The organism is Cellulosimicrobium sp. NPDC057862, from assembly GCF_042797035.1.
Lineage (GTDB): Bacteria > Actinomycetota > Actinomycetes > Actinomycetales > Cellulomonadaceae > Cellulosimicrobium.
This window is the reverse complement of the sequence record NZ_JBHVMH010000009.1, coordinates 55,405-166,796: the sequence shown is the minus strand read 5'-3', so window position 1 is coordinate 166,796 and position 111,392 is coordinate 55,405. Positions and strand designations below refer to the sequence as shown.

The 111,392-nt window shown below is 74.9% G+C and carries 108 protein-coding genes, 1 tRNA gene and 1 pseudogene (2 of these 110 only partly in view); 66 read left to right on the top strand and 44 right to left on the bottom strand.

Annotation, left to right across the window (positions count from 1 at the left end):
* The 5 genes from gap to ACFVN3_RS13265 all read left to right on the top strand — a co-directional run.
* A protein-coding gene (gap, locus tag ACFVN3_RS13285) for a type I glyceraldehyde-3-phosphate dehydrogenase (RefSeq protein WP_237842829.1) crosses the window boundary here: on the top strand, positions 1-793 show its 3' portion. Its footprint begins 212 nt before the window's first position; the window shows 793 of its 1,005 coding nt (coding positions 213-1,005); its start codon lies off the left edge, out of view; its stop codon occupies positions 791-793.
* Positions 794-951: 158 nt separating this feature from the next.
* Positions 952-2,151, top strand: a complete 1,200-nt coding sequence (locus ACFVN3_RS13280) for a phosphoglycerate kinase (RefSeq protein WP_378233324.1) — start codon at positions 952-954, stop codon at positions 2,149-2,151.
* Positions 2,152-2,235: 84 nt separating this feature from the next.
* Complete coding sequence (gene tpiA, locus ACFVN3_RS13275; protein WP_237842825.1) at positions 2,236-3,033, top strand: triose-phosphate isomerase; 798 nt, start codon at positions 2,236-2,238, stop codon at positions 3,031-3,033.
* Positions 3,034-3,240: 207 nt separating this feature from the next.
* The gene (gene secG, locus ACFVN3_RS13270; protein ID WP_047232868.1) at positions 3,241-3,483 is read left to right on the top strand and encodes a preprotein translocase subunit SecG; all 243 of its coding nucleotides are present in this window, start codon (positions 3,241-3,243) and stop codon (positions 3,481-3,483) included.
* Positions 3,484-3,613: 130 nt separating this feature from the next.
* Positions 3,614-3,961: an RNA polymerase-binding protein RbpA gene (locus tag ACFVN3_RS13265; protein WP_047232819.1), complete on the top strand. Its 348-nt coding sequence runs from the start codon at positions 3,614-3,616 to the stop codon at positions 3,959-3,961.
* A 39-nt stretch (positions 3,962-4,000) separates the two neighbouring features.
* On the opposite strand, the gene ACFVN3_RS13260 is transcribed toward ACFVN3_RS13265, so the two are convergent.
* The 6 genes from ACFVN3_RS13260 to tkt all read right to left on the bottom strand — a co-directional run bounded on the left by ACFVN3_RS13260 (position 4,001) and on the right by tkt (position 11,614).
* Positions 4,001-4,687 carry an O-methyltransferase gene (locus tag ACFVN3_RS13260; RefSeq protein WP_378233322.1) on the bottom strand — a complete coding sequence of 229 codons (687 nt, stop codon included), beginning with the start codon at positions 4,685-4,687 and terminating at the stop codon, positions 4,001-4,003.
* Positions 4,684-5,472, bottom strand: coding sequence for a 6-phosphogluconolactonase (gene pgl, locus ACFVN3_RS13255; protein WP_378233320.1), 789 nt, complete (start codon positions 5,470-5,472; stop codon positions 4,684-4,686). Before pgl ends, ACFVN3_RS13260 begins: the two co-directional genes overlap by 4 nt.
* On the bottom strand, positions 5,469-6,386 hold the full coding sequence (opcA, locus tag ACFVN3_RS13250) for a glucose-6-phosphate dehydrogenase assembly protein OpcA (protein WP_378233319.1): 918 nt from the start codon (positions 6,384-6,386) through the stop codon (positions 5,469-5,471). Before opcA ends, pgl begins: the two co-directional genes overlap by 4 nt.
* 112 nt (positions 6,387-6,498) lie before the next feature.
* The gene (gene zwf / locus ACFVN3_RS13245) at positions 6,499-8,040 is read right to left on the bottom strand and encodes a glucose-6-phosphate dehydrogenase (RefSeq protein ID WP_047232815.1); all 1,542 of its coding nucleotides are present in this window, start codon (positions 8,038-8,040) and stop codon (positions 6,499-6,501) included.
* A 148-nt stretch (positions 8,041-8,188) separates the two neighbouring features.
* Complete coding sequence (gene tal, locus ACFVN3_RS13240; RefSeq protein ID WP_378233318.1) at positions 8,189-9,328, bottom strand: transaldolase; 1,140 nt, start codon at positions 9,326-9,328, stop codon at positions 8,189-8,191.
* A gap of 123 nt (positions 9,329-9,451) precedes the next feature.
* Positions 9,452-11,614: a transketolase gene (gene tkt, locus ACFVN3_RS13235; RefSeq protein ID WP_378233317.1), complete on the bottom strand. Its 2,163-nt coding sequence runs from the start codon at positions 11,612-11,614 to the stop codon at positions 9,452-9,454.
* 353 nt (positions 11,615-11,967) lie between these two features.
* Between tkt and ACFVN3_RS13230 the strand changes: the two genes are divergently transcribed.
* The 13 genes from ACFVN3_RS13230 to ACFVN3_RS13170 all read left to right on the top strand — a co-directional run bounded on the left by ACFVN3_RS13230 (position 11,968) and on the right by ACFVN3_RS13170 (position 23,758).
* Positions 11,968-12,996, top strand: coding sequence for a heme o synthase (locus ACFVN3_RS13230; RefSeq protein ID WP_378233316.1), 1,029 nt, complete (start codon positions 11,968-11,970; stop codon positions 12,994-12,996).
* A gap of 30 nt (positions 12,997-13,026) precedes the next feature.
* Positions 13,027-13,980 carry a site-specific tyrosine recombinase XerD gene (xerD, locus tag ACFVN3_RS13225; RefSeq protein WP_378233315.1) on the top strand — a complete coding sequence of 318 codons (954 nt, stop codon included), beginning with the start codon at positions 13,027-13,029 and terminating at the stop codon, positions 13,978-13,980.
* Between the two features lie 257 nt (positions 13,981-14,237).
* Complete coding sequence (locus tag ACFVN3_RS13220; protein ID WP_277511862.1) at positions 14,238-15,068, top strand: ParA family protein; 831 nt, start codon at positions 14,238-14,240, stop codon at positions 15,066-15,068.
* Positions 15,052-15,987: a segregation and condensation protein A gene (locus ACFVN3_RS13215; RefSeq protein WP_378233314.1), complete on the top strand. Its 936-nt coding sequence runs from the start codon at positions 15,052-15,054 to the stop codon at positions 15,985-15,987. The genes ACFVN3_RS13220 and ACFVN3_RS13215 overlap by 17 nt, the downstream gene beginning before the upstream one ends.
* Positions 15,984-16,760: an SMC-Scp complex subunit ScpB gene (locus tag ACFVN3_RS13210; RefSeq protein WP_378233313.1), complete on the top strand. Its 777-nt coding sequence runs from the start codon at positions 15,984-15,986 to the stop codon at positions 16,758-16,760. Before ACFVN3_RS13215 ends, ACFVN3_RS13210 begins: the two co-directional genes overlap by 4 nt.
* Complete coding sequence (locus ACFVN3_RS13205) at positions 16,757-17,782, top strand: pseudouridine synthase (RefSeq protein WP_378233312.1); 1,026 nt, start codon at positions 16,757-16,759, stop codon at positions 17,780-17,782. The genes ACFVN3_RS13210 and ACFVN3_RS13205 overlap by 4 nt, the downstream gene beginning before the upstream one ends.
* An 84-nt stretch (positions 17,783-17,866) precedes the next feature.
* Positions 17,867-18,229, top strand: a complete 363-nt coding sequence (aroH, locus tag ACFVN3_RS13200; protein WP_047234608.1) for a chorismate mutase — start codon at positions 17,867-17,869, stop codon at positions 18,227-18,229.
* Positions 18,226-18,978, top strand: coding sequence for a (d)CMP kinase (gene cmk, locus ACFVN3_RS13195; protein WP_378233311.1), 753 nt, complete (start codon positions 18,226-18,228; stop codon positions 18,976-18,978). The genes aroH and cmk overlap by 4 nt, the downstream gene beginning before the upstream one ends.
* On the top strand, positions 18,975-19,679 hold the full coding sequence (locus tag ACFVN3_RS13190; RefSeq protein WP_378233310.1) for a lysophospholipid acyltransferase family protein: 705 nt from the start codon (positions 18,975-18,977) through the stop codon (positions 19,677-19,679). The genes cmk and ACFVN3_RS13190 overlap by 4 nt, the downstream gene beginning before the upstream one ends.
* Positions 19,676-20,614, top strand: a complete 939-nt coding sequence (locus tag ACFVN3_RS13185) for a DMT family transporter (RefSeq protein ID WP_378233309.1) — start codon at positions 19,676-19,678, stop codon at positions 20,612-20,614. Before ACFVN3_RS13190 ends, ACFVN3_RS13185 begins: the two co-directional genes overlap by 4 nt.
* A gap of 78 nt (positions 20,615-20,692) precedes the next feature.
* Positions 20,693-21,076, top strand: coding sequence for an iron chaperone (locus ACFVN3_RS13180; protein WP_378233308.1), 384 nt, complete (start codon positions 20,693-20,695; stop codon positions 21,074-21,076).
* 82 nt (positions 21,077-21,158) lie between these two features.
* Positions 21,159-22,694, top strand: a complete 1,536-nt coding sequence (gene der, locus ACFVN3_RS13175; RefSeq protein ID WP_378233307.1) for a ribosome biogenesis GTPase Der — start codon at positions 21,159-21,161, stop codon at positions 22,692-22,694.
* A complete protein-coding gene (locus tag ACFVN3_RS13170; RefSeq protein ID WP_378233306.1) occupies positions 22,691-23,758 on the top strand; it encodes a hypothetical protein in 1,068 nt (355 codons plus the stop codon). The genes der and ACFVN3_RS13170 overlap by 4 nt, the downstream gene beginning before the upstream one ends.
* A gap of 27 nt (positions 23,759-23,785) precedes the next feature.
* Here the strand turns inward: ACFVN3_RS13170 and ACFVN3_RS13165 are convergent, their stop codons facing one another.
* Positions 23,786-23,914: a hypothetical protein gene (locus ACFVN3_RS13165; RefSeq protein ID WP_378233305.1), complete on the bottom strand. Its 129-nt coding sequence runs from the start codon at positions 23,912-23,914 to the stop codon at positions 23,786-23,788.
* Between the two features lie 61 nt (positions 23,915-23,975).
* Here ACFVN3_RS13165 and ACFVN3_RS13160 point away from each other — a divergent pair, with 61 nt between their 5' ends.
* Positions 23,976-24,257 carry a hypothetical protein gene (locus ACFVN3_RS13160; protein ID WP_378233304.1) on the top strand — a complete coding sequence of 94 codons (282 nt, stop codon included), beginning with the start codon at positions 23,976-23,978 and terminating at the stop codon, positions 24,255-24,257.
* A gap of 132 nt (positions 24,258-24,389) precedes the next feature.
* Here ACFVN3_RS13160 and ACFVN3_RS13155 read toward each other — a convergent pair whose 3' ends face one another.
* Both ACFVN3_RS13155 and ACFVN3_RS13150 read right to left on the bottom strand, forming a co-directional pair.
* A complete protein-coding gene (locus ACFVN3_RS13155) occupies positions 24,390-24,956 on the bottom strand; it encodes an NADPH-dependent FMN reductase (RefSeq protein ID WP_378233302.1) in 567 nt (188 codons plus the stop codon).
* A complete protein-coding gene (locus ACFVN3_RS13150) occupies positions 24,953-25,591 on the bottom strand; it encodes a YitT family protein (RefSeq protein WP_378233301.1) in 639 nt (212 codons plus the stop codon). The genes ACFVN3_RS13155 and ACFVN3_RS13150 overlap by 4 nt, the downstream gene beginning before the upstream one ends.
* 58 nt (positions 25,592-25,649) lie before the next feature.
* On the opposite strand from ACFVN3_RS13150, the gene ACFVN3_RS13145 reads away from it, so the two are divergent.
* Positions 25,650-26,120, top strand: coding sequence for a MarR family winged helix-turn-helix transcriptional regulator (locus tag ACFVN3_RS13145; protein ID WP_378233299.1), 471 nt, complete (start codon positions 25,650-25,652; stop codon positions 26,118-26,120).
* A gap of 110 nt (positions 26,121-26,230) precedes the next feature.
* Positions 26,231-26,596, top strand: coding sequence for a hypothetical protein (locus ACFVN3_RS13140; protein WP_378233298.1), 366 nt, complete (start codon positions 26,231-26,233; stop codon positions 26,594-26,596).
* Between the two features lie 109 nt (positions 26,597-26,705).
* Here the strand turns inward: ACFVN3_RS13140 and ACFVN3_RS13135 are convergent, their stop codons facing one another.
* The 3 genes from ACFVN3_RS13135 to ACFVN3_RS13125 form a co-directional block, all read right to left on the bottom strand.
* Complete coding sequence (locus ACFVN3_RS13135; protein WP_378233297.1) at positions 26,706-28,559, bottom strand: amidase family protein; 1,854 nt, start codon at positions 28,557-28,559, stop codon at positions 26,706-26,708.
* Between the two features lie 71 nt (positions 28,560-28,630).
* A complete protein-coding gene (locus tag ACFVN3_RS13130) occupies positions 28,631-29,377 on the bottom strand; it encodes a cohesin domain-containing protein (protein WP_378233296.1) in 747 nt (248 codons plus the stop codon).
* A gap of 214 nt (positions 29,378-29,591) precedes the next feature.
* Entirely contained in the window at positions 29,592-31,109 is a 1,518-nt protein-coding gene (locus ACFVN3_RS13125; protein ID WP_378233334.1) for an MFS transporter, read from the bottom strand.
* 191 nt (positions 31,110-31,300) lie between these two features.
* Between ACFVN3_RS13125 and ACFVN3_RS13120 the strand changes: the two genes are divergently transcribed.
* From ACFVN3_RS13120 to ACFVN3_RS13110, 3 genes are read left to right on the top strand one after another with little or no spacing between them, the layout of a single operon-like run.
* The gene (locus tag ACFVN3_RS13120) at positions 31,301-32,137 is read left to right on the top strand and encodes an alpha/beta fold hydrolase (RefSeq protein ID WP_378233295.1); all 837 of its coding nucleotides are present in this window, start codon (positions 31,301-31,303) and stop codon (positions 32,135-32,137) included.
* 38 nt (positions 32,138-32,175) lie between these two features.
* A complete protein-coding gene (locus ACFVN3_RS13115) occupies positions 32,176-33,273 on the top strand; it encodes a DNA glycosylase AlkZ-like family protein (RefSeq protein ID WP_378233293.1) in 1,098 nt (365 codons plus the stop codon).
* 25 nt (positions 33,274-33,298) lie between these two features.
* On the top strand, positions 33,299-33,826 hold the full coding sequence (locus ACFVN3_RS13110; RefSeq protein ID WP_378233292.1) for a putative immunity protein: 528 nt from the start codon (positions 33,299-33,301) through the stop codon (positions 33,824-33,826).
* Positions 33,827-33,888: 62 nt separating this feature from the next.
* On the opposite strand, the gene ACFVN3_RS13105 is transcribed toward ACFVN3_RS13110, so the two are convergent.
* The gene (locus ACFVN3_RS13105; protein WP_378233291.1) at positions 33,889-34,680 is read right to left on the bottom strand and encodes an AraC family transcriptional regulator; all 792 of its coding nucleotides are present in this window, start codon (positions 34,678-34,680) and stop codon (positions 33,889-33,891) included.
* Positions 34,681-34,801: 121 nt separating this feature from the next.
* Here ACFVN3_RS13105 and ACFVN3_RS13100 point away from each other — a divergent pair, with 121 nt between their 5' ends.
* The 14 genes and pseudogenes from ACFVN3_RS13100 to ACFVN3_RS13035 all read left to right on the top strand — a co-directional run bounded on the left by ACFVN3_RS13100 (position 34,802) and on the right by ACFVN3_RS13035 (position 47,723).
* Complete coding sequence (locus ACFVN3_RS13100) at positions 34,802-35,230, top strand: DUF2000 family protein (protein WP_378233333.1); 429 nt, start codon at positions 34,802-34,804, stop codon at positions 35,228-35,230.
* A 58-nt stretch (positions 35,231-35,288) separates the two neighbouring features.
* A pseudogene (gene merB, locus ACFVN3_RS13095) lies at positions 35,289-35,966 on the top strand (organomercurial lyase).
* Positions 35,967-36,099: 133 nt separating this feature from the next.
* Entirely contained in the window at positions 36,100-36,885 is a 786-nt protein-coding gene (locus ACFVN3_RS13090; protein WP_378233290.1) for a DUF899 family protein, read from the top strand.
* 171 nt (positions 36,886-37,056) lie between these two features.
* Positions 37,057-37,701 carry a GntR family transcriptional regulator gene (locus ACFVN3_RS13085; protein WP_378233289.1) on the top strand — a complete coding sequence of 215 codons (645 nt, stop codon included), beginning with the start codon at positions 37,057-37,059 and terminating at the stop codon, positions 37,699-37,701.
* Positions 37,702-37,796: 95 nt separating this feature from the next.
* Positions 37,797-39,074 (top strand): MFS transporter, encoded by a 1,278-nt coding sequence (locus ACFVN3_RS13080; protein ID WP_378233288.1) that lies wholly within the window; start codon positions 37,797-37,799, stop codon positions 39,072-39,074.
* A 69-nt stretch (positions 39,075-39,143) separates the two neighbouring features.
* A tRNA-Pro gene (locus tag ACFVN3_RS13075) sits at positions 39,144-39,220 on the top strand.
* A gap of 191 nt (positions 39,221-39,411) precedes the next feature.
* Positions 39,412-42,147, top strand: a complete 2,736-nt coding sequence (locus ACFVN3_RS13070) for an AAA family ATPase (protein ID WP_378233287.1) — start codon at positions 39,412-39,414, stop codon at positions 42,145-42,147.
* Between the two features lie 111 nt (positions 42,148-42,258).
* Positions 42,259-43,083 (top strand): alpha/beta fold hydrolase, encoded by an 825-nt coding sequence (locus tag ACFVN3_RS13065; RefSeq protein WP_378233286.1) that lies wholly within the window; start codon positions 42,259-42,261, stop codon positions 43,081-43,083.
* A gap of 43 nt (positions 43,084-43,126) precedes the next feature.
* Entirely contained in the window at positions 43,127-43,954 is an 828-nt protein-coding gene (locus ACFVN3_RS13060) for an alpha/beta hydrolase (protein WP_378233285.1), read from the top strand.
* 338 nt (positions 43,955-44,292) lie between these two features.
* A complete protein-coding gene (locus ACFVN3_RS13055; protein WP_378233284.1) occupies positions 44,293-44,910 on the top strand; it encodes a TetR/AcrR family transcriptional regulator in 618 nt (205 codons plus the stop codon).
* A complete protein-coding gene (locus tag ACFVN3_RS13050; RefSeq protein WP_378233283.1) occupies positions 44,907-45,500 on the top strand; it encodes a hypothetical protein in 594 nt (197 codons plus the stop codon). Before ACFVN3_RS13055 ends, ACFVN3_RS13050 begins: the two co-directional genes overlap by 4 nt.
* 57 nt (positions 45,501-45,557) lie before the next feature.
* Entirely contained in the window at positions 45,558-46,277 is a 720-nt protein-coding gene (locus ACFVN3_RS13045; RefSeq protein WP_378233282.1) for an MSMEG_4193 family putative phosphomutase, read from the top strand.
* 55 nt (positions 46,278-46,332) lie between these two features.
* Positions 46,333-46,881 carry a DUF3090 domain-containing protein gene (locus tag ACFVN3_RS13040; protein ID WP_378233280.1) on the top strand — a complete coding sequence of 183 codons (549 nt, stop codon included), beginning with the start codon at positions 46,333-46,335 and terminating at the stop codon, positions 46,879-46,881.
* Complete coding sequence (locus ACFVN3_RS13035) at positions 46,878-47,723, top strand: SCO1664 family protein (protein ID WP_378233279.1); 846 nt, start codon at positions 46,878-46,880, stop codon at positions 47,721-47,723. Before ACFVN3_RS13040 ends, ACFVN3_RS13035 begins: the two co-directional genes overlap by 4 nt.
* 72 nt (positions 47,724-47,795) lie before the next feature.
* Here the strand turns inward: ACFVN3_RS13035 and ACFVN3_RS13030 are convergent, their stop codons facing one another.
* Entirely contained in the window at positions 47,796-48,560 is a 765-nt protein-coding gene (locus ACFVN3_RS13030; protein WP_378233278.1) for an SDR family oxidoreductase, read from the bottom strand.
* 100 nt (positions 48,561-48,660) lie between these two features.
* Between ACFVN3_RS13030 and ACFVN3_RS13025 the strand changes: the two genes are divergently transcribed.
* Complete coding sequence (locus ACFVN3_RS13025; RefSeq protein WP_378233276.1) at positions 48,661-49,527, top strand: helix-turn-helix transcriptional regulator; 867 nt, start codon at positions 48,661-48,663, stop codon at positions 49,525-49,527.
* Positions 49,528-49,584: 57 nt separating this feature from the next.
* Here the strand turns inward: ACFVN3_RS13025 and ACFVN3_RS13020 are convergent, their stop codons facing one another.
* Positions 49,585-49,965 (bottom strand): VOC family protein, encoded by a 381-nt coding sequence (locus ACFVN3_RS13020; protein ID WP_378233275.1) that lies wholly within the window; start codon positions 49,963-49,965, stop codon positions 49,585-49,587.
* Between the two features lie 273 nt (positions 49,966-50,238).
* Here ACFVN3_RS13020 and ACFVN3_RS13015 point away from each other — a divergent pair, with 273 nt between their 5' ends.
* The gene (locus ACFVN3_RS13015) at positions 50,239-51,315 is read left to right on the top strand and encodes an AI-2E family transporter (protein ID WP_378233332.1); all 1,077 of its coding nucleotides are present in this window, start codon (positions 50,239-50,241) and stop codon (positions 51,313-51,315) included.
* Here ACFVN3_RS13015 and ACFVN3_RS13010 read toward each other — a convergent pair.
* Entirely contained in the window at positions 51,312-52,346 is a 1,035-nt protein-coding gene (locus ACFVN3_RS13010) for a helix-turn-helix transcriptional regulator (RefSeq protein WP_378233274.1), read from the bottom strand. The genes ACFVN3_RS13015 and ACFVN3_RS13010 overlap by 4 nt on opposite strands.
* A gap of 132 nt (positions 52,347-52,478) precedes the next feature.
* On the opposite strand from ACFVN3_RS13010, the gene ACFVN3_RS13005 reads away from it, so the two are divergent.
* The 3 genes from ACFVN3_RS13005 (at position 52,479) to ACFVN3_RS12995 (ending at position 55,517) form a co-directional block, all read left to right on the top strand.
* Positions 52,479-52,895, top strand: a complete 417-nt coding sequence (locus ACFVN3_RS13005) for a VOC family protein (protein ID WP_378233273.1) — start codon at positions 52,479-52,481, stop codon at positions 52,893-52,895.
* A gap of 134 nt (positions 52,896-53,029) precedes the next feature.
* Positions 53,030-54,511, top strand: coding sequence for a trypsin-like serine peptidase (locus tag ACFVN3_RS13000; protein WP_378233272.1), 1,482 nt, complete (start codon positions 53,030-53,032; stop codon positions 54,509-54,511).
* A 4-nt stretch (positions 54,512-54,515) separates the two neighbouring features.
* Entirely contained in the window at positions 54,516-55,517 is a 1,002-nt protein-coding gene (locus ACFVN3_RS12995) for an MvdC/MvdD family ATP grasp protein (RefSeq protein ID WP_378233271.1), read from the top strand.
* A gap of 27 nt (positions 55,518-55,544) precedes the next feature.
* Here ACFVN3_RS12995 and ACFVN3_RS12990 read toward each other — a convergent pair whose 3' ends face one another.
* Positions 55,545-56,588, bottom strand: a complete 1,044-nt coding sequence (locus tag ACFVN3_RS12990) for an iron-siderophore ABC transporter substrate-binding protein (protein ID WP_378233270.1) — start codon at positions 56,586-56,588, stop codon at positions 55,545-55,547.
* A gap of 110 nt (positions 56,589-56,698) precedes the next feature.
* Between ACFVN3_RS12990 and ACFVN3_RS12985 the strand changes: the two genes are divergently transcribed.
* On the top strand, positions 56,699-57,541 hold the full coding sequence (locus ACFVN3_RS12985; protein ID WP_378233269.1) for a helix-turn-helix domain-containing protein: 843 nt from the start codon (positions 56,699-56,701) through the stop codon (positions 57,539-57,541).
* Between the two features lie 25 nt (positions 57,542-57,566).
* Here the strand turns inward: ACFVN3_RS12985 and ACFVN3_RS12980 are convergent, their stop codons facing one another.
* Positions 57,567-58,157: a TetR/AcrR family transcriptional regulator gene (locus ACFVN3_RS12980; protein ID WP_378233268.1), complete on the bottom strand. Its 591-nt coding sequence runs from the start codon at positions 58,155-58,157 to the stop codon at positions 57,567-57,569.
* A gap of 64 nt (positions 58,158-58,221) precedes the next feature.
* On the opposite strand from ACFVN3_RS12980, the gene ACFVN3_RS12975 reads away from it, so the two are divergent.
* The gene (locus ACFVN3_RS12975; protein WP_378233267.1) at positions 58,222-59,076 is read left to right on the top strand and encodes an SDR family oxidoreductase; all 855 of its coding nucleotides are present in this window, start codon (positions 58,222-58,224) and stop codon (positions 59,074-59,076) included.
* 98 nt (positions 59,077-59,174) lie between these two features.
* Here ACFVN3_RS12975 and ACFVN3_RS12970 read toward each other — a convergent pair whose 3' ends face one another.
* Positions 59,175-59,771 (bottom strand): GNAT family N-acetyltransferase, encoded by a 597-nt coding sequence (locus ACFVN3_RS12970; RefSeq protein ID WP_378233266.1) that lies wholly within the window; start codon positions 59,769-59,771, stop codon positions 59,175-59,177.
* 145 nt (positions 59,772-59,916) lie between these two features.
* Here ACFVN3_RS12970 and ACFVN3_RS12965 point away from each other — a divergent pair, with 145 nt between their 5' ends.
* Both ACFVN3_RS12965 and ACFVN3_RS12960 read left to right on the top strand, forming a co-directional pair.
* Positions 59,917-60,675: an SDR family oxidoreductase gene (locus tag ACFVN3_RS12965; protein ID WP_378233265.1), complete on the top strand. Its 759-nt coding sequence runs from the start codon at positions 59,917-59,919 to the stop codon at positions 60,673-60,675.
* 133 nt (positions 60,676-60,808) lie between these two features.
* Positions 60,809-63,124 carry an ATP-binding protein gene (locus ACFVN3_RS12960; protein WP_378233264.1) on the top strand — a complete coding sequence of 772 codons (2,316 nt, stop codon included), beginning with the start codon at positions 60,809-60,811 and terminating at the stop codon, positions 63,122-63,124.
* Here ACFVN3_RS12960 and ACFVN3_RS12955 read toward each other — a convergent pair.
* Positions 63,096-63,815, bottom strand: coding sequence for an alpha/beta fold hydrolase (locus ACFVN3_RS12955; protein ID WP_378233263.1), 720 nt, complete (start codon positions 63,813-63,815; stop codon positions 63,096-63,098). The genes ACFVN3_RS12960 and ACFVN3_RS12955 overlap by 29 nt on opposite strands.
* Before the next feature lie 21 nt (positions 63,816-63,836).
* Positions 63,837-64,787 (bottom strand): alpha/beta hydrolase, encoded by a 951-nt coding sequence (locus ACFVN3_RS12950; protein WP_378233262.1) that lies wholly within the window; start codon positions 64,785-64,787, stop codon positions 63,837-63,839.
* 393 nt (positions 64,788-65,180) lie between these two features.
* On the opposite strand from ACFVN3_RS12950, the gene ACFVN3_RS12945 reads away from it, so the two are divergent.
* The 3 genes from ACFVN3_RS12945 (at position 65,181) to ACFVN3_RS12935 (ending at position 67,109) form a co-directional block, all read left to right on the top strand.
* Positions 65,181-66,059 (top strand): RNA polymerase sigma-70 factor, encoded by an 879-nt coding sequence (locus tag ACFVN3_RS12945; protein ID WP_378233261.1) that lies wholly within the window; start codon positions 65,181-65,183, stop codon positions 66,057-66,059.
* A 7-nt stretch (positions 66,060-66,066) separates the two neighbouring features.
* Positions 66,067-66,474: a hypothetical protein gene (locus ACFVN3_RS12940; protein ID WP_378233260.1), complete on the top strand. Its 408-nt coding sequence runs from the start codon at positions 66,067-66,069 to the stop codon at positions 66,472-66,474.
* A gap of 95 nt (positions 66,475-66,569) precedes the next feature.
* A complete protein-coding gene (locus ACFVN3_RS12935; protein ID WP_378233258.1) occupies positions 66,570-67,109 on the top strand; it encodes a hypothetical protein in 540 nt (179 codons plus the stop codon).
* 7 nt (positions 67,110-67,116) lie between these two features.
* Here the strand turns inward: ACFVN3_RS12935 and ACFVN3_RS12930 are convergent, their stop codons facing one another.
* The 3 genes from ACFVN3_RS12930 to ACFVN3_RS12920 all read right to left on the bottom strand — a co-directional run bounded on the left by ACFVN3_RS12930 (position 67,117) and on the right by ACFVN3_RS12920 (position 70,782).
* The gene (locus tag ACFVN3_RS12930; protein WP_378233256.1) at positions 67,117-67,902 is read right to left on the bottom strand and encodes a hypothetical protein; all 786 of its coding nucleotides are present in this window, start codon (positions 67,900-67,902) and stop codon (positions 67,117-67,119) included.
* Between the two features lie 128 nt (positions 67,903-68,030).
* Positions 68,031-69,644, bottom strand: coding sequence for an ABC-F family ATP-binding cassette domain-containing protein (locus ACFVN3_RS12925; RefSeq protein ID WP_378233255.1), 1,614 nt, complete (start codon positions 69,642-69,644; stop codon positions 68,031-68,033).
* 244 nt (positions 69,645-69,888) lie between these two features.
* Positions 69,889-70,782, bottom strand: a complete 894-nt coding sequence (locus ACFVN3_RS12920; protein WP_378233254.1) for a LysR family transcriptional regulator — start codon at positions 70,780-70,782, stop codon at positions 69,889-69,891.
* 93 nt (positions 70,783-70,875) lie between these two features.
* Here ACFVN3_RS12920 and ACFVN3_RS12915 point away from each other — a divergent pair, with 93 nt between their 5' ends.
* From ACFVN3_RS12915 to ACFVN3_RS12900, 4 genes are all read left to right on the top strand, one after another.
* On the top strand, positions 70,876-72,135 hold the full coding sequence (locus ACFVN3_RS12915) for an MFS transporter (protein WP_378233253.1): 1,260 nt from the start codon (positions 70,876-70,878) through the stop codon (positions 72,133-72,135).
* Positions 72,136-72,183: 48 nt separating this feature from the next.
* Positions 72,184-72,777: a hypothetical protein gene (locus tag ACFVN3_RS12910; protein WP_378233252.1), complete on the top strand. Its 594-nt coding sequence runs from the start codon at positions 72,184-72,186 to the stop codon at positions 72,775-72,777.
* Positions 72,778-72,870: 93 nt separating this feature from the next.
* Positions 72,871-74,526, top strand: a complete 1,656-nt coding sequence (locus ACFVN3_RS12905) for a carbohydrate-binding protein (protein WP_378233251.1) — start codon at positions 72,871-72,873, stop codon at positions 74,524-74,526.
* Between the two features lie 185 nt (positions 74,527-74,711).
* Positions 74,712-75,194, top strand: a complete 483-nt coding sequence (locus tag ACFVN3_RS12900; protein ID WP_378233250.1) for a hypothetical protein — start codon at positions 74,712-74,714, stop codon at positions 75,192-75,194.
* Between the two features lie 13 nt (positions 75,195-75,207).
* On the opposite strand, the gene ACFVN3_RS12895 is transcribed toward ACFVN3_RS12900, so the two are convergent.
* From ACFVN3_RS12895 to ACFVN3_RS12880, 4 genes are all read right to left on the bottom strand, one after another.
* Positions 75,208-75,573, bottom strand: a complete 366-nt coding sequence (locus ACFVN3_RS12895; RefSeq protein WP_378233249.1) for a nuclear transport factor 2 family protein — start codon at positions 75,571-75,573, stop codon at positions 75,208-75,210.
* 127 nt (positions 75,574-75,700) lie between these two features.
* On the bottom strand, positions 75,701-76,027 hold the full coding sequence (locus ACFVN3_RS12890) for a hypothetical protein (RefSeq protein ID WP_378233247.1): 327 nt from the start codon (positions 76,025-76,027) through the stop codon (positions 75,701-75,703).
* Positions 76,028-76,234: 207 nt separating this feature from the next.
* Positions 76,235-78,028 carry a siderophore-interacting protein gene (locus ACFVN3_RS12885; RefSeq protein WP_378233245.1) on the bottom strand — a complete coding sequence of 598 codons (1,794 nt, stop codon included), beginning with the start codon at positions 78,026-78,028 and terminating at the stop codon, positions 76,235-76,237.
* Positions 78,028-79,071, bottom strand: a complete 1,044-nt coding sequence (locus ACFVN3_RS12880; protein ID WP_378233244.1) for an ABC transporter substrate-binding protein — start codon at positions 79,069-79,071, stop codon at positions 78,028-78,030. Before ACFVN3_RS12880 ends, ACFVN3_RS12885 begins: the two co-directional genes overlap by 1 nt.
* A gap of 169 nt (positions 79,072-79,240) precedes the next feature.
* Between ACFVN3_RS12880 and ACFVN3_RS12875 the strand changes: the two genes are divergently transcribed.
* Complete coding sequence (locus ACFVN3_RS12875; RefSeq protein ID WP_378233243.1) at positions 79,241-80,023, top strand: helix-turn-helix domain-containing protein; 783 nt, start codon at positions 79,241-79,243, stop codon at positions 80,021-80,023.
* Between the two features lies 1 nt (position 80,024).
* On the opposite strand, the gene ACFVN3_RS12870 is transcribed toward ACFVN3_RS12875, so the two are convergent.
* A complete protein-coding gene (locus ACFVN3_RS12870) occupies positions 80,025-80,603 on the bottom strand; it encodes a dihydrofolate reductase family protein (RefSeq protein WP_378233241.1) in 579 nt (192 codons plus the stop codon).
* 134 nt (positions 80,604-80,737) lie between these two features.
* On the opposite strand from ACFVN3_RS12870, the gene ACFVN3_RS12865 reads away from it, so the two are divergent.
* A complete protein-coding gene (locus ACFVN3_RS12865) occupies positions 80,738-81,463 on the top strand; it encodes a nucleoside/nucleotide kinase family protein (RefSeq protein WP_378233240.1) in 726 nt (241 codons plus the stop codon).
* On the opposite strand, the gene ACFVN3_RS12860 is transcribed toward ACFVN3_RS12865, so the two are convergent.
* The 5 genes from ACFVN3_RS12860 to ACFVN3_RS12840 form a co-directional block, all read right to left on the bottom strand.
* Positions 81,439-82,578 carry an endonuclease/exonuclease/phosphatase family protein gene (locus tag ACFVN3_RS12860; protein WP_378233239.1) on the bottom strand — a complete coding sequence of 380 codons (1,140 nt, stop codon included), beginning with the start codon at positions 82,576-82,578 and terminating at the stop codon, positions 81,439-81,441. The two genes, ACFVN3_RS12865 and ACFVN3_RS12860, sit on opposite strands and share 25 nt — an antisense overlap.
* A gap of 190 nt (positions 82,579-82,768) precedes the next feature.
* A complete protein-coding gene (locus ACFVN3_RS12855) occupies positions 82,769-83,242 on the bottom strand; it encodes an HNH endonuclease (RefSeq protein ID WP_154798684.1) in 474 nt (157 codons plus the stop codon).
* Positions 83,243-83,530: 288 nt separating this feature from the next.
* Positions 83,531-84,865, bottom strand: a complete 1,335-nt coding sequence (locus ACFVN3_RS12850) for a low temperature requirement protein A (RefSeq protein WP_378233238.1) — start codon at positions 84,863-84,865, stop codon at positions 83,531-83,533.
* Positions 84,862-86,385, bottom strand: a complete 1,524-nt coding sequence (locus ACFVN3_RS12845; RefSeq protein WP_378233237.1) for an ATP-binding protein — start codon at positions 86,383-86,385, stop codon at positions 84,862-84,864. The genes ACFVN3_RS12850 and ACFVN3_RS12845 overlap by 4 nt, the downstream gene beginning before the upstream one ends.
* 55 nt (positions 86,386-86,440) lie before the next feature.
* The gene (locus tag ACFVN3_RS12840) at positions 86,441-88,117 is read right to left on the bottom strand and encodes an FAD-dependent oxidoreductase (RefSeq protein WP_378233236.1); all 1,677 of its coding nucleotides are present in this window, start codon (positions 88,115-88,117) and stop codon (positions 86,441-86,443) included.
* A gap of 185 nt (positions 88,118-88,302) precedes the next feature.
* Between ACFVN3_RS12840 and ACFVN3_RS12835 the strand changes: the two genes are divergently transcribed.
* The 5 genes from ACFVN3_RS12835 to ACFVN3_RS12815 are packed head-to-tail and all read left to right on the top strand — an operon-like array spanning position 88,303 to position 96,793.
* Positions 88,303-89,874 carry a pyridoxal phosphate-dependent decarboxylase family protein gene (locus ACFVN3_RS12835; RefSeq protein ID WP_378233235.1) on the top strand — a complete coding sequence of 524 codons (1,572 nt, stop codon included), beginning with the start codon at positions 88,303-88,305 and terminating at the stop codon, positions 89,872-89,874.
* The gene (locus tag ACFVN3_RS12830) at positions 89,871-91,343 is read left to right on the top strand and encodes a lysine N(6)-hydroxylase/L-ornithine N(5)-oxygenase family protein (protein ID WP_378233234.1); all 1,473 of its coding nucleotides are present in this window, start codon (positions 89,871-89,873) and stop codon (positions 91,341-91,343) included. Before ACFVN3_RS12835 ends, ACFVN3_RS12830 begins: the two co-directional genes overlap by 4 nt.
* Complete coding sequence (locus tag ACFVN3_RS12825) at positions 91,340-93,811, top strand: GNAT family N-acetyltransferase (RefSeq protein WP_378233233.1); 2,472 nt, start codon at positions 91,340-91,342, stop codon at positions 93,809-93,811. Before ACFVN3_RS12830 ends, ACFVN3_RS12825 begins: the two co-directional genes overlap by 4 nt.
* 1 nt (position 93,812) lies before the next feature.
* Positions 93,813-96,086, top strand: coding sequence for a penicillin acylase family protein (locus ACFVN3_RS12820; protein WP_378233231.1), 2,274 nt, complete (start codon positions 93,813-93,815; stop codon positions 96,084-96,086).
* The gene (locus ACFVN3_RS12815) at positions 96,083-96,793 is read left to right on the top strand and encodes a GNAT family N-acetyltransferase (protein ID WP_378233230.1); all 711 of its coding nucleotides are present in this window, start codon (positions 96,083-96,085) and stop codon (positions 96,791-96,793) included. Before ACFVN3_RS12820 ends, ACFVN3_RS12815 begins: the two co-directional genes overlap by 4 nt.
* 52 nt (positions 96,794-96,845) lie before the next feature.
* Here the strand turns inward: ACFVN3_RS12815 and ACFVN3_RS12810 are convergent, their stop codons facing one another.
* The 4 genes from ACFVN3_RS12810 to ACFVN3_RS12795 all read right to left on the bottom strand — a co-directional run bounded on the left by ACFVN3_RS12810 (position 96,846) and on the right by ACFVN3_RS12795 (position 100,108).
* The gene (locus ACFVN3_RS12810; protein ID WP_378233229.1) at positions 96,846-97,208 is read right to left on the bottom strand and encodes an ACT domain-containing protein; all 363 of its coding nucleotides are present in this window, start codon (positions 97,206-97,208) and stop codon (positions 96,846-96,848) included.
* A gap of 86 nt (positions 97,209-97,294) precedes the next feature.
* Entirely contained in the window at positions 97,295-98,404 is a 1,110-nt protein-coding gene (locus tag ACFVN3_RS12805; RefSeq protein ID WP_378233228.1) for an NAD(P)/FAD-dependent oxidoreductase, read from the bottom strand.
* A 10-nt stretch (positions 98,405-98,414) separates the two neighbouring features.
* Complete coding sequence (locus ACFVN3_RS12800) at positions 98,415-98,975, bottom strand: isoprenylcysteine carboxyl methyltransferase family protein (RefSeq protein ID WP_378233227.1); 561 nt, start codon at positions 98,973-98,975, stop codon at positions 98,415-98,417.
* Positions 98,972-100,108, bottom strand: coding sequence for a type III polyketide synthase (locus ACFVN3_RS12795; protein WP_378233226.1), 1,137 nt, complete (start codon positions 100,106-100,108; stop codon positions 98,972-98,974). The genes ACFVN3_RS12800 and ACFVN3_RS12795 overlap by 4 nt, the downstream gene beginning before the upstream one ends.
* Positions 100,109-100,214: 106 nt before the next feature.
* Here ACFVN3_RS12795 and ACFVN3_RS12790 point away from each other — a divergent pair, with 106 nt between their 5' ends.
* Positions 100,215-101,066, top strand: a complete 852-nt coding sequence (locus tag ACFVN3_RS12790) for a UbiA family prenyltransferase (RefSeq protein WP_378233225.1) — start codon at positions 100,215-100,217, stop codon at positions 101,064-101,066.
* A 42-nt stretch (positions 101,067-101,108) separates the two neighbouring features.
* Here the strand turns inward: ACFVN3_RS12790 and ACFVN3_RS12785 are convergent, their stop codons facing one another.
* From ACFVN3_RS12785 to ACFVN3_RS12775, 3 genes are all read right to left on the bottom strand, one after another.
* The gene (locus tag ACFVN3_RS12785) at positions 101,109-101,969 is read right to left on the bottom strand and encodes a family 1 encapsulin nanocompartment shell protein (protein WP_244286154.1); all 861 of its coding nucleotides are present in this window, start codon (positions 101,967-101,969) and stop codon (positions 101,109-101,111) included.
* On the bottom strand, positions 101,966-103,078 hold the full coding sequence (locus ACFVN3_RS12780; RefSeq protein WP_378233224.1) for a Dyp-type peroxidase: 1,113 nt from the start codon (positions 103,076-103,078) through the stop codon (positions 101,966-101,968). Before ACFVN3_RS12780 ends, ACFVN3_RS12785 begins: the two co-directional genes overlap by 4 nt.
* A 67-nt stretch (positions 103,079-103,145) precedes the next feature.
* Positions 103,146-104,090, bottom strand: a complete 945-nt coding sequence (locus ACFVN3_RS12775) for a LysR family transcriptional regulator (protein WP_378233223.1) — start codon at positions 104,088-104,090, stop codon at positions 103,146-103,148.
* A gap of 94 nt (positions 104,091-104,184) precedes the next feature.
* Between ACFVN3_RS12775 and ACFVN3_RS12770 the strand changes: the two genes are divergently transcribed.
* Both ACFVN3_RS12770 and ACFVN3_RS12765 read left to right on the top strand, forming a co-directional pair.
* Complete coding sequence (locus ACFVN3_RS12770; RefSeq protein WP_378233222.1) at positions 104,185-105,165, top strand: threonine/serine dehydratase; 981 nt, start codon at positions 104,185-104,187, stop codon at positions 105,163-105,165.
* Positions 105,166-105,231: 66 nt separating this feature from the next.
* The gene (locus ACFVN3_RS12765) at positions 105,232-105,852 is read left to right on the top strand and encodes an L-threonylcarbamoyladenylate synthase (RefSeq protein ID WP_378233221.1); all 621 of its coding nucleotides are present in this window, start codon (positions 105,232-105,234) and stop codon (positions 105,850-105,852) included.
* Between the two features lie 37 nt (positions 105,853-105,889).
* Here ACFVN3_RS12765 and ACFVN3_RS12760 read toward each other — a convergent pair whose 3' ends face one another.
* A complete protein-coding gene (locus tag ACFVN3_RS12760) occupies positions 105,890-107,428 on the bottom strand; it encodes a lipase maturation factor family protein (protein ID WP_378233220.1) in 1,539 nt (512 codons plus the stop codon).
* Between the two features lie 94 nt (positions 107,429-107,522).
* Here ACFVN3_RS12760 and ACFVN3_RS12755 point away from each other — a divergent pair, with 94 nt between their 5' ends.
* Both ACFVN3_RS12755 and ACFVN3_RS12750 read left to right on the top strand, forming a co-directional pair.
* Positions 107,523-108,944, top strand: a complete 1,422-nt coding sequence (locus ACFVN3_RS12755; protein WP_378233219.1) for a UTP--glucose-1-phosphate uridylyltransferase — start codon at positions 107,523-107,525, stop codon at positions 108,942-108,944.
* A gap of 45 nt (positions 108,945-108,989) precedes the next feature.
* On the top strand, positions 108,990-109,790 hold the full coding sequence (locus tag ACFVN3_RS12750; protein ID WP_378233217.1) for a hypothetical protein: 801 nt from the start codon (positions 108,990-108,992) through the stop codon (positions 109,788-109,790).
* Between the two features lie 177 nt (positions 109,791-109,967).
* On the opposite strand, the gene ACFVN3_RS12745 is transcribed toward ACFVN3_RS12750, so the two are convergent.
* Positions 109,968-110,624, bottom strand: a complete 657-nt coding sequence (locus tag ACFVN3_RS12745; protein WP_378233216.1) for a YigZ family protein — start codon at positions 110,622-110,624, stop codon at positions 109,968-109,970.
* A 140-nt stretch (positions 110,625-110,764) separates the two neighbouring features.
* Positions 110,765-111,392, bottom strand: the final stretch of a protein-coding gene (gene argG / locus ACFVN3_RS12740; protein WP_378233215.1) for an argininosuccinate synthase. The gene runs 821 nt beyond the window's last position; the window shows 628 of its 1,449 coding nt (coding positions 822-1,449); the start codon falls outside the window, past its right edge; it ends in the stop codon at positions 110,765-110,767.

Genomic DNA, 111,392 nt, shown 5'->3' with positions numbered 1-111,392 from the left:
GAAGATCCGTGCGCTCGCCGAGCGCGACCCCGCGAACCTCCCCTGGAGCGAGCTGGGTGCCGACATCGTCATCGAGTCGACCGGCTTCTTCACCGACGCGACCAAGGCGAAGGCGCACATCGACGCCGGCGCCAAGAAGGTCATCATCTCGGCCCCGGCCAAGAACGAGGACGCGACGTTCGTCGTCGGCGTGAACTCGGACCAGTACGACCCGGCCGCGCACCACATCATCTCGAACGCGTCGTGCACCACGAACTGCCTCGCCCCGCTGGCGAAGGCGCTCAACGACTCGATCGGCATCGAGCGTGGTCTCATGACCACGATCCACGCCTACACGGGTGACCAGAACCTGCAGGACGGCCCGCACCGCGACCTGCGTCGCGCCCGCGCCGCCGCGCAGAACATCGTCCCGACCTCGACGGGTGCGGCCAAGGCCGTGTCGCTCGTCCTCCCGGAGCTCAAGGGCAAGCTCGACGGCTTCGCGCTGCGCGTCCCGGTCATCACGGGCTCGGCGACGGACCTCACCTTCACCGCCTCGCGCGAGGTCACGGTGGACGAGGTCAACGCCGCGGTCAAGGCCGCGTCGGAGGGCCCGCTCAAGGGCGTCCTGTCCTACGTCGAGGACGAGATCGTCTCGAGCGACATCGTCACGGACCCGCACCAGAGCATCTTCGACTCGAAGCTCACCAAGGTGATCGGCGACCAGGTCAAGGTCGTCTCCTGGTACGACAACGAGTGGGGCTACTCGAACAGCCTCGTCGCGCTGACGCAGCTCGTCGGCGACAAGCTCTGAGCCTCCTGCTGACGCAGCACGACCCTGCGTAGCAACCATGCGTCCGCGTGCGCGTCCCGGCACCGCCCGGTGACGCGCACGCGGACGTCCTCATGTGCGGGCCCGGCCGGTCCTCGGCAGGCGCCCCGTACGACGGCGACCGAACCGTAGGAGACCGCATGAACACCATCGACTCCCTGGGCGACCTGCGCGGCAAGCGCGTCCTCGTCCGCTCCGACTTCAACGTCCCGCTCGACGGGACGACCATCACGGACGACGGCCGCATCCGGGCCGCGCTGCCGACGCTGAAGAAGCTCACCGACGCGGGCGCGAAGGTGATCGTCACCGCGCACCTGGGCCGCCCCAAGGGCGAGCCGGACGCGAAGTACTCGCTCGCGCCCGTGGCCGCGCGCCTCGGCGAGCTGCTCGGCGTGCCCGTCCACCTCGCGCAGGACGTCGTCGGCGACTCGGCGCGCGAGACCGTCGCCGCGCTCGGCGAGGGCGAGGTCGCGCTGCTCGAGAACATCCGGTTCGACCCGCGCGAGACGTCCAAGGACGACGCGGAGCGCCAGTCGCTCGCGCGCGACCTCGCACAGCTCGCGGACGTGTTCGTCTCCGACGGCTTCGGCGTCGTGCACCGCAAGCAGGCGTCGGTCTACGACGTCGCCCAGGTGCTCCCGTCCGCCGTGGGCGAGCTCGTGCTCAAGGAGGTCGACTCCCTGCGCAAGGCGACGGAGGACCCCGCGCGCCCGTACGCGGTCGTGCTCGGCGGATCCAAGGTCTCGGACAAGCTCGGCGTCATCGCGAACCTGCTCACCAAGGCGGACCGCCTGCTCATCGGCGGCGGCATGGTGTTCACGTTCCTCGCCGCCAAGGGCTACGGCGTCGGCAAGTCCCTCCTCGAGGAGGACCAGATCGACACCGTCAAGGGCTACCTCGCGGACGCCGAGAAGAACGGAGTCGAGATCGTCCTGCCGACCGACATCGTGGTCGCCGACGCCTTCGCCGCGGACTCGCCGCACGAGGTCGTCGCCGCGGACGCGATCCCGGCCGACAAGATCGGCCTCGACATCGGCCCCGAGTCGGCGCAGCTCTTCGCGAGCAAGATCGTCGACGCGAAGACGGTCGTGTGGAACGGTCCCGCCGGCGTGTTCGAGTTCGAGGCGTTCTCGGGGGGCACGCGTGCCGTGGCCCAGGCGCTCGTCGACGCGACCGCGAACGGCGCGTTCACGATCGTCGGCGGCGGCGACTCGGCCGCCGCGGTCCGCATCCTCGGCTTCGACGAGGCCGGCTTCAGCCACATCTCGACGGGTGGTGGCGCGAGCCTCGAGTTCCTCGAGGGCAAGGACCTCCCGGGGATCTCCGTCCTCGAGGGCTGAGCGCCCCTCCCGAACCATCCTCACGCGCCGCCCGCGGCACGCCGTGCGCGCGGGCGGTGCGACCCCACAGAGAGAAGAAGGACCGTGGCGAACAGCCGTACCCCGCTCATGGCGGGCAACTGGAAGATGAACCTGGACCACCACCAGGCGACGCACACCGTGCAGAAGCTCGCGTGGACCCTCAAGGACGCGAAGCACGACTACGCGGCCGTCGAGGTGGCCGTGCTGCCGCCCTTCACCGACCTCCGGTCGGTGCAGACGCTCGTCGACGCGGACAAGCTCGAGCTCAAGTACGGCGCGCAGGACGTGTCGGCGCACCTCGAGGGCGCGTACACGGGCGAGATCTCGGCGACGATGCTCGCCAAGCTCGGCGTGAGCTACGTCGCGATCGGCCACTCGGAGCGCCGCCAGTACCACGGCGAGACGGACGCGCAGGTCAACGAGAAGATCGTCGCCGCCGTGGGTCAGGGCGTCGCCCCGATCCTGTGCGTGGGCGAGGGCCTGGACGTCCGCAAGGCCGGCGACCAGATCTCCTACACCCTCGCCCAGGTCGAGGGCGCCCTCGCGGGCATCCCCGCCGCGCAGCTCGCGACGCTCGTCATCGCGTACGAGCCCGTCTGGGCCATCGGCACGGGCGAGGTCGCGACGCCGGAGGACGCCCAGGAGGTCTGCGGTGCGATCCGCGGCGCGCTGGGCGACCTGTACGACGCGGACCTCGCGGACGCGACGCGCATCCTGTACGGCGGCTCGGTGAAGTCGTCGAACGTCGCCGCGATCATGGCCCAGCCCGATGTCGACGGTGCGCTCGTCGGCGGCGCGAGCCTCGACCCCGAGGAGTTCGCGAAGATCGCGCGCTACCAGTCGCACGCGACCGGGGCCTGACCTCCGCGAGACCCTCGCGCCGACGGCCCCGGGAGCGGATCCCGGGGCCGTCGGTCGCTGACGTGAGACGACGGCGGCCGGGGTTGGCCGCAGCGGCCTCCCGTCGCCTACTCTTGTCCCCTGTGCGGCAGGTCACGCCTGCGCACGACAACCGTGCGGTCGCGCTCGACATCGGTCGGGACGGCCCTGAGCCTCAAGGACGTACTCGTGGACGTGCTGCGCATCATCCTCCAGATCCTGCTGGTCCTCACCAGCGGCTTCCTCACCCTGCTCGTGCTCATGCACAAGGGCAAGGGCGGCGGCCTCTCCGACATGTTCGGTGGCGGGATCTCGAGCTCGGTGGGCAGCTCCGGCGTCGCCGAGCGCAACCTCAACCGGATCACCGTGGCGTTCGCCCTCGTCTGGGCGGTCGTCATCGTGCTCCTGGGGCTCCTCCAGAAGGTGAGCTGATCCGCAGACGTCCCGCACGGGGCGTCGCGCGGTCGAGCAGGGCTCGAGGAGTCGGCAGGGGGCAGCCGCGCCGGATGGCGCGGTACGGGCAGGATCGAGTGCCGACGACGGCACGGACGGGGGAGAGCACGTGGCAGGTGGTAACGCGATCCGCGGGTCGCGCGTCGGGGCAGGACCGCTCGGGGAGTCCGAGCGCGGCGAGATCGCGCCGCGCTTCTGGGTGTCCTACTGGTGCGCGAACGGCCACGAGACGCGGCCCAGCTTCTCCTCGGAGGCGGAGATCGAGGCGCCCGAGACCTGGGACTGCCCGCGGTGCGGGTTCCCGGCCGGGCAGGACCGGGAGAACCCGCCGACGCCGTCACGCAACGAGCCCTACAAGACGCACCTCGCGTACGTGAAGGAGCGTCGCAGCGACGAGGACGGGGTCGCGATCCTCGACGAGGCGCTCGCCGCGCTGCGGGCCCGTCGCGGTCGCTGACCTCCGCGCCCGGCACCGAGGCCGGAGCGCGCTCGCGGGTCAGCGCACGCGCGCGAGCACGAACCCGTCGTAGCCCTTGGACCCCACGGTCTGCACGGCCGTGGCGTCGAGCCGCGGGTCCGCGACGACGCGGTCGACCATCTCCCGGACCCCGAGCACGTTGGGGTCGGTGCTCTCCGCGTCGGCGACGGCGCCGCCGCGGACGGTGTTGTCCACGACGACGAGCGTGCCCGGGCGCGAGAGCCGGATCGCCAGGTCGAGGTAGACCGGGTTCGACGGCTTGTCCGCGTCGACGAACACGAGGTCGAACGGCTCGACGCCCTCGTCGACCAGGCCCCGCAACGTGTCCGCGGCCGGGCCGACCACGACGTCGACGACTCCCGCGAGGCCGGCCTCCGCCAGCGACTCTCGCGCGACCGCGGCGTGCGCGGGGTCGATCTCGCACGTGACGAGCGATCCTCCCGGGGGCAGCGCACGGGCGAGCCAGATCGTCGAGTAGCCGCCGAGCGTGCCGACCTCCAGCGCGCGGCGCGCGCCGGTCGCGAGCGCGAGGAGCTGCAGGAGACGGCCCTGCGCGGGGGAGACCTGGATCTCCGGCAGGCCGGCGGCCCGCGCCCGGGCGCCGGTGGCGGCGAGCACGTCGTCCTCGCCCACGAGCGGGGCGAAGTAGGCGTCGACCGCGTCCCACGTCGCCGCGGGGTCGACGTGCTCGCCGCCCGGCGTCATCGGTCGGCGTCCCGCGTGCCCGCCGCCGCGGCGTCGACGAGCCACAGCGTGCGCTCGGTTCCGGTGACCGCGGCGGCAGGGGTCTCGGCCGCCGGGGCCCCGCCGAGCGCCGACGCGACGGCCGAGGCCTTCTCCGCGCCCGCGGCGACGACCCACACCTGACGGGCTCGCGCGATGGCCTCGAAGGTCAGCGTCACGCGCTCGGGCGGGGGCTTGGGCGAACCGTGGACACCCGCGGTCGGGACGCCCGTCACGTCGAGCCCCGGGTGCCCGGGGAAGAGCGACGCGACGTGGCCGTCGGGTCCCATCCCGAGCAGGAGCACGTCGAACTCGGGCACCTCGGCGCCGTCGGGGGCGTGCTCGGCGAGCGTCGTCGCGTAGGCGGCGGCCGACTCCTCGGGCGTGGCCACGGCGTCCGCCGCGGGCATCGGGTGCACGTTCCCGGCCGGGAGCTGGGGCAGGTGGTCGAGGAGCGCGTCGCGCGCCTGCGTCTCGTTGCGGTCGGGGTCGCCCGAGGGCAGGAACCGCTCGTCGCCCCACCAGAGGTGCACGCCCGACCAGTCGACGGCGTCGCGCGCCGGGTGGCGCTCGAGCGCCGCGAGGCTCGCGATGCCGACGGTGCCGCCGGTGAGCGCGACGTGCACGGGGCGGCGCACGGACTGTGCGTCGAGCAGGCGCGTCACGAGCCGCGACGCGACCGCCTCGGCGAGGACACCCGCGTCGGGGTGGACGACGACGAGGCGCCCGTGGGACGCGTGCGTGCCCTCGGGCCGGGCGGCCGTCACGCGCCAACCTTCTGGAGCCCCTTGGTGAGCACTTCGCCGTAGACCTCGTCCGGGTCCAGGCGGCGCAGCTCCTCGATGAGGGCCTCGCTCAGCGTCCGGATGGGCAGCGCGACGCGGCGGTCGGGCTTGCCCGGCTGGCTGATCGTCACGATGCGCCCGTCCGGACGGTCGAGGATGATCGGCCCGCTCTTGCGCTCGAGCGTGACGCGGGTGATCGCCTCGGCGCCACGACGGCGGACGACCTGCGTGGGGCAGCGGAGCCGAGAGCCGAGCCACGCCGCGAGCAGGTCGAGAGAGGTGTGCTTCGCCTGGCCCTCGACGAGGACGCTCGTCACGGGCTCGTACGGCGGCTGGTCCAGCGCGGCGGCGATGAGGCCGCGCCACAGGGTGACGCGGGCCCACGCCAGGTCGGAGTCGCCGGGGCCGTACGTCGTCGCGAGCTGCGCGAGCGTCGCCTCGGGGTCCTTGGACGTGATCGAGTCCGTGATGCGGCGCTGGGCCATCGCACCGACCGGGTCGTCGTCGACGGAGGCGGGGGGCTGGCCCGGCCACCACACCACGATCGGCGCGTCGGGAAGCAGGAGCGGCATGACGAGCGTGTCGGCGTGCTCGAGCAGCGGCCCCGCGGTGCGCAGCACGACGACCTCCGACGCACCGGCGTCGCCGCCCACGCGGATCTGGGCGTCGAGATGCGGGACGGCGCTCCGGCCGGACGGCGCCACGACGATGACGCGGCACGGGTGCTCACGGCTCGCGTCGTTCGCCGCCTCGATCGACGTCTCGACGTCGGACTCGCGCGCGATGACGACGAGCGTGAGGACGCGGCCGAGCGCGATCGCGCCGCCCTCGTCGCGCAGGCGCACGAGGCGCTTGTTCACCGCGTTCGTCGTCGTGTCGGGCAGGTCGATGATCATCGCGGGGTCCTCGCCGGTCGGAGGGTCGTGCCGCACCGCGGGGCACGACGGGGTCGGGGGGTCTCACTCAGGGGCGCCGCGCTCCATGGGGCCGACGCCGGGACGGAGGCCGTCACGGGCGCCGCCACGAACGGCCGTCGCGCGCGAGCATGGCGTCGGCCGACTCCGGACCCCACGTGCCGGACCGGTACTGGTCGGGCGTGCCCTTGGCGGCCCAGTGGGCGGTGATCGGGTCGAGGATCTTCCACGAGAGCTCGACCTCCTCGCGCGTCGGGAAGAGCGGCGGGTCGCCGAGCAGGACGTCGAGGATGAGGCGCTCGTAGGCCTCGGGGGAGGACTCGGTGAACGCGTGCCCGTACCCGAAGTCCATCGTGACGTCGCGGACCTCCATCGCGGTGCCCGGGACCTTCGCGCCGAAGCGCATGGTGACGCCCTCGTCGGGCTGGACGCGGATGACGAGCGCGTTGTTGCCCAGGTCGGAGGCCTGCGACGTCTCGAACGGCAGGTGCGGGGCCTTCTTGAACACGACCGCGACCTCGGTCACGCGGCGCCCGAGGCGCTTGCCCGTGCGCAGGTAGAACGGGACCCCCGCCCAACGGCGGTTGTCGATGTCCACGCGGATCGCGGCGTAGGTCTCGGTCGTCGAGTCGGCGGGGATCCCGTCCTCGTCGAGGAAGCCGATGACCTCCTCGCCGCCCTGCCAGCCGGCCGCGTACTGGCCGCGCGCGGTGTGCTTGGACAGCTCGCGCGGGAGCCGCACCGCCGACAGCGCCTTGATCTTCTCGGCGCGCAGCGACGGGGCGTCGAACGACACGGGTTCCTCCATCGCGACGAGCGCGAGGAGCTGGAGCAGGTGGTTCTGGATGACGTCGCGTGCGGCGCCGATGCCGTCGTAGTAGCCCGCGCGGCCGCCGATGCCGATGTCCTCGGCCATCGTGATCTGCACGTGGTCCACGTAGTTCGCGTTCCAGATGGGCTCGAACATCTGGTTGGCGAACCGCAGCGCGAGGAGGTTCTGGACCGTCTCCTTGCCGAGGTAGTGGTCGATGCGGAACACCGAGTCGGGCGGGAAGACCTCCGACACGACGGCGTCGAGCTCGCGGGCGCTCTCGAGGTCGTGGCCGAAGGGCTTCTCGATGACGACACGGCGCCAGGCGTCACCTTCGGAGCGGGAGAGCCCGGAGCGGGAGAGCTGCCGGCACACCACCGGGAACGCGCTCGGCGGCACCGAGAGGTAGAAAGCGTGGTTGCCGCCCGTGCCGCGCTCGGCGTCCAGCGTCTCGACGGTCTCGCGCAGCCGCTCGAAGGCGTCCTCGTCGTCGAACGTGCCCTGGACGAACCGGATCCCCTCGGCGAGCTGCCGCCACGTGGCCTCGCGGAACGGCGTGCGCGCGTGCTCCTTGACGGCGTCGTGCACGACCTGCGCGAAGTCCTGGTCCTCCCAGTCGCGGCGCGCGAAGCCCGTGAGCGCGAAGCCCGGGGGGAGCAGGCCGCGGTTGGCCAGGTCGTACACCGCGGGCATGAGCTTCTTGCGGGCGAGGTCGCCCGTGACGCCGAAGATGACGAGCCCGCAGGGGCCAGCGATCCGGGGCAGGCGCAGGTCGAGGGGGTCGCGCAGCGGGTTGTGCTCTGGCGTGATCTTGGCCGGTCTCACCTGGTGGCACCGTTCCGTTTCGAGGAGGGGTCGGGAGGACTGCAGAAGGACTGAGGCGTGTGCGGATGATACGGGCGGCGCGCGTCGTCGCGCCGTCGTTCCCGCAGGTCGGACGCGTGCCCGCGGAGGCGGGCACGCGTCGGGGTGGTCAGGAGCCGGCGGCGTCGCGCAGGCCGTCGCGCGTGGTGGCGAGGAGGTCGGTCCAGCTGTCCTCGAACTTGCGCACGCCCTCCTCCTCGAGGCGGTCGGTGACCTCGACGAGCGAGACGCCGAAGGACTCGACGGTCTCCAGGGTGCGGCGGGAGGCGGCGGCCGTGCCGGTGATCGTGTCGCCGGTCACGACGCCGTGGTCGGCGAACGCCTGCAGCGTCGCCTCGGGCATCGTGTTGACGATCCCGTCGGTGACGAGCTCGTCGACGTACATCGTGTCGCGGTACTCGGGGTTCTTCACGCCGGTCGAGGCCCAGAGCGGGCGCTGCGGCTGCGCGCCGGACGCGGCGAGCGAGCGCCACCGGTCGGTCTGGCGGAACTCCTCGTACGCCTCGAACGCGAGGCGCGCGTTCGCGATCGCGGACTGCCCGCGCAGGTCGAGCGCCTCCGGGGTGCCGACCTTCTCGAGCGCGGCGTCCACCGCGGTGTCGACGCGGGAGACGAAGAACGACGCGACGGATCCGACGGGCGCGAGGTCGATGCCGTCCGCGCGCGCCTGCTCGAGCCCGATCGCGAAGGCTTCCATCACCGCGCGGTAGCGCGCGAGCGAGAAGATGAGCGTCACGTTGACGCTGATGCCCTGGGCGAGGGTGCGGGAGATCGCGTCGAGGCCCGCGACGGTCGCGGGGATCTTGATGTAGACGTTGGGCCGGTCGATCGTGGCCCACAGGCGCTCGGCAGTGACGACCGTCTTGTCGGCGTCGTGCGCGAGGCGCGGGTCCACCTCGATCGACACGCGCCCGTCGACGCCGCCGGTCGCGTCGTACACGGGGCGCAGCAGGTCGGCGGCGGCGCGCACGTCGTCCGTCGTGATCCGCTCGACGGCGGCCTCGACCGCCGCGTCGTCCACCCCCGCGGGCGCGAGCTCGGCGAGCTGGGCGTCGTAGGCGTCGCCCTTCGAGAGCGCCGCCGCGAAGATCGTGGGGTTCGTCGTGACCCCGACGACGCCGCGCGTCGCGACGAGGTCGGCGAGGTTGCCGGTGCGCAGCCGTTCTCGCGAGAGGTCGTCGAGCCAGATGGACACGCCCGCTCCCGTGAGCTGCTCGATGGGGCCGGGGACGGTGGGGGACTGCGTCATCGGACTTCCTCTCGTGGTGCTCTCGCTGCGGGCGTGCTCCCGGGAGGTCGCGCACGGCGGCCGGTTCCCGGGGCAGTCCCGAGGTGGGGCCGCGCACGGCCCCACCTCGGAATCTACGAAGGGTCAGCGCTGGTCGCCAGTGCCACCCTCCGAGGGCGTCGGCGCGGCACCCGGGGCGTCGCCACCGCGCGCGGCCGCGATCGACTCGCGCGCCGCCGAGGCGACGGCCTCGGACGTGATGCCGAACTCGCGGTACAGCACCTGGTAGTCGGCCGAGGCGCCGTAGTGCTCGAGGCTCACGGTGCGACCCGCGTCCCCGACGAGCTCGCGCCAGCCCTGCGCCACGCCCGCCTCGACGGAGACGCGCGCGCGGACGGCGGCCGGGAGGACCGACTCGCGGTAGGCGGCGTCCTGGCCGTCGAACCACTCGCGGCTCGGCAGCGAGACGACGCGCGCCTGCACGCCCTCGCCGGCGAGCAGCTCGCGCGCCTCGACGGCGAGCTGCACCTCGGAGCCGGTGCCGATGAGGATGACGTCGGGCGTGCCGTCGGTGTCGAGCAGCACGTAGCCGCCCCGGGCGGTGCCCGACGCGTCGGCGTAGCCCTCGGCGCCACGCGGGAACGTCGGGACGTTCTGGCGCGTGAGGATGATGCCCGCCGGGCGCTCGGTGTTCTCGAGGATCGTGCGCCATGCCCACGACGTCTCGTTGGCGTCCGCCGGGCGGACGACGTCGAGGCCCGGGATCGCGCGCAGCGCCGCGAGGTGCTCGACCGGCTGGTGCGTCGGGCCGTCCTCGCCGAGGCCGATGGAGTCGTGCGTCCACACGAACGTCGTCGGGATCTCCATGAGCGCGGCGAGCCGCACCGCGGGGCGCATGTAGTCGCTGAACTGGAGGAACGTGCCGCCGTAGGCGCGCGTGCCGCCGTGCAGGACGATGCCGTTGAGGATCGCGCCCATGGCGTGCTCGCGGATGCCGAAGTGCAGCGTGCGGCCGTACTCGTGGCCCGGGAACTTCTTCGTCGCGTGCTCGACCGGCACGAACGACGGCTCGCCGTCCATGGTCGTGTTGTTCGAGCCGGCGAGGTCGGCCGAGCCGCCCCACAGCTCGGGGAGCACGTCCTTGAGCGCGGTGAGGACCTTGCCGGACGCGGAGCGCGTCGCGACGGCCTTGCCCGCCTCGAACGTCGGCAGCGCGTCCTCCCAGCCGGCCGGGAGCTCGCGGTTCTCGAGGCGGCCGAGGAGCTCGGCGCCCGAGGGGTTCGCGGTCTTCCACGCGGTGAAGGCCGTGTCCCAGGTCGCGCGCGCGTCGCCCTGGCGCTCGCCGACGGCGCGCGTGTACGCGAGCACCTCGTCGTCGATCGCGAAGCTCGCCTCGGGGTCGAGGCCGAGCTCGATCTTCAGGCCCTTGATCTCGTCGGCGCCCATGGCCGAGCCGTGGATGCCGCCGGTGTTCTGCTTGGTCGGCGACGGGTAGCCGATGATCGTGCGCAGCGCGATGATCGACGGCTTGCCGGTCTCGGCCTTGGCGGCCTCGATCGCGGCGTGCAGCGCGTCGACGTCCTCGCCGTAGCCGGTGCCGCCGTTGGTCCAGTCGACGCGCTGGGTGTGCCAGCCGTACGCCGCGTAGCGCGCGAGGACGTCCTCGGTGAACGCGATGTCCGTGTCGTCCTCGATGGAGATCTTGTTGTCGTCCCAGATGACGACGAGGTTGCCGAGCTGCTGGTGGCCGGCGAGCGAGGAGGCCTCGCTCGTCACGCCCTCCTGGAGGTCGCCGTCGGACGCGATGACGTAGACGTGGTGGTCGAACGGCGACTCGCCCGGGGCGGTCGACGGGTCGAGCAGGCCGCGCTCGCGGCGGGCCGCGAAGGCCATGCCGACGGAGGACGCGAGGCCCTGGCCGAGCGGGCCGGTCGTGATCTCGACGCCGCGGGTGTGCTTGTACTCGGGGTGGCCGGGGGTCTGGGAGCCCCACGTGCGCAGCGCCTCGATGTCTGCCATCTCCAGGCCGTACCCGGCGAGGAAGAGCTGGAGGTAGATCGTGAGCGACGAGTGGCCCGCCGAGAGCACGAACCGGTCGCGGCCGACCCAGTGGTCGTCCGACGGGTCGTGGCGCATGACCTTCTGGAACAGGAGGTAGGCGGCCGGGGCCAGCGAGATCGCGGTGCCGGGGTGGCCGTTGCCCACCTTCTCCACCGCGTCGGCGGCGAGCGCCTTGATCGTCTTGACGGCCCGGTCGTCCAGGTCCGTCCAGTCCAGGGGCGTGTGAGCAGGGGACAACGCGTTCACCGAACCTCATTCCCGTCCGGAGCGCGCGCCCCGGATCCTCGCGACAACTCGAAACAACCGTTGAACATTTCCCGGCCTCACGCCTCAGGGGGCGGGGCGGCCCGGTGCCGGTCACGTCGTCCGCGGGCCACAGGTCCTGACGGGCGGTCCGACGCGGGACGGTTGCAGACCCAGCCTATACGCGGACGCCGTTCGTGCCCGGGCGGTGCCCACGTGCTGGATTTCGGTCGGATGTCACACAATCGCCCGGCCCGTCCGGTCGGCCCCGGCGCAGGCGGGGACGTACGATGAGCGAGGACGACCGGCGGTCCGTCCCAGCTCGCCCCCCACCTCAGAACGGAACACCGAAGCGCGTGCACACCACGAGCCAGGCACCGATCGACGGGACCGGAAGCCCGTCTGGCGCCGCGTCGACCCAGCAGCCGTCCTCGCCGACGAGCCCCGCGACCTCCGTCGCCCCGACGGCCGAGGCGGTGCGCGCGGCCCGCACCGTGCGTGAACGCCTCGGCGCCTACGTCGCGCTGACGAAGCCGCGCATCATCGAGCTCCTCCTCGTGACCACGGTGCCGACGATGATCCTGGCTCAGCGGGGGCTGCCGGGCATCGGGCTGATCCTCGCGACGCTGGTGGGCGGCACGCTCGCCGCGGCCTCGGCCAACGTCTACAACTGCTACCTCGACCGCGACATCGACGAGGTCATGAACCGCACCAAGCGGCGCCCCCTCGTCACGGGCGAGGTGACGCCGCGCGCCGCGCTGGTCTTCGCGACCGTCCTCGGCGTCGTGTCGCTCGTGTGGTTCGCGCTCCTGGTCAACGTCGTCTCGGCCTGGCTGACCTTCGCGGCGATCGCGATCTACGTCGTCGGCTACACGATGATCCTCAAGCGCCGCACGCCGCAGAACATCGTCTGGGGCGGGATCGCGGGCTGCATGCCGGTGCTCATCGGCTGGTCCGCGGTCACGGGCTCGCTGAGCTGGGCGGCGCTCGCGCTGTTCCTCGTCATCTTCTTCTGGACGCCGCCGCACTACTGGCCGCTCTCCATGAAGTTCAAGCGCGACTACGCCAACGCCGGCGTGCCGATGCTCCCCGTCGTCGCGGACGACCGTAAGGTCGCGCGCGAGATGATCGTCTACAGCGTCGCGATGATCGCCTCGTCGCTCGCGCTGTGGCCGCTCGCCGGCATGACGTGGGTCTACGGCGTCGTCGCCACGGTGCTCGGAGCCTGGTTCCTGTCCTCGTGCGTGACCATGCTCCGCCGCGCGCGGGACAAGGCCGACGGCAAGGGCGGCAAGGTCGGGGAGATGAAGGTCTTCCACGCCTCGATCACGTACCTCACCCTGCTCTTCGTCGCGGTGGCGGTCGACGTCTTCCTCCCGCTGTGAGCCCGGCCGTGCCGGGAGGGCGGTAGGACGATGGGGTCCGGCGAGGCGCACGTGCCCGAGGCGCTGGACCGCGCCGCGCGCGAGTACCTCGCGCACCTCGCCGTCGAGCGCGGCCTGTCCGCGAACACCGTCGCCGCCTACCGGCGCGACCTCGCGCGCTACGTCGCGTTCCTCGCCGCGCGCGGCAACCACGCCGTGCGCGAGGTCGAGGCGGACGACGTCGCGGCGTACGTCACCGCGTTGCGGACCGGGGCCGACGGCGGGGCGAGCCTCTCGCCGTCGTCCACCGCCCGGTCCGTGGCCGCCGTGCGCGGCTGGCACCGCTTCTGCGCCGCGGAGGGCCTGGCCGACGCCGACGCGTCCGCCGACGTGCGCCCGCCGGCGCAGGGCAAGCGGCTGCCCAAGGCGATCTCGACCGACGAGGTCGCGCGGATCCTCGAGGCCTCCGGCGTCGGCGACGGCGCCGCCCCGCTGCGCGACCGGGCGCTGCTCGAGCTCGTCTACTCGACCGGCGCGCGCATCACCGAGGCCGTGAGCCTCGACGTCGACGACCTCGACCTCGGCACCGGCGCCGTCCGCCTGCTCGGCAAGGGCGGCAAGGAGCGCGTGGTGCCCGTCGGGTCGTTCGCCCGGCGCGCGCTCGACGCCTACCTGGTGCGTGGCCGTGCGGCGCTCGCCGCGCACGGGCGCGGCACGCCCGCCGTCTTCCTCAACACGCGGGGCGCGCGGCTGTCGCGGCAGAGCGCCTGGGCCGTGCTGCGCACCGCCGCGGAGCGCGCGGGCATCGACCATCCCGAGCGGATCTCGCCGCACACGCTGCGGCACTCGTTCGCGACCCACCTGCTCGCGGGCGGCGCGGACGTGCGGGTCGTCCAGGAGCTCCTGGGGCACGCGTCGGTCACGACGACGCAGATCTACACGCTCGTGACCCCGGACACGCTGCGCGAGGTGTACGCCGCCGCCCACCCTCGCGCGCTGGGCTGACGGAGCCGTTCCCGGAGCGACGGGCGGGAACGCGGCGCGCGGGCGCGTGCGCACGAGCGGCGGCGAGGTCCTGCGATACCGTGGCGAGCGTGAGCAGCCAGGCCGAGACCCAGCCCGAGACGCGCGGCGCGCAGAGCTCGCACGGCGACGCCGTCCGTCCGGCCGCCCCCGTGACCCCCTCCGAGCGCGACGTCGCACCCGTCGTCGACCACGCCACGAACGGCGCGAGCCGCGAGGCGACCGAGGCGCCTACCGACGTGGTCGGCCGCCCCCTGCCCGAGTTCCCGGTCCCCGCGCCCCTCGCGTCGCACGGACCCGGGCGCATCATCGCAATGTGCAACCAGAAGGGCGGCGTCGGCAAGACGACGACCACCATCAACCTCGGTGCGACGCTCGCCGAGTACGGCCGCAAGGTCCTGCTCGTCGACTTCGACCCGCAGGGAGCCGCGTCCGTCGGGCTCGGCGTCAACCCGCACGAGCTCGACCGCACGGTCTACAACCTGCTCATGGAGCGGGGCGCGGACATCCACGACGTGCTCGTCCCGACGGACGTCGAGAACCTCGACCTCCTGCCCGCCAACATCGACCTGTCGGCCGCCGAGGTCCAGCTCGTCGGCGAGGTCGCGCGCGAGTCCGTGCTGTCGCGCGTGCTGCGGCCCGTCGTCGACGACTACGACGTCATCCTCGTGGACTGCCAGCCCTCGCTCGGCCTGCTCACGGTCAACGCGCTCACCGCCGCGCACGGCGTGCTCATCCCGCTCGAGTGCGAGTTCTTCGCGCTGCGCGGCGTGGCGCTGCTCGTCGAGACGATCGAGAAGGTGCGCGACCGGCTCAACCCGCGCCTCGAGGTCGACGGGATCCTCGCGACGATGTTCGACTCGCGCACGCTGCACTCGCGCGAGGTCGTGGCGCGCGTGCACGAGGCGTTCGGCGACAAGCTGCTCCAGACCGTCATCGGGCGCACCGTGAAGTTCCCCGACGCGTCCGTCGCGGCCGAGCCCATCACCGTCTACGCGCCGACGCACCCCGGCGCCGTCGCCTACCGGCAGCTCGCCCGGGAGCTGGTCGCCCGTGGCGACGCCGCCTGACGCGCCGCCCGAGTCACGGCCCGGCTCGTCCTCGCCGGCACGGACGGGCTTCGAGGTCCGCCTCGACAACTTCAGCGGCCCGTTCGACCTCTTGCTGTCCCTCATCACCAAGCACAAGCTCGACATCACCGAGGTCGCGCTCGCGCGCGTGACCGACGACTTCATCGCCTACATCCGTGACGCCGAGCGCGCGGCCGCCGCCGCGCGGGCCGCGGGCGAGGACCACCCGGGGTGGGACCTCGGGACCGCGAGCGAGTTCCTCGTCGTCGCGGCGACCCTGCTCGACCTCAAGGCCGCGCGCCTGCTGCCCACGGGCAGCGTCGAGGACGACGAGGACCTCGCGCTGCTCGAGGCGCGCGACCTGCTGTTCGCGCGCCTCCTCCAGTACCGCGCGTACAAGGACGTGTCGGGCGTCCTCGCGGAGCGGTTCGAGAGCGCGGGCCGCCGCTTCCCGCGCGTCGTGCAGCTCGAGCCGCACCTCGCCGCACTGCTGCCCGAGCTCGTGTGGACCATGGGGCCTGACCAGCTCGCCGCGCTCGCGGCCCGGGCGCTCGCGCCCAAGGCGCCCCCGCCCGGCGTCTCGCTCGACCACCTGCACGCGCCCGCGGTGAGCGTGCGCGAGCAGGCGGGCATCGTCGTGGACAGGGTCCGCAGCCACGGCACGACGACGTTCCGCGCCCTCGTCGCGGACGCGGGGGAGACGGCCGTGGTCGTCGCCCGGTTCCTCGCGCTGCTCGAGCTCTTCCGCCAGGCGCTCGTCGCGTTCGACCAGGTGACGCCGCTCGGCGAGCTCACCGTGCGGTGGTCGGGCGACGACGCGCCCGAGCCCGCGCTCGCCGACGTCGGCAGCGAGTTCGACGAGGGCGACGCCGAACCCGTCGACGCCTTCGAACCCACCGCCCAGGAGGTCCCCGCGTGACGCAGCCCGACGGCGCCCCCGCCCTCGACGAGGTCCTCGCGCCGGCCGTGCACGACCTTCCCGGTGGCTTGCCCGCCGCACTGGAGGCCGTGCTCATGGTCGCGGACGAACCGATCCCGGTGGTCGAGCTCGCCGCGGCGCTCGCGGTCTCGGTCGACGACGTGCTGAGCACGCTGCACGACCTGGCCGCCGAGTACCGCGGCGACGACGGCGGGCGACCCCGCGGGTTCGAGCTGCGTGCGGCGGGCGGCGGCTGGCGGGTCTACTCCGCGCCCGCGCACGCGGAGGTCGTGGGTCGGTTCGTCCAGGGCGGCCAGACGGCGCGGCTCACGCAGGCGGCGTTGGAGACTCTGGCCGTGATCGCGTACCGTCAACCGGTCAGCCGCGGCCAGGTGTCGGCGGTGCGAGGGGTCAACGTGGACGGCGTGGTGCGCACGCTCGTGGCGCGCGGGCTCGTGGCCGAGGTCGGTCAGGACCCGCACACCGGCGCCGGCCTGTTCGGCACCACGGGCTACTTCCTCGAGCGCATGGGCTTCACGTCGCTCGACGAGCTGCCCCCGCTCGCGCCGCACCTGCCGGACATGGACGACCTCGAGGGCCTGGACGGGCTCGCCGACCTGCGCGGGCCTGCGCGGGCAGCAGCCGTCGCGCCCGCGACGGACCTCTCCGACGGCGCGGCTGACGACGGGGACGACGCACCGGCGTCGGCCCCGACGCCGCACGACGTGGCGCACGACGCCGCGCAGGACACGACGGACGAAGGACACGCATGAGCTCGAAGGACGGACGCCAGCCCGGTGACGGGGGGCGCGGGCGCTCCCCGCGCGACGGAGCGGGCGACGCGCGTCGCGGTGGCCCGCGACGCGGTGACGCCGCACGCTCGGGCGGCGCCCCGCGGGGGGCCGGCTCCGGGTCGAAGGGCACGTCCGCGGGCCGGGGCACGGGCGCCGGCCGTGGTGGCCAGGGCGCGGGGCGCGGCACCACGCCGTCGCGCGGCGGGCAGCAGGGCGGACGACCGCGGCGCCCGGGGCGCGCGCAGCCCACGGAACCGCAGCGGGACGTGCACGTCGAGGACGGCGTGCGCCTCCAGAAGGTGCTCGCCTCTGCGGGGCTCGGGTCGCGCCGCGCGTGCGAGGAGCTCATCTCCCAGGGGCGGGTCGAGGTCGACGGCGTCCGCGTGAGCGAGCTGGGCGTGCGGATCGACCCGGAACGCGCCGTCGTGCACGTGGACGGGATGCGGCTCCAGCTCGACTCGTCGCGCGTGACGCTCGCCCTCAACAAGCCGCGCGGCGTCGTGTCGACGATGCACGACCCCGACGGTCGACCGTCCATCGCCGAGCTCGTCGCGGACCGCTCCGAGCGCCTCTTCCACGTCGGGCGGCTCGACGCGGACAGCGAGGGCCTGCTCCTGCTGACGAACGACGGCGAGCTCGCGAACCACCTCGCCCACCCGTCGCACGAGGTCGCCAAGACCTACCTCGTCACCGTGCGTGGCAAGGTGCCGGGCAACGTCGCCAACAAGTTCCTGCACGGCATCGAGCTCGAGGACGGGGTCGTGCGCGCCGACGCGTACCGGGTCGTGGACCAGGTCGCGGACCAGACCATGATCGAGGTCGTGCTGCACTCCGGGCGCAACCGCGTCGTGCGGCGCATGTTCGAGGAGGTCGGCTTCCCCGTGACGCGCCTCGTGCGCACGCGCATCGGCCCCATCGCGCTCGGCAACCTGCGTCCGGGGACGACGCGCGTCCTCGGCCGGACCGAGCTCGGCAGCCTCATGGCGGGCGTCGGGCTCTAGGGCCCCAGCTCCCCACGTCTCCTGCACCACCCTCCCGACGGACCGCCGTGAGGCGGGCCGTCCCGCACTGAAGGAGCACCACCCATGCCGGTCCGGGCGATCCGGGGCGCGACCCAGCTCGACGTCGACGAGCGCGAGCACCTCTTCGAGCGCACGCGCGAGCTCGTCCAGGAGGTCCTCGACGCGAACGCCGTCGACACCGACGCGCTCATCTCGATCCTCTTCACGTGCACGCCCGACCTCGTCGCCGACTTCCCGGCCGCCGCGGCGCGCGAGATGGGGCTCGGCGACGTGCCGCTCATGTGCGCGACGGAGATCGCGGTGCCGCACGCGCTGCCGCGCGTCGTACGCCTCATGGCGCACGCCGACCTCGACGTCGAGCGGTCGGCCGTCCAGCACGTGTACCTGCACGGTGCCACGTCGCTGCGCAAGGACCTGGCCCAGTGAGCGCGGGGGAGGCGAGCACCGTGGGCGCCGCGCTGACGATCGCGGTCGACGGACCCTCGGGGTCCGGCAAGTCGAGCGTGTCCAAGGGCGTCGCGCGCCGGCTCGGGCTCGCGTACCTCGACACGGGCGCGATGTACCGCGCGGCGACCTGGTGGTGCCTGCACCGCGGCGAGGACCTCACCGACCAGGCGGCGGTCGCGCACGCCGTGCGTGTGATGCCCCTGGTCATGGGGCTGGACCCGTCCGGGCCGACGGTGCACGTGGACGGCACCGACGTCGGCGAGGCGATCCGCTCCACGGAGATCTCCACGGCCGTGAGCGCCGTCGCGACCAACCTCGACGTCCGCGCGGAGCTGCGGCGCCTCCAGCGCGCGGTGATCGAGGCCGAGCGCACGTCGTCCGGGTTCGCCGAGGGGCGTGGCGTCGTGGCCGAGGGCCGGGACATCACGACCGTCGTCGCGCCCGACGCGGACGCGCGCGTCCTGCTCACCGCGAGCGAGGAGGCGCGCCTGGCGCGCCGCTCCCTCGACGTGCACGGGACGGCGGACGCCGCCGCCGTCGAGGCGACCAAGGACCAGGTGCTGCGCCGGGACCGCGACGACGCGACGGTCTCGCAGTTCCAGGTCGCGGCCGACGGGGTCGTGACCGTCGACTCGTCCGAGCTCGACCTGGAGCAGACGATCGACGCCGTGCTCGCCGTCGTCGAGCAGGTCACCGGGCGGGTGGTCGGCCCGCGCCAGGGCTCGTGAGCACGGGCTCGCCCGGCGTGCGGGTGCCGTCGCCCGCGGGACCCGCCTGGTCACGCTGGGTCGGCCGCTTCCTCGCGCGCGTCGTGTGGTCGACCCGGGTCGTCGGCGCGGAGAACGTTCCGGCCGACGGCCCCGTCGTGCTCGCGGCGAACCACACGGGGGTGGTCGACGGGCCGATCGTGCTCGGCGTCGCTCCCCGCCCGCTGCACGTCCTCGTCAAGGAGGAGATGTTCGTCGGGCCGGTCGGATGGGTCCTGCGCGCCGCCGGCCAGATCCCTGTGGACCGCAGCGGCGGCCGGCGCGCGCTCGCGACCGGGCTGGGCGTGCTGCGCCGGGACGGTGCGGTCGGCGTGTTCCCGGAGGGCAACCGCGGCCGCGGCGACGCGACGTCGGCGCGCGCGGGGGTCGCGTGGCTCGCGCTCAACGGGGGTGCGCGGGTCGTCCCCGTCGCCGTGCTCGGCACGCGCCGCACGGGCGAGGGCGTCAACCGGATCCCGGGGCTGCGCCGCCGGCTCGTCGTCCGGTTCGGCGAGCCGTTCGCCGTCGAGCGGGCGCCCGGCGTGAGCGGCAAGCGGGCGCTCGAGGACGCGAACGAGCGGATCCGCACCGCCCTCGCGGAGCTCGTCGCGGACACCGTCGCCACCACAGGCCTGGCGCTGCCCACGGACGACCCGAACCGGGAGCGGCGGGCGGCGTCGTGAGCACCGGCCGCGCGGTGGCGCACGTCGTGGGCGACCGCCCAGGGACGGGCGTCCTCGTCGGCCTCGCGTCCGCGCTCGCGTTCGGTGCGAGCGGCCCCTTCGTCAAGCCGCTGCTCGAGGCCGGGTGGACGCCGGGCGCGGCCGTCTTCGCGCGGGCGCTGTGCTCGGCGCTCGTCCTCGCCCCGGTCGCGGCGGTCGCGCTGCGAGGCAGCCGCCGCCTGCTGCGCGAGGAGTGGCGCCTCGTCCTCGGGTTCGGCCTGGTCGCGGTCGCCGGGACGCAGCTCTGCTACTTCGCGGCCGTCGCGCGCATGCCCGTCGGGATCGCGCTGCTCGTCGAGTACCTCGCCCCCGTGCTGCTCGTGGGGCTCGCGTGGCTGCGCACGCGCCACGTCCCGCCACGGCTCACGCTCGCGGGCTGCGTCGTCGCGGTCGCCGGGCTGGTGCTCGTCGTGGACCCCGCCGGCGCGCGCCCCGACCTCGTCGGGGTTCTCTTCGCCCTCGGCGCGGCCGTGGGCCTGGGTGCCTACTTCGTCCTGTCGGCCCGCCCGACCCGGCTGCCGCCCGTCGCGCTCGCCGCGTCGGGGCTGGGAGTCGGGGCGCTCGCGCTCGGCGCTGCCGGCCTCGTGGGCGTGCTGCCCTTCGCCGCGCCGTTCGTCGACGTCGTGCTGCTCGGGTCGTCCGCGCCCTGGTACGTGCCGCTCGCCGTCGTCGTGCTCGTGGCGACGGCGTTCGCGTACGTCTCCGGCGTGGCCGCGACCGTGCGCATGGGGGAGCGCCTCGCGTCCTTCGTCGGGCTGTCCGAGGTGCTGTTCGCCGTCGTCATCGCGTGGCTGCTCCTCGGAGAGGCGCCGAGCCTCGTGCAGGCGGCCGGTGGCGTCCTCGTCGTCGCGGGCGTGGTGCTCGTGCGCCTCGCGGGGGCGCCCTCCGCGCGGTAGGTTCGCGCGTAGCCGACCGCGGGCCGTGCCGCCGCGAGGTCGCAGACGCCAGCCAGCACGTGCGGAGGGGGAGAGCGGATGACCGACGCCCCGGGCAAGCCCACGACCGTGGACGACTACCTGGCGACCCTGGCGCCCCCGGCGCGGGACGTCGTCGCCCACCTGCGCGCCGTCGTGCACGACACCGTGCCCGGGCTCGGCGAGCGCATCAGCTACGGCATCCCGACGTTCACGCTCGACGACCGCTACGTCGTCTACCTCGCCGGCTGGGCCCACCACGTCTCGCTCTACCCGGTACCCGAGACCGACGACGAGCTGGCGCGCCGGATCGCTCGCTACCAGGACGGCAAGGGGACGCTGCGGTTCTCCCTCGCCGAGCCCGTCCCCGACGACGTCGTGCGCGCCGTGGTCCTCCGGCTCGCCGCCCGCGCGGCGTCGGGGCGCGACGACCGGACCGGCTGAACCGGGCCGCCGCGGAGACCCTGGAGGGCGCGCCGACGGGCCGGGTTCGGAGCCCGGCCCGCGGCCTGGGAGAATGGATGCCATGACCACACCCGACCCCGCCCAGCCCGGCACGCCCGGACAGATCGACGCCGCCGGGCAGGCCGCGGATCCCCTGGCGCCCGCTGACCTCGCGGACTCGGCGGACGACGCGACGCGCGAGCGCGCGCTGCGCGCCGGCCTCGAGGACTACGAGCTCGAGGACACGGACCTCGTCCTCCTGGACGCCGACGGCGAGGTGATCGAGGGCTACGAGCCCGAGGCGCCCCTGCCCGTGCTCGCCGTGGTCGGCCGCCCGAACGTCGGCAAGTCGACGCTCGTCAACCGCATCATCGGTCGTCGCGAGGCCGTCGTCGAGGACAAGCCGGGGGTCACGCGCGACCGCGTGAGCTACCCCGCCGAGTGGGCGGGGCGGCGCTTCACCCTCGTGGACACCGGCGGCTGGGAGGTCGACGTAGCGGGCATCGAGTCGAAGGTCGCCGAGCAGGCCGAGGTCGCGATCTCGCTCGCGGACGCCGTGCTGTTCGTCGTCGACGCGACGGTGGGCGCCACGTCCACGGACGAGCGCGTCGTGCGCCTGCTGCGCGAGTCCGGCAAGCCGGTGGTGCTGTGCGCCAACAAGGTCGACGGCCAGTCCGGCGAGGCGGACGCGGCGTACCTGTGGAGCCTGGGGCTCGGCGAGCCGTACCCGGTGTCCGCGCTGCACGGCCGCGGGACCGGCGACCTGCTCGACGCCGCCATGGCCGCCCTGCCGACCGAGTCGGAGCACGGCGAGGTGCGCCCGACCGGGCCGCGCCGCGTCGCGCTCATCGGGCGTCCCAACGTCGGCAAGTCGTCGCTGCTCAACAAGATCGCCGGCGCCGACCGCGTGGTCGTCGACGAGATCGCCGGCACGACGCGCGACCCCGTCGACGAGCTCGTGACGATCAAGGACGTCCCCTACGTCCTCGTCGACACCGCCGGCATCCGCCGCCGCGTGCACCAGACCAAGGGTGCCGACTTCTACGCGTCGCTGCGCACGCAGGCCGCGATCGAGAAGGCCGAGCTCGCGGTCGTGCTCGTCGACGCGTCGGTCCCGCTCACGGAGCAGGACACGCGCGTCATCTCGCAGGTGGTCGACGCCGGGCGCGCCCTCGTCATCGCCTACAACAAGTGGGACCTCATGGACGAGGACCGCCGGCCGTTCCTCGAGCGCGAGATCGAGAAGGACCTGGTCCAGGTGCAGTGGGCGCCGCGCGTCAACGTCTCCGCGCGCACCGGCTGGCACACCGACCGGCTCGTGCCCGCGATCCAGCGCTCGCTCGAGTCGTGGGACACGCGCATCCCGACCGGACGCCTCAACGCGTTCCTCGGCGAGCTCGTCGCCGCCCACCCGCACCCGCTGCGCGGCGGCAAGCAGCCCCGCATCCTCTTCGCGACCCAGGCGTCCACGCGGCCGCCGCGGTTCGTGATCTTCGCGACCGGCTTCCTCGAGGCCGGGTACCGCCGGTTCATCGAGCGCCGCCTGCGCGAGACGTTCGGGTTCGAGGGCACGCCCATCGAGATCAGCGTCCGCGTGCGGGAGAAGCGCAAGCGGTGAGCGACGGCGCGGCACGCGTCCCCGCGGGGGTGACCCGGCGGGGACGCGCGCTGCGCCTCGGCGTCGCGCGCGACACCGCCGCGACGCGCCACCTCGTGACGTTCCTCGTCGTGACCGTCGCGACCGTCCTCGTCACCCGCTTCCTGCTCGCCGCCTCCGGGTACCCGCAGGTGGGTGGGGGAGACCTGCACGTGGCGCACGTGCTCTGGGGCGGGCTCGCGATGGCGCTCGCGGTCGTCGTGCTGCTGTCGTTCGTCGGCCCGGCGCTGCGGTCGCTCGGGGCGGTGCTCGGCGGCGTGGGCTTCGGGCTGTTCGTCGACGAGATCGGCAAGTTCGTCACGGCGGACAACGACTACTTCTACCAGCCGACCGCGGCGCTCATCTACGCGACCGTCGTGGTCCTCGTGCTCGTGGTCGAGGCGCTGCACGGGCGGCGCCGCCACCACCCGGCCGAGTACCTCGCGGTCGCGACGGACCGCGCGGTCGCGGGCGTCGCGGGCGGGTTCACCGACGACGCGCGCGACGAGGCCCGGGCGCTCGTCGCGCTCGGTCGGGGCGAGCCCGGGGCGGCCGAGGTCGCGGCGCTCGTCGAGGCCGTGCCGCGCGACGACGTCGACCTCCCCGACCCGGTCCGCGTGCTCGTGCGTCGTGCGTCGTCCTGGTTCGCGGCGGCGCTCGACCGGCGCTGGGCGGCGGTCGTCGTCGTGGTCCTCGTGGTGGGGACCGCGCTCGGGTCGCTGCTCGCGGGCGTCCGCGTGCTCTCCGGGGACGTCGACGTGCCGCTGTGGGTCGGCGCCGGGATCGTCGCCGGGGTGGCCGGGACGGTCGCGTGCGTCGTGGTGGGCGTGGTCGTGGCGCGGGGCGGCCGACCCGACGCACGGCGCGCGGGCGCCGCCTGGGTCCGGCGCGGCGTGCTCGTCTCCCTGCTGCTCACCCAGCTCCTCGTGTCCCGCGCGTTGCAGTGGGTCGGCGTCGCCGGGCTGACGGTCGACCTGCTCGTGCTGGCCGCGCTCGGTGCAGCCCTCGGCGGGGACGACGAGCGCCGGGGTGCGCGTCGCCGCTGATCGATCCGGCCGCGACGCCGCGACCTCTCAGGTGTCGTACTCCCCGGTGTCCCAGGGGGCGTAGAACGCCATGTAGTCGCCGGGTTCGGCGGTGTACACGGTGACGCCGTCGTAGTCACCGCGGACGAGGCCGAAGGTGCGGCCGTCGTGCTCCACCTCGAACGGAGCGAGCGCGACGGGTCCGTTCTCGTGGTCGCCGAGGGTGGCGAGGAGCGACGTGGTCGCGGTCGTACTCCTCCGCGCTCTCGTCGACGCGACGGATCACCGCGTCGAGCAAAGAGCCGTCGGCGTCGAACGTGTAGAGCGCGACCCAGGCCGGCCCGCCCGGTTCGAACGGCGTCGTGAGGAAGAACTGCCGACCGTCGGACGTCCGACCGACGTGCTCGCCCTGCCAGGGGTCGGGGTAGAGGTGGATCGTCGACGGCGTGCCGTCGTCCGCGACGGTCACGGGCGGCAGGTCCCCGTCGTGCTCCGCGGCCTCCGGCTCACCGAAGGGTGACGCCGACGACGCCGCACCCCGAGAGCACGACGGCCCCGAGGGCGGTCCGGGCGGCCAGGAGGGACGCGCGGCGCGCGGGTCGGTTCACCGAGGGAGCGTAGCGCCCGGGCAGCTCTGTCCCTCGCAGCTCCCTCAGACGACCGCGGCACGTTCCTTCCCCAGGAGGGCGGCGAGCCGGCGGACCTCGTCGAGCGTCCGCGCGGCGGCCCGGGCGAGGGTGCCGTCGTCGTGGATCCGGCCGTCGTCGTCGAGCCAGCGGCGCAGGTGCACGGTGACGGCGCTCGCGACGGGGACCATGCCGAGGGCGACGACGACGGGCGTGATCGCCTCGACCGCGCGCATCCCGCCCGAGGACATCCCGTAGGAGACGAAGCCGACGGGCTTGTCGCGCCACTCATCGGCGAGGTAGTCCAGGGCGTTCTTCAGCGGGGCGGTGTACCCGCGGTTGTACTCCGGCATCACGAGGACGACGGCGTCCGCCACGTCGACGCGCGCGCTCCACGCGAGCGTGTGGGCGTGCACGTAGCCGCCGGAGTGCGCGTCGACGGGCTCGTCGAGGAACGGCAGGGCGATCTCGGCGAGGTCCGCGACGTCGATCTCGAGGTCCGCGTCGGTGGGGACCTGGGAGAGGAACCAGCCGGCGACGGCGGGGCTGACACGGGTGGGGCGGGTGCTGGCGACGACGACGAGCAGCTTCACGAGGGGTCTCCTGAGGTGAGGGGGAGGGGCTTCACAGCCGGATGGTCCGTGGTGGGCTGGGCCGGGACGGTGAACAGGGCGAGGAACGGCTGGACCAGCGGCCCGACGGCGAGCGCGTAGACGACGGTGCCGACGCCGACCGTCCCGCCGAGCGCGAGGCCGACGGCCAGGACGCCGAGCTCGATCCCGAGGCGCGACCAGCGCAGCGACCAGCCGCGGGCGGCGAGACCGGTCATGAGGCCGTCACGGGGGCCCGGCCCGTACCTGGCGCCGATGTAGAGCCCGGTCGCCGCGGCGTTGACGACGACGCCTGCGACGAGCAGGGCGATGCGCCAGGGGAGGCCCTCGACGGTCGGGAGGACCGCGAGAGTCAGGTCGACGAACGCACCGACAAGCACGACGTTCGCGACCGTGCCGAGACCCGGGCGCTGGCGCAGCGGGATCCAGAGCACGAGCACGACGACGCTCGCGAGGATCACGACGGCGCCCAGCGGAAGGCCCGTCGCGCGGGCGACGCCCTGGTGCAGGACGTCCCACGGGAACAGCCCGAGCTCGGCACGCACGAGCAGCGCGATGCTCGCGCCGAAGAGCGCGAGCCCGAGGACGAGCTGGGCGAGGCGGCGTTTTGTTGACATGTCATCGATCCAAGCACGGGACTCGATGACATGTCAACGAGTGTGCGATGCTGGCCCCATGACCGACGTTGCCGAGCCTCGATGGCTCTCGCCCGACGAGGAGCGCGCGTGGCGCGCCTACCGCCGCATGCAGACCGTCCTGCCCGTCGCGCTCGCGCGCGACCTGGCGCGGGACTCGGGGCTGTCCGACCCGGACTACGACGTGCTGTCGACGCTGTCCGAGCAGCCTGGCCACCGGTGGCAGCTCCGCGACCTGGCCACCCGCATGCTCTGGTCCCGCAGCCGGCTCTCGCACCACCTCGCGCGCATGGAGACGCGCGGGCTCGTGCGGCGGGAGGCCGACGTCGACGACGGACGCAACGCCGTCGTCGTCCTCACCGACCACGGGTTCGCGACGCTCGAGGCCGCCGCGCCCGCGCACGTCGAGTCGGTCCGCCGCCACCTCGTCGACCTCGCCACGCCTGACGAGCTCGTGGCGCTCGCGGCCCTCGCCGAGCGCGTCGTCGCCGAGGTGGGCGACCTCGCGTAGACGAGGCGCCCGGGGTGGTCGAGCCAGTGTGGGCGAGCAGAGGTCGGGCTGGGACGAGACGCGGGCGAGGGCTCGTGCGGTCCACAGGTCATCGAGCGAGGAGAGAGCACGTGGTGGAGATCATGATCGGGGTCCGCGACTGGCAGCGCATCGACGGGACCCTGGACAACACCGGCGCCACCGAACGCGTCGGCGGCGACGAGGAGCTGGCGGCTGCCGCCGGTCGCCTGCGTGAGGTGGGATGGGCTGTCGCTGCGGCACATCCGGCGGTCGGCCTCGGGCGGGGTGGCTGGCCGCCGACGACCGAGACGCTCGCCATCCGCATGAGCCGGGCCGACTGGCAGATGGTCGCCGCCGAGCTGCGGCGCTGGGCAGACGTCGCCGACGGGCTCGACGAGGACGAGACGAGAGAAGAGGCGGCCACGCAACGTCGTATCGCGAACCTCGTCAGCACGTGCCTCGATGAGGAGCGGTAGCCGGGTTTCGATCGGCGCGTCACCCCGAGGCGATGCCTTGCCGGCGCATGGACGACGGCGGCCGGCCCGCGCGAGGGGCCGACCGCCGTCGGGCAGGGAGGACGCCAGGTCAGCCGAGCGGGCCGTAGAGCGCCGGGGAGGTCCGTGCGTGCGTCGCCTGCTCGAGCGCGAACGCGAGGCCGAGCAGCGGGCCCTCCTCGAAGTCGCGGCCCAGGAGCTCGAGGTTGACGCCGCCGCCCGTGACGGTCGCGTCGGCCGCCGTCGCCTGGCCGATCGGCACCGTCACGGCGGGGAGGCCCGTGTTGGGGCTGAGCCGCAGGTTGGTGCCGATGGTCCCGTACGGGTTCGCGCTGGGGTAGACGAGCGCGTCGAGGTCGGCGTCGTCGAGCATCGCGGTGACGAGCTGCTTGCCCTCGGCGAGCACCTTGGTGTGCGTACCCGCGGGACCGGCCCACGCCTGGTACGTCTCCGGGGTGACGGCGTCGCGCGACACGTAGGTGCTGCGCCGCGACGGGACGTACCGCCCGGACTCGACGATGCCGGCCAGGGACCGGGCCTCGACGTCGGGCGAGAGGTGGTTCGCGACGTACTCGTCCAGGTCGTGCTTGAACTCGTTCGTCGAGCCCGACCCCTCGTTGAGCACGCTCGCGAACCCGTTCGGGAGGACCGGCGACCAGGTCGTGGGTGGCGTCACCTCGACCACGGTGGCACCGAGCGACTCCAGCGTGGCCCCTGTCTGCGCCCAGAGGCGCAGGGTCGTGGCGTTGGTCCCCAGCATGGACGGGACGTAGCCGATGCGGGCACCGTCGAGCGCGTCCGCGTCGAGGTACTGCGTGTACGAGGCGGGGACCGCGCCCTCCTGGCGCGACGTCACGGGGTCCGCCGGGTCGACGCCCACGACCGCGTCGAGCGCGACCGCCGCGTCGAGGACGCTGCGGGCCATCGGCCCGCCCGTGTCCTGGCTGAGCGCGAGCGGGACGATCCCGTCCCTGCTCGCGAGGCCCACGGTCGGGCGCACGCCCACGAGCTGGTTGTACGACGACGGCACGCGGATCGAGCCGCCCGTGTCCGTGCCGAACCCGAGCCCTGCGAGGTTGGCTGCGATCGCCGCGCCCGTGCCGCCGCTCGACCCGCCGGCCGTGCGGCTCGTGACGTACGGGCTCGCGACCAGGGTGCTCGTCCCCGCGTCCTGGTACGAGGAGAACTCGGACACGAAGCCGAACGCGAACTCGTCGAGGCTCGCCTTGGCCAGGACCACGGCCCCGTCGGCGCGCAGCCCCTCGACCATCGTCGCGTCCGTGGCGGTCTGGTTGCCGTCCCAGCACCCGCAGCCGCCGGTCGTGGGCATGTCCTTCGTGTCGTAGTTGTCCTTGACCGCGACGGGCACGCCGAGGAGCAGGCTCGTCATGCCGTCCGCGGCCCGTGCCGCGTCCGCGCGCGCAGCGGCCTCGAGCGCGACGTCGCTCGTCGTGATGATCGAGTGCAGGGGCCGCCCGCCCGCGCCCGTGTCGACGAGCGTCGTGTCGTAGGCCGCGATGCGGTCCAGGTACTCCTGGGTGATCTCGACGGACGACGTGACCCCGGCGTTCATCGCCGCCTGCATGTCGAGCACCGAGGCCTCGACGAGCTCGAACGGCCCGTCGTCGTAGACCATCCGCTGGGAGACGGCGGCGAGGTCCGCGACCGTGATCGTGCCGTCGCCGTCCGTGTCGGCCGCCGCGACGTCGTCCCACGCGGCGTCGTCGGCCGTCGCGCCGAGCGCCGCGGCGACGACGTCGAGGTCGTCGGCGGTCACCTGCTCGTCGCCCGTGAGGTCGAGCTCGGTCCAGTACGGCGCGAGGAACGGTGCCGTGGCCGGTGCCGCCGTCGCGACGGGAGCCGAGGCGACGGCGGCGAGCACGAGACCGGTGGCGGTGAGCGCGGCGAGGCCTCCCGCCGCGGCTCGTCGGTGGGTGGTGGGCACGGGCTGCTCCTTCGTGGTGAGGGGCCGTCGGTGAGCGCGGACGGCGGGTGCGCCGGTCGTCGGGTCGGGGCTCATCGGGAGGCCACCGCCCGGCGGCGTGCCCAGAGGATCCCGGCGCCCACCACGACGGCGAGGAGCGCGGCGCCCGCGAACCAGGCGACGCTGGCGCCCGTCGAGGCGAGCGAGCCCGAGCCGGTCGAGGTCGACGGCGAGTCGGACGCGTCGTCGGCCCCGGGGGCGGTCGTGCCGTCACCGGCCGGAGTCGCGGTGGTCGCGCCGTCCGTCGGCTCGTCCGTGGGCGGCGTCGTCACGACAGCCGTGACGGTCGTGGTGGCGGACGCGGCGTCGGTGAGCGACGCCGTCGTGGCGTCGGCGCCGACGAGAGTGGCTGTCGGGACGGCGAACGGGGCGTCGCCGTCGGCCACGGCGGTGAAGGTGAGCGTCGCGAGCGTGACGTCGCCCTCGAGGCCGGGGGACGTGCCGAGCCGCGTGTGCGCGACGGCGACGGTCCCCGCCCCGTCGTCGGTCACGTCGGAGAACCCGCCCTCGGGCGTGACCGCGGAGTCCTCGACGAGCTCGACGAGGTCGGGGTCGTAGGAGACTGCCAGGTCGTAGGCGTAGAGGTCGACGGCACCCGTCGCGGCGACGGTCACCGTGATCGGGGCACCGACCTCGACGCTCGACGGCGCGTCGAGGGTCACGTCGGAGACGGACGGTGCGGCGTGCGCCGGGGCGGTGAGGGCGGTCGCGGCGACCGCCAGGCCGCCGACGAGCGCGGCGCGCCGGCCGAGCCGTCGGCGCGAAGGGGAGGGGATCATGGAGGAGCTGGTCCTTCCTCGGGCGCGCGCCGACTGCGCGCACGACCGCGGTGGTGGTGGAGCCCCCTGCCGCGACCGATGCTCACAAAGGCCTGTTTCCCCGGCGTTTCACGACGGTTAGCGCGAGCAACGAAGGGTGTCTCGGTCCGGTCACGAACGCTCCGGCGCGGCTCGCCCCGGCGGTGCGCCGTCGTCGGGCGTCGTCCGGGCGGGGTCAGCCCAGGGCCGGGGGCGCGTCCTCGCGCACCTCGGGGTCGGGGATCCGCCGCATGCGCAGCGCGGCGACCACGCCGAGCAGCCCCGCGACGAGCGGGACGAGGAGCGCGACCTGGAGCGCGCGGGCCCGGACGTCGTCGTTGATGCGCAGGATCTCGTCCTGCACCGCGGGCGGCTCGTCGGCGAGCAGCTCGACGAGCTGGGCGTCGCTCATGATCTCGGCGTCGTCCTCGAGCACCGCGGCGACCTGGGCCTTGTCGTCCGGGGGCAGGACGGTGCTCGACTCGGCCTGCGCGGTGAAGCCCGTGGCGAGCGACGCGAGCATCACCGCACCGGCGACCGCGAGGCCGAGCGAGAGGCCGAACGACCCCGCCGCAGAGCTGACGCCCGCGGCCTCGCTCGCGCGCTCCTCAGGAACGGGGGAGAGCGTGTAGGCGTTGAGCTGCGACACGAGCAGGCCGAGGCCGGCGCCCGCGACGACCAGCGGCAGCGCGAGCCACCAGCCCGACGTCGCCCGCGGCACCACCAGGACCGCAGCCGCGATCCCGAGGACGAGCAGGACGAACCCCGCGAGCACGCGCGTCGCGGGTCGCCGCCGACCGGGGCGCTTGCCCGCGACGAGCGCCGCGGCGAACATCGTCAGCGACAGCGGCGCGAGCGAGAGGCCGGCCAGCAGCGCGTCGTAGCCGAGCGCCATCTGGAGGAAGATCGGCAGCGCGATCATCGCGCCGCCGAGCGCGACCTGCTGCAGGAGCTGCTGCGAGACGCCGATGCGGAACGCAGGGGAGCGGAACAGGCCCGGGTCGACGAGCGTCGTCCGGCCCGCCCGAGCACGCCGCACGAGCCAGGCCCCGAGACCCACGAGGCCCGCGGCCCCGACGACCACCAACGCCCCGACCGCCTCCCCGCCCTCCTGCCACACGAGGACGCCGAGGACGATGCCGCCCATCCCGACGACCGACAGGATCGTCCCCACGACGTCGACCGTGCGGTCGCCGGTGTACGGGACGTCGCGCACGAGGCGCACGCCCAGGAGCACCACCACGATCACCACGGCCTCGAGCCCGAAGGCCACGCGCCACGACAGGGTCGTCGTGATGACGCCGCCGAGCAGCGGCCCCACCGCCGCCGCGATCGACGCCGCGGCCCCCACGAGCGCGTAGGCGGACTTGCGCGCGGCGCCGTCGAAGTTGCCGTGCACGAGCGACTGCATGGCGGGGAGCAGCAGCGCGGCGCCCAGGCCACCGATGATCGACCAGAAGATCACGACCGCCACGAGGCTCTGCGCGAGCGTCATCGCGATCGCGCCCGCGCCGTAGGCGAGCAGCCCGACGACGTACGCGCGGCGCCGGCCGACGAGGTCGCCCACCTTGCTGCCCACGAGGATGAACGACGCGGACACGAGAGCCTCGAGCGCTATCGCCGTCTGGACGCCGCTCACGGTGGTGTCGAGGTCGCGCACGACCGCCGAGATCGACACGTTCATGAACGACGTGTCGACGACGAGGACGAACATCGCGGCCGCGAGGAGCAGCGCGAGGCGCCGGCCGGCGGCGGTCGGCCGGCCGGCGGTGTTCTCGGTGCTCTGCTCCACGTCGACCCCCGTCCGCCGTCCATGCTCACGGGCCGCGCGGCACCCGCGCCTCACCCGTCGAGGGTGCTCCCGCTGCCCGGGCGCCGCGACGCGCGCGGTGCCACCATCGGCCTATGGCTGCTGACGGGTGGCGCTCGCGCCACGTCGACGTGGAGGGGCACGACGTGTTCGTGCGGATCGGGCCGGACGTGCCGGGCGCCGTCCCGATCGTCCACGTGCACGGCTTCGCCGTCTCCGGCACGTACCTCCTCCCGACCGCGGAACGCCTCGCGCACCGGGCGACCGCCGTCGTGCCGGACCTGCCCGGCTACGGGCGCAGCGAGCGGTGGGGGCACACCCTCGGGATCCCCTCGCTCGCCTGGGCGCTGCTCTCGCTGCTCGACGCGCTCGAGCTCGAGCGGGTGGTCCTCGTGGGCAACTCGATGGGCGGCCCGATCGGCCTCGAGGTCGCGCACGCGGAGCCGGAGCGTGTCGCGGGCATCGTCCTCGCCTCGCCCGCGGGCGGTGTGCACAACCAGCCGTTCGCCCGCGCGCTCACGCAGCTCGCGCGCGACGCCGGGCGCGAGAGCCCCCGCATGGCCCGCATCGCCGTCCCCGACTACGTGCGCTTCGGCGCGGTCAACGCGCTGCACCTGTTCGCCGAGCTCGTCCGGTTCCCGTCGCTCGAGCGCATCGTCCGCGTGCCGGTCCCGACGCTCGCGGTCGTCGGCACACGGGACCCCCTCATGCCGCCGCCCCGGCGCGTGCGTGAGGTCGGCACGCTCGCGCCCCCGCACGTGACGATCGTCGCGATCGACGGCGCCGCCCACGCCATGAACTTCAGCCACCCCGGAGAGCTCGCCCATGTCATCGAGTGCTGGCTCGACGGGCGCGAGATCACCGACGACCCCGACCAGCCGGGTGTCTCCCGCGTCCTCCAGATCGCCCACGGGTCCGGTCCCGTCGTCTGACCGGCGCGGGTGTCGGCGTCCGGGGCTAGCCTGCGGACGTGGCGATCACCTGGGCGCAGGCCCTCGCCTGGCGCGCGCGGCGGCACCTGCTCGACCCGGTCGGGGACCACCCGGCCGAGGCTGTCGTCGGGCGGCTGGGCGCCGTCCCGGCGGCCTCCGACGACGCGGCCGAGCTCGCGGTCCGCGTCCGGCAGCGCGCGTCCGAGGCGGGTGAGGTCGGGCGGGCGCTCGCGGACGGGCGCCTCGTGCGCACCTACGCGTTCCGCGGGGCGACGCACCTCGTCACGCCCGAGGACGGCGGCGCGTACCTGGCGCTGCGCCGGTCGGGCCGCATGTGGGAGCGCGCGAGCTGGCGGGAGTACTACCGGCTCGAGCCCGGGGACTGGCCCGACCTGCGCGCCGTCGTGCGCGACGCGCTCGCCGACGGCCCGCTCACGCGATCCGCGCTGGGCGACGCCGTCGCGGCGCACCCCCGGTTCGCGCACCTGCGACCGTCGTTCGGCGACGGGACGGACACGCTGCTCAAGCCGCTCACCTGGTTCGGCGACATGAGCTTCGCGCCCTCGCGCGACGGGCGCACGACGTTCCAGCGCCTCGACACCAGCCCGCGCTGGGTCGACTGGCCCGACCTCAGCGCCGCGGGCCGACACGCGATACTCACGTACCTCGGCACGTACGGCCCCGTGACGCCCGACCACGTGCACTACTGGCTCGGGCAGGGCCTGGGCGCGGGCCGCGCCCGACTGAACCGCTGGCTGGCGGAGCTGCGCGACGACGCGCTCGTCGAGATCGACGTCGAGGGCGACCGCGCGCTCGTGCTCCGCGACCACGTCGACGAGCTCGCGGGCACGCGGGCGTCGGAGGCGGTGCGGTTCCTTCCCGCATTCGACCAGTGGGTGCTCGGCCCCGGCACCGCGGACCCGCGGGTCGTGCCGCCCGCGCACCGCGATGTGGTGAGCCGCGGGGCGGCCGTCGTCACCGTGGGCGGGGTCGTCGCGGGGACGTGGGCGCTCGCGGGCGAGGAGGTGCGCGTCACGTGGTTCGACGGCGGCGCGCGGGACGACGCGCTCGCCGCTGCGGTCGCGCGGCTCGGTAGTGTGCTCGGGCGGGGCCTGCGCCCCGCGACGGACGGGTGACCGAGGGCGACGGAGGGATCGGCGGGTGGCGACGATCGGCGGGATCGAGCTGAGCACCGACGACCTGCGGGAGGTCGCCGGGTACGCGGCCCGGTGCGCGGAGCCGGCGCTGGAGATCGTCGAGGCGGTGCGGCCCGACGACGCCCGCCCCCGCGAGGCGGTCGACGCGGCGTGGGCCTTCGCCCGCGGTGGCGCGCGGGGCAAGACCCTGCGGGACACCGCGTGGGCCGCGCTCCGGGCGGCGAAGGAGACGGACGAGCCGGCCGCCGCCGAGGCCGCACGAGCCGCGATGGCGGCGGCGGGTGCCGCGTACCTGCACCCGATCGCCGACGCCCACCAGGTGAAGCACGTCCTCGGCTCGGCGGCCCACGCGGCCCACGCCGCCCAGCTCGCCGCGGGTGGGGACGAGGCCGCCGCCGCCGCGCGACTCGCCGCGGCGCGGTCGTTCGCGACGCCCGCGCTCGTGGACGTGCTGCGCCGCTACCCGTCGGCCCCGGGCGGGGGCGGCCGGGTCGGCGAGCTGGTCCGCCGGCTCGACGTGGCCCTCCGGTAGGGCACCCCGCTCGACGGCGCCGCACCCGGCGGCGCGGGCGACGGCGCCTGAGACGGGTCGCGTCAGGCGGTGAAGGCGCCGGGCGTCGTGCCGAGCACGCGGCGGAAGTGACGCGTCAGGTGCGCCTGGTCGTGGAACCCGACCTCGGTGGCCGCGTCGGCCGGGGGGGGGGGGCACCCCTCGAGCAGCAGGCGTCGCGCACCGTCCACCCGCCGCCCCGTGACGTAGCGGTGCGGTGCGATCCCGTACGTCTGGGAGAACACGCGCACGAGGTGGCTGGGGTGCGCGCCGAGGAGGGCCGCCGCCTCGGCGACCGTGAACGACTCGGTGAGGCGGTCGTCGAGGAGCGCGCGGAGGCGGCGGGCCAGGGGAGCGTCGCGTGCGGTCGAGGGCGGGGTGCCGAGGTGGGAGCGGACGACGTCGCGCAGCGCGAGCACGCCGCACTCGGCCGCCATCGCGTCGGCGGGGTGGTCCAGCGCGGCATGGACGTCCGCGAGCGTCGTCAGCGCGTCGGGGTCGCGCAGCAGGGGAGCGGCGACCGCGGCGTCCGCGGCGGGGGAGGGCAGCCAGTCCGGCTCGAGGTAGAGGACGCGCTTGCGGAACGGGCGACCCCGGACGGCGGAGCGACCGTCGTGCGGCACGTGCGGCGGAAGGAGCGTGATCGACGCCGGGACCGCGTCGTGGGGAGCACGGTCGAGGGCATAGGTGACCACGCCGTCGTCGATCAGGAGGACGGTCCAGGCGTCGTGCGTGTGCGCCGGGTACGCGTGATGCTCGAACGTGGCGTGCAGCACCTCGCGCACCAGCGGCACCTCCGGGTGCCACGCCCGTACCGAGTCGCCCGAGCTACCCATGCAAGAAACGTACAAGACCCGCCCGCGGGGCCGCGCGAACACTGGTGGGGTGAACCAGGACAACACCCTCACGCCCCCTGCAGACGACGCGCCGCCCACGCTCGACGCCGTGCCGGACGCCGTGCGCGATGCCGCGCCCGTGCGCTTCGACACCAAGGTCGCGGTCGTCCTGCGCGACGACCTGCTGCCGTGGCAGGAGCTCAACGTCACGGCGTTCCTCATGAGCGGGATCTCGACGAGTGCGCCCGACCTCGTCGGCGAGGCCTATCGCGACGCCGACGGCACCCGGTACCTCCCCATGCTGCGTCAGCCCGTCGTCGTCCTCTCGGCCTCGGGCGACGTGCTCTCGGAGGCGCGGACGCGCGCGCTCGGGCGGGGGATCCCGCTCGTCGTGTACACGCGTGACCTGTTCTCCACGGGGCACGACGCCGCGAACCGGGCGGCGGTGGCCGCCGTCCCGGGCGACGCGCTCGACCTCGTCGGCATCGCCCTGCGCGGACCGCGGAACGCCGTCGACAAGGTGGTCAAGGGCGCGCGCATGCACGAGTGAACCGTGGCCGCCTGACGGTCGCCGCACGCCGTCCCCGCACCGGAAGGAACCACCCGTGATGACGCCTCCCGCACGACGGGTCCGCGAGCTCGTCTACGACACCTTCGCCACGGAAGGGCGCCCGCCCTCTGTCGCGGAGATCGCCCGCCGCTCCGGGAGCACGGTGACCGCGACGCGAGCGATCCTCGACGAGCTCGCCTCTGCGCACGCCCTCGTCCTCGGCCCCGACGGGGACGCGGTCCGCATGGCTCACCCGTTCTCGGCGGCGCCGATGGCGTTCGTCGTCACCCCCCTGGACGGGCACGACGATCGGCGCTGGTGGGGCGGCTGCGCATGGGACTCCTTCGGCATCAGCGCCGCGCTGCACCTCGACGTGCGGATCGACACCGCCTGCCCGCACTGCGGGAACCCCCTCACGTACTCCGCGAGGCCCACCACGTCGCCGCCCGACGACCTCGCGGTCCGGTTCCCGCGCCCGGCCGCGCAGTAGTGGGACGACGTCGTGGCGACCTGCTCCATGATCCGGACCTTCTGCCATCGTGACCACGCTGACCGGTGGACCGCCGACCACGCGCCCGACGCAGGGTTCGTCACCGAGGCGACCACGGTGTGGAGGCTGGCCGCACCCTGGTACGGCGACCGGCTCGACCCCCGATACGCAGCCCACAGCCGCGAGCACAACCAGCGGCTCCTCGACCAGGTCGGCCTCACGGGGTCGTTCTGGGCTCTGCCCTGATCGCGGCGGGCGCATCGCCCGCGCGTGGTTCTCGCACGGGTGCGCGCATCGATGAGTTCCGGAGGCGCGCGGGGTCGTTGACGAGGACCGTGTCGGGCGTCGCCGCCCGACCCCGACGTCTGCGGAGGACCTCATGACGACCACTCCCGGCGGTGCCGCCGCCGCCACCCTGCCTGGCCGACCGCCCGTCGTCGACCTCGCCACGTGGCAGGCCGAGCGCGACGAGCTCCTGGTCCGCGAGAAGGCGCACACCCACGAGGGCGATGCCATCGCGGCGGCGCGGCGACGGCTGCCCATGGTGGAGATCGACGGTTCGGTGGAGGTCGTCGGCCCCGACGGGCCCGTCCCGTTCGTGGACCTGTTCGAGGGGCGCGACGAGCTCGTGGTCTACCAGCACATGTGGCACGACGGCGCCCCGCACCAGGGCCAGTGCGAGGGGTGCACCTGGACGGCGTGGGGCCTGCGGGACGCCGTGTACCTCAACGCGCGCGGCGTCTCGTTCGCGATCCTCACCGTCGGGCCGTGGGAGGAGGTCGCGCCCTACGTGGACTTCATGGGCTACACCCAGCCCTGGTACTCGGTGCGCGGGCTGGAAGAACCGATCGGCGGCGAGATGGGCTACGTGAGCTGCTTCCTGCGCGACGGCGACCGCGTGTTCCTCACCTACCGCACGACGGGCCGCGGCAACGAGCCGACCAGCCCGCACTTCGCCCTGCTCGACATGACCCCCTACGGCCGCCGGGAGGCCTGGGAGGACACCCCCGACGGGTGGCCCGCGGGCGAGGGCGTGTGCTGGTACTGGCGCGCGGACGTCGACGGCGTCGCGGGCTGGGGCCCGACCACCCGCCCCGTGCCGCAGTGGACCCGTCCCGGCGCGACGCCCGAGGACACGCTGGGTCGGAACGGGCACCACCACTGAGGCGCGCAGGGCGCTGCGGCGCTGGATCCTCACTGACAGCTCCGTCGAAACTGTCAGGAGGAGAAGGTCTCGACTGTCACGTGAGGGTCGCTCGTCGAGTGTGTCGAGGACCACGTTGTCCTAACACATCTGGTGTCGATGTCATGCACCAGATGGATGCATCATGTATCTATGCCTCGAACGACCAGCGGATCTGCCACCGAGCAGGCCTACCGGCACGTGAAGTCCCTCGTCCTGGACGGGAGCCTGCCCGGCGGGTCCATGACGAGCGAGGGGGAGATCGCCGAGCAGCTCGGCGTGAGCCGCACTCCCGTGCGCGAGGCGTTCCTGCGGCTGGAGAGCGAGGGACTGCTGCGCCTGTACCCGAAGCGGGGCGCGCTCGTCGTGCCCGTCGCACCGGGGGAGGCGGACGACGTCCTCGACGCGCGCCTCCTCGTCGAGACGCACGCCGCGCAGAGCGTCGTCCGTCTGCCCGACACGGAGCTCGCCACCCTCGTCGCCCTCCTGCGCGACCTCGTCACAGCCCAGGAGGCGGCGGTCGCCGACGGGGACGTCGCGGAGTACGCGACGCTCGACGCGCGCTTCCACCAGGAGATCGTCGCGGCCGGCGGCAACGCGCTGCTCACGACGTTCTCCGTGAGCCTGCGCGAGCGCCAGCAGCGCATGGTCGCGCACAGCGTCCGGTGGGACCCGCGCCGGGCCGCGACGTTCGTCGCCGGCCACCGCGCCCTCGTCGATGCGCTCGAGGTGCGCGACACCCGCACGTACAAGCGCCGCATCCAGCGCCACCTCGAGGACGCGAGGGCGGGCCTGTGAGCGCGACGACCTCCGTGTCTGCATCTGAGCGGACCGGAAAGGAGACCGCTGCGTCCGGGCGTGGGGCGGGGGCCGCCGTCGGGCCGCGGGCGTGGGTGGCCGTTGCCGCCGTCATGTTCGCCGTCGCCTGGGGCGGCAACGAGTTCACGCCGCTGCTGGTCATGTACCGGGAGGTCGGGCACTTCTCGGCCGTCACGGTCGATGCGCTGCTCGCCGCCTACGTGCTGGGCATCGTCCCGGCGCTCCTGCTCGGCGGGCCGCTCTCCGACCGGTACGGGCGCCGGCCCCTGCTGCTTCCCGCGGCGCCGATCGCTCTCGTCGGATCGCTCGTGCTCGCCGCGGGGGAGTCGTCCGCCGCGCTGCTCGCCACGGGCCGCGTGCTGTGCGGGGTCGCTCTCGGGCTGGTCATGGCGGTCGGGACCACGTGGGTCAAGGAGCTCACCGACGCCGCGGCGGCCGCGTCCGGTGTGCCCGACGGCGGCTCCGGCGCCCGGCGCGCAGGCCTCGCCCTCACGCTGGGGTTCCTCGTCGGCGCGGGTGTCGCGGCGGTGCTCGCCCAATGGGCGCCCTGGCCCACGCACACGGCCTACCTGCTGCACGGCGTGCTCGCCGTCGCCGCCGGAGTGTGGGTGCTCGGCGTGCCGGAGACACGGGTGTCGCCCGACGGCGCGGCACGCGGCCGCCTGCGGGACGACCTGCGCGTGCCGGCCGTCGCGCACCGGCGGTTCCTGCGCGTCGTCGTGCCCGTGGCGCCGTGGGTGTTCGGCTGCGCGGGCAGCGCCTACGCGGTGCTGCCGGGACTCGTGTCCGCGAGCGCGGGGAGTGCGCCGATCGCGTTCTCCGGGCTCATGACCGTGCTGGGGCTCGGGTGCGGGGTCGGGATCCAGGTGCTCGGTCGACTCATCGACACCCGGCACAGCGCGCGGGCGTCCGTCGTGGCGATGTCGATCGTCGTCGTCGGCATGGGCTTCGGCGCGTACGCCTCGGCGCGGCTCGACCTGCCGACCGCCCTCGTCGCCGCCATGGTGCTCGGCGCCGGGTACGGGCTCGCGCTCGTCGCCGGGCTCAGCGAGGTCCAGCGCATCGCGACGCCCGACGACCTCGCCGGCCTCACGGCCGTCTACTACTCCCTGACGTACATCGGGTTCTGCGTGCCCGTGGCGCTCGCGGCGCTGTCCGTGCGGTGGACATACACGCAGATGTTCCTCGGCGGGCTGGCGATCGCCGCCGTCTGTCTGGCGATCGTCGCGAGCGCGTGGCGCGCGCACCTGCCGACGGGAGAGCGGGACGTCGTCGCAGGCGCTGCGGACGAGACCGACCGCACAGCCGCGACCGGGGCAAACGGTGCGCTGGAGCCGTCACGGATGGGGTAGAGTATCCGAGGCTTCACGGGGCCAGGACACGCGGTGTTGCATCGAGTGTGAGGTCTTGTGATCCAGCCACGGGCTGTGGCGCAGCTTGGTAGCGCACTTGACTGGGGGTCAAGGGGTCGCAGGTTCAAATCCTGTCAGCCCGACCATCGAAACAGGCCAGAAGACGAGAGTTCTTCTGGCCTGTTTCGCGTTCTGGGTGGAAGCGGCCTTCCCGCCTCCGTGACCCACGCGGCGCTGCGTGGCCGGCCGGCAAGGATGGACACGGGCCGGCGTGACGGACTCCGCCCGGCTCGTCAGACCCGTTGTCGTCGCACCGGCGTGACCCTATTTTGTGCGTATGTACCGCGGTGAGCGCCTTATCGGTCGGGTCGACGAACAGCGGCGCATCAACGCGCTCTTCGGCGGCGTGCGCAACGGCCGGGGTGGTGCGATGGCGGTCCTGGGCGAGCCGGGCATCGGCAAGACGACCCTGGTGGCTGCGACGTCGGAGGAGGCCGGGCTCCGTGTGCTGCGCGTCGACGGATTCGAGTCCGAGTCGTCGATGCCGTTCGCGGCGGTCCAGCGGCTCGTGGCCCAGCTGCGCGATCAGCTCGACGCGATCCCGGAGCGGCAGCGGCAGGCCGTGCTCGTGGCGTCGGGACAGGTCGACGGTCCTCCGCCGGACCGGTTCCTCGTCGGTCTCGGCATGCTGAGCCTGCTCGCAGCGACGAGCACGGAGCAGCCCGTCGTGTGCGCCGTCGATGATGCCCATCTCGTCGATGCCGAGAGCCTGGACGTCTTGACCTTCGTCGCGCGCCGGCTGGCCGCCGAGCGCGTGGCGATCGTGTTCTCCGGCCGTGAGGAGCCGGTGCTCACGGAGCGGCTGACGGGGCTGCCGCAGCTCGTGCTCGCGGGGCTCGACCTGGAGGCCGCGACGCGCCTGCTCAACCGTTCCGTGCAGCGTCCGCTCGCACCGCCTGCGGCCCTGGCGATCGCACGTGCGACGGGTGGCAACCCGCTCGCGCTCGTCGACCTGGCGGGTGAGGTGCTCGTGCACGAGCTGCCCGACCTGGGCATCTCCACCGAGCCGATCCCGATCGGTCAGCACCTCGAGGAGCACTACGTGCGCCGGGTGCGCCAGGCCGACGCCTACGTCCAGCAGTGGGTCTTGATCGCGGCGGCAGACTCGACGGGGAACGTCGACCTGGTCTCCGAGGCGGCGAGCGTGCTCGGCCTGGAGACGGGCGACGCAGACCGTGCCGAGCTCGCCGGGCTGGTCGTCCTGACCCCCGTGGTGCGGTTCCGGCACCCGTTGGTGCGGTCTGCCGTCTACAACGCCGCCTCCGGGGCGGAGCGGCGGCAGGTGCACCGCGCGCTGGCGCGGGCGGCGCACAGACAAGGGCTGGTCGAGGCGGAGGCCTGGCACTCGGCGCGCGGGGTCGTCGGGACGGACGATGCGGTCGCGGACCGGCTCGCTCACACGGCCGACCTGGCCGCGCGCCGCGGCGGCCTGGCGTCCCGGGCGCGGATCCTGACCAGAGCGGGCGAGCTGACCCCTCCCGGCCCTCTTCGTGCAGACCGGCAGACCGCGGCGGCGGAAGCCGCGCTGGCGGTCGGGGCTGCGCACGTCGCCAAGCGCCTGGTCGAGGGGGTCGAGCTCACCAACGCTGGGCCGGTGTCGCAGGGACGCGTGACGCTCGTCCGCAGCGCGCTCGGCATGTTCCTCGGCGACGCCGACGGCGTCCGGGGCGCGACCGCCGCGTGCCTGCGAGCCGCCGACCACTTCCACGGCCACGACGCGGTGCGCGAGCAGCGTGCGCTGCTGCAGGCGTTCGAGATGAGCTGCACCGCGGAGCTCGCGACGGCCGGCGTCACGTCCCAGGAGCTCGGGCGACGCCTCGTCGACGGCGCGGAGCTGGCGCCGGGCCCGATCGGGACCGTCCTGCGCGGGCTGGGCGCGCTCGTCCTGGACTCCTACGACCGGGCCGCCGTGCCGGCACGGGCCGCCCTGGGCGCGATCGTCGCGCTGCCCGACGACCAGATGATGCGCATGCACAGCGCCGTCGCGTCGCTGGCCACGTTCCTGTGGGACGACGGCGGCCGTGCGGACGCGCTGGGGCGCGCGGCGCGGGCGGCCCGGGACGCCGGCGCCCTGCAGCTGCTGGACAGCATCCTGTGGACGACGGCGATCTCGGAGCTGTGGGGCGGGACGCTGCAGCGCGCGGTCCGTGCCGACGACCTCGTCCGCGAGGTGCGCCACGCGATGGGTTACGACGCGGAGAACGTCGTGAACGCAGCCGTGCTGGCGTGGCGCGGTGCCTCGCACGACGTCGTCCAGGCGGTCGCGCAGGGGGCGCTCGAGACGGGGTTCGGCGGAGTGACGTCGTCGGGCATCGCGTCGCTCGTGGTGCGAGACCTCGCCGACGGCAGGTACCGCGACGCCTATGACCGCCATCTCCCGCTCGTCGCCCGGCCCTTCCTCCACGTGACCCCGAGCCAGTACGGGGACTTCGTCGAGGCGGCGGTGCGCAGCGGGCACGCGCACGAGGCACGTCCACGCGTCGAGGACCTGGCTGGGCGCGCCGACATCAACGGATCACCGTGGTGCCGGGGCGTCGCCGAGCGGGCACGTGCGCTCACGGCGTCAGACGACGCCGCCGAGGTCCACTACGTCGCGTCTATCGACGCGCTCGCCTCGACGCGTGCGGAGATGGATCTGGCGCGCTCCCACCTTCTCTACGGCGAGTGGCTGCGCCGGAACCGGCGGCGGAGGGACGCGGCACGACAGCTACGGCTCGCGCTCGGGCACTTCCAGGACAGCGGAGCTGATCTCTTCGTGCCCCGCACGCTTGCCGAGCTGAGGATCGTCGACGCCGAGGCGCACGTCACCGGCCCGACGAGGGATCTTGGGCTGACGGCGCAGGAGCTCACCGTCGCCCGTCTCGCCGCCGCAGGGCGGACGAACGCCGAGATCGGAGCCAACCTGTTCATCAGCCCCAACACGGTCGACTACCACCTGCGCAAGGTCTTCCAGAAGCTCGGGATCTCCTCGCGGCGCCAGCTGTCGGACCGGATCGCCGACCGCCCTGCCTGACGAGCTCGGTCGCGCGGACCCGCGAGGGACTACGCGCGGCACGTGGTCCGGCGTCGCGAGCATCGGGTGAGGCTCGAAGCGTCCGAACCTCACTCCGACGCGGAGGCCGTAATGCCCTACATCACCGCAGACGACGGCGCGCAGATCTTCTACAAGGACTGGGGGACCGGCGGGACGCCCGTCGTCCTGAGCCACGGCTGGCCGCTCAACGCCGACGCCTGGGAGGCCGCGGCGCTGTTCCTCGCCGAGCACGGACACCGCGCGATCGCCCACGACCGCCGCGGGCACGGCCGGTCCAGCCAGACCTGGCACGGCAACGAGATGGACACCTACGCCGACGACCTCGCCCAGCTCCTGAACGCACTCGACATCACCGACGCGACGCTCGTGGGCCACTCGACCGGCGGCGGCGAGATCGCCCGCTACGTCGGCCGGCACGGGACCGCGCGCGTCGCCAAGATGGTGCTCGTCTCGGCCGTCCCGCCCCTGATGCTCCGGACCGACGACAACCCGGACGGACTTCCCCTCGAGGTCTTCGACGCGATCAGGTCCGGCGAGGCCGCGAACCGCTCCCAGCTCTACCGGGACCTGGCCGACGGGCCGTTCTTCGGACACAACCGCAACCACGACGTGCCGCAGGGGTTCCGGGACGCCTTCTGGCTGCAGAGCATGGCGTGCGGCCACCGCGCCGCCTACGAGTGCATCGCCGCGTTCTCCGCCACGGACTTCCGTCCGGACCTCGCGGCGATCGACGTCCCCACCCTCGTCATCCACGGCGACGACGACCAGATCGTCCCGTTCTCAGTCGGCGGCCGGCGCACGGCCGACCTCGTCGCCGGCGCCGTCCTCACCGTCTACGAAGGCAGCGGTCATGCCCTGCCCGACACGGACCGTGAGCGGCTGCACGCCGACCTCCTGTCCTTCATCGACGCCTGACCGACGCCTGACCGACGCCTGACCGACGCCAAGGAGAACCACCATGAACGACGTCACCCGACCGGACACGGTCGTCCTCATCCACGGCCTCTGGATGACCCCGCGCAGCTGGGAGCACTGGGTCACGCACTACGAGGCCAAGGGCCTGACCGTCCTGACGCCCGCGTACCCGGGCTTCGAGATCGAGGTCGAGGCGCTGCGGGAGAACCCCGAGATCATCGCGAACCTCACCGTCCCCGAGACCGTCGATCACCTCGCCGCCGTCATCGAGGGGCTCGCGACACCGCCGATCATCATGGGCCACTCGTTCGGCGGCGTCATGACGCAGCTGCTGCTGGCCAGAGGTCTGGGAGCGGCGGCGGTGGTGATCGACTCCGCGCCCACCGAGGGGGTGCACGTCACCCCGGTCTCCCAGGCGCGCTCGCTGTTCCCCGCGCTGCGCAACCCCGCCAACCGGCGTCGCGCCGTCGCGTTCACCCCCGAGGAGTTCCACTACGCGTTCACCAACACGCTCACGGTCGAGGAGTCGCAGCGCGTCTACGACCGCTACGCGATCGCCGCGCCGGGCGCGTGGGTCTGGGAGTACGGCCTCTTCGCGAACTTCAAGCCGGGTCCGCAGGAGACCTGGGTCGACTACGCCGCGGACCGGGCGCCGTTGCTCTTCATCGCCGGCAGCGAGGACCACATCATGCCGCCGGCCGTCAACCGGTCCAACGCCAAGCACTACCACCGCTCCCCGGCGGTGACGGAGTACGTCGAGCTCGAGGGCCGAGACCACTGGACCTGCGCGGCACCGGGCTGGGAGGCCGTGGCCGACCGGGCCCTCGAGTGGGCCCTCGCGCAGTCCACCGTCGGCAGTCAGGTCGGCTGAACCGACGTGCCGACGGGACCACGTCGGCCGCCCCCGGGCCAAGGACGGAGGACGTCGGTCGTCCGGGGCGCGGTTGACGTGGCCTCGAGGGACGTCGACCATGCGCTCGTTCTCGGCGTCACCGATCGCGCGGCGTCCGGACGGGCAGCTCAGCCAGGAGGAGGCCCCACCGAGACGGTTGTGTCCACTCGAGCTGCACGCCCGAACCGTATCGAGCGCGGTCGGCCGACCTGCTCCGCCACGCTCGGTCCTTCGTCGCGGGCCCTTGACTCGAGCGCGAGATTCGTGTGAAGTCGAACCTGTAACTCGTACAGCGGTGTTCGACTACGGGGGGCGACATGCCCGGCATCACTCAGCAGCCCCGGCGCGCCGACGCGCGGCGCAACGTCCAGGCGATCCTGGACGCGGCGGCCGTGTGCCTGAGCCGCGACCCGGACGCGAGCGTCGCCGAGATCGCGCGGTCCGCGGGAGTCGGCAGGGTCACTCTCTACGGGCACTTCGAGAACCGCGCCGTGCTGGTCGAGGCGGTCGTCGCGCGCGCGATCGAGGAGGGTGACGCGGCGCTGGACGCCGTCGACCTGTCCGGAGACGCACGCGACGCGCTGGCACGGCTCGTCACCCACAGCTGGTTGACGGTCGTGCAGGTCGGCTCGCTCCTGACCGCGGCGACCGACGTCCTCGGGCCCGAGCGGGTGCTCGCGCTGCACGAGCGGCCGGCGTCCCGCGTCGAGCGGCTCGTCGACCGCGGCCGCGCCGACGGGGTGTTTCGCTCCGACCTGCCGGCCGCGTGGCTCGTCGGCACCTTGCACCGCGTGATGCACGGTGCCGCGGAGGAGATCGACGCCGGCCGGCTCGCGCCCGACGACGCGGCGAGGACCATCGCAGCGACGGTCCTCGCCGCGTTCACGCCGCCCGGCACGCCGGTGCCCGTCGTCCCGGACGGGGTGGCGCGATGACCACCGCGGACCGCGCCTCCGAGCGCACCGTCGGAGACGTGGCCGCCCGACCCGCGCGGTGGTGGCCCGTCGCCGCCGGCGCGCTCTTCGGCGGGGCGCTCGCCGTCGCCGCCGCGGTCGGCTTCTCCGACACGGCGCAGTCCTCGCTCGTGCTGACCGCCGCCGCGTTCGTCTACCTCGGCGCCGCCGCGCTCGGTCGCCGCGACGCCGCGTGGCCGCTCTTCGGGCTCACGTTCGTGCTCATCGGCGTCGGCTTCGCCGTGCCGGGCTTCGACCCGTTCTGGGCGATGCTCGGCATCGTCGTCGTGCTGGCGGTCTACGGCCTCGCGCGCGGGGCCGCCCGCCCGGCCTGGGGGCTGCCGCTCCAGGCCGCGGCGATGGTCGTCGTCGTCGGCGTCGCAGCGGCGGTCGCCGTGCTCGGCCAGCCGTGGGCTGGGCTGCTCGTCGGTGCCGGGCTGCTCGCCCATGCCGCGTGGGACGTCCATCACCTGCGCACGGGGCGCGTCGTCTCGGCGTCGCTCGCGGCGTTCTGCTGTGCGCTCGACGCCGTGCTCGGGGTGGCGGTCGTCGTGCTGGCCCTCGCCGCCTGAGCCGGGCAGCCTCGCGCGTCGTCCGCACGAGCGGACGGACGCGCCTACGCTCAGGGCATGCCGACCGTCCTCCTCGTCCGCCATGGCCGCACCACCGCGAACGCCGGAGGCATCCTCGCCGGGCGCACCGCCGGCGTCCGGCTGGACGGGGTCGGCAGCGACCAGGCGGACCGCGCCGCCGAGCGCGTCGCGGGAGTGCCGCTCGCCCGCGTCGTGACGAGCCCGCTGGAGCGGTGCCGGGATACCGCGCAAGCCCTGCTCGACCACCAGACGGGCACGCCGGAGTCCGTCACCGAGCAGGGCATCACCGAGTGCGACTACGGGCGGTGGCAGGGGCTCGCGCTGAAGGACCTGGCTGCGGAGCCGCTGTGGTCCGTCGTGCAGACACAGCCCTCGGCGGCGGTGTTCCCGGGCGGGGAGTCGCTCGCGGCGATGCAGGCGCGGGCCGTCGAGGCCGTCCGACGGCACGACGCCGAGGTCGCCGCGCGTCACGGGGCCGACGCGGTGTGGGCCGCGGTCTCGCACGGGGACGTGATCAAGTCGGTGCTCGCGGACGCGCTCGGGACGCACCTGGACCTGTTCCAGCGCATCGTGGTCGGCCCGGCGTCGATCTCGATCGTCCGGTACGGGCCGCACCGCCCGGAGGTCGTCGCCGTCAACACCGACTCGGGCGACCTCTCGTGGCTGCGCACGGCGGCGCCGGTGGGCGACGCGCCGGTCGGGGGCGGGGCGGGCCCGGCGCAGCCCGACGACCCGGGCGACCTTCCGCCGTCCTGACGTCCGACCCGCGGCCACGCGGCACGGCGCGCGCGAGCGCTCGTAGAGTGAGGGCATGCCCACTCTCGTCCACGAGCACGACTGGCCCGACCGCGTCGTCGTGGGAACCGTCGGGATGCCCGGCTCCCGCACCTTCTACCTCCAGGCCCGCACGGGCACCCGGACGACGAGCGTCGCCCTGGAGAAAGAGCAGTCCGCCGTCCTCGCCGACACGATCCAGCGCCTGCTCGACGAGCTGATGGAGCAGCCCGACAACCGGTACAGCGTCCCTGTCGACGTGGCGGCCGAGCTCGTCGACGACGACCCGCTGGACCTCCCCGTCGAGGAGGAGTTCCGCACGGGGTCGATGCGGCTGAGCTGGGACCCCCGGACGGCGCAGGTGGTCGTCGAGGCGTTCCCGCTCGTGGACGACGACGAGCTCGACCCGGACGAGCCCGAGCCGGAGCCCGCCGAGTCGTTCCTCATCCGCATGCCGGTGGGCGCGGCGCGCGCCTTCGCACAGCGCACGCGCGCCGTCGTGCAGGCCGGGCGACCGGCGTGTCCCCGCTGCGGGCGGCCCGTCGACCCCGACGGGCACGAGTGCGCGCTGCCCGACGAGGCGTGACCTCCCCGCGCGAGGGCGTCGACACGACGCCGCTGGACGGCGCCCCGCTCGACACCGTGCCGCTCGAGGTCGTCGGACGCATCCGGGCGGCGTCGAACGCGACGTTCCTCGCGCGGGTCGGCGACGTCTCGGTCGTGTACAAGCCGGTCGCGGGGGAGAAGCCGCTGTGGGACTTCCCCGACGGCACGCTGGCCGGTCGTGAGGTGGCCGCGTTCCTCGTCTCGGAGGCGCTCGGCTGGGACGTCGTGCCGCGCACGTGGCTGCGGGACGGACCACACGGCCCAGGCATGGTGCAGCTCTGGCAGGACGTGGACGCGGCTCAGTCGCCCGTCGACGTCGTGCCCACCGACGAGGTGCCGCGCGACGGCGTGCGGACCGTGCTGGAGGGCGTCGACGAGCACGACCGGCCGGTGAGCGTCGTCCACGAGGACTCGCCGTCGCTGCGGCGCATGGCGGTGTTCGACGCGGTCGTGAACAATGCCGACCGCAAGGGCGGGCACGTGCTGCCGCTGCCCGACGGACGGCGACTCGGCGTCGACCACGGCGTCACCTTCCACGTCGAGCCCAAGCTGCGGACGGTGCTCTGGGGCTGGCTCGGCGAGCCTCTGGACGACGACGAGCTCGCGGGCGTCGAGGGGGTGCGCGCCGGGCTCGGGGCCGGCGTCGCGACACGTCCCGGTACGACGTCCGGCACCGACGGCGATCTCGGCCACCGGCTCCGAGGCCTCCTCGCGCCCGACGAGGTGTCGGCCCTCGCCGGGCGCTGCGACCGGCTGCTCCGCACAGCACGGTTCCCCGCGCCGGAGGGCGACATGCCCGCCGTCCCCTGGCCGCTGTTCTAGGCAGCCGAGCGATCGGGCCGCCGCCCCTCCTCCCGGCCTCGCGGCCGACCGCGTCCGACGTCTCCCCGCGGCTCAGCGGCCGTGCGGGTCCGCCGCGTTGAGCACGCGCACGACCTCGTCGTAGTCGCCGCGCGCCTCGCCGTACCGGAGGAACTTCACGCGCTCGACGAGGATCTCGTGCTCGTCGGGCCGCGTCCGCAGCAGGTCGACGACCTCGCTGACGAACTCGTCGAGCGGCATGGCGAACGCGCTCTCGCGCTGGCCCGGCATGAGGTCGGTCGCGACGGACGGCGGGACGAGCTCGACGACGTCGACGCTCGTGTCCGCGAGCTGGAGCCGCAGCGCCTCGCTGAGCATGTGGATGGCGGCCTTGGACGCGTCGTACGTCGGGGTGACCGCGAGCGGCGCGAACGCCAGCCCGGACGACACCGTGACGATGGTCGCGTGCGGTCGGGTCTGCAGGTGCTCGACGAACGCCCCGATGAGCCGGATCGGCCCGAGCACGTTCGTCGTGACGATCTGCTCCGCGGTGTCGAGGAAGCCTTCGGGGTGGTGCCAGTCCTCGGCGCGCATGATGCCGGCCATCGTGACGAGCGTGTCGAGGTCGGGGTGGCGGTCGAGCACCTCCTTGGCGGCCGAGGCGATGCTCTCCGGGTCGGTCGTGTCGATGCGCACGGTGTCGAGGCCGGGGTGCTCGGCGGCGATCCGCTCCAGCAGCTCGGTGCGGCGCCCGCCGACGACGACGGTGCTGCCCTGCTCGTGGAGAGCGACCGCGAGCGCCAGGCCGATGCCGCTCGTCGCTCCGGGGATGAAGACGGTGCTGTTCGTGAGGTCCATGCCTCGATCCTCGGCGCGGTGCGCGCGCCGCGGCAGAGTCCGTCGAACGGGGGACCGGCGATCCCTGGCACGCGCGGCGCGCACCCCGGACCATGGACCCATGGACCGTGCCGCGCTCGCCGACTTCCTCCGCCGTCGTCGGGAGGCGCTGCAGCCGGGCGACGTCGGGCTCCCGCCCGGGCTGCGCCGTCGGGCACCGGGCCTGCGCCGCGAGGAGGTGGCGCAGCTCGCGCTCATGTCCACGGACTACTACACGCGCCTCGAGCAGCAGCGCGGGCCGCAGCCGAGCACCCAGATGCTCGCGTCGATCGCGCGGGCGCTGCGCCTGTCCGACGACGAGCGCGACTACCTCTACCGGGTCGCCGGGCACGGGGTGCCCGACCGGGCGACCGACCCGGGCCACGTGGCTCCCACGCTGCAGCGGGTCCTCGACCGCCTGGGCGACACGCCCGCGCTGATCCTGAACCCGCTCGGCGAGACGCTCGCGCAGAACGACCTCGCCCGCGCGCTCTACGGCGACGCGACGGCGTACTCGGGCTGGGACCGCAGCGAGATCTACCGGTGGTTCGCCCACCCGGAGACCGCTCGGGCGATCTACCCGGCGGACGACCGTGACCGGCAGGGCCGCGCGCTCGTCGCGGGCCTGCGCTCCGCCGTCGCGGTCCTCGGCCACGACTCGCGCGCCGGCCGGCTGGGGCACGAGCTGCGGCGCACGAGCCCGGAGTTCGCCGAGCTCTGGGACCGGCAGGAGGTCGCGCGCCGGTTCGTCGACCACAAGGTCCTGGTCCACCCGGTGGTGGGGGAGATCGAGGTCGACTGCCAGGCGCTGCTCACCGAGGACCAGCAGCAGGTCCTGCTCGTGCTCACGGCGGCGCCGGGCACGGTTGCCGAGGACAGGATCCGGCTCCTCGCGGTCGTGGGGACGCAGGGCCTGGGCGTCGAGGGGGAGCGGCCCCTGACGCGGTGAGCGTGGCAGGCGCACGCGCCGGGGTGTGCGGTGGACGTGCTGGCGTGGCGGGTTCGGTCAGGGGTCCAGACGCCTGCGCAGCAGGCAGAACTCGTTCCCCTCGGGGTCGGCGAGGACGTGCCACGGCTCGTCGCCGGTCTGGCCCACGTCGGCCGGCCGTGCCCCGAGGGCGAGGAGCCGCTCGAGCTCGGCGTCCTGGTCGCGGTCGACGGGGTTGACGTCGATGTGCAACCGGAGCTTTCCGCGACGCGGGTCGCTGCTCGGGCTCAGGATCATGGTGGGCTGCGGCCCGCCGAACCCGGTTCCGGGCGGACCGATCTCGATCGACCCGTCGTCCTCCCGGTCGAGCTCGACGTAGCCGAGCACCTGGCACCAGAACCCGGCGAGCAGCTCCGGGTCGGTGCAGTCCAGGACGAGCTCACTGATGCGGGACGCCATGCGACGCACTCTACGGAGCGTCCGGCCGCGGCACACGGCGGGCGGACGGCGATCGTGGCACCCTGGCCGTCACACGTGCCACGAGAGGGGTTCGGGATGGGTCTGGGCAGGCGTCGGGCGAGGCAGCGCTCGGAGGAGCGCACCGAGGAGGTGTCCGCCCCGGCGGCGACCCTCGGTGCGCCGAGCGGCGAACCGGACCCGGACGGCACCGTGAGCGACGACGCCGAACCGCCGGTGCGCCCGACCGGGGCGGCGGCCCTGTGGTCGGACGGCATGGGCCGCGCCGGCACCCGTTCGGTCCAGGTCCTCGCGATCCTCGCGCTGGTCGCCGTCGCGGTGCTCGCCCTGACGCGGCTGACGCTCGTCGTCATCCCCGTGCTCATCGCGCTCGTCCTGGCCGCGGCGATCTCCCCGCTCGTGAGCCTCCTGCGGCGCAAGGGCGTGCCGTCGTTCCTCGCGACGGTTGTCGCTCTCCTCGCACTGGTCGCCGTGCTGACGGTGGTCGTCTGGCTGGTCGTCGCCGCGGTGGTCAACCAGTGGCCGGAGCTGCGCGACCAGGCGATCGAGGGCTTCGACGAGCTGCAGGCCTACGTCCAGGACCTGCCGTTCCAGATCACGGAGGAGCAGCTCGCCTCGGTGCGGGACTCCGTCGTCGGTCTGCTCCAGTCCGACGCCGTGGGCGCGGGCGCGCTCGCCGGCGCCTCGCAGACGGTCGACTTCGTCGCCGGGTTCTTCATCATGGTCGTGGTGCTGTTCTTCTTCCTCAAGGACGGTCCGGCGATCTGGGAGTTCCTGCTGCGCCCGTTCGAGGGCGCCCGGTACGAGCGGGGGCAGCGGATCGGCGAGACGACGGTCCGCACGCTCGGCGGCTACGTGCGCGGCACGGCGATCGTCGCGGCGGTCGACGCCGTCGCGATCGGCATCGGCCTCGCCGTCGTCGGGGTGCCGCTCGTGATCCCGCTCTCGGTCCTCGTGTTCCTGCTCGCGTTCATCCCGCTCGTCGGGGCGACGCTCGCAGGCGTCCTGTGCGCGCTGGTCGCCCTCGTCGCCGTCGGTCCCGTCGAGGCGCTGATCGTGGTCGCGATCGTCATCGCGGTGAACCAGCTCGAGGGAGACCTGCTCCAGCCCGTCGTCATGGGCCGCACGCTGCGCCTGCACCCGCTCGTGATCCTCGTCGCGCTGACCGCGGGCACCGTGCTCGCGGGCCTCACAGGCGCCGTGCTCGCCGTTCCCATCGCGGCGTCGATCTGGCGGGCGATCCAGGTGTGGGACGGGCCGGACCTCCCGGCGAGGTTCGCGCGGCAGAAGCGGCACGAGACCGTCGGGAGCGTGCCGGCGCCGTCGTCCTAGCGACGTCGGGGACCGTCGGGGCGCCGGCGCCCTGCCGGGTCCCGGTCGGCGGACGCCAGGCGCCTGGCGACGACGTCGCCCGCCGCGACGAGCTCGGCCGGCCCGGCGGCGAGGACGTCCGCGTCGAACGCCGCGACGCGCGCGGCGAGCGCGACCCAGGACCACGAGCCCAGGCCGATCCGGCACCGGCCCGGCCCGAGCGCCTCGACCGTGCCGTCGTCGACGAAGGGCACGACGCCGGAGGCCGGCGCGGCGAGCTCGACCCATCCCGTGCACGGCCATCCCGTTGCTGCCCGCCCGGAGCCCGCGAAGCGCCCGGCGACGAACGCCCCGGCGTCCCCGCCCGGTACCTCGCGGGGCGTGAAGCGCGGCCCGGTCGGGACACGCGGCGTCGTCCGGTCGAGGCGGAAGGTGCGCCAGTCGTCGCGGTCGAGGTCCCAGGCGAGGAGGTACCAGCGTCGGTCGCGCACGACGACGTGGTGCGGCTCCACACGGCGCGGTGCCGCGTCCGGGTCGTCGGCCTCGCCCGCCGAGCCCGGCGCCGCATAGTCGAGCCGCAGCACCTCGCGGCGGCGCACGGCGGCGCTCACGGCGAGCAGCACCTCGAGGTCGACCGCGGCACCAGGGTGCCCCGGGCCGGCGGCGACCGGGGCGACGTCGACGGCGTCGACCCGGTGGCGCAGCCGAGCGGGCAGGACCTGGCGCACGGTCGCCAGAGCCCGCACGGCCGCCTCCTCGATCGCGTCGCCGGGCCCGCTCGCCGCGACGGTCCGCAGCGCCACGGTCAGCGCGACGACCTGCTCGTCGTCGAACAGCAGGGGCGGGAGCTCCGCGCCCGCGTCGAGGCGGTACCCGCCGTCGCGCCCCCGCGTCGCGACGACGCGGTAGCCGAGGTCGCGCAGGCGCTCGACGTCGCGACGCACCGTGCGCGGGGTGACGCCGAGCCGCCGGGCGAGCTCGGGGCCGGTGCGGTCGGGGCGCGCCTGGAGCAGCGACAGCAGCAGGAGGGTCCGGCGCGACGTCTCGGTCATGCGTCCATGCTCGCGCAGAAAGCGGACACTATCCGTCCTGTTGGGCCGGGACGGTGGAGGGACGAGCCGGGGCGGCCAGCCCCGGGCTCGGGGTCCGCGACCGGCGGACCCCACCGATCCGAAGGAGACGCCATGTCCGTCCAGGCCACCCCCCACCTCAACTTCCGCGGCGACGCCCGCGCCGCGCTCGAGCACTACCGCTCGGTGTTCGGCGGCGACCTCGTCCTCACCACGTACGGCGACCTGGACCAGGCGCCGGACCCGGCCGAGGCCGACCTCGTCGCCTGGGGCCAGGTCAGCGCGCCCAGCGGCTTCCGCGTCATGGCGTACGACGTCCCGGCGGGACGGCCCTGGAGCCCGGGCGAGGCACCGTTCTTCGTCTCGGTGCGCGGCGATGACGTCGAGGAGGTCCGCGGCCACTGGGACGCGCTCGTGGACGGCGCGACCGTCGTCGCGCCGCTGGCGTCGTCCGACTGGGCACCCCTGTACGGGATGCTCACGGACCGGTTCGGCGTGACCTGGGTGCTCGACGTCGCCGCGAGCCGCTGACCCGCGGGCCGGGACGCCCTCGCCGTCGCAGGGGCGCCCCGGCCTGCCGGCGCAGTTCACCCGCTCCGTCCGGGTACGCGCCGGCCCGCGCCCGCCTCCCTCCAGGTGCAGGGGACCGAACCGAGGGGGACCCCATGGCTGGAACCAGGAAGTCGGCGCCGAAGAAGCCGAGCCGTCGCGAGGTGCCGGAGACGCCCGACACGGTCGACGCGCTCTACCCGCCGCTGCCCGAGCGGATACCGCTCACGCTCGAGTCCATCGCGGGCGACGAGCCCACCTACGCCGAGATGCTCGAGTCCATCTGCGGCGCGACCGACGACTCCCAGCCCGTCGAGCAGTACGACGGCACGCTGGGCGTCACGCAGGCGTACGTGAGCGCCCACCAGAAGCAGGCCGTCCAGGTGCAGTGGAACACCGGGCTCGGCGGCGTCTTCACCAACCCCGGCAACGTCGACGGCGTCCGTTGGGGCAGCGGCACGCTCATCGCCCCGGACCTCGTGCTCACGTGCGGGCACCTGTTCGACCAGACCGCCGACGGGTGGGTCCTGCCGCGCCAGAACGGCTCGATGCAGGTCGTCACGCCGCAGCAGATCGCGACGAGCATGCACGTCAACGTGCTGTACCAGGTGGACGCGAGCGGCGTGCTGCGCACCGAGGTGAGCTTCCCGATCCTCGCGCTCGTCGAGTACCGCCTGGGCGGGCTCGACATGGCGGTCGTGCGAGTGGGCGGCAACCCGGGGAGCACCTACGGGTTCACGGCCGTCGCGACCGCCAACCCGGCCGTCGGGGACATGCTCGCGATCATCGGCCACCCCGCGGGGATGCCGAAGCGGATCGAGGCGGGCCCCGCGACCACCGTGACGACCAACCAGATCCGCTACGACGACATCGACACGCTCGGCGGCAACTCCGGGTCCGGCATCCTCGGGCCCGCGGGCGAGCTGGTCGGCGTGCACACCAACGGCGGCTGCAACGCGGCGGGCACCGGGTCGAACTTCGGCACGGCGATCGCGGGCATCCGCGCGGTGTCGCCGACGCTCCAGGCCCTGCCCCACGGGGCACGCACCGCGACGGCCGACGACGGGTTCACGTCCCTGGCGCAGGACGTCATCGCGACCGTCCGCGCCGCGGACCAGGTCGGCACGCTCCGCGCGGCCGACACCGCACGGGCCGTCGACGTGCTCACGATCCGGCAGGCCGACTCCCACACGGTCGCCGACCAGATCGGGACGTCGTTCCTCCGGGACCAGGGCGGCACCCCGCGGGCGCTGGACTCGATCTTCCAGGCCGACACCCGGTTCGCCGCCGACAACCCGGTCGCGACCGGGTTCGCGGGAGACGTCGGCACCGGACCCGGCGACACGCTCCAGGAGGGGATCCTCGACCCCGGCGACCTGTTCGACCCCGTGGTGAACCCCGCGATCGGGCGGCTCGTCCAGGCGGGCGCGCTCGCCGGGGCTCGGCCGTTCGTCCAGGGCGCCGAGTCCTTCGTGGACGAGGAGGACACGGGGGAGCCCGACGACGTCGTCGGCGCGCTGGTGGAGGCCGTCTCCGAGGCGCGGGCGACGCTCGAGGCCGTCGAGGCGGCCTTTACCCAGCTCCAGGCCGGACAGTGACGCGATGATCGGCATCGTGTCCCACGCGGACGACCTCCACACCACGGAGGTCGTCCGCCACCTCGACGCGCTCGGCGCGCCGCACGTCCTCCTCGACACCGGGCACGCACCGCGCTCGGTCTCGCTCACGTCGACGCAGGACGCGGCCGGGTGGGTGGCCGACTGGGTCGACACGAGCGCCGAGGGCGTGAGCGCCGTGGACGCCACGCAGCTGCGCGCCGTGTGGTGGCGGCGGCCGCAGCCCTTCGCCCTGCACGACGACGTCCGCTCGCCCCAGGACCGCGGCTTCGCCCACGGGGAGATCGCCGCCGCGGTCTCGGGACTGTGGTCGTGCCTCGCCGCAACCTGGGTCAACGACCCGGACCGCGACGAGGCCGGCTCCCGCAAGATGTGGCAGCTCCAGGTCGCCGCGCGGCTCGGGCTGCGCGTGCCCCGCACGTGCATGACCAACGACCCGGCGCGAGCCCGCGAGTTCCTGCGCGCCGAGCCGGGCCAGGTCATCTTCAAGCCCTTCAGCGGCACGCCCGCGACGTGGCGCGAGACCCGACCGGTGCGCGAGGCGGACCTCGACCTCCTCGAGAGCGTGCGGTACGCGCCGGTCATCTTCCAGGAGGCCGTCGCGGGGTCGGACGTCCGGGTGACCGTCGTCGGCACCGAGCTGTTCGCGGCCGAGCTGCGGACCGAGGAGTCGGGTTACGCGTACGACTTCCGCGTCGACACCCACCACTGCCCGACGGCGGCCCACGACCTCCCGGAGCACGTCGCTGCCGCGCTCCTGCGCCTCATGGAGGTGCTCGGGCTCTGGTACGGGGCGGTCGACCTGCGTCGCACCCCCGAGGGCGACTACGTGTTCCTCGAGATCAACCCGGCCGGGCAGTGGCTGTTCGTCGAGTACGCGACGGGGCAGCCGATCGCCGCGGCGCTCGCGGGCCTGCTCGCACGGCTCGACCGCGAGGACGGCGCGGGGGACTCACGTCACGGCGCGTGGCGCTACGGCGCCGCGTGAGCGGGCTCGGGGTCGGGTGCGCCGCGCTCAGCCCACGACGTCCGCCACCTGGGGGAGGAGCTCGTCGAGGGCGAACTGCAGGCTCAGGACCGTGCCCCACGTGAAGGCGCCGGAGACCTCCGGGTCGTCGACCCACAGCACCCTGTCCTCGGTCACGACCGGGAGGGTCCCGAACAGGGCGAGGTCCTCGATCTCGGCGCGCCGCTCGGGAGCGTCGCCCACGTTCCACACGAGGAGGTCCTTCGACAGCTCGGCCATGCGCTCGTCCGAGACGGTGATCTCCCCGTACTCGTTCGCCGTCGCGCCCGCGATCTCGCTCGGTACCTCGAAGCCGAGCTGCTCGAAGAACCGCGCGCGCACGTCGTTGCCCGACCGGACGATCGACTGGCCGGGCTCGAACCGCTCGGCCACGACGACCTCCTGCCCGACGAACTCGGGGTGATCCGCCGCCGCGTCCTCGAACGCCTGCTCGAGCCCGGCGACGAGCCCGAGGGCCTCGTCCTCCCGGCCGAGCGCCTCGCCCGTCGCGCGCGTCGCCTCCTGCCACGTGATGGCGAAGTTCGCGTACTCCTCGTCGGGGACCACCGTGGGGGCGATCTTCGAGAGCTCGTCGTACTGCTCCTTCGTCGTCCCGTTGTAGAGCGACAGGATCAGGTCGGGCTCGAGCGCCGCGACCTCCTCGAGCGGCGGGTTCGACTCGTCGCGCTCGCCGCCGTTGAGCACGACCGGCTCCGCGCCGCCGAGCTCGTCCTGGGCCCACGGCCAGGTCGCGTGGTCGTACCCCCCGTACCACTCGCTCACGGCGACGGGCGCGACGCCGAGCGCGAGCAGCGGCTCCTGGTCGGAGAGGCCGAGCGTGACGATCCGCGTCGGCTCTGCCGGGATCTCGGTCGTGCCGTAGGCGTGGTCGATGACGACGGGGAAGGTGCCGGTGCCGCTCGCGGCGGGTGCCGACGCCGTCTCGGTGCTCGGGCCGGGGGCGCACGCGCCGAGGGTGAGCGTCGTGGCGAGGGCCGCCGCGAGGCTGGCGGCGGTACGGGGGGTGGTGCGGGTCCGGGCAGGCCGAGGCATGGCGGCTCTTTCGACGAGGAGGAGGGTGAGAGGTAAGGGGAGGCTACCCTTGCCGACGTGACTCTCCAATCCGTGCACAGCGCCACGACTACGGCCAGGGTGACGCGCTCGTGGCGGCCGTGACGGTCCAGGCCGCCGCGGTATCGCCGATCGTGACAGGCGACCCGCCGGAAGTGACGTCGTGGAACTTCGTGGGCACGCGCGCGTCGGACCCCTCCTACCCGGTCCACACCCACGAGAGCGACCAGCTCTGCTGGTACCCGGGCGGCGCGCTCGAGGTCGGTGCCGGCGGCGAGAGGTGGGTCGTGCCGAGCGACGGTGCGCTCTGGGTGCCTGCGGGCGTGCCGCACGAGGTGCGCCTGCTCGGTGCGGGCTACACCCTCAACCTCTACGCGCACCCGGGTCTGCGACCTGCCGGGGCACGGTGGCAGCGCGCACTGACCGTGCGGCTCGACCCCCTGGCGGGCGCGATCGTGCGGCACCTGTCCGCGGGAGACGTCACCCCCGCGCTCCGGAGGCACGCGCACGGCCTCCTGGTCGAGCTGCTCGCCGCGGCGCCCGAGCACCGGGCCACGGTGCCGGTCCCGCACGACGCGCGCGCCCGTGCGGTCGCCGAGCAGCTCCTGCGCGATCCTGCCGACCCCCGCGACGTGACCGGGTGGGCCGCGCACGCCGGGGTGAGCGCCCGCACCCTCATGCGGCTCTTCGCCTCGGAGACGGGCCGCACGTTCGGCGACTGGCGCACGAGGGTCCGCGTCCACGCGGCACAGGGCCTGCTGAGCGACGGCGAGCCCGTGCACGCGGTCGCGCCCGCGGTCGGCTACCGGACGGTCTCGGGCTTCATCGAGGCGTTCAAGGGGGTGGTGGGGACGACACCCGCCGCCTACCAGCGCAGCCGGCGACCGGCCGGGGAGGGCCGGGCGCACGGAGGCTTCGTGGGGTCCCCGGGCTGAGGGGCGCCTCCGGCACCTCGGGCGCTCAGCCCCGGAACCCGGCGAGGGCGGCCTCCAGCGCCGCGAGCATGCCCTCGCGCAGGGCGACAGGGTCGTCGGTCTCGCGCGCGAGGGCCAGCCCGGCGCCCTCGACCGCGCCGACCGCGGCGCCGACCATGGGGGCGACGTCGCGCAGCGGGCTCCGCGTCCCGTGGGCGACACGGTCGGCGAGCCCGGCGACGAGCGTCGCGAGCCGGACCGTGAGCGAGGCGGGCACGCGGCCGCTCCCGCCCAGGGCGGCGCGGGCCCGTGCCTGGGCGACGAGGGCGGCGTCCGAGGTGGCGGCCTCGACGAGGGCCCGTACCGCGGCGTCGACCCGGGTCGTGGCCGCGGGGGCGCGCGACCCCTCCGCGATGCGCCACGCGAGCACGGTGAACTCGTGCACGTGGTCGAAGAGGAGGTCCTCCTTGGTGGGGAAGTGCAGGTAGAACGTCCGCTCCGAGACGTCGGCCGCGCGGGCGACCTCGGCCACCGTCGTACCGGCGAACCCCTGCGTCTCGAAGAGGCGGGCCGCGGCCGCCAGGATCGCCTCGTGGGTGCGCCGCCGCCGCACGTCGTGGCCGTTCTCGCTCGTCACGCGACGAGCCTAACGGGACATCGAGACATTTATGCAGATCTGCAATTTATGGCAGGGTGGGTCCATGGATCCCACGCGCGCCGCCCGCCGGTACGTCGTCACGGGCGCGGACTCCGGCCTCGGGCACGAGGTCGCCCGGCTGCTCGCCCGCACGGGCGACGTCGTCACGTGCGGGGTGGGGTCCGGCGTCGACGTCCGCGCCGACCTCACCAGACCGGCGGGTCGTGCGGCGCTCGTCGAGCAGGTGCGGGACCTGACGGGGGACCGACTCGACGCCGTCGTCGCGGTCGCCGGGGCCGGGGCCCCGCGACCGGAGACCGTCGCCCTGAACTACTTCGGGACGGTCGAGGTCCTCGACGGGCTCCGGCCCGCGCTCGCGGCCGCTCGCGCACCGGCGGCCGTCGTCGTGACGTCCTCCTCGACGCTCCACCGCGGCAGCGGCGCGCTCGTCCGCGCCTGCGCGCGCGGCGACGACGGACGGGCGCTGGCGACCGCCCGGCGACTGACCCGGACCTGGCGCGGGAGCCAGCTCTACCGGTCGAGCAAGATCGCCCTGAACCACTGGGTCCGCACGGCCGCGCCGCGGGAGGAGTGGGCCGGGCAGGGCATCGTGCTGAACGCCGTCGCCCCGGGCATCGTCGCGACCGAGACGGTCACCCGGACGTGGGAGCGCGACCGGGCGCTCCTGGAGACGGCGCTCCCGCAGCCGCTCGGGGCGCCCGGACCCGTCGCGCCCGTCACGTACCTGCTCGCCCACCTGGCCTCCGCGGAGAACCGCTCGACCACCGGCCAGGTCGTGTACTGCGACGGCGGCACGGACGCGCTCGTGCGCGGCACCCGGCCGCAGCGGACCTACCTGCGCTACCCCGTCCGGGACGTCGTCGCGATGTGGCGCGCGGCACGGTCGAGCGTGGCGTAGCCCGCTTGGGGGAGCGCACCTGCCGGGTCGGGGGAGCGGTCGAGGACGGGGTCCGTGCCGGTCACGAGGGCCCCGTGGGCTCTGGGGTCGCGCGAGGGTCAAGCACCCTCGCGCCGCTCGTCGGCGAGCAGCGCGTACGTCACGCCGTCGACCCAGCCGAGGTCGCGGTGCAGCGAGTCGCGCACGCCCACGCCCTCGCGGCGCATGCCGACGCGCTCCATGAGCCGCCACGACGGCTCGTTGTCCGCGAACGCGTTCGCGACGACCCGTCGCAGGCCGAGGTCGTCGAAGCACACGTCGAGCAGGGCGCGGACGGCCTCGGTCGCGTACCCGCGCCCCTGGTGCGACGGCGAGAACGCCCAGCCGATCTCGGCCTCGTCCGGGCGGGGGCGGTCGACGACGTCGCGCTGGCCCCAGCCGTCGCGCACCGCCAGGTAGAGGTCTCCGACGACCTCGCCGTCGTGCTCGACGACGAGCGTCGTCGCGAGCCGGCCGGGATCGGCGTGGTGCTCGCGCCACTCCTCGGCGTCGGTGAACCGCTGCGTGAGCCAGCGGTCCACCGCGGGCAGGCTGCGGTAGGCGAAGAGGGCGTCGGCGTCCTCGGGCAGAGCGCGGCGCAGCGCGAGGCGCGGGGTCGCGACGGGCCAGGCGACGCGCTGGAGCGTGTCCGGACGGACGTCGGTGGTGTCGGCCATGGGCACCACCCTCGCACGCGTCCCGGACGGGGATCGAGCAGATTGCCAACGGGCACGGTCCGGGACGTGTCACACGCGGGGCCGGCGTCCGGTCGACAGGGGTGACAGGGCGGCACCGCGCCGCACGCAGCGACAGGAGGACACCATGAAGATCGTCGTGATCGGCGGCACGGGGCTCATCGGCTCGAAGCTCGTCACCGTGCTGCGGGACCGCGGCCACGAGGCCGTCCCCGCCTCGCCCAACTCGGGCGTCAACACCCTCACCGGGGAGGGCGTCGCGGAGGTGCTGGCGGGCGCGGACGTCGTCGTGGACGTCTCGAACTCGCCCTCGTTCGAGGACCAGGCGGTCCTCGACTTCTTCCGCACCTCGACGGGCAACCTCCTGGCGGCCGAGGAGATGGCCGGCGTCCGCCACCACGTGGCGCTGTCCGTCGTGGGCACGCAGGGCCTGACCGAGAGCGGGTACTTCCGCGCGAAGATCGCGCAGGAGGAGCTCATCACGGGCTCTGCGGTGCCGTACTCGATCGTCCACGCGACGCAGTTCTTCGAGTTCCTGAAGTCGATCACGGACGGCGCCACGCAGGACGGCGTCGTGCACCTCGCGCCCGTCCTGTTCCAGCCGATCGCCGCCTCCGACGTGGCCGTCGCCGTCGCGGACGTCGCCACGGGCGTGCCGGTGCGCGGCGTCGTCGAGGTCGCGGGACCCGAGGTCTACCGGCTCGACGAGCTCGTCCGGACCACGCTCGCGTCGCTCGAGGACCCGCGCGAGGTCGTCGCCGACCCGGAGGCACGGTACTTCGGCGCACCGCTGTCCGAGGGCTCGCTCGTCCCGGGCGACGGCGCGGTGCTCGGCGGGACCCGGCTCGTGGACTGGCGCCAGCAGCAGTCCGTGGCGACGCGCTGACGGACGGACCGGCCGAGGGAGCTCGGCCCTCCTCGCCGGGCGGGCGTTCCGACCCGCGTCCTCGCACGAGGACGCGCGGGACGCCCGCCCGGCGCGACGACGGGACACCCTGCGGAACGACGGCGAGGCACGCATGGACACGGAAGCGCTCGGCCCGACGGTGCGCCGGCTGCGGCTCGCCGCCGACCTGACGCTGGAGCGGCTCTCCGAGCTCTCGGGCGTCAGCGACCGGGCCCTCAGCGACATCGAGCGGGGCGCGGCCCGGGGACCTCAGCACCGGACGATGCTGGCCGTCGTCGACGCGCTCGGTCTCGACGAGCAGGACCGGGCGGCCGTCCTGCGCGCCGCGCGCGAGGGGCGTCGCCGGGCGCGACCGGAGCCCGGGTGGCGGCTGCCGCTGCCGCGGGGTGCGGCCGACTTCACCGGCCGCGCCGCGGAGCTCGACCGCGTGACGCGCGCGCTGCGCGCCGCTCCGGGCGCGCCGCCGCCCGTCGTGGTCGTCACCGGACCGCCGGGGTACGGCAAGACGAGCCTCGCCGTGCGCGCCGCGCAGCGGCTGCAGGCCGAGTTCGACGACCAGCTCTTCCTCGAGCTCGCGGGGACCGCGCCCGATGCCGTGCGCCCGGGCGCCGTGGTCTCCCGGCTCGTCCAGGCGCTCGTCGGGACGGGCACCCGGGGCAGCGACGACCCGGCCCGGCTGCGGGCCCTTCTCGCGGGCCGGCGCGTCCTCGTGGTGCTCGACGACGTGCACGACGAGGCGCAGGTGCGCGCCGTGCTCCCGTCGACGGGCCCCGCCGCGGTGCTCGTGACGAGCCGACGACGCCTCGAGGGCCTGGAGGACGTCGTGCGCGTCGACCTCGAGCGGCTGACCTCCGGCGACTCGCGCGCCCTGCTCGCGCGGATCGTCCCCGAGCAGCAGGCGTCCGCGACCGACCTCGCGCGCCTCGCGGAGCTCTGCGACGACGTCCCGCTCGCGCTGCGCATCGCCGCCAACCGGCTCGCGAGCCGGGCGACCTGGACCGTGGACGCCCTGGCCTCCCGCCTCGCGGTCGCGGACCGTCGCCTCGACGCCCTGGCCGCCGGCGACCTCTCGGTGCGCGCGGCGATCGACCTCTCGTTCGACCAGCTCGGGCCGGCCGCGCAGCGGCTGTTCCGTCGCCTCGCGCTCGCCGACGGGCGCGACGTCGGCGCCGGGCTGGCCGCGACCCTCGCGCAGGAGACCGTCTGGACGACCGAGGAGCTGCTCGACGGGCTCGTGTCGCTCAGCCTCGTCCGCCCGGCCGAGCACGACCGGTACGCGCTGCACGACCTGCTGCGCCTCTACGCCCAGCGCACGCTCGCAGACGCCGAGCCCGCCGAGGCCCGCGTCGCCCTGCGCGACGCCGCGGACGCGTGGCTCCTGCGCACCGCCGTCCGGGCGGGCCGGTGGTTCGAGCCCGACGTCCTGGGCGACGGGTCCGCGGACGCGGAGGACGTCGTCGGGCTGGCGACGGGCGAGGAGGCCCGCGCGTGGCTCACCGACGAGTCGACGGCCTGGTTCGCCGCCCTGGGGCGCGCGGGCCGGGGCGGCGACCACGAGACCGTGGTCGAGGTCGCCGAGGCCCTGCACTGGTTCTCGGACCTGTGGCCCTACTGGGGGCACTGGCACGAGGTCTACGCGGCGTCGGCCGAGGCGGCCGAGGCGCTCGGGGACGACGCGCTCCTCGCGACCCACCTCGGCTACCTCGCGTGGGCGCAGGTCCACTGCCGGGGCGACGTCGCCGCGGGCACGGCCGCGGCCGAGCGTGGGCGCGAGGTCGCCGAGCGGGTCGGCGACCCGGGGCTGCGCGCCTGGGCCGCCTACTACGTCGGCTGGTGCGCGAGCTCGGCCGGCGACCACGCGCGGAGCGTCGAGGCGTCCGAGCAGGCGATCGTGCTCTTCCGCCGGGCCGACGAGCGCGAGGGACTTCCGCAGGCGCTGTTCCAGCGCTCCCAGGGCCTGGCCGCGCTGGGACGCGGCGAGGAGGCGATCGCGCACCTGCGGGACGTCGTCGCGCTCGTGCGCGACCCCCGTACGGCGCCGCGCGGTCAGGTCGCCGAGTTCACCGCGCTGCACGCGCTCGGCTCGATCGCGCGCATCAGCCTGGACCGGCAGGACTGGGCGACCACGCGGAGCGTCGCGGACGAGGCGATCTCCGGGTTCCTCGCGCAGGGAGCCCGCCCCTCGGCGGCGCACATGCACGTGTTCCGCGCGCACGCCCGCCGGGCCGAGGACGACCACGCGGGCGCGCGCGCCGACCTGGCGCGCGCCGTCGAGCTCTTCGAGGGGTCGGGGGACGCCGAGGGTCTCGCCGCCGCGCGGGCCGCGGGCGCCCTGGTGACCGTCGGGGACGACGCCGGCCCCCGTCGCCGGGACGACGGGGGCCGGACGGGTCGGACTGTCAGGAGACGGCGGCGACCGCGTCGATGATCGTCGCCGCGACCTCCGCGGGGCGCGAGACCGACAGCGCGTGGGACGCCCCCGCGACGGGGGTGCTGGCGCGCGCCCCCGCCCGCTCGGCCATGAAGCGCTGGAGCTCGGCGGGGATGTTCTTGTCCTCCTCGCCGTAGACGAACCACGACGGGACCTGTCGCCAGGCCGCCTCGGTGCCGGGCAGGCCCTCGCTCAGCGCGAGCTCGGTGACGGGTCGCTGCTCGGCCGCCATGACGACGGCGCGCTCGACCGGGACGTCGTGCGCGAACTGCGACGGGAACGCGTCGCCGCGGATCCGCAGCTCGTTCCCGCCGCTCGTCAGCGGGTAGCCGATCAGGGTCTCGCCGAGCGTGCTGCCGGGGAACTTGCCCGACAGCTGCAGCGCGGACTCGCCGGCGTCGGGCGCGAACGCCCCGACGTAGACGAGGGCCTTGACGGCGTCGTTGTCTGCGGCGGCACCGGTGACGACGATGCCGCCGTACGAGTGCCCGACGAGGACGACGGGTCGGCCGATCGCCGCGATCACGTCGCGGACGTACTCGGCGTCGCCCGTGACGGAGCGCAGCGGGTTGGCGAGGGCGACGACGTCGACCGACTGCGCGAGGAGGCGCTCGACGACGCCGTCCCAGCTGTCGGAGCCGGCGAACGCGCCGTGGACCAGGAGGACGATGGGCTTCGTGCTGGACATGGTTCTTCCTTCTCTCGGTGATCAGAGGGTGCCGAGCGCGGTGCGCAGCACGTGGACCGCCTGCTCGACGGCGGCCGTGGCGGCGCGCGTCGGTCGCAGCGGGTTGAGCATCATGAAGTCGTGGATCGTGCCGTTGTAGCGCAGGCTCGTCGTGGGCACGCCGGCCTGGACCAGCCGCCGCGCGTACGCCTCGCCCTCGTCGCGCAGGACGTCGTTCTCGTCGACGACCACGAACGCGGGCGGGAGCCCGGCGAGGTCGTCGAGCGAGGCGCGCAGCGGCGACGCGGTGATCTCGGACCGGCGGTCGACGTCGGGCAGGTAGCTGTCCCAGAACCACGCCATGGCCCGCGCCGTGAGGTGCGGGCCGTCCTTGAACTCGCGGTAGCTCGCCGTGTCCTGCGCGGCGTCCGTCACGGGGTAGTACAGCGACTGGTGGACGAACGTCACGTCGCCCCGCTGCTTGGCGAGCAGCGTGAGCGCGGCCGTGAGGTTGCCGCCCACCGAGTCGCCCGCGACGGCGAGGCGGGACGCGTCGAGCCCGAGCGTGGCGCCGTCGGTCGTGATCCAGCGCGCCGCCGCGTACCCCTGCTCGAGCGCGACCGGGTAGCGCGCCTCGGGGGAGCGGTCGTACTCGACGAACGCGACCGCCGCGCGGGCGCCGACCGCGAGCTCGCGCACGAGGCGGTCGTGCGTGCCGGCGTCGCCGAGCACCCAGCCGCCGCCGTGCAGGTAGAGCACGACGGGCAGCGTCCCGGTCGTGCCGCGAGGCGTGACCACGCGGACGCGGACCGAGCCGTCGCCCGCGGGGACGGTCACCCAGGTCTCCTCGACCTGGGCCATCTCGATGAGCTGCGCCTGCAGGTCGTCGAGGACCTTGCGGGCACGTTCCGGGCCGAGCTCGTCGACGAACGGCGGTGCCGCGACGGCGTCGGCGAACGCCTGCGCCTCCGGTTCCAGGACGGGTTCGCTCATGGTCTTCTCTCCTTCGGTGCGATGGATCCCCTGCCCCTCCAGCCTGCGAACCCGCAGACCCGGGCACCACGAAGAACGCACGCAGGACTCGCGTTCCGCGCACGTGTGTCACAGGTCGGGCGCGCGCCCGGTCGGACGGGTGCAGCAGGACGACGCGCGTCGGAGGGGTCCGGTCGAGTCGTGAGGTAAGAGCGGGAGCACCGGGTTTCAGGCGGCCCTTCGTGGGTACGCGCCAAGCAGATCGCGGCTGGTCCCACCCGCCGCCGGACCCGTGCGCGACGGCGCGCCCTGCCCTGTCACAGATCACGGCCCTGTCCGGTCGGCTGGGGGAAGGGCGTCCGGCCGAGCGGCCGGGGGTGACGGCGACACGAGGGTGGGGCGAGGATGGCGGACGTGGACGGGCGAGCGGCGGACCTGACGGTGGCGGAGCAGCAGTTCAGCGCGGCGCGGCGCAGGCTGTTCGGGATTGCGTACCGGATCCTCGGCAGCGCGGCCGAGGCCGACGACGTGCTCCAGGACGCGTGGGTGCGCTGGCAGACGTACGACCGCTCGACCGTGCGCAACCCGGACGCGTTCCTCACGACGACGGTGACGCGGCTCGCGATCAACGTCGCCCAGTCCGCGCGCGTGCGCCGCGAGACGTACATCGGCCCGTGGCTGCCCGAGCCCGTGGACACGAGCGCCGACCCGACGCTCGGGGCGGAGCGCGGGGAGGCGCTCGAGGTCGCGCTGCTCATGCTCCTGGAGAAGCTCACACCGACCGAGCGCGCGGCGTACGTGCTGCGCGAGGCGTTCGACTACCCGTACGAGCAGATCGCGGAGATCATCGGCCACTCGCAGGCCAGCGTGCGCCAGCTCGTGAGTCGGGCGCGCCGTCACCTCGGCGAGGAGCGCCGCGCGCCGGTCGCCCCGGAGGCCCAGCGCCGCCTGCTCACCGCGTTCGTGGCCGCCGCGAAGGCGGGCGACGTCGCGCTCCTGGAACAGCTCTTCGCCGAGGACGTGATCTCCTACTCCGACGGCGGCGGAGCGGTCCGCGCGTCGAAGTTCCCGGTCGTCGGGCGCCCGCGCGTCGCGAAGTACCACCACGCGTTCGCGGCGCGCTTCTGGGTGGGTGTCGACGTGGAGCCCGCCGACATCAACGGCCACCCGGCCGTGCGGCTCTCGCACGACGGGCAGCTCTTCGCCGTGCTCACGGTCCGGGCCACGGCCGACGGCATCGACCGCGTGCTGTGGATGATGAATCCGCAGAAGCTCGCGGCGCTCCCCGCGTAGGCGCGGCATGCGTCAGCGGGACGGCCGGGCACGGGCCCGGCGCGACCAGGACCGGGCGGCGCACGCGCGCGTGGTCGCGGCGCTCCGCCGCGCGGCGGGAGCGGGCGACCGGGACGCCGTGCGCGCCCTGGTCGAGCCTGCCGCGACCCTGTGGGTCGACGCCGCCGGGAGCAGCGCCGCGACCCCCGGCGTCGTCGAGGGGGGCGACGAGACGGCACGGGCGCTGAGCCGGGTCCTGCGCCCCGGTCCGGGGGTCGAGGTCGCGGTGTGCTCGGTGAACGGCGTGGACGGCCTCGTGGTACGCCGCGACGGCGTCGTGACGGGCGTCGTGAGCGTGGCGGTGCGGTCGGACCGGGTCGCCGAGGCGTGGGTCGTGCTCAGCCCGCCCAAGCTCGAACGGTGGAACCGCGACTGACGCGCCCGGCTCGGTCGAGGAGACCGACGATCACCGTGCCCGGGACGGGCCGACCGGCGCGGCGACGGCATCACCCGGGGTCTAGTCTCGCCCTCATGACGCTGTACCTCGACGACCGCGACGAGGGCCTGTCCCCGACGACGAGCCACCCCGCGTTCGTGTCCCTCGCCCCCGAGCCGTTCTACGACGAGGGCGAGCACTTCTCGCCGTTCGGCAACGACTCGGGGCACGACGCGCTGCGGGACCTCGAGGAGTGGTACGCGGCCGACGGCCGTGACGACGCGCTGCCCGCGTTCGTCGACGGGCTGCTCGCGGCCTGGGACCTCGGGGTGCCGGAGGACGTCTGGGCGGCCGGGCGCGCGGCCGCGGTGGCCGGGCTCCGGTCCGGCGAGCTCGACGAGGCGGCGCTCGGGGCGGAGGCGCGGGCGCAGGTCGCGATCGTGCTCGGCCAGCTGAAGATCCGGGGTGGTCTCACGCCGCAGGCCCGTGCGGTGGGCGCCCGGGCGCTCGCCGTGCTGGGCGCGCTCCACGACCACGCGTGCGCCGCGAGCCCGGGCTGGCCGCACGCCGACGCCGACGCGGCCGCCACGGCCGCGATGACCGTGGTCGTGCGGGATGCGCCCGACCTGACCTGAGCCGGCGCTACCTCGGTGGCGCCGGGTCGTCGTCGGCCCGACCGCCCACCAAGGTCCGTACACGTTCCCACCGCGCCTGGTAGCGCGCCCCGAAGCGTGCCTGCGCGCGGGCCCGCCGGTGCGGCTGGCGCGCGTACCGGCGTCGGGCCCAGGGCGACGACGGCTTGGCGAGGCGCACCGCGCCCACGAACGCCACGACCGGGACGACGATCCCGACGAGGCCCGTCGCGAGCTTTCCCTTGAGCACGCAGACGAACGCCAGCGCGAGGTGGACGACGACCGTGACGGTGTACGCGAGCCAGCCGCCCTGCGAGCCGTCCGACGTGACCCCGATCGGCGACGCGGACAGGAGCAGCGCACCTCCGAGCGCTCCGCCGACGAGGATCGCGTCGATCGAGCGCTGCCCCTCCTCGGACCAGTAGACGTCGTCGACGTACAGCCACAGCGCGAACTCGTCGAGCGCGAGCGCGGCCCCGGCGCCGAACAGGAGCGCGAGCACCTCCGACCAGGGGTGCCCGGGGGAGTACCGGAACTCGAGCATGCCGGTGAGCAGCACGAGCAGGATGCCCCAGACCTGGTGGTGCACGTGGACGCCGCCGACGGAGACGTCGCCCAGGAGGGCTCGGCGCGGTGCCGCGCCCGGGCCGGGGGCGGGCGTCCGGTCGGCCTCGCCGCGCGCACGGATGCGGCGCGTGATCGACCGCACGACGACGAAGGTCACGACGAACCCCACGAGCGCGAACAGCGCCGGCGCGCGCCCGGTGTCGACGACGTGCGTGGTGTACCAGTCCACGGGTGCACCTCCGGCGTGTCAGGGCCACGGCGCGGTCCGTGCCCGTCCGGTGCGCGGGCACCACGCCCTCGACCCATCGTCGCCGGTCCGGGGGTGCCCCGGCGAGCGGGACGCCCCCGGACCGGGGGTCAGCGTCCGGGCAGGGCCACGCGGTGCAGGGCGCCGTCCCCGTCGAGCCGGAGCGCGACGTCGACCCCGAGCCGGGCGAGGAAGCCGTCGTCGTGGCTGACGACGAGCAGGGCGCCGGCGTACCCCGACAGGGCCTCCACGAGCCGGTCGACGCTGCGCACGTCGAGGTTGTTCGTCGGCTCGTCGAGCACGAGGAGCTGGGCGGGCGGCTCGGCGAGCAGGAGCCGCGCGAGCGAGACGCGGAACCGCTCGCCGCCCGACAGGGTGGCCACCGGGCGGTCCACGCTCGACCCGCGCAGCAGGAGGCGCGCGAGCTGGTTGCGGATCGTGCCCGGGGCGGCGTCCGGCGCCCCGTCGCGCACGTTCTCGAGCGCGCTCCGGGCGTCGTCGAGCCCGTCGAGGCGCTGGGGCAGGTACCCGACGCGGTCGGTGAGCAGCACGCCGCCAGCCCGCCCGGGCTCCGGAGCGCGTCCGGCGAGCACGTTCTCCAGGAGGGTCGTCTTGCCGGACCCGTTCGCGCCGACGAGCGCGACGCGCTCCGGTCCCTGCACGACGACGGTTCCGTTCGTCCCGTGCAGCTCGGCGAGGCGCCGGCCGCGCGGCACGTCCGGGTCGGGGAGCACGAGGTGCACGTGCTCGTCGTCCCGCACGCGGGCCGCCGCCGCGTCGAGCGCGTCCTGCGCGGCCTGGACCTTCGCGTCCAGGCCCTGGCGCATCGAGCCGGCGGACACCTGCGCGGCGGACGCGCGCAGTCCCATCGAGATGCGTGACCCGGTGCGGTTCGCCTGGGCGGTGCGCGCCGTCCGCTCGCGGCGCGCGAGCTTGGTCTCGGCCTCGACGCGCTGGCGCTTCTCGGCCCGGAGCGTCTGCTCGGCGGTCCGCGCGGCCTGCGCCGCGGCGGCCTGGTCCGCGTCGAGCCGGTCGCGCCACGCGCTGTACGGGCCGCCGAACGTCGTGAGGCGCCCGGCGTGCAGCTCCGCGGTCTCGTCCATGTGCTCGAGCAGGTCGAGGTCGTGGCTCACGACGACGAGCGTTCCCGGCCAGCCGTCGACGAGCGTCGCGAGGCGGGTGCGCGTGCCCCGGTCGAGGTTGTTGGTCGGCTCGTCGAGGAGGGTGATCGCGCTGCGCCGCACGCGCAGCCCGCTGATCGCGACGAGCATCGCCTCCCCGCCGGACAGCTCGCCCACGCGCCGGTCGAGGCCCACGCCCTCGAGCCCGATCTCGGCGAGCGCCTGCGCGGCGCGCGCCTCGACGTCCCAGTCGTCGCCGACGGCGTCGAAGTGGCGTTCGTCCACGTCGCCGGACTCGATGGCGCGCACCGCGGCCAGGATGCCGTCGATGCCGAGGAGGCGCGCGACGCTCGCGTCCCGGCCGAGGGTGAGGGTCTGGGGCAGGTAGGCGACGTCGCCGGTGGTCGTGACGCGGCCCGACGTCGGCGTGAGCAGGCCGGCGACGAGGCGCAGGAGGGTGGACTTGCCGGCGCCGTTGTCGCCGACGAGGCCCGTGCGGCCCGTGCCGAACGTTCCGGTGAGGTGCGAGAGCGCGACGGTGCCGTCGGGCCACTCGAACGTGAGGTCGGTCAAGGTCACCGCGGAGCGGTGCAGGGTGGACATGAGGTGCTCCTCGTGCCCGCGGTGGCGCGGGCAGGGTCGTGCCGGGAATGGACAGAGCGGCGCGAGAGCGGTGCGGCGGGCCCAGGCGCGACGAGTCCACGGCACGAGCCGGGAGGGGCCGCCCATCCGGGCTCCGTCACGGAGCGGGGGGCGGGAGGGTGCGCGGGGACGGGCCGCCGACGGCTCGGCGGCTAGAGTCTGTCGACCTCGATGAGCACGGTCCCGATGCTATCAGCGCCTCGCGTCAGCCCGGCGCGGGCGCACCTCCGAGCGCGTGCACGAGCCCGGCCACCAGGGCCGCCGCGGCGGCGCTCGGGTGCGGCCGGGTCACGAGCCCCAGGGACCACGTCTCCGGCGCGTCGAGCGGGACCGCGACCGCTCCGTCGGCGGGCTCGTACATGTCGGCCGGCACGACGGCGACCCCGAACCCTGCGGCCACGAACGCGGGCAGGTCCCCGACGTCCGCGACCTCCGTGTCGGCGCGCGGCGCGACGCCCGCGTGCGCGAACGCGCGCTCGGCGACCACGCGGTTGCCGAACCCGCGCGGCGTCGTCACGACGCGCTCGTCCGCCAGGTCGCCGGGCGCGACCGACGCCGCCCCCGCGAGCGCGTGCCCGGCGGGCAGGACCGCGACGAACGTCGCGGACGTGAGGCGCGTGTACCGCAGGCCCGGATGGTCCTGCGGGTCCAGCCCCGTGAAGGCGACGTCGACGACCCCCCGGCGCACGTCTTCCCCGAGACCGGTCGAGCCGGCAGGGCTGGGCGTCAGGCGCAGCTCGACGCCGGGGTGGCGCTCGCGGAACGCCGCGAGCACGCGTGGCAGGCCGAGGTAGCCGAGGTTGGTGAAGACCCCGAGGCGGACGGTGCCGCGCACGAGGTGCGGGCCGGGCGCGACGGCGGCGCGCGCCTCGTCGACGGCGTCGAGGACCGCGCGGGCCCGGGGGAGCAGCGCCTCGCCCTGCGAGGTGAGCGCGACGGCGCGCTTGGTGCGCTCGAACAGCCGGGCGCCCAGCTCGGTCTCGAGCGCCCGCACCCCCGCGGACACGCTCGACTGCACGGCGAACACGCGGGCCGCCGCGCGCGTGAAGCTCAGCTCCTCGGCCACGGCGACGAAGTACTCGAGCTGGCGCGTCTCCATGGGGCGAGACTATCCGGAAATCGGGGAAGGCGATCAGAGGTATCGAGACAAGTCGTTGGACACGATCAACCGACCGGGCGCACGGTGGTGCGCATGACCACCACCTCGACGCGCACCCCGGGCCTCGCCGGAACCGCCCCGCGGGCATCCCGACGGCGTCCGCTCGTCTCCCACGGCTCCGGGTTCCTCGTCGTGGCGCTCGCGTTCGCCACGGCGATGGCGTTCTCGACCGTCCCGACCCCGCTCTATCCCCTCTACCAGGTGCGCGACGGGCTCCCCACGGTCGCCGTGACCGTCGTCTTCGCCGCCTACGCGGTCGGCGTGGCGGCGAGCCTCTACCTCGTCGGCCACCTCAGCGACCGGTTCGGGCGCCGGCGCGTGCTGCTCCTCGGCCTCGCGGCCGAGCTCGTCGCGGCGGTCCTGTTCCTCGCGCTCGACGGGCTGGGCGGGCTCGTGGTCGCGCGGCTCGTCTCCGGAGCGGGGATCGGCGCCGTCACCGCGACGGCGACGGCGCACCTCGCGGAGCTGCGCGCGGTCGCGCGCCCGGACGGGCCGCGCGACGCGAGCGCGGTCGCCGGCCTGGCGAACATCGGCGGCCTCGCGCTCGGGCCGCTCGTCGGCGGCCTGCTGGCCCAGGCCGCGCCCGCCCCGCTCACGACGCCGTACGTCGCGTTCGCCGTCCTGCTCGCCGCCGCGGTGCTCGCCGCCGCGCTCGTGCCCGAGACGGTCGCGCCGGCGGCCGGCCCGTACGCGTACCGCCCGCAGCGCGTCGCGGTGCCGCGGTCGGGGCGCGGCACGTTCGTGGCGGCGGCGGCGGCGGCGGCCGCGTTCGCCGGCTTCGCCGTGTTCGGGCTCTTCACGTCGCTCACGCCGAGCGTGCTCGCGACGGTCATGCACGAGGACTCGCGACTCGTCGCGGGTCTCGTGTCCGCCGCGGTGTTCGCGTCCGCCGCCCTCGCCCAGCTCGCCTCCGGGCGGCTCGCCCCGGCACGGCAGGTGGCGCTCGCGGTCGGGCTCACCCTGACCGGGCTCGTCGTCCTCGCCGCGTCGGTCGGGTTCGCGTCGCTGCCTGGCTTCGTCGCCAGCGCGGTCGTCGCGGGGGCGGGCGTCGGCATCCTCTTCCGCGGCGCGCTCGCGACGGCGGGGTCGCTCGCCGAGCCGCACCGGCGCGGCGAGGTGCTGGCGGGGGTCTTCCTCGTCGCCTACGTCGGGCTCGCCGTCCCGGTGCTGCTCCTCGGACTCTCGCTGACCGTCGAGCCGCTGCGCCTCATGGTCGTGGTCTTCGCCGCCGCGACCGCCGTCCTCGTCGCCCTCGCCGCCCCGGGCCTGGCTCGCCGGTCCGCGCGCGGGTGACCTCCGCGCGTGCGACGTCACGGTGCTGGCGCACGGCACACTGTGCCCGTGGTGTCACGAGGACGACCCCGTCGGGGTGAGCGGCGCGCATCGGCGCGGGCGGCGCGCGTCGCGGCGGCGCTGTGGGCGGTCGCCCGGGCGCGGCGCATCGCGGTCGGCGCTGGGGTGGTGTGGCTGGTGAGCGTCGCGGCGGCCGTCCTGCTGGTGCTCGCCGCACCGTCGCGCGGCCTGGTCTGGTCGGTCCAGCCGCCCACCCGCTCGGGGAGCCCGCCGGTCGAGGTCGAGGTCGTCGGTGCGGGGGCCGTGCTCCTGGTGGCGGGGGTGTCGCTGGCGGCCGTCGGGCTCGCGAGCGTCGGGATCCTCGTCGCCCAGCGACGGGCCCGCGACCCCCTCGACCGCACGCTGCCGCTGCCGCTCTGGTCGATCGCGAGCGTCGCTGTCGCGGCCGCGGTGGCCCCGAACCTCCTCGGCACCCTGGCCCTGTCGACGCTCGGTGCGGGCGAGAGCATCGCGACGGTGGTGCTCGGCGTGTGGCCGTTCGTCGCCGGGCCGCTCACGGCGGCCTTCGTCGCCGAACGCGCCTGGAGCGGGGCCCGCGACGTCCGCTCGGCGGCCGCGCGCGGCGAGCGCTCGACGGGGTAGCGCTTTCCTTCCTCCGTGTGCCAGACTCGGCGACGCCGGTGGGAAACCGGTTTCTCGCACCGACGAAGGAGTTGGGTGATGGCAGGACGGTGGGTGAGAGTCCCGCTGGCCGCGGTGACCGCGGTCGTGATGGCGGTGACGGGGACCGCGCTGACGAGCAGCGCAGCGCCGAACGCCGCGGGAGGGGACGGCGCGGTCCCGGGCGGCCCCGGCGCGGCGGACCTCGGGCGGCAGGTGCTCGGCGCGAGCGACGGCTGGGGCGCCGCGAACGGCGGCACCACGGGCGGCAGCGCGGCGAGCGCCGAGCACGTGTACGTCGTCGACACCTGGGACGAGCTGCGTGCCGCGCTGGGCGGGGCCGGGGCGCGGACCGACACGACGCCGCGCATCGTGTACGTCGACGGACGCATCGACGCGTTCGCCGGGACGACCTGCGAGACCATCGCGGCGACCGTCCCGGTCGCGGGGAGCGACGACCCGTTCTCGATGGACGACTACGTCGCGGCCTACGACCCCGCGACGTACGGGTGGGTGGACCCGGCCGGTCCGCTCGAGGACGCGCGGGTGGCCGCCGCCGCGGAGCAGGCGACGCTCACGCTCCAGCACGTCGGGTCGAACGTGACGATCGTCGGCCTGGGCGCGGACGCGCAGCTCGTGGGCGCGAGCCTGCGGATCCGCGACGCGCGCAACGTCATCGTCCGCAACGTCACGTTCTCCGATGCGCGCGACTGCTTCCCCGCGTGGGACCCGGGCGACGGCGACGCCGGCAACTGGAACTCGGCGTACGACAACGTGTCGGTGTGGACCTCGGAGAACGTCTGGGTGGACCACAGCACGTTCGACGACGGCGAGCACCCGCCCTCGTCGCTCCCGACGGTGTTCGGCCGCCCGTACGAGATCCACGACGGTCTGCTCGACATCACGCACGGCTCGGACCACGTGACCGTCTCCTACAACCACTTCTCCGACCACGACAAGACGGCGATCCTCGGCTCCTCGGACAGCCGGACCCAGGACGCGGGCAAGCACAAGGTGACGTACCACCACAACCGGTGGACCGACGTCGGGCAGCGCGCCCCGCGCGTGCGCTTCGGCGACGTGCACGTCTACAACGAGCTCTACGAGCAGACGCGCGAGGGCATCTTCCAGTACTACTGGGGCGCCGGCGTCGACTCGAGCATCTACGCCGAGAACAACGCGTTCGAGCTCGCCCCGGGCGTCGACCCGGCGCGGGTCATCGGCCGGTACAAGGGCGAGCGGCTGTTCGAGACCGGCTCGATGGTGAACGGCGAGCCCGTCGACCTCCTCGCGGCCTACAACGCCTCGGTGGCGGAGGCCGACCGGCTCGCCGACGAGGCGCGCTGGACCCCGACCCGGCACGGGAGCATCGACCCGACGTGGGCCGTGCCCGCGATCGTGCGGTCGTCGGCGGGCGCGGGTCGTCTCGGCCCGGTCGACGCCCCGGCCTACGACCCGCACGCGACGTACGGCGCGGGCGACGTCGTCGTCCACGACGGCGCGGTGTTCCGCGCCCAGTGGTACGCGCGGGGAACGACCCCGGGCGCGGTGTGGGGACCGTGGGAGGAGCTCGCCACCGACGGGCGCGGTGTGCCGGTCTGGACCCCGACGCGCGTGTTCCGGGCGGGTGACGCGCTCGTGCACGACGGCGGGGTGTGGGTCGCGCAGTGGTGGTCGCGCGGGCAGGAGCCGGGCGCAGGGCCGTGGGGCCCGTTCCGCGCGGTCGACTGAGACGCGCGGTCGGGACGACGACGTCACGGGGATGACGAGGGGACCGGTCGGCACGGCGCTCTGGGGGCGCCGTGCCGGCCGGGTGCCGGGCGCGCTCGGCGTGTCTCTCGACGTCGCGGCGTGCTCGCGGCAGACTCTCGCCGTCAGTCGTCCCCCTCAGGAATCGACGTCGGGAGCGTGCGCAGGTGCGAGCGAAGCGGTGGGCAGTGGTGGCGACGGCGGTGCTGGGCGCCGTGGTCCTGGGCGGCTGCGACGGCGACGGTGACGTCGACGCCGCCCCGCAGGCCGCCCCGGCCGTCGCGGAGGCCGAGGACCCGGCGGGGGACGAGGCTACGGAGGACGCTGCCGCCTGCACCGCCTACGGCGACGTGCTGACCATCCTCGAGAACGCTGACCTCAGCCTGGCCGACGGCCGCATGGACGCGCAGGAGCACGACGGCTGGTACCGGTTGGCGACCCGCGTGCTCGATCGGCTGCCGTCCGACGGCGACAGCGCCGTGCAGACGGCGATCGGCGAGCTGCAAGAGGCCGCACCGGTCACCTCCGGGGCGTCGGCGGAGTCGACCGGTGTGCACTCCCCGGAGTGGGACGACGCCGAGGCCGACCTCGGCGACGCGTGCGACGACGTCGATGCACCGCTGACCATCACCATGTTCACCGGCGGATGACGTCAGACCTGGTTCAGGCAGGCGTCGTGGCGGGTGCGAGCGTCGCAGCCAGGACCCGCCACCCGTCGTCCGTCCGCACCCAGAGGCGCGTGTAGGTCAGTCGCGCGGAGACCGCGACGCCAGCCTGGATCGCCTCGACGGCCGCGACGAGCCGGGTCACCCCGCTCGCGGCGTCCTCCTGGACGTCCAGGGACTCCTCCTCCAGGCGGGTGATTTGCAGCTGGCCCGTGCGATGGCTCTCCAGGTCGTCCTCCTTGGAGAAGACGGACCCGTCCGGCCCGACGCCCACGCACCGGGGGTGCAGCAACGCGTCCAGCGCATCGACGTCACCGGCGCGCTGGGCGGCCTGGAGCGCGTGCTCAGCAGCGAGAAGACTCATCGCCCGAGTCTACGGACCGGGACCCGGCCAGGGCGGCTCGGGTGAGTGCTGCTCGTCGCGTGCCACAGGGACGGCGAGGCGAGGGCGTCCCTTGCTCCGGTGTCATCGACTCGGGAGTGTGCGGGAACTAGTGCTCGCCGTCGAAGCGCATCAACGGACGGCCGTCGTCAGACTCCCAGACATGACCGACCCATTGGATGTCGTGCGCATCGGTCCGGCGCCCGGTGACCAGGCGCGGCGCGACGTCCTCCCAGGCCGCACGTGCCGCATCGCCGATGGAGAACGTGAGGCCTTCGGGGTAGACGTCGGTGACCACGATGGCGCCGGCGGCGAGCAGGTCGGTCCCGATCCTTCGGGTGACGCGCCGCGGGGTGCGGCGATAGACGACGTCATCCGGCGCGCGCAAGGACCCGTCAGGGAGTTCTTCGGGCTCCACCGGCCACTGACTGTCCATGACGAGAGACTAGAGGCGGTACCAGGCCATGGCCCCGGTCAGGACGATCGCGCCGCGGTGGACCACGGCGTGCTCGGCAGAGCGGGCCGCGAGCTCACCACTGCTGGTGACGACCAGAGTCGCACGACCGCGTGGCGGCCTCTGTCGGCGACGGGCCAGGAGCCCTCGGCGACCCCCCTCGCGACTCGCATCGGCGCCGCTGCTGCGCTACCGACGAGATGCGCGTGAGGCGTGCACGGCCACGAGCTCGACCCGTTCGATACCCCAGCCGAGCGCCTCGTGCCGTCCGACGCGCCAGCCCGCGCGCTCCGCGAGCCGGGCGACGTCGTCGGGCGTGCGTGGCGCGGAACCGGTCGTCGCCAGCGCGAGCAGGGCGTGCTCGTGCGCGTGCGGGCTGAGCCCGTCGGGCGTGAAGTCCTCGACGAGGACCGCGTGCGGCGCGGAGGCGCGCATCGCGACGAGGAGGTCGACGACCTCGTCGTCGGTGCGGTGGCCGGTCCCGAGCGCGCACACGGCGACGTCGGCAGCGGGCCACGTCTCGGCCGCGGCGTGCGCTGAGCCGGTCCCGGCCTGCTCGCGCAGGACCCCGAGCGGGACCGCGTCCTCGACGAGCGTCGTCGCGCGTTCGCCCGGGACCTCGGCGAGCAGGTCCGCGACGACGAGCGCGCCGGGACCGCCGAGCGCGACGGACCGCGCGTCCGCCCAGACGGGCCACGTACCGAGGCCCGTGAGCACGTACGGGAGCACGTCGGCGCCCTCGACGACCTCGGCGGCGCGGTCGGCGTCGGCCTCGACCTCGGCGCGCAACGACCGGCCGAACGCGCGTGACCAGGCCGGTGCGCCGTCGCGCAGCGCGGGGGCGAGCGCGGCGAGCGCGAGGACGGCGTCCGCCTCGAGCCCTTCGTACTCCTCGCGCTCGTGCTCGTCGTCGAGGAGATCCTCGCCCGCGTCGGCCAGGACGACCTTGTCGCCGTCGAGCGTCACGACGCCCGCCGCCGCGAGCACGCCCACCAGGGCGCGCACCGCGCCCGGCGCGACACGCGTGACCTCGGCGAGGGTCGCGACGTCGCGCGGCCCCGCGCCGAGCTCGTCGAGCAGGCCGAGCTGCAGCGCGGCGCGGGTCGCGAACCAGGGCACGGGTGACGGGACCCCCGTGGGCTGCGGCTCCGCCTCGGCCGCGGACCCCTGGGCCGGTGCCGGGGCGGCCGCCAGCTCGGCGTGCCAGTAGCCCGTGACGTCGACGTGCGTGCGGGGCACGGCGCGCTCGCGCGTGAGGTACCGCCGCACCGGCAGGAGCGCACGGCTCTCGCTCGCCGCCCACGCGTAGACCTGGCCGGGCCACCACTCCAGGGCGCGCACGGCCTCGTCGAGCGCGGCGCGGTCGCCCTCCGGCGCGACGACCCACCGCACGGTGTCGCCCTCGCGCAGCGCGAGGTCCTGTCGGGCCGCCTCGGCACCGATCGTCACGACGACCTGCACGGGCACGTCGACCGGTCGCTCGTCGAGGAATCGCCCGATCGCGGGCAGCGCCGTCTCGTCGCCCGCGAGCAGGGCCCAGTCGACGTCCTCCGGCCAGACGGTCGAGGCCTTCGGGCCGACGAACCACAGCTCGTCGCCCGGGCGCGCGGACTGGGCCCACGCCGCGGCCGGGCCGTCGCCGTGCAGCACGAGGTCGAGGTCGAGCTCGCCCGTCGCCGCGTCCCAGCGGCGCGGCGTGTAGTCGCGACCCTGCCGGTTCGGCGCGGGCGGCCAGTCGATGCCGTGCGCGCGCTGCACGGGCAGCGCGGAGGCGACGTCGCCGTCGGACGCGAGCACGATCTTCACGTGGTCGTCGAACGACGGTGCGTCGAACGCGGGCATCGGCTGGCCGTCGCGCTCGAAGGCCCCGAGCTCGGGCCCGACGAGCGTCACCCGGCGCATGCGGGGCGTCACGTCGACGACGCGCGCGACCTCGACGCGCCGCAGCACCAGCGGGTGCGTGCGCAGGCGGTGCTGGGCCATCAGGAGAGCTGCTCCTCGACGACGTCCAGCAGGGCCATGGCCTCGTGGTAGTCCCCGCGGATCGTCCACGTGGGCAGCTCGTGCGCCGTCCCGGCCGCGAACGACGGCAGGCCCGCGTACACCGGGTCGGCGGCGAGGGCGTCGAAGTCGATCTCGGCGCCGTTGAACCCGATGACGAACACGTTCGGCGCGGTGACCACGGACGTCACCTGCTCTGCCGAGACCTCGAACATGTCGCCCCCGGGCGTGTACGGCTCGGCGCCGGTCTGCTCCTGGATGGGCTGGATCGCGAAGCCGAGCTCCGCGAACGTGTTCGGCAGCGCCTCGCCCTCGATGAGCGCGAACGTCTTGCCCTCCGACGTCAGCGCCAGGAAGGCCGTCTCGCCCTCGGGGACGGTGATCGCGTCGGCCACCTCGGCGACCCGGGCGTCGTACCCGGCGACGAGCTCGTCGTACGTCGCGGCGTCGTCGAACACGTCCTGCGCGAGGAACGCGAACTGCTCCTGCCACGTCGTGTACGTGCCGCTGACGAGCACGGTCGGGGCGATCTGGCTCAGGCCGTCGTAGACGTCGGTGGCCTGCTTGAGCGGGAAGCCCCAGCCGCCGCCCACGATGAGGTCGGGCTCGAGGGCGAGGATCGCCTCGAGGTTGTAGCCGTCGGCGCTCCACTCGATGAGCTCGGTGCCGTCGGCCTCGGCCTCCTCGGCCCAGAAGGTGGAGAACTTCGGGTCCGGGTCGTCGGTCACCTCGGGGACCGTGGCGAGCACCGGCACGTCGAGCGCGTAGAGGTACCCCGCGAGGGCGTGGTTGAGCACGACGACGCGCTGCGGGTCGGTCGGGACGGTGACGTCGCCCTGGTCGGTCGTCACGACCCGCTCGGTGGCGGTCTCGGAGGCGGTCGTGCCGGGCTCCGCGGACGGCTCGGCGCCCGCGTCGGACGGCGTCGTGTCGGCGGAGCAGCCCGCCAGCGCGAGCGTCGCGGCGGCGACGAGCGCGCTCAGCGCGGCGAGGGGACGGCGGGCGGGGCGACGTGACGACAGCATGGAACCTCACACTCGGCAGCAGGGACGCGGGGGCCGCACGGCGTACCGGGGCGCACCTCGCGAGGTTAGGCTAACCACACCTGGCGGACGAACCGCGTCCGAACATGACACGACCCGTCCCGAAGACGACACGGCGACCTGGACCCGAGCCCAGGGGAGAGGAGGGCGCATGACCCCGACCGCGCTGGGCGCCGTCGTCCCCGAGCACTCCGTCCGCTTCCTCGGGCACGACACCCACGCCCACGACGAGCCGCACCTCGTCCATGTCGTCGCCGGCACCGCGGAGCTCGTCGTCGACGGCTCGCCCCTGACCCTGCGGACGCACGAGAACCTGTGGCTCGCCCCGCGCGTCCCGCACGCGATGCGCCTCCCGGGCGACTCGATGGCGCTCGGGCCCGTGCTCTCGCCCGGGGTCGAGCCGCCGACGCGCGTCCACCGCCTCGGCGTCGTGCCCGCGCTCACCACCGTGCTCACGGCCGTCCTGTGCGCGGCCCCGGCGACGCCCGAGCAGGTCGCACCGTTCCGCGCCGCGCTCGAGGACGTCCTGCGGGGGCTCGCGGGCGACTACTTCGTCCTGCGGCTGCCCGTGCACCCCGTCGCGCGGGCCGTGGCGGAGGAGGCCCGCCGGGGCGTCGCGACGCTCGACGAGCTCGCCGACCGGCGCCGCGCCAGCGCGCGGCACGTCCAGCGCCTCTTCGTCGAGGAGACCGGGCTCGCGTTCGGCCGCTGGCGCACGCGCGCCCACCTCAACGTCGCCGTCGCCCGGCTGCGTGGCGGGTCGCACCTCGACGCCGCGGCCCACGCCGCGGGCTACGCCTCGCGGGCGGGCCTGCTGCGCGCGCTGAGCCGCGAGACCGGGCTCCCGGTCGTGGACCTCGCGCGCAACCCTGTTGCGGCGCTCGCGTCCCGACCGCCCGAGGGGACGGACCGGGTCGTGCCGGCGAGCGCGTGAGCTAGGCCTGCCCGGCCGTCGGACCCGCCGTCCGGACGACCCGGTAGCGCAGCGCGGTCCGCGCGCCGAGCTCGTCGACGCGCACCTTCTCCAACGCGGCGGGCGACTCGCCGTCGAACAGCCGGACGCCGCCTCCGAGGAGGACCGGCATGACCTCCACCGCGAGCTCGTCGACGAGCCCGGCGGCCCAGAGCTGGCGGAAGACGTCCGCCCCGCCGATGAAGGTCACGTCGCGCTCGCCCGCGGCGTCGCGGGCCTGCCGGACCGCCGACTCGACGCCGTCCGTCACGAACGTGACCCACAGCCGCTCGTTGCGCTTCGGCGCGACCGGCGGCGGCGTGTGGGTGACGACGAAGATCGGCACCTGGAACTCGTAGCCGTCCGCGTAGCCGTCGGGGTCGGGTGCCATGTCGTACGTGCGCCGGCCCATGAGGACGGCGCCGGTGCGCTCCTGGAGCCCGCGCAGGTACGCGCTGCTCGCCAGCTCCTCGAAGTCCGCGTACAGCGCCTCGATGCTCCCGTCGGCGTCCTGGACGAAGCCGTCGAGCGACACCGCCGCTCCTGCGACCACCGTGGCCATGGGTCCTCCTGCGTTCGTGGGTCCTCGGTCGAGGGGTGAGACCCACCGGGTGCCGGCGACTCATCGGTCCCGACGCCGCGGACACCGGGAAGGGTGGGCCGCGGGCACGTCCACGGGCACGGGACACTGTGTCCATGACCGTCGAGAAGGGCCGCGCGCCGCACCCGCCCGTCGCCGCAGAGCCGTCGCCCGAGGTGACGGACGCCGTCGCGCTCCTGGCGCGGGTGCGCGCGCTCGTGGACCGGTCGACGGACGGGCGGGTCGTCGTCGGGATCGCGGGCAGCCCCGGGGCGGGCAAGACGACGCTCGCGCTCCGGCTCGTGGAGGCGATCGGACCGGAGGCGGTGCACCTGCCCATGGACGGGTTCCACCTCGCGAACGCGACGCTCGACCGGCTCGGCCGCCACGACCGCAAGGGCGCGCTCGACACGTTCGACGGCGACGGCTTCGTCGCCCTGCTGCGCCGGGTGCGCGAGGAGCGCGACCGCACCGTGTACGCGCCGTCGTTCCACCGCGAGGTCGACGAGCCCGTGGCCGGGGAGATCGCCGTCACCCCGGAGCACCGCGTCGTCGTGGTCGAGGGGAACTACCTGCTCGTGGCCGAGGGGCCCTGGGGGCGCGTGCGCGACCTGCTCGACGAGGCGTGGTTCTGTGGCACGGACGGCGGCGAGCGCGAGCGCCGCCTCGTCGACCGGCACACGCGCCACGGGCGCACGGTCGAGGCCGCGACCGCGTGGGCCACCGAGGTCGACGGGCGCAACGCGCTCCTCGTCGAGTCGACGCGGTCGCGCGCCGACCTCGTGGTGTCCGGCGCGATCCGGTTCGACGCCGTGCCTCAGCCGAGGTCCACGTCGGCGTAGAGCGCGGCGTGGTCGGAGGCGGCGTGCGTCGCCGACGTCATCGTGTCGTAGTGGGGGAACAACGTCCCCTTCGTGCCGCCCCACACGCCCATGCGGAACACCGACCCGCCGACGGTCCGGTCGAACAGCGCGGGGGACAGCAGCACGTAGTCGATCTTCTGGCTCGCGGTCCCGTTGCCGTAGGTGCCCGGCCGGCCGTCGCCGCGGAACGCCGTGTGCTCGCTCACGTCGCGTAGGTCGGTCCGCTCCAGCAGCGGGCGCAGCGGGGTGGACGCCGGGGTGTCGTTGAGGTCGCCCAAGACCACGACGTTCTCCTCGCCACGGGCGCGCAGGTCCGCGTAGATCGCGGCCGTGCGGGTCGCCTGCCGGCGCCGCGTCGCGTCGGACTCGGCCTGCGTGCCGTAGCCCTTGGACTTGAAGTGGTTGACGAGCACCGTGAGCGTGCCGCCCCCGGGCAGCTCGACGACGTACTCCGGGCAGTCGCGGCCGAACACCAGGCGCCCGCGCGAGTCGCGGTCGTCGACGTGCGAGCGCACGGTCCCGATCCGGTACGGGCGGGTCGTGAGCAGCCCGACGTCGATCCCGCGGTCGTCGTTGCCGTCGATGACCATGACGTGGGGGTAGACCGGGCGACCGGCGCGCGTGACGACGCCCGCGTCCGTGAAGTGCTTGAGCGCGACGCGGCTCTCGGCCTCGACGACGGCCAGGACGTCCGCGTCCACGTCGGCGACGACGCGGGCGGTGTGCGTCATGGCGAGCTCGTCGACCCGGTCCTTGACCAGGTCCACCCAGCCCACCCAGTCGCCGCGCCCGGTGGCGACGACCTCGGTGCGCGCCGTGCCCGCCGCCTGGGAGCCCGTGCGCCGTACGAGACGGCCGCGCACCTGGCGCAGCACCGCGAGCGCCGCGGAGTCGGAGCGCAGCAGGCCCAGGGTCTCCAGGTGCTGCAGGATCTCCGCCCGCACGTCGGGCCCGTACTGCTCCTCGGCGATCAGCGCGTTGACCCGGGCGTGCGCGGCCAGGACCGCGTTGCCGCCCGTGAGCGGGCCGGCCATCGCGCGCGGGCGCTCGAACAGGTTCTCGACGTTGAACGTCCCGATCCGGAACCTCGCCATCGTGGTCTCCCTCGCGCGGTCCGGGACCCGGGGTGGGTGCGAGACGCGGACCGGCTCTACCGGGAGGGAGGGGACGGCGTCCGGTCCCGGACGTCGGGACGGGGGACGGGCGACGGGAGGGGAAGCCCGGCCGGTGTCACCGCCACCGGCCGGGCGGCCTGGGACCGACCGGGGACCGGCCGGGGACCCGTCAGCGTCTGCGCGGGGCGGGCGCCGACGGGTAGATGTCGCGGAACGCGGGCTCGAACGGGCGTCTGAGCATCCGCAGCCCCGCCTGCTCGGGCGTGCGGCCGCCCTTGGCGGCGTTGCACGGCTCGCAGGCCGCGACCGCGTTGAGCCACGTCGTCGTCCCGCCCTGGCAGCGCGGGACCACGTGGTCCATGGTCGTCGCGGTCCCGCCGCAGTACGCGCAGCGGTACCGGTCGCGGCGCAGCAGCGCCGCGCGCGAGTACGGGACGCGACCCTGGCGCTCGTACACCCACCGCGCGTGCACGTACCGCACGAGCGCGACCGACCGCGGCCGCTGGTACGGCCCGAACGTCTCGCCCTCGACGGCCTCGAGCACCTCGGCGACCCGCCGGTGCAGCATGCGGATCGCGTGGCGCAACGACACGCGGCCGAGCTCCTGGCTGCCGCCGAGGTTGTAGATGACCACCTCGCTCATCGTCGCGCCTCCTGTCGTGTCGGCGGCCGTCATGGCCGCGCAGCCGGGTGGGACGACGAGAGCCGCCCCAGGACGGTGCCCCAGGACGGCTCTGCAGGTGGACGACGCACGTCGTCTACCTGAGGAGCGCCCTTCGGGACGGGTCGGTGGACCACTGGTGCAGCACGCGGGTCCACCTCTCCTTCACCGGTCGTCATGGTCGAGCGTCCGGGCGGGTTCGACCGGACGCCACGAGGCTATGCCCGCGAGCGCGGGACGTCCACGGTTTAGCGACGGCAGGTCGCCCGGTCAGGCGCGGTCGCCGGCCGGTGTGCGGGGAGAGCGGGTCCTGCCGACGAGGGCGAGCTGGACGAGCAGCGCGCCCGACAGCACCCAGACCAGGCCCGCGGCCGAGATCGTCCCGCCCGCGAGCCACGCGACCGCGCCGGCGATCACGACCGGGACGGCGAGCAGGACGGCGGTCCGCGCGTCGCGCAGCGCGGCGTGCACCCCCGCGGACACGAGCCCGTGCACGGCGAACGCGCCGACGAGCAGCGCGAGCTCGCCGGGATCGAGCGCGCGCGCCGGACGGTCCAGGACGCCGCCGAGCGCGCCCGCGAGCGTGGCCAGGGCGCCCGTCGTGACCAGGTGCAGGAACCACGCCGACCGCGGCGGCACCCCGGCCGGGCGCAGCAGCGCGACGCCCGCGTAGCCCGACCGCACGGTGAGGGCCCACAGGCCGACCAGGAGCGTGAACGCCCCCGCTCCGGCGACGAGGAGCGTGCGGTCCCACTCGGCCTCGCTCGCGGCGTCGATGGCTTGGATGAGCCCCTCGCCGAGCACGATGATGACGAACAGGCCCAGCCGTTCGCCGAGGTGCGGGACGTCGCTCACGGCCGCGTCGACCGTCGTCGGCACCTCGAGACCCTCCGCGCCCCGCGCGCCTCCCGCACCCCGCCGTCCGTCGCGTCCGCGCCTCGCCTCGGCCTGGCCCGCGGGCACACGCTCGTCGCGCCCCCGGGCAGCGCCCCCCGGGCGGTCGGGCCGGCCGCCGCGCCCGCGACCCCGGCGCTCGCGGACCTCGTCGAGGCGCTCCTGGGCGCGCTGCACGAGGCGTTCGCCCGAGAGGGTGAGGAGCAGCAGGAGGTCGATCGCGAGGCCGACGGCCCACAGCGTGTACCGGGTCTGCCCGTCGAACCACCACGACACGATCCACGGCACGACGCCGGTCAGCGCCTGCACCACCGGCAGGTCGACGACCACGGTCGTACGGCGCCAGGGGCGCGCGGCGACGAGCCGACCCACGACGTACGCGACGGCGAACGCCTGCGCGTGCTCGTCGTGGATGCCGGGCACCGCGGCGATCATCACGGCGAGCGCCGCCATCCCGGCGAGGATGGGCAGCGCCCGGGCGCCCTCGCCCGCGACGTTGCCGTACGTGGTGAAGCACGCCCACACGAGCCAGAACGCCGTGTACGCGACGACGTAGAGGGCGAGCCCACCGCGGTCGTGGTCCTCCTGGAGCAGGTGGGCGAGCATGCCGATGCCCGCGACGACGACGAGGTCGAAGAAGAGCTCGAGCCACGACGCGTGGCGCTCCTCGCCGACGGGCGACGTCCCCGCGGCGGGGGCGGGGGTCGTCACGGCTCCGGGGTCGGTGCGGGCTGCGTCGGGGTCTGCGCGGGCTCGAGCGGCAGGTGCACGACGAACCGCGTGTCGCCGGGCACGGACGTCACGGTGAGGTCGCCGTGGTGCTTGTTGACCACGATCCGCCACGAGATGTCGAGGCCGAGCCCGGTGCCCTGCCCGACCGGCTTGGTCGTGAAGAACGGCTCGAAGATGCGGGGGCGGACGTCGTCGGGGATGCCGGGGCCGGTGTCGGCGATCTCGACCTCGGCGCGGTCGTCGACGCGGCGGGTCGTGACCGTGAGCGTGCCGGTCCCGCCCATGGCCTGCGCGGCGTTCTCGACGAGGTTGGTCCAGACCTGGTTGAGCTCCGCGGCGTAGACGGGCACGGGCGGCAGGTCCGGGGAGTAGCGCCGGACGACCTCGACGCCCGCGAGCGCGTGGTCGAGCATCGTCAGCGTGGAGTCGAGCAGCTCGTGCAGGTCGACCGGTCGGAACGGCGCGCGGTCGAGCTGGGAGTACTGCCGCGCGGCCCCGACGAGGGAGGAGATGCGCACGGTGGCGTCCTCGATCTCGGCCATGAGCTGCTCGGTCTCGATCGTGTATGCGAGCCAGCTCACCGCGCCCGTGAGCGCTCCGGCGTCGACGCGCGCGGCGACGCGGTCGAGCCAGGGCTCGTCGATGCCGGCCTGGACGAGCGCGGGGGAGACGCGCCAGCCCTCCGGGAGGCCGTGGTCGTCGAGCCAGTCGGTGAGGCGGTCCTCGAGGTCGGACGTCTCCAGCGCGCCGACGGCGTCGGCCGTCCGGGTGTCCGCGTAGCGCTCGAGCGCCTCCTCCTGGAGCCGGATGAGCTCGGCGAGGGTGGCCCGGTCGTAGGGGCCGTCGGCGATGAGCGCGAGCTTGTGCCGCATGGCCGCGACGCGCTCGCGCAGGGTCCCGGTCGCGCGCACCGCCGCCGCGGCAGGGTTGTTGAGCTCGTGCGTGAGACCTGCGGACAGCGACCCGAGGGCGAGCAGCCGCTCGCGCTGCCCGACGAGCTGCTGCGCGTCGCGCGTGCCCCAGAACACGCCCTCGAGCAGGTGCACCGCCATGGGGAACCACTCCGTCATGAGCTTGGCGAAGTCGTGCGCCTCGAGCACGAAGAAGCGGGACGGCTCCAGGGCGCGCGCCGAGTGCAGGTACGTCTGGGGCAGGCGGTCGCCGAGGTAGGCGTTCCACGCCCCCATGTAGACGCCGACCTGGTGCGTGCGCGAGACCTCGACCTCGTCCTCGCCGACGCGCCGGTAGAGGGCGACGCCGCCGTCGAGCATGACGTAGAAGGACTCGGCGGGCGTGCCCTCGTGGAACAGCCAGCCCGCGTCGTGGCGCTCGACGTGGCCGGTCGCGCACAGCCACGCGAGCTGGTCGTCGGTGAGGTGCTCGAACAGGAACGTCGCCCGCAGCTCGTCGACGTCGCAGGGCAGCCACCCGCGCGCGGCGGCCGCAGCGGAGGTGCCCGGGGTGGGCGGGGTCGTGGTGGGGTCCTCGGTGCTGGTCACGGTGTCGCCTCCGGGTTCGGGTCGGGGCTGTGTCGCGCGGGACGGAAGGGTGGGGTCAGAGCTGTTCGAGGTAGCGGTGCACGAGCATGACGGCCATGGCGCCCTCGCCCACGGCGGACGCGACGCGCTTGGCGGACTCCGAGCGCACGTCCCCGGCGGCGAACACGCCGGGCACGGACGTCTCGAGGTGGTAGGGCGGGCGGTCGAGCGACCACCCGGCGGGCAGGGCGCCGTCGCGCAGCAGGTCCGGACCGGCGAGCACGTACCCGCGCGGGTCGCGTGCGACGACGCCGTCGAGCCAGTCGGTGCGGGGCGCGGCGCCGATGAAGACGAACGCCCACCCGCACTCGACGCGCGTGGTCGTGCCGGTGTCGACGTCGTGCAGCTCGAGGTGCTCCAGGTGGTCGTCGCCCGACGCCGAGACGACCTCCGTGCGGGTCAGGACGCGCACGCGGGGGTGCGCCTCGACCTGCTCGACGAGGTAGGACGACATCGAGCGGGCGAGGGAGTCGCCGCGGATCACGAGCGTGACCCGCTTGGCCTCGCGGGCCAGGTACAGGGCCGCCTGGCCGGCCGAGTTGGCGCCGCCGACCACGTACACCTCCTGGTCGTGGCACGCGGTGGCCTCCGTGAGCGCCGACCCGTAGAACACGCCGCGCCCGACGAGGTCGCCGAGCCCCGGGCCGTCGAGCAGCCGGTACGACACGCCCGAGGCGAGGATGACGGTGTGGGCGTCGATCGACGTGCCGTCCGGGAAGCGCACGCTGCGCGCGGGCCCCTCCACGTCGAGCTCCACCGCGTCGCGGGTCGTGACGATCTCGGCCCCGAACCGCACGGCCTGGCGTCGCGCGCGCTCGGCGAGCTGCGCGCCCGAGATCCCGTCGGGGAAGCCGAGGTAGTTGTCGATGCGCGAGCTCTGCCCGGCCTGCCCGCCCGTGGCCGTGCGCTCGACGAGCACCGTCCGCAGCCCCTCGGACGCCCCGTAGAGCGCGGCGCTGAGCCCGGCGGGACCTCCGCCCACGACGACGAGGTCGTAGAAGTCGGCCGTGGGCCGGGTGGCGAGCCCGACGCGCTCGGCGAGCGTGGCGTCGTCGGGCGCGACGAGCGCCTCGCCCTCGGGCGTCACCACGAGGGGGAGGGTCTCGCCGTCGGTCTGGGCCGCGGTGAGCAGGCGCGCGCCCTCGGCGGACTCCGAGGGGTACCAGCGGTAGGGGACGCGGTTGCGCGCGAGGAACTCGCGCACCTGCGAGGAGCGCGCCGACCACCGGTGCCCGACGACGACCGTCTCGGCCGGGCGGCTCCGGTCCGTGGCGGACCACGCCTCGAGCTGGGCGTCCACGACCGGGTACAGCTTCTCCTCGGGCGGGTCCCACGGCTTGAGCAGGTAGTAGTCGAGGTCGACGACGTTGATCGCCTCGATGGCGGCCTCGGTGTCCGCGTAGGCGGTCAGCAGGACGCGCCGCGCGGCGGGGAAGAGGTCCATCGCCTGCTCGAGGAGCTCGACCCCGGTCATGCCGGGCATGCGGTGGTCGGCGAGCACGACGGCGACGTCCTCGCCCCGCAGCGCGAGCTCGCGCAGCGCGTCGAGCGTCTCGGCACCCGACTCGGCGCGCACGATGCGGTACCGGTCGCCGTAGCGGCGGCGCAGGTCGCGCGCGACGGCGCGCGAGACCCCGGGGTCGTCGTCCACGGTGACGATGGCGGGGCGGGTCGTCGCGACGGTGGGTTCCACACGGCCTCCTCGGGAGCCACGGACGGGCGAGTGCCATCCTCTCGCCACCGGGGTCCCGCGTCCACGGCGGCGTGGCGCAGGTCACTCTTGACGACCCGTGCCGCTGCGCTAGGTTAGGCAAGGCAAACCTCAGGTTGCCCCGTCGCGATCCGTGACGGTCCTCTCCCCGTACTTGGAGCCTCGCCATGCTCTCAGCACGATCCGTCGCGCCCACGCACGGTACCTCGACCGCCGCGGCCCTGCTCACGGGCACCACCGCGGGCGACTACGCGAGCACCCTGCACGCCGTCGTCGACGACGTGGCCGCGCGCGTGGCCACTGTGTCCCAGCCGTGGTCGGGCGCGAGCCGCGCGCAGCTGGAGGCGCTCGTCGACGCGGTCGACCTGGACTCCGCGGGCGTCGGCACCGACACGGCGCTGCGCGAGGCCGCCGACCTCTACGCGACCCACGCGGTGTGGTTCCACGACCCGGCCTACGTCGCCCACCTCAACTGCCCGGTCGCCCTGCCCGCCGTCGGCGCCGAGGCGATGCTCGCGGCGATCAACACGTCCGTCGACACGTTCGACCAGTCGACCGTCGCGACCCTCATGGAGCGGCGCGTCGTCGCGTGGACCGCGGGGCGCATCGGGTACGCCGCGGGCGACGGCGTGCTCACCTCCGGGGGCACGCAGTCCAACCTGCACGCGCTCTTCCTCGCCCGGGAGCGCGCGGTCGAGCGCGCAGCCCGAGCGGGCGGTCCCGGCCGGTCGACCCTGCTGCCGCGCCTGCGCGTCCTCGCGGCCGCGTCGAGCCACTTCAGCGTGGCCCGCTCGGCCCTGCTGCTCGGCCTGGCCGACGACGCCGTGGTCCACGTCGCGGCCGACACCGACGGCCGCCTCGACCCCGCAGCGCTCGCCGCGGAGATCGGCGCGGTGCGCGCGGCGGGCGACGTCGTCATGGCGGTCGTCGCGACGGCAGGCACGACGGACCGCGGCTGCGTGGACCCTCTCGACGCGGTCGCGGACGCGTGCGACGCGACAGACGTGTGGCTGCACGTCGACGCAGCGTACGGCTGCGGGCTGCTCGTGTCCCCGACGCGGCGGCACCTGCTCGACGGGATCGAGCGGTCGCGGTCGGTGACCGTCGACTACCACAAGGCGTTCTTCCAGCCCGTGTCCGCGAGCGCGCTGATCGTGCGCGAGCGCGCCGACCTGGAGCGCGTGGCCCACCACGCCGACTACCTCAACCCGCGCGAGAACGCCGAGCCCAACCAGGTCGACGTGTCGCTGCAGACGACCCGGCGCTTCGACGCGCTCAAGCTCTGGGCCACGCTGCGCGCGCTCGGCCCGGACGGCGTCGGCGCGATGGTCGACGCGGTGTGCGACCTGGCCGCCGCGGTGCACGCCGACCTCGCGGACGACCCCGTGCTGCGCGTCGTCGGGCGCACAGACCTCTCCACGGTCCTGTTCCGGTACGAGCCGCCGGGCCTGGCGGCGGAGCACGCCGACCGGCTCGTGCCGCTCGTGCGCCGCGTGCTGTTCGAGTCCGGGCGCGCGGTCGTCGCCAAGACCGTGCTCGACGGCGTCCCGTGCCTCAAGCTCACGCTCCTCAACCCGACCGTGACCCTGGCGGACGTGCGCCACGTCCTCGACCTCGTGCGCACGACCGCGCAGGCGCTCGTCGAGCGCGACGCGCTGCTGGGGGACGAGGACGGCGACGACGCGCACGCCGCGGACCTCGTCGCCTCGCTCGCGACGGCCGGGGCGGTGGCCCGGTGAGCGCCGCGACCGTGAGCCACGGCGCGGCGAGCCACGACCCGGCCCGCGTACGGGACGTCGTCGGGGTGGGCATCGGGCCGTTCAACCTCGGCCTGGCGGCGCTGTCCGCGCCGCTCGACGACGTCGACGCCGTCTTCCTCGACGCCGCGCCGGAGTTCCGCTGGCACCCCGGCATGATGATCGAGGGCGCGACGATCCAGGTCCCGTTCCTCGCGGACCTCGTCACCATGGCGGACCCCACGTCGCCGTACTCGTTCCTGGCGTTCCTCAAGGCCACGGGCCGGCTGTACCCGTTCTACATCCGCGAGTCGTTCTACCCGCTGCGCGCCGAGTACGACGCCTACTGCCGCTGGGTCGCGGCGCGGCTGACGTCGCTGCGCTGGTCGCGGCGCGTCGTCGCGGTCGAGCACGACCCGGCCGCCGACGCGTTCGTCGTGCGGGCCGAGGTCCTCGACACCGACGGCGCCGTCACCGCGACCGAGGAGCACCGCGGCCGCCACCTCGTGCTCGGCGTCGGCACCGCCCCGGTGCTGCCGCCCGCGCTGCGGGCGCTCGCGGACGAGGTCGCGCGCGGCGAGCACCCGGGCGCCGGGCCGCTTGTGCACAGCGCGCGGTACCTGCCGCACCGCGACGCGCTCGTCGACTCCGGCTCGGTCACGGTCGTCGGCAGCGGCCAGTCGGCCGCCGAGGTGTACCGCGACCTGCTCGAGGGAGTGCACGGCGACGCGCACGGACCCGGGTACCGGCTGGACTGGGTGACGCGCTCGCCGCGCTTCTTCCCCATGGAGTACACCAAGCTCACGCTCGAGATGACGTCGCCGGAGTACACCGACCACTTCCACGCGCTGCCGCTCGAGCTGCGCCAGCTCCTCGGCCGCGAGCAGCGCGGCCTGTACAAGGGGATCAGCGGCGACCTCGTGGACGAGATCTACGACGCGCTCTACCGCCTGAGCCTCGACCGCCCGGTGCCGACGACGCTGCTCACGGACACCGAGGTCGTGGCCGCGCGCTACGAGCCGGGGTCCGGTGAGGCGGGGGAGTACGTGCTGCGCCTGCGCCACGCCCAGCTCGGACGCGAGGTCGAGCGCCGCACGCGCGCGCTCGTCGCCGCGACGGGCTATGCCGCGGCGGTCCCCGCGTTCCTCGACCCCGTGCGGCACCTGCTCCGGTTCGACGAGCTCGGGCGGTTCGACGTCGCGCGCGACTACACGGTCGACGACGTGCGCCGCGTGCACGTGCTCAACGGGGAGGAGCACACGCACGGGATCACGGCGCCGGACCTCGGGTTCGCCGCGTGGCGCAACGCCGTGGTGCTGCGCACCGTCACGGGGCGCGAGGTGTACCCGGTCGAGGAGCGCATCGCGTTCCAGACGTTCGGCCTGCCCGACGACGCGGCCACGTCTCCCACCACGACCCCTGCAGGCGCGCCCGTGACCGTCGGCGAGAACGCGGGAGGCGAGGCCCGATGAGCACGGTGATCACCACCCCGTCGTCCGTACCCCGGGCGGGCGACCGTGCTCCGGCCGCGACCCCGGACCCCGCGTTCGCGGTGCGGGTCCGCCTCGGCGCCGGCCGTGCTGACGTCTCGCTCGACGCCGTCGACCCGGCGCGCGACGCCGCGCTCGTGCAGGGCTGGCTCGCCCACCCGCGCTCGGCGTTCTGGCAGCTCGGCCACCTGGACGTGGACGGCGTGCGCGCCTACCTCGCCGAGGTGACCGCCGACCCGCACCAGGACGCGTGGCTCGGCCGCGTCGACGGCGTGCCCGCGTTCCTCGTCGAGACCTACGACCCGGCGCGCGTCACGCTCGCCGACGTCCCCGCCGCCGTCGCGCTCCTGGAGCCGGGCGACGTGGGGATGCACCTGCTCGTCGCGCCGCCGGCGGGACCCGCGCGCAGCGGGTTCACGTCCGCGGTGATGGGCGCCGTCGTGCGGTTCTGCCTCGACCCCGCCGGGCGCGGGGCACGGCGCGTCGTCGTCGAGCCGGACGTGCGCAACGCCGCGATCGCCGCGAAGAACGCGGCGGCCGGGTTCCGCGTGCTGCGCGCGCTCGAGCTCCCGGGCAAGACGGCGCACCTCGCGGTCGCGACCCGAGCCGACCTGGACGCGAGCCCGCTGGGCGACGGCGTCGACCTCGCCCCGCACCTGCGGCCCGACCTGGCCGACCGGGCGCACCGCCACCTCGTCGCCAAGGCGATCGCCGAGCTCACGCACGAGCGCCTGCTCGCGCCGCGCGCCGAGGTCTGGCCGGTCGGGGACGGCCCGGGCGAGTACGTGCTGCCCGTCGCGGGCGGTTCCGTCGAGTACCGGTTCGTCGCGCGCCGCTACGCGCTGGAGCACTGGGTGCTCGACGAGGCGTCGATCCGGCGCACCGCCGTGCCGCCGGGGGCGTCCGCACAGGCGCGCGTGCCGCGCGACCTGCCCGTGGACGCGCTCGACCTCGTCGTCGAGCTCCAGCCCGACCTCGACATCCCCGACGACCTGCTCGCCACCTACCTCGAGGAGGTGTCCTCGACGCTCGCGAGCGCGACCGCCAAGACCGAGCGGTACGAGCGCACCGGCGGCCCGAGCGCCGTCGACCTGCTCGGCGCCTCTTTCCAGGAGGTCGAGGCGGCCATGACCGAGGGGCACCCGGGGTTCGTCGCGAACAACGGGCGCATCGGGTTCGGCCTCGCCGAGTACCGCGCGTACGCGCCCGAGAACGGCGGGCGCGTGCGCCTCGTGTGGCTCGCCGCCCGCCGCGAGCACACCCATCTCGCGCTCGGCGCAGGGCTCGACGAGGCGTCGCACTACGCCGGCGAGCTGTCCGACGACGAGCGCGCCGCGTTCGCGGACCGGCTCGCCGCGCGCGGCCTCGACCCGGCCGACTACCTCTACCTGCCCGTGCACCCGTGGCAGTGGGAGCACCGCGTGCCCATCACGTTCGCCGCCGACGTCGCGCGCGGCGACCTGGTGCCGGTCGGTCAGGGGGCCGACGAGTACCAGCCGCAGCAGTCGATCCGCACGCTGTTCAACCTCACCCGGCCCGGCCGCCACTACGTCAAGGTCGCGCTCGCGATCCAGAACATGGGGTTCCTGCGCGGGCTGTCGCCCGCCTACATGCGCGACACCCCCGCGATCAACGACTGGGTGGCCGACCTCGTCGCCGCCGACCCCGAGCTCGGCGGCCGCGGCTTCACCGTGCTGCGCGAGCTCGCCTCGATCGGGTACACCGGCGACGTCTACCACCGCACCGCGACCCCGTCGCCGCACCGCAAGATGCTCGCCGCCCTGTGGCGCGAGAGCCCCGTGCCGCGCACCGCGCCCGGGGAGCGCCTTGCCACCATGGCCTCGCTCCTGCACCGCGACCCCGACGGCGCCGCGCACGCCACGGCGCTCGTGCGCGCGTCCGGGCTCGACCCCGCCGACTGGGTGCGCGCCTACCTCGACGCCTACCTGCGCCCGCTGGCCCACGCGCTGCTCGCGCACGACCTCGCGTTCATGCCGCACGGGGAGAACCTCATCCTCGTCCTGCGCGACCACGTGGTCGTCCGCGCGGTCATGAAGGACGTCGGCGAGGAGATCGCCATCCTCGGGGACGCCCCGCTCCCGCCCGGCGTCGAGCGCGTGCGTGCCGTCGTCGACGACGAGGAGAAGGCGCTCGCGGTCTTCACCGACGTGTACGACGGCGTCCTGCGCCACCTCGCCGCGATCCTCGCCGGGGACGGGGTGCTGTCCGAGGACCGGTTCTGGCGCCTCGTCGCCGAGTGCCTCGACGCCCACCGCGCGGACCACCCCGACCTGCGCAGCGGCGTCGACCTGCGGGCACCGCGGTTCGCGCACTCGTGCCTCAACCGGCTCCAGCTGCGCAACACGCTCCAGATGGTCGACCTCGCCGACCAGTCCGCGTCGTTGCTCTACGCGGGCACGCTCGCCAACCCCGCCGCGCGGGACGCCTGACGTGGTCGTCACGGGCGTGCCGGACGTCCCGCCCGGCGGGTTCACCGTGCACCGCGACGCGTGGGGCGTGCCGCACGTGCGCGCAGCCGACGAGCTCGCGCTCGCGCGCGGCCAGGGGTACGTCACCGCGCTCGACCGCGGCTGGCAGATCGAGGTCGACCGGTGGCGGGCCGAGGGACGCCTCGCCGAACGACTCGGCGAGCCCGGCCTCGGCTGGGACCGGTTCGCCCACCGCGTCCGCCTCGCCGACACCGCGCGCCGCGCCTACGCGGCGCTCGCGGACGACGACCGCGCCTGGGTCGACGCGTACACCGCGGGCGTCAACGAGGGCCTGGCCCGGGGGCGCGACGTGCCCGAGCTGCACGCGCTCGCGGACCCGGCGTGGCCCGGCGGGGGCGACCTGCCGCCGCACGAGCCGTGGCCCGCGTGGGCGCCGCTTGGCGTGTTCCTCGTCGCGCACGTCCTCTTCTCCGGCTTCCCGCACGTGCTGTGGCGCGACCACGTCGCCCGCACGCTCGGGGCTGCCGTCGCACGGGCGCGGCCCGACGTGCCGCTCGCCGACGTGCTCGACCTGCTCGGCGTGGATGGCGGACCCGGCTCGGGGTCGAACGCGTGGGCGCTCGCGGGCGCGCGCACCCGGAGCGGGGCGCCGCTGCTCGCGGGCGACCCGCACCGCCTGCTCGAGCTGCCGGGGGTCTACCAGCAGGTGCGCCTCGCGTGCGACGACTACGACGTCGTGGGCCTCGCGTTCCCCGGCGTCCCCGGGATCCCGCACTTCGGCCACGCCGGTGCTGCGGCCTGGGGCGTCACGAACGCGATGGCGCACCACGTCGACGTCGTCGCCGAGCGCCTGCGCCGGACGGCCGACGGTGGGGTCGAGGCGCTCGGGCCGGACGGTCCGGAGCCGGCGGACGTCGTCGTCGCCACGGTCCGCGTGCGCGCCGCCGGTGGGCCCGTGAAGCACCGGGTGGAGACGGTCGAGACGGCGCGGGGCGTCGTCGTGACCGGTGGTCCGGAGGACCCCGACCGCACGTTCGCGGTCCGCCTGCCCGCGCGCGTCGACGCCGACCTCGGCGTCGCCGCGTGGCGACGGCTGCTGCGCGCCCGCACGGCGCGCGACGTCACGGACGCGTTCGCGACGTGGGTCGACCCGGTGGACCGCGTGCTCGCGGTGGACCGCGGCACCGTGCTGTCCGTCACCGCGGGTCGCGTGCCGGACCGGGACCCGGCCGAGCGTGCGCTGCCCCTGCCCGCGTGGACCGACGTCGCCCGGGCCCGCCCGTGGGTCGTGCCGCCCGCGCCGGTGGTCGTCGAGGACGTCGCCGTCGACGCGAACGAGCGCCCCGCGCGCCCGGGTGTCGACCTCGGCCACACCTACGCACCGCCGCACCGCGCGCGGCACCTCCGCGCGCTGCTCGACGCGGCCGGGGACGACGGGACGGCCGCGGACCAGGCGCGCGTGCACGGGGACACGCTGCTCGGGGGCGCCGGCGACCTGCTGCGCTGGCTCGACGAGGCCACGGACGACGACGTCGCCGAGGGCGCGATGCGCACGCTCCGGGACGACCCGGGTGCGCGCGAACCCGCGTCGGTGCGCGCCGCACGCAGCCTGCGCGCGTGGGACCGCCGCATGGACGCGGACAGCGTGGACGCCGCCCTGTTCGCCGCGTGGCGCGCCGCGCTCGCGCGCCGGGTCGCCGCGCACCCGGCGCTCGCGCCCCTGCACGTGCCGCACGGGCTCGATCCGGTCTTCGCCCCGTGGCTCTCGGTCACGGCGCGCGTCGCGGACGCGCTGCCGGCACTGCTCGGTGCTGACTGGCTGGGGATCGACGGTGCGAGCGAGGCGTGGGGCGCGCTGGGCGACGTCGTCCGCGGGCTCGCGGACGCGGACGACCACGACGGGAGGGACCCGAGGCCGACGGACGCCGCGCCCGTGTGGGGCGACACCCACCGCGTCCTCGGCCTGCACGTGCTGCTCGACGTGCCGGGCGCGGCGTCGCCGCGCGTGCCGTCGCTGCCGCTCGGCGGGGACACGGACACCGTGCGCTGCACCGCGAGCGTGCCCGGGATCAGCGACGTGTGCGTGCGCGGGTCGGTCGCGCGCTGGGTGTGGGACCTCGCCGACCGGGACGCGAGCCGCTGGGGCGTGCCGTTCGGCGCGAGCGGGGACCCGCGCTCGCCGCACTTCGCCGACCAGCTCGCCGCCTGGGCCGACGCCGAGACCGTGCCCGTCGTGACCGACTGGACCCTGCTGCGCCACGAGGAGACCCGATGACGACCCCCGCAAGGACCGCGACCCGCGCCGACGTGCCGACCGGACCGGGTGGCGAGGCCGACCTCCCCGTGCCCGCTGCCGACGTCGCTCGCACGGGGAGCGGGCGGCTCCTGACGGGGGCGCCAGGCGAGCTCCTGCTGACCCACGACGCCCCGGGCGGCGGCCGGCTGACGCTGCGCGTCCTCGACCCCGACGCCGACCTCGACGTGCTGCACGACTGGGTGACCCAGCCGGGGGCGCGCTTCTGGGGACTCGCGGAGCTGTCCCGGGAGGAGCTGCGCGACCTGTACGCGTACGTCGGCTCCCTGCCCACGCACCACGCGTTCCTCGTGCGGTGGGACGATACGCCCGTCGCGCTGCTGCAGACGTACGAGCCGGAGCACGACCCGGTCGGCGCGGCGTACCCGGCGCGCCCCGGCGACGTCGGCGCGCACTTCCTGCTCGGGGGGAGGGGGCCCCGCGGGGCGGACCTGTGGGGCGCCGTCGGCCCGTTGCTCGTCGCGTTCTGCTTCGCCGACGCGCGCGTGGACCGTGTCGTCGTGGAGCCGGACGCAGCGAACGCGCGCGCCCACGCCCGGATGCGCGCGCTCGGCTTCGAGGTCGCGGACCGCGTGCGCGTCGGGGAGAAGGACGCGGTCCTGGCGTTCCTCACCCGCGAGCGCGCCGCCGACCTCCTCACGGCCGCTGCGGAGGTCTCGCGCGACTGACGCGGGACCCCGGGAGCGCCGTCCCGCGGGACTGCCACGGCGCACGCGGGTCTCAGCGAGGTCCGGCGACGGTGTGACCGGCGTCGCGCAGCGCGCGCGTGGCCGGGTCGAGGTGCGCCTCGGGCACGAGCACGAGGTCGGCGTGGAACGTGGACGCGACGAAGACGGGGATGCCCGCCTCGGCGAGCGGGCCGACGACCGACGCGAGGACGCCCGTCGTCTCCAGCCCGTGGGCCGAGCCGTAGAACCCGGCCCACCGCTCGGCGTCGTCGAAGGGCGACGCGTGGCGCACGACCGTGAGCCCCTCGGGTGCGCGCACGAGCGCGACCCACTCGTCGTCCTCGGGGAACGTGGCACCGGGGACGTGCCCGAGGAGGAAGCGGTCGGGGACGACGTGCAGGTCGAGCGAGGTCATGGGCGGCACCGTAGCCGCTCGCGCCCACACGGCCGCCGCCGCTCCGCGGGCGTCGCGCACGGGGACGCGCTGGGAGCGCGCCGCGGTCAGCGCGCGAGGCGCTCGACGACCGCGCCGTAGAGCCACGGGGCGGCGCTCGCCGCGGGCACGATCGCGCCGCGGGCGGGGCTGCCCGCCCAGGCGAGCAGCCCGGTCGTCAGGACGCGGTAGTCGCGCGTCGCGCGCGACCACGCCCGCTCGTACGCCGCCGCGTCGTCGAGGTGCCGCACGGCGGCGTCCGCCTGGGCGAGCCCGACGCGCACGCCCTCGCCCGTGAGCGCGTCGACGTACCCGGACGCGTCGCCGACGAGGCGCACCCGCCCGGCCGTGCGCCGTCGGGCGCGCTGGCGCAGGGGCCCGGCGCCGCGCACGCGCCCCACCACGGGGGCGTCGCGCAGCCGGTCCGCGAGCTCGGGGAACGCGTCGAGCCCCGCCGAGGCGCCGTCGTCCCCCCGTGCCGCGGTCGCGTCGCCGCGGCGCGCCAGCACGGCGATGCCCACGACGTTGGGCGCGACGGGCGTCACGTACGCCTCGGCGTGCGGGGCCCAGTGCACCTCGACGAGGTCGCTCCACGGCGCCGTGCGGTAGTGGGTGCGCAGCCCGAACCGGGCGCGGCCGCGCGCGGGGACGCCGAGCCCGGTCAGGCGCCGCACCGTGGAGTGCAGCCCGTCGCACCCGAGCACCCAGGACGCGCGCACGAGCGTGCGCGGGCCGCCCGCGTCCTGGTCGTCGTGGTGCGCGGCGCCGTGCGAGGTGTCGAGCGCGACGTCGACGCCGCGCGCGTCCTGGCTCAGCCCTCGGACGGTGGCCTGCTCGATCACGACGCCCTCGGCCAGCGCGCGCTCGCGCAGGGCCCCGTGCAGTGCGGTGCGCCGCACGCCGCGCCCCGGCCCGGCGGCGAACGAGTGGTCGGCGTGGCGGGTCGCGTCCCGGTAGCTGATGCCCGCGAGCCGGTGCCCGGGCGGGTCGACGCCGAGGTCGAGCACCGCGGCGAGCGCGCCGGGCAGCAGGCCCTCCCCGCACGCCTTGTCGATGACGCCTGCGCGCCGGTCGACCACGACGACCTCGCGCCCGGCCCGTCGTGCGTGCAGCGCGGCGGCCAGGCCGATGGGCCCGCCGCCCACGACGAGGACCTCGGTGCGCGCCGGGACGCTCACGGTGCGCCCGTCACGGCCGGGGGCGCGCCGAGCCGTCGGTGGACGCCCCCGGCGCGGTGGCGAGCGCGAGCGCGCGCTCCTCGGCCGGGATGCGGAACCGGGCCAGCAGCACCGCGTTGACGACGGTGAACACGAGCGCCGTGACCCAGCACGAGTGCACGAGCGGGAGGGCGAGGCCCTCGACGACGACCGCGACGTAGTTCGGGTGACGCAGCCACCGGTACGGACCTCGCGCCACGAGCGGGAGGCCGGGGACGACGATGACGCGCGTGTTCCACCGCGGCCCGAGCGTCGCGATGCACCACCAGCGCAGCCCCTGGCTCGCGAGCACGAGGGTGAGCATGGGCCAGCCCAGCCAGGGCAGGAACGGGCGGTCGGCGAGCCACGCCTCGGCGACGCACGCGAGCAGGAGCCCGGTGTGCAGGGCGACCATCGCGGGGAAGTGCCCCCGGCCCGACTCGACGCCGCCGCGCGCGAACGACCAGCGGGCGTTGCGCGCGGACACGACCAGCTCCGCGAGCCGCTCGACGGCGGTGGCGCCGACGAGCACGACGTACCAGGCGAGGCTCATCCGCGCGCCCCTGGGCGCGGCGCACCGCGACCGTCGAGGCGCAGGAGCACGAGCTCGGTGCTCACGCCCGGGCCGAAGGCCATGAGGACGGCGGGCGTGCCGGGCGGCGTGCGCTCGCGCCCGAGCGTCGCGGCGAGCACGTGCAGCACGGACGCCGACGAGAGGTTCCCGACGTCGCGCAGCGAGGCCCGGCTCAGCGCGAGGTCCTCCTCCGCGAGCCCCAGCGCGTCGCGCACCGCGTCCAGGACGCGCGGGCCGCCAGCGTGGACGACCCAGGCGCCGACGTCGGCCGGTTCGAGGTCGTGCTCGGCGAGGAGTGCCTTGACGTCCCCGAGCAGGTGCGCCCCGATGAGCTCGGGCAGGCGCGCGGACAGCACGATCTCGAACCCGGTGTCGCCCACGCGCCACCCCAGGTCGCCGGTGGTGCCGGGGTGCAGGTGCGAGCGCGAGTCGACGACGCGTGCCCCTCGCGCTCGCCCGCCGTCGGCCGCTGGACGGCCGTACGGGCCAGGCCGCCGCGCGAGCGGGTGCTCGTCTCCCACGAGGACGGCCGCCGCTGCGCTGTCGCCGAACAGGCCCGACGCGACGAGGTTCGCCGTCGACGGGTCGCCGCGCTGCAGCGTCAGGGAGCACAGCTCGACCGCGACGAGGAGCGCGACGTCGCGCGGCCGCCCGCGCAGCAGGTCGTCCGCCCGGGCGAGCCCCGCCGCGCCCCCGGCGCACCCCCACCCGAACGACGGCGTGCGCCGCACGTCGGTGCGCAGGCCGAGCCGGGCCGCCACGAGGACGTCGAGCGAGGGCGCGCCGACGCCCGTGACGGTCGTCAGCACGACGTGGTCCACCTCGTCGGCGCGCAGCCCCGCGTCGTCGAGCGCGGCACGGCACGCCCGCTCCGCGAGGTCGGTGCCGAGCGCGAGGAACGCGTCGTTGGCCGACCCGAACGTCAGTCCGCCGTAGTCCTCGATCGGCAGCGCGAGGTGCCGGGTCTCGACGCCCGCGTGGGCGTGCAGGCGGCGCGTGAGCGCACGTCGCACCGGGTCGTCGGTGAGCAGCTCGCTCGTGACCCGGGAGATCTCGTCCTGGCGGTACGCATGGTCGGGAAGGGAGGTCCCGACGGCGACGACGCGCGACATGCCCGCATCGTCCCACCGGCCCGGTCGGCCCGCGCGGGGGAGGGGCCGATGGCGGACAGGGCTCCGGTGCCGGGCGCGGGGCCCGCCGCCGGGCTAGGTTGCCGCCATGGTGACCGGTCGCCCGCGGGGGCTCGTGCGGGGGCTGGTCGTCGCGAGCCACTTCCCGCCGACCGTGATGGTCACCGCGTTCGCGCTCGCGCTCTCGGCCGGGATCGGCGCGGGCGCACGCACGACGAAGCTCGTCGCGCTCGCGGTCCTCGCCGGCCAGCTCTCCGTCGGGTGGAGCAACGACTGGCTCGACGCGCGCCGAGACCTCGCGGTCGGGCGCGCGGACAAGCCCGTCGTGACCGGCCTGGTGACGCCCGCTGCCCTGCGCACCGCGGCGTGCGTCGCCCTCGGCGCCTGCGTGGTGCTCTCGTTCGCGACGGGCGTGGTGCCGGGACTGGTGCATGTCGTCGCGGTCGCGAGCGCGTGGTCGTACAACGCGGTGCTCAAGTCGACGTGGTGGTCGTGGGCCCCGTACGCGCTCTCGTTCGGGCTGCTCGCGGTGTTCGTCGTGCTCGCAGCGCCCGGGGACGGGCGGCCCGCGCCGTGGGCGGCGGCGGCCGCGGCGCTGCTCGGCGTGGGCGCGCACGTCGCGAACACCCTGCCCGACCTGGAGGACGACGCCGCGACCGGGGTGCGCGGCCTGCCGCACCGGCTCGGGCGGCGCGCGAGCTCCGTGCTCGCGCCCGTGCTGCTCGGCGCGGCCGCGCTCCTCGTCGTGCTCGCACCGCCCGGGTCGCCGGGTGCCGCGGTCTGGGCGCTGGGCGGGGCGGCCGTCGTGCTCGCGGTGGCCGCCGGGCTCGTCGGCGTGGTGCGGCCGCGCAGCCGGGCCCCGTTCGCGCTGTCGATGGCGGTGGCGGCTGTGTGCGTCGTGCTGCTCGTGCTCGCGGCGCCCGCCGTCGTCGCGGGCTGAGCGGGCGGCGGCGGAGTCGTCTGACGCGCGCCGGTACGCGGGTCAGCGCGTGAGGTGGACGGACGCCTCGGCGGTGTAGGTCTGGAACGTGAGCGAGGCGAACAGGTAGAGGCGCACCTCGTCGGCGGTGTGGTCGAGGTAGCCGATCGACACGTCCTGCCCGATCGTCAGCTCGTGGTCGCCGCCGCGCGTGGTGAGCAGGTACCCGCCGCGCAGCGCGGGAGCCCACACGATGTCGCGCTGCACCATGCGCTCGAGCTGCTCGCGGATCGGGTACCCGTGGTCGCGCGTCTCGGACACCGCCGTGTACAGGTCGGCGTCGAGCACGAGCGCGTACGGGCCCTCCACCCCCGCGAGCCGCAGCTCGGTCTGCGCGGCGGCGACGGCGTCGGGCAGGTCGCGCGGGTCGGCGGGGACCGCGATCGGCGGGTTGTCCGACCCCGGACCGATGCCACGGATCCCCGCGGCCGCGTACCCCTCGAACACGGCGCGGTCCTCGGCGCGCGCGAGCGCGGTGGCCGCGTCCTTGACCGGCTGCCAGTCCGAGTCCTTCGAGCCGCGCGCGACGTCGTCGACCGCCTGCCGGGACACCGTGAACGGCACCTGGAGCTCCACGAGCGGCACGACGTCGCGCAGGCGCGCCCGGATGCCGTCGTGCGGCGCCTCGACGTCCGTCACGTGGCCCGTGCGGGCGGACGCCGTGCCGAAGCCGAGCGGGCCCGTCACGTCGACCACGCGCCGCCCGGCCACGTTGCGCACGAACGTGCGCCGCGCCTCGTCGGCGATCTCCTCCCACGCCGCGTCCGTGACGGGCGCGAGCCAGCGGTGCAGGTTCGAGTCCCCGGGCGCGCCGGCGCCGCTCGTGGGGGCGACCGAGCCCAGGTCCGGTTCCGAGGTGCTCACGACGGCTCTCCCTTCAGCGACCCGATCGCGAGGGAGCCGACGGGCGCGGTGGTGGCGGGTTCGACAGGTTCCGTGATCGCGGGACCCGGGTCGGCGGGCGTGCCCTGCCCGACGGCGTCCGGGGCGTCGTCGGCGAGCGACTCGAGCAGGTCGAGCGAGGGGACGAAGAACGACGTCCCCGTCAGCGCGGTCGACACGTCGAGGATGTGGTCGTACCGTCCCGGCGGGCTCCCCACGAACATGTTGTCCAGCATGCGCTCCACGACGCCGACGTCCGCGGCGTACGCGATGTAGTAGGTGCCGAACTCGCCCGTGGACGGGTCGCCGAACGCCATGTTGTCGCGCAGGATGTCGCGCTCGGTGCCGTCGTCCTCGACGATCGTGTTCAGCGACACGTGCGAGTCCGGGGGCTGCACGTCGTCCGCGAGCTCGACGTCGTCGAGCTTGGTCCGCCCGATGATGCGCTCCTGCGCCTCGACGGGCAGCGCACCCCACGCCGCGAGGTCGTGCACGTACTTCTGCACGACGACGTGGCTGCCGCCCGCGAACGGACCGTCCGGGACGATCGCGGCGCCCGCGGCCGACCGTCCCGTCGGGTTCTCGGTGCCGTCGACGAAGCCGAGCAGGTCGCGCGAGTCGAAGTAGCGGAAGCCCGTCACGTGGTCGTCGACGCGCACCGCGTCGCCGAGCGCGGCCATGATCTGCCGGGTGAGCTCGAACGTGAGGTCGGCCCGGTCGGCCCGGACGTGGAACAGCACGTCGCCGGGAGTCGACGGCGCGTCGTGCACCGCGCCCTGCACGGCGCGGAACGGGTGCAGCCCCTCGGGCCGCGGCGCCCCGGGCGGGCGCACCGCGTCCCAGAACGCGGACCCCAGCCCGACGACGCACGTCAGGCCCGCGGCCGACTGGCGGAACCCCACCGCGCGCACCAGGTCGTTGACCGACGACGCGACGTCCAGCAGGCGCTCGCGCGACCCGGGCGACCCCGTGGCGCTGACGACGAGGAAGACGGCGGACTCGGTGAGCCCGCCCAGGACGGGCTGCGGCTCGGGCACGTCGGCCGGTACGGCGATGCTCGCGCCGGTCCCCTGGGTCGTGTTCTGCGGCACGAGGCGAGCGTGCCACGCGCCGCGCGGGAGCGCACTCGCGCCAGGTGACGGGAGCCGGTCGCCCGCGTCAGCGCGAGGCCCGGACGAGCCCGTCGACGACGGCCGTCGCGCCGGGCGAGGGACGTTCCCCGTAGGTGACCGCGAGCACTCGCCGCGCCGCACCCGGCAGGGCCTGCGCGCGCACGCGCGCGTCCCGGTGAGCACGCAGCGCCAGGGCAGGCAGCAGCGACACCCCGACGCCCGACCCGACGAGGGCCTGCACCGCGACGTAGTCGTCCGTCTCGAACGCGATCCGGGGTGTGAAGCCCTCCCGTTCGCAACGGCCCACCAGGTCGGCCCGGCACCGCTCGCAGCCCGCGATCCAGTCCGCGTCGGAGAGCGCCGCGAGGTCGCCCGGCACGGCCGAGGGGCCCTGGTCCTCCTCGCCGGCGCCGGTCACGACCTCCGCGGCGTCGATCCGGCCGCCGTCGCGATCGGGGCGACCAGCAGCCGGGCGCACGAGGAACAGGTCCTCGTCGAGCACGCGCACCGCGCGCAGTCCCTCCGCGTCGACGGGGGAGCGATCGTGCTCGAACACCAGCGCCACGTCCACCGCGCCACGCCGCAGCGCATCCAGCGCCTCCGGTGGCTCCGCCTCCACCAGCCCCACGCCCAGGCCCGGATGGTCCCGCGCGAGCCGCGCCACGACGTCGGGCACCAGCGTCGCCAGCGCCGACGGGAACGCCGCCAGGCGCACCCGGCCCGCCGAGAGCGACACCAGCGCGTCCAGCTCGTCCCGCGCCGCGCCCACGCGCCCCAGGATCTCCTCCGCCCGCGCGGCGAGGAGCCGCCCCGCCGCGGTCAGGCGCACCCCGCGCCCGTGCCGCTCCAGCAGCGGCACGCCGACCTCCGCCTCCAGGCGCGCCAGGTGGTGGCTCACCGACGGCTGCGCGTAGTGCAGCGACCGCGCCGCCGCCGTCACCGACCCCTCGCGCGCCACCGCCGCCAGCACGCGCAGCCGCGTCAGGTCCATCTCGACTCCCGCACCTGGAAAGCATAGATCCGATCGATCGATCCACTCAGAACAGGCATTGGACCTATGGGATGGCACGCGGCACCGTGGATCCATGGCTCCCGCAGACCTCGCCCCGCCCACGATGCGCGACGTCCTCGACGCCCGCCGCCTCCTCGCCGCGCACCTCGACCCCACGCCCGCGCGCACCTACGCCGCGCTCGACTGCGCCACCGGGGCGAACCTCGTCGTCAAGCACGAGAACCTCCAGCCCACCGGGGCGTTCAAGGTCCGCGGCGCCCTCAACCTCCTCCAGCGCCTCGCCCCCGACGAGCGCGCCCGCGGCGTCACCGCCTTCTCCACCGGCAACCACGCCCAGGCCGTCGCCTACGCCGCCCGCACCACCGCCACCCCCTGCACCATCGTCATGCCCACCGACCCCAACCCCACCAAGGCCGACGCCGTGCGCGACCTCGGCGCCGACCTCGTCCTCGCCGGCGCCACGTTCGACGACGCGCGCGAGCACGCCACGGCGCTCGCGGCCGACGACGGTTCCCGCCTCGTCAGCGCCGCGAACGAGCCGCTCCTCGTCGCCGGCGTCGCGACCGCGTACCTCGAGCTGCTGGAACGTGCGCCCGACCTCGACGTGCTCGTGGTCCCGGTGGGCGGGGGCAGCGGCGCCGCGGCCGCGTGCCTCGTCGCCCGGGCGCTCGCCCCCGGACTCGAGGTCGTCGCCGTGCAGTCCGCGGCCTCGCCCGCCGCGCACGACTCCTGGCGCGCCGGGGACCTCCTCGCGCGGCCCAACGCCTCGCGGGCCGAAGGGCTCGCCACCGGCACCGGCTTCGCGCTCACCCAGGCGATGCTGCGCGCGCACCTCGCCGACTTCGTCCTCGTCGACGACGACGCGATCGACCGGGCGGCGGCGCTGTACCTCACCGCCGCGCACACCGTCGCCGAGGGCGCGGGCGCCGCGGCGCTCGCGGCCGTGCTCGCCGACCCGGAGAGGTTCGCCGGCCGTCGGGTCGGCGTCGTCTGCTCGGGCGGCAACGCGAGCCCGGCGGAGCTGCGGCGGTTAGCCGCGCACCTGCCGGCGTAACCGGGGTCGGCGGCACGCCGGGCACGAGCGCCGGTCACCCGCACGGCCGGGCCTAGGCTCGGAGCCATGGCCCGCTACCTCGACGTCCACCCCGACAACCCGCAGCCGCGCGCGATCGCGCAGGTCGTCGCCCTCCTCGAGGACGGTGGGCTCGTCGCCTACCCGACGGACTCCGGCTACGCCCTCGGGTGCCGCATGGACGACCGGGAGGGCGCCGACCGCATCCGCCGGATCCGCCACCTCGACGACCGGCACCACTTCACGCTCGTGTGCGCGGACTTCGCGCAGCTCGGCCACTTCGTCATGGTCGACAACTCCGCGTTCCGCTCCATCAAGGCCGCCACGCCCGGCCCGTACACGTTCATCCTGCGCGCGACGTCCGAGGTCCCGCGGCGCCTCGCCCACCCCAAGAAGAAGACCGTCGGCGTGCGCATCCCCGACGACACGGTCGCGCAGGCCATCGTCGCCGCGCTCGGCGAGCCCATCCTGTCGAGCTCGCTCATCCTCCCCGGCTCGGCCGAGGCGCTCACCGACGGGTGGGCGATCAAGGAGGAGCTCGACCACGTCGTCGACGCCGTCGTGGACGGCGGCGAGCGGGGCAGCGCGCCGACGACGGTCGTGGACTTCTCCGACGGCGCACCCGAGGTCGTCCGTGCGGGCGCGGGCGACCCGTCCCGCTTCGAGTAGGGCGCTGGCGGGGACCCGGAGCGAGCACGGTCCGGCGTCAGGCGCCCACGCCGAGAAGGTGGCGCAGCCGCGCGAGGTCGACCGGGTCGACGAGCGTGCCGCGCTCCTCGCGCACCCACCAGTCGCCCGAACGCCGACGCTCGTCGCGCGTCGAGTACCGGTAGCGGAAGACGCGGGCCCGCACCCACCGCGGGGCCGGGCCGGCGGGATCGTCCGCGAACGGGTCCGCCTCGACCAGACGCAGGGTCGGGCGGTCGGCCTCCAGGAGCCGGAGCAGCAGCACCTCGAACCACCGCGTGCCGGGCGACCCGAGCGCGAGGAACCACATCTGCCAGTCGAGCCGCAGGTGGTACGGCGCGACCTGCGGCGGGCGGCGCCCCACGTCGCCGGGCTTGCCGCGGAACGCGTACTCGACCCAGTCCTCCGGACCGGGGGAGCTGGCGGTCGACCCCTCGATCACGACCTCGTCCCGGCGCCGCGACACCGACCCGAACGCCCCGTACGCGTTCACGAGCCGGAACGGCTCGAAGCTCGCGTTCATGAGCTGGCGGCGCGCGACGAGGTTGCGCGCCGGGCGCACGCTCAGCACGAGCAGCAGCGCCGACACGCCCAGCACCGCCCCGACCAGGGCAGCCGGGCCGCCCAGGCCCGTCCCGCCGTCGGGCACCTGCTCGCCCGCTCCGAGCGCCGGGACCAGCCACGACCCCACCGCCGCCCACGCGTCGTCGTTCACCACCCCCAGCCCGAGCACGACCGTCAGCCAGTTCAGCCACGCGAAGTTCCCCGTCACCAGCAGCCACGCCTGCGTGAGCACCACGACACCACCCGCCACGCTCGCCACCGGCTGCGGCGCGAACAGCGCGAACGGCACGACGAGCTGCGTCACGTGGTTGCCCGCCACCTCCACCCGGTGCCACCACCGCGGCAGATGGTGCGCGTGCCACGAGAACGGGCCCGGCAGGGGCTGCGTCTCGTGGTGGTAGTTCAGGGCCGTGAGGTCCCGCCACGCCCGGTCGCCGCGGATCTTGATGAGCCCCGCGCCCAGCTCCACCCGGAACAAGCACCAGCGCGCCGCCAGCAGCACGAGCGCCGGGGGAGCGACGCCCCCGCCCGACGACCCCAGCCAACCCACGAGGAACGTCACCTCGCACAGCAGCGACTCCCAGCCGAACCCGTAGAACCGCTGCCCCACGTTCACCACCGACAGGTACGCCGCCCACAGGAGCACGAACGCGAGCGGCGTCACCCACCACGGGCCGCGCTGCGGCACCCCCACCACGAGCAGCCCCGCGAGCACCACCCCGCACCACGCCGTCCCCACCACGAACTGGTCCGAGCACCGCCACCGCAGCACGCTCGGCCCGTCCCGCCACGACGTGCGCGCCACGAACGCCCCCACCGGCAGCAGCCCACGCTCGCCCAGCAGCGGCCGCCACTGCCGCACCACCACGACGAACGCCACCACCAGCACCGCCGCCGTGCCCCGCTGGAGCACCTCGCGCGCCACGTCGTAGTCCGGTGCCCAGAACCACGACCCCAGCCACGTCTCCACGCGGCCGGGCCACCCGTCCGCCATCCCCCCACGGTATGCGTGTGACCCGCGTCTCACCCGAGCGCGCCGGGCCCCTGCCGCCCTGCCCCGAGCAGGGCCCCGCCCCTACGATCGAGCCATGAGCAGCCAGGGCCTCACCCAGTCCACCGACCGCATGCGCGACGCCGGAGTCGCCCCCGCCGCCATCGACGTCTTCACCCGCTTCTACCGGCTTCTCGAGTCCGGCGCGACCGGCATGATCCCCGAGGCGGACGTCGAGCCACTCACCGACGTCACCCACCGCGACGCGCTCGACGTCCCCGACGACGCCGCCCGCGACGCGCTCCAGCGCACCGCGATCATCAAGCTCAACGGCGGGCTCGGCACCTCCATGGGCATGGACCGCGCCAAGTCCCTCCTCACCGTGCGCGACGCCGACCCGCAGCGCCCCGACAGCGGCCCCCTCACCTTTCTCGACGTCATCGTCGCCCAGGTCCGCGCCGCCCGGCACGCCACCGGAGCACCCCTGCCCCTGCTCCTCATGAACTCGTTCCGCACCCAGGACGACACCCTCAGCGCGCTCGCCCCCCACGACGACCTCCCCGTCACCGGGCTCCCGCTCGACTTCCTCCAGAACCGCGAGCCCAAGCTCCGCGCCGACGACCTCACCCCCGTCGACTGGCCCGCCGACCCCGAGCTCGAGTGGTGCCCGCCCGGCCACGGCGACCTGTACACCGCCCTGTTCGCCTCCGGCGCCCTCCGCGCGCTGCTCGACGCCGGGTACCGCTACGCCAGCGTCTCCAACTCCGACAACCTCGGCGCCGCCCCCGACGCCGCCATGGCCGGCTGGTTCGCCGCCAGCGGCGCCCCCTTCGCCGCCGAGGTCGCCCGTCGCACCCCCGCCGACCGCAAGGGCGGCCACCTCGTCGTGCGCCGCAGCGACGGACGCCTCGTCCTGCGCGAGACCGCCCAGACCCCGCAGGACGACCAGGACGCCGCCGCCGACATCGGCCGGCACCGGTACTTCAACACCAACAACCTCTGGTTCGACCTCGAGGCGCTCGCGGCCGAGCTCGACCGTACCGGCGGCGTGCTCGAGCTCCCGCTCATCAAGAACACCAAGACCGTCGACCCGACCGACCCGTCGTCGCCCGAGGTCGTGCAGATCGAGTCCGCCATGGGCGCCGCCGTCGAGGTGTTCGACGGCGCCGTCGCCATCGAGGTGGGCCGCGACCGCTTCCTGCCCGTCAAGACGACGAACGACCTCCTCGTCCTGCGCTCCGACGTCTACGACCTCGACGACCGCTACCGGTTCGTCGCGCGGACCGACGCGCCGCTCGTCGACCTCGACCCGGCGTACTACAAGACCATCGCCGCGTTCGACGCCCGGTTCGACGACGGCACCCCGTCCCTGCGCGCGGCGCGCTCCCTCACGGTCCGGGGGGACTGGACCTTCGGCTCCGGAGTCACCGTGACCGGCGACGCCGAGCTCGCCGACCCGGGCGGCTCCTCGCGCGTCCCCGACGGCGCCGTCGTCGGCCCGGACGGGGTCAGCGACTGACGCCGAGGGAAAGGTGAACACTGCCCAACCTGGGAGGATGCCGTCATGATCTTCCTGGGCGCGCGCGTCACGCGGTGGCTGACCGACGTGCCGCAGCCAGGGCTGGTCGAGATCCAGCTCGACGATGTCGACGGGTGCACGCACCGCCTCGTCGAGAAGTCCGCGGTCGTCGACTCGACTGGAGTCGTCCGTCGTGATGGGAGATTCCCGATCGCTGTCGGCCTCGCCTGCCGACCTCGTACGCAGTACCCCGGACTCGACGCTCAGGGCAGGGTCAACGCCGTGGACTTGTCACCGTGGGGGATCGGTGACGATGACACGGTCTACGCGATCGGCCGAGAGAACCTGACCTGGGCGCCTCCGGCGGTGTACTCCGACCTCTCTGTCCGAGCCCGCCAGGCGGCGGGGCTCGTGACCTTTCGTCGCTGGCGAGCTTCCGTCGGGTTGTCCGCCTCCGAGCTCGACGCGCTCGAGGAGCACCTGTGGCAGTACGCGCTCGTCACCCCCGAGACGTTCGACGCGTGGCACGAGGCGGATCCCCTGACGGGACTGGCTTCGTCCGGGTCGCTACCTGCGCCGCTGCTCCGCTCGCTCGAAGCATCCGGCATCGATCCGGTGGAGCTCAGGTCGGTCATCGTCTCTCTCATCGAGATCACCTACGGCGGACTCTTCGGTCGGATCGAGAGCCGACGGTCGCTCAGCGAGCTGGCCACGGTGATCGCTTTCGCTCAGCGTCAAGGAGTCGCACCGGCCCCTGCCGACGCGTTCGCCGACTGCCTCTGGATCGACGACGACTGGGGTCGTCCCACCGAGTCGATCGTCAGCAGCTGGCGCGCTGTCGTGTAAGACCAGCGCGGGGGCGGGCGGCTTCGCAGACGGGCGGCGGATCACAGGTACAGCGCCACCACCCACCACGACCACCCCCACGCAGCCGTGCGCCGTCGGGCACCGTGACCACGCCTCTACCTCGACCAACCAGGGTTCTCCTTCGGCGGACCGGGGTTATACCTCGGCAGGGTGGGGTCAGGCGGGGAGGTCGACGACGCGGTCGGGGCCAGGGTGGGCGGTGAGGGTGCCGGACGAGGCGGCGGCGAGGTCGGCGGTGAACCGGTCGAGCTCGACGGGCGGGACGAGGACGGTGAACTCCGCCTCGGCTCCGTAGACGACATCGTCGAGCGAGCCGTCGTGCTGAGCGGTCCAGTCCCGCAGGATGCCGTGGAGACGGCCGGCGTCGGCGTGGGGGACGTCGACGCGCACCTCGGTGAGCACCGCGCGGCGTACCGGGCGCGCGACGTCGAGTGCCTCGCTCACGGCGGACGAGTACGCGCGCACGAGACCGCCCGCGCCGAGCAGCACGCCGCCGAAGTAGCGCGTGACGACGGCGACGACGTCGGTGACCTGGCGGTGCCGCAGCACCTCGAGCATCGGGACGCCCGCGGTGCCGGACGGCTCGCCGTCGTCGGTGGAGCGCTGCTGGTCGGCGTGGGCGCCGACGACGAGAGCGACGCAGTGGTGCCGCGCGTCCCAGTGCTCCTTGCGGAGGCGGGCGATCACGGCGTCCGCGTCGGCGACGGACGCGACGGGGGAGAGGTGCGCGAGGAACCGGGACTTCTTGACGACGAGCTCGTGGTCGACGGGTCCGGCGATCGTGCCCCACAGCTCCCCGGTGCCCGCGCTCATCCCGCGAGCCTATCCGTGCACGGCAGGCGCCACGCCCGCCCGCGAGAGGGCGACGTGCCGCTGGAAGGGCGACGCACGACCGCGGAGAACCGGTCTCCGCGGTCGTGCGTCGCTGTCTCGCTGCGCGTGGCCGGGTCGGGTCAGTCCGTGCCCGACTCCATGGCGGCCCGGTCGAGGAGCGCGTCGTCGCCCTCGGCCATGCCGCGTGAGGCGATGACCTCGGCGCCGCCCTCGGGCATGGCGCCGATGAGCTCCGTCGCGGCGCCCTGGGTCGCGCCGATGAGCGCGGCGTGCGTGGTCCCGACGATCCCGATGCCGGCGTACTGCTCGAGCTTGGCGCGCGAGTCGGCGATGTCGAGGTTGCGCATGGTGAGCTGGCCGATCCGGTCCATGGGGCCGAACGCGGAGTCCTCGGTGCGCTCCATCGAGAGCTTGTCCGGGTGGTAGCTGAACGCGGGCCCGGTGGTGTCGAGGATCGAGTAGTCCTCGCCGCGGCGCAGGCGCAGCGTGACCTCGCCCGTGACGGCGGTGCTGACCCAGCGCTGGAGGGACTCGCGGATCATGAGCGCCTGCGGGTCGAGCCAGCGGCCCTCGTACATGAGGCGGCCCAGGCGGCGGCCCTCGGTGTGGTACTGCGCGAGGGTGTCCTCGTTGTGGATCGCGTTGACGAGGCGCTCGTACGCGGCGTGCAGGAGGGCCATGCCGGGAGCCTCGTAGATGCCGCGGCTCTTGGCCTCGATGATGCGGTTCTCGATCTGGTCGGACATG

Coding starts and splice junctions, on each gene's coding strand:
- ACFVN3_RS13030 (WP_378233278.1), bottom strand. CDS start 48,560: ATGGACCTCACGAACAGCACCGTCTTCATCCCCGGAGCGACGAGCGGC.
- ACFVN3_RS13260 (WP_378233322.1), bottom strand. CDS start 4,687: ATGACGCCGGGCGGCGAGCACGTCGACCCCGCGGCGACGTGGGACGCG.
- ACFVN3_RS13040 (WP_378233280.1), top strand. CDS start 46,333: ATGCCCACTCTCGTCCACGAGCACGACTGGCCCGACCGCGTCGTCGTG.
- ACFVN3_RS13020 (WP_378233275.1), bottom strand. CDS start 49,965: ATGGCGTCCCGCATCAGTGAGCTCGTCCTGGACTGCACCGACCCGGAG.
- ACFVN3_RS12925 (WP_378233255.1), bottom strand. CDS start 69,644: ATGTCCACCCTGCACCGCTCCGCGGTGACCTTGACCGACCTCACGTTC.
- ACFVN3_RS12835 (WP_378233235.1), top strand. CDS start 88,303: ATGCTCTCAGCACGATCCGTCGCGCCCACGCACGGTACCTCGACCGCC.
- ACFVN3_RS12970 (WP_378233266.1), bottom strand. CDS start 59,771: ATGGCCGACACCACCGACGTCCGTCCGGACACGCTCCAGCGCGTCGCC.
- ACFVN3_RS13005 (WP_378233273.1), top strand. CDS start 52,479: ATGTCCGTCCAGGCCACCCCCCACCTCAACTTCCGCGGCGACGCCCGC.
- ACFVN3_RS12810 (WP_378233229.1), bottom strand. CDS start 97,208: ATGACCTCGCTCGACCTGCACGTCGTCCCCGACCGCTTCCTCCTCGGG.
- ACFVN3_RS13015 (WP_378233332.1), top strand. CDS start 50,239: ATGGGCCGCGCCGGCACCCGTTCGGTCCAGGTCCTCGCGATCCTCGCG.
- ACFVN3_RS13085 (WP_378233289.1), top strand. CDS start 37,057: ATGCCTCGAACGACCAGCGGATCTGCCACCGAGCAGGCCTACCGGCAC.
- ACFVN3_RS12760 (WP_378233220.1), bottom strand. CDS start 107,428: ATGGCGGACGGGTGGCCCGGCCGCGTGGAGACGTGGCTGGGGTCGTGG.
- ACFVN3_RS12940 (WP_378233260.1), top strand. CDS start 66,067: ATGCGTCAGCGGGACGGCCGGGCACGGGCCCGGCGCGACCAGGACCGG.
- ACFVN3_RS13010 (WP_378233274.1), bottom strand. CDS start 52,346: ATGACCGAGACGTCGCGCCGGACCCTCCTGCTGCTGTCGCTGCTCCAG.
- ACFVN3_RS12775 (WP_378233223.1), bottom strand. CDS start 104,090: ATGGACCTGACGCGGCTGCGCGTGCTGGCGGCGGTGGCGCGCGAGGGG.
- ACFVN3_RS13120 (WP_378233295.1), top strand. CDS start 31,301: ATGGCTGCTGACGGGTGGCGCTCGCGCCACGTCGACGTGGAGGGGCAC.
- ACFVN3_RS12815 (WP_378233230.1), top strand. CDS start 96,083: ATGACGACCCCCGCAAGGACCGCGACCCGCGCCGACGTGCCGACCGGA.
- ACFVN3_RS12960 (WP_378233264.1), top strand. CDS start 60,809: ATGGACACGGAAGCGCTCGGCCCGACGGTGCGCCGGCTGCGGCTCGCC.
- ACFVN3_RS12790 (WP_378233225.1), top strand. CDS start 100,215: ATGGTGACCGGTCGCCCGCGGGGGCTCGTGCGGGGGCTGGTCGTCGCG.
- ACFVN3_RS13000 (WP_378233272.1), top strand. CDS start 53,030: ATGGCTGGAACCAGGAAGTCGGCGCCGAAGAAGCCGAGCCGTCGCGAG.
- ACFVN3_RS13205 (WP_378233312.1), top strand. CDS start 16,757: ATGAGCTCGAAGGACGGACGCCAGCCCGGTGACGGGGGGCGCGGGCGC.
- ACFVN3_RS12885 (WP_378233245.1), bottom strand. CDS start 78,028: ATGGCCCAGCACCGCCTGCGCACGCACCCGCTGGTGCTGCGGCGCGTC.
- ACFVN3_RS12950 (WP_378233262.1), bottom strand. CDS start 64,787: ATGAGCGAACCCGTCCTGGAACCGGAGGCGCAGGCGTTCGCCGACGCC.
- ACFVN3_RS13050 (WP_378233283.1), top strand. CDS start 44,907: ATGACCACCGCGGACCGCGCCTCCGAGCGCACCGTCGGAGACGTGGCC.
- ACFVN3_RS13180 (WP_378233308.1), top strand. CDS start 20,693: ATGACCGACGCCCCGGGCAAGCCCACGACCGTGGACGACTACCTGGCG.
- ACFVN3_RS13070 (WP_378233287.1), top strand. CDS start 39,412: ATGTACCGCGGTGAGCGCCTTATCGGTCGGGTCGACGAACAGCGGCGC.
- ACFVN3_RS12745 (WP_378233216.1), bottom strand. CDS start 110,624: ATGAGCGCGGGCACCGGGGAGCTGTGGGGCACGATCGCCGGACCCGTC.
- ACFVN3_RS12770 (WP_378233222.1), top strand. CDS start 104,185: ATGGCTCCCGCAGACCTCGCCCCGCCCACGATGCGCGACGTCCTCGAC.
- xerD (WP_378233315.1), top strand. CDS start 13,027: ATGGGGTCCGGCGAGGCGCACGTGCCCGAGGCGCTGGACCGCGCCGCG.
- ACFVN3_RS12800 (WP_378233227.1), bottom strand. CDS start 98,975: ATGAGCCTCGCCTGGTACGTCGTGCTCGTCGGCGCCACCGCCGTCGAG.
- ACFVN3_RS13045 (WP_378233282.1), top strand. CDS start 45,558: ATGCCGACCGTCCTCCTCGTCCGCCATGGCCGCACCACCGCGAACGCC.
- ACFVN3_RS13025 (WP_378233276.1), top strand. CDS start 48,661: ATGGACCGTGCCGCGCTCGCCGACTTCCTCCGCCGTCGTCGGGAGGCG.
- ACFVN3_RS12795 (WP_378233226.1), bottom strand. CDS start 100,108: ATGTCGCGCGTCGTCGCCGTCGGGACCTCCCTTCCCGACCATGCGTAC.
- ACFVN3_RS12765 (WP_378233221.1), top strand. CDS start 105,232: ATGGCCCGCTACCTCGACGTCCACCCCGACAACCCGCAGCCGCGCGCG.
- ACFVN3_RS13130 (WP_378233296.1), bottom strand. CDS start 29,377: ATGATCCCCTCCCCTTCGCGCCGACGGCTCGGCCGGCGCGCCGCGCTC.
- ACFVN3_RS12920 (WP_378233254.1), bottom strand. CDS start 70,782: ATGGAGACGCGCCAGCTCGAGTACTTCGTCGCCGTGGCCGAGGAGCTG.
- ACFVN3_RS13060 (WP_378233285.1), top strand. CDS start 43,127: ATGAACGACGTCACCCGACCGGACACGGTCGTCCTCATCCACGGCCTC.
- tal (WP_378233318.1), bottom strand. CDS start 9,328: ATGACGCAGTCCCCCACCGTCCCCGGCCCCATCGAGCAGCTCACGGGA.
- ACFVN3_RS12855 (WP_154798684.1), bottom strand. CDS start 83,242: ATGAGCGAGGTGGTCATCTACAACCTCGGCGGCAGCCAGGAGCTCGGC.
- opcA (WP_378233319.1), bottom strand. CDS start 6,386: ATGATCATCGACCTGCCCGACACGACGACGAACGCGGTGAACAAGCGC.
- ACFVN3_RS13090 (WP_378233290.1), top strand. CDS start 36,100: ATGACGACCACTCCCGGCGGTGCCGCCGCCGCCACCCTGCCTGGCCGA.
- ACFVN3_RS12875 (WP_378233243.1), top strand. CDS start 79,241: ATGACCCCGACCGCGCTGGGCGCCGTCGTCCCCGAGCACTCCGTCCGC.
- ACFVN3_RS12825 (WP_378233233.1), top strand. CDS start 91,340: ATGAGCACGGTGATCACCACCCCGTCGTCCGTACCCCGGGCGGGCGAC.
- ACFVN3_RS12865 (WP_378233240.1), top strand. CDS start 80,738: ATGACCGTCGAGAAGGGCCGCGCGCCGCACCCGCCCGTCGCCGCAGAG.
- ACFVN3_RS13125 (WP_378233334.1), bottom strand. CDS start 31,109: ATGTTCGTCCTCGTCGTCGACACGTCGTTCATGAACGTGTCGATCTCG.
- ACFVN3_RS12965 (WP_378233265.1), top strand. CDS start 59,917: ATGAAGATCGTCGTGATCGGCGGCACGGGGCTCATCGGCTCGAAGCTC.
- ACFVN3_RS12995 (WP_378233271.1), top strand. CDS start 54,516: ATGATCGGCATCGTGTCCCACGCGGACGACCTCCACACCACGGAGGTC.
- ACFVN3_RS13105 (WP_378233291.1), bottom strand. CDS start 34,680: ATGGGTAGCTCGGGCGACTCGGTACGGGCGTGGCACCCGGAGGTGCCG.
- ACFVN3_RS13055 (WP_378233284.1), top strand. CDS start 44,293: ATGCCCGGCATCACTCAGCAGCCCCGGCGCGCCGACGCGCGGCGCAAC.
- ACFVN3_RS12860 (WP_378233239.1), bottom strand. CDS start 82,578: ATGGCGAGGTTCCGGATCGGGACGTTCAACGTCGAGAACCTGTTCGAG.
- ACFVN3_RS13280 (WP_378233324.1), top strand. CDS start 952: ATGAACACCATCGACTCCCTGGGCGACCTGCGCGGCAAGCGCGTCCTC.
- ACFVN3_RS12935 (WP_378233258.1), top strand. CDS start 66,570: ATGACGCTGTACCTCGACGACCGCGACGAGGGCCTGTCCCCGACGACG.
- ACFVN3_RS12915 (WP_378233253.1), top strand. CDS start 70,876: ATGACCACCACCTCGACGCGCACCCCGGGCCTCGCCGGAACCGCCCCG.
- ACFVN3_RS13145 (WP_378233299.1), top strand. CDS start 25,650: ATGACCGACGTTGCCGAGCCTCGATGGCTCTCGCCCGACGAGGAGCGC.
- ACFVN3_RS13065 (WP_378233286.1), top strand. CDS start 42,259: ATGCCCTACATCACCGCAGACGACGGCGCGCAGATCTTCTACAAGGAC.
- ACFVN3_RS12880 (WP_378233244.1), bottom strand. CDS start 79,071: ATGCTGTCGTCACGTCGCCCCGCCCGCCGTCCCCTCGCCGCGCTGAGC.
- ACFVN3_RS12955 (WP_378233263.1), bottom strand. CDS start 63,815: ATGTCCAGCACGAAGCCCATCGTCCTCCTGGTCCACGGCGCGTTCGCC.
- aroH (WP_047234608.1), top strand. CDS start 17,867: ATGCCGGTCCGGGCGATCCGGGGCGCGACCCAGCTCGACGTCGACGAG.
- ACFVN3_RS12755 (WP_378233219.1), top strand. CDS start 107,523: ATGAGCAGCCAGGGCCTCACCCAGTCCACCGACCGCATGCGCGACGCC.
- ACFVN3_RS12890 (WP_378233247.1), bottom strand. CDS start 76,027: ATGGACAGTCAGTGGCCGGTGGAGCCCGAAGAACTCCCTGACGGGTCC.
- ACFVN3_RS13150 (WP_378233301.1), bottom strand. CDS start 25,591: ATGTCAACAAAACGCCGCCTCGCCCAGCTCGTCCTCGGGCTCGCGCTC.
- der (WP_378233307.1), top strand. CDS start 21,159: ATGACCACACCCGACCCCGCCCAGCCCGGCACGCCCGGACAGATCGAC.
- ACFVN3_RS12870 (WP_378233241.1), bottom strand. CDS start 80,603: ATGGCCACGGTGGTCGCAGGAGCGGCGGTGTCGCTCGACGGCTTCGTC.
- ACFVN3_RS12990 (WP_378233270.1), bottom strand. CDS start 56,588: ATGCCTCGGCCTGCCCGGACCCGCACCACCCCCCGTACCGCCGCCAGC.
- ACFVN3_RS12750 (WP_378233217.1), top strand. CDS start 108,990: ATGATCTTCCTGGGCGCGCGCGTCACGCGGTGGCTGACCGACGTGCCG.
- ACFVN3_RS12975 (WP_378233267.1), top strand. CDS start 58,222: ATGGATCCCACGCGCGCCGCCCGCCGGTACGTCGTCACGGGCGCGGAC.
- ACFVN3_RS12895 (WP_378233249.1), bottom strand. CDS start 75,573: ATGAGTCTTCTCGCTGCTGAGCACGCGCTCCAGGCCGCCCAGCGCGCC.